The sequence below is a fragment of the Stenotrophomonas sp. YJH_SMC_58 genome (genome assembly GCF_059369635.1).
Map to the genome: position 1 here is coordinate 1 of NZ_JCAFSW010000009.1, position 113,168 is coordinate 113,168.

Here is a 113,168-nt window from a genome sequence, read left to right on the forward strand (position 1 = left end):
GAAATGGTGATGCCGGGTGACAACGTCAAGATGGTCGTCACCCTGATCAACCCGGTGGCGATGGACGAAGGCCTGCGCTTCGCCATCCGCGAAGGCGGCCGCACCGTCGGCGCCGGCGTGGTCTCGAAGATCATCGAGTAATCTGGTAGTATCTGCGCCCCGATGTTGCCTGGGTAGGGCATCGGGGCGTATCAAATGGGAAAGCAGGCACAGGATGTGCCTTGTGTTCCCCGGACCAGGAAGGGTCAATGCCATTCAGGCGGCGTCAACAGGCGACTGTTGACAGCTGCCTTGTGTGCCATTATGCTTCTACGTCTGGGCAGGCCGGGAAACTGGTCTGCCTACGTTTTTGAGGTCCATGGAGTGACCTTGTCGGCCTGCAGGAGTGTGGGCCGTCCGTATTCAGGAATTTCATGGGGCAAAGCAACCCAGAGGCTTTGTCTGTCGCTCTTTTAACGAAGGAACCTACCGCCATGGCGGACCAAAAGATCCGGATCCGGCTGAAAGCGTTCGATCATCGTCTGATCGACCGTTCGGCCAGCGAGATCGTTGAAACGGCAAAGCGGACCGGCGCGCAAGTGCGTGGCCCGATCCCGCTGCCGACCAAGATCGAGCGCTACACCGTTCTCGTCTCCCCGCACGTCGACAAGGACGCGCGTGACCAGTACGAGACCCGCACGCACAAGCGCGTGCTCGATATCGTTGACCCGAATGACAAGACCGTGGACGCGCTGATGAAGCTCGAACTGGCTGCCGGCGTCGACGTTCAGATCAAGTTGACCTGAGGACTACGACCATGACGAAGAAGTATTCGTTGGGCTTCGTGGGCCGCAAGGCCGGCATGAGCCGCGTGTTCACTGAAGATGGCCGCTCCATCCCGGTGACCCTGATCGAAGCAACCCCGAACCGCATCGCGCAGATCAAGACCGTCGAAACCGACGGCTACAGCGCCGTGCAGGTGACCGTCGGCGCGCGTCGCGCTGCCCTGGTCAACAAGCCGGAAGCCGGCCACTTCGCCAAGGCGAAGGTGGAAGCGGGTCGTGGCCTGTGGGAATTCCGCGTTGAAGACGCGCAGCTCGGCGATTTCGCCGTTGGCGGCGAAGTCAAGGCGGACATCTTCGAAGTCGGCCAGATCGTCGACGTCCAGGGTGTCACCAAGGGTAAGGGCTTCCAGGGCACCATCAAGCGCCACAACTTCCGTATGGGCGATGCAACCCACGGTAACTCGCTGTCGCATCGCGCGCCGGGTTCGCTGGGTCAGCGCCAGACCCCGGGTCGCGTTTTCCCGGGCAAGAAGATGTCGGGCCACATGGGCGCGGTGCAGCAGAGCACCCAGAACCTGGAAGTGGTCAAGGTCGACGTCGAGCGCGGTCTGATCGCCGTTCGCGGCGCCGTTCCGGGCGCGGCGGGTGGCGATGTGATCGTCCGTCCGGCGAGCAAGGCATAAGGAGAGATGACGATGGAACTCGTTATCACGGGTAGCAACAACAAGGTCTCGGTCTCCGAAGCCGTGTTCGGTCGCGATTTCAGCGAAGATCTGGTCCACCAGGTCGTCGTTGCTTACCGCAACGCCGGTCGCGCCGGCACCAAGGCACAGAAGACTCGCTCCGAAGTGGCTGGTACCACCAAGAAGTCGAAGAAGCAGAAGGGCGGCGGCGCGCGTCATGGCGCACTGACGGCGCCGATCTTCGTCGGCGGCGGTGTCACCTTCGCGGCCAAGCCGCGCAGCTTCGAGCAGAAGGTCAATCGTAAGCAGTACCGTGCCGCCATGTGCGCGATCCTGTCCGAGCTGAACCGTCAGGGCCGTCTGACCATCGTGGAGTCCTTCGACGTCGAAGTGACCAACACGAAGGGTCTGGTCGCCAAGCTGGCCGGCCTGGAGGTGGGCAAGCGCCCGCTGATCGTCACCGAAGAAGCGTCCGAGCACCTGTACCTGTCCGCCCGCAATCTGCCGTACGTGCAGGTGCGTGACGTCCAGGGCCTGGATCCGGTCTCGCTGGTGGGTGCCGACACGGTCGTCATCACCGCTGACGCGGTCAAGAAGGTCGAGGAGTGGCTGGCATGAACAGCAACGAAAAAATCTTCAGCGTGCTGCGTGCCCCGCGTGTCTCCGAAAAGACCGCGCGCCTGCAGGAACTCTCCAACCAGTATGTCTTCGAAGTTTCGAACGAAGCCACCAAGGCCGATGTAAAGGCCGCGGTTGAGCAGCTGTTCGACGTCAAGGTCGAAGCTGTCAACGTGGTCAACGTCAAGGGCAAGAACAAGTCCTTCCGTAACCGTGCTGGCCGCCGCGGCGATTGGCGCAAGGCGTACGTTCGCCTGGCCGATGGCCAGTCGATCGATGTAACGGCCAAGGCCTGAGGTACATCCCATGCCATTGATGAAATTCAAGCCCACTTCCCCCGGCCGCCGTTCGGCCGTGCGCGTGGTTACTCCCGACCTGCACAAGGGTGCTCCGCACGCTGCCCTGGTCGAGTCGCAGAGCCGCTCGGGTGGTCGTAACCACCATGGCCGCATCACCGTGCGTCACGTCGGTGGTGGTGCCAAGCAGCACTACCGCATCATCGACTTCAAGCGCAACAAGCTGGGCATCCCGGCGCGCGTGGAACGCATCGAATACGATCCGAACCGCACCGCCCACATCGCCCTGCTGTGCTACGTCGACGGTGAGCGTCGCTACATCATCGCCCCGAAGGGCCTGAAGGCCGGTGATCAGGTGATCGCTGGTTCGGATGCCCCGATCAAGGCCGGCAACACCCTGCCGCTGCGCAACATCCCGGTCGGCACCACCATCCACTGCATCGAACTGAAGCCGGGCAAGGGCGCTCAGATCGCTCGCGCCGCTGGTGCGGCCGTGCAGCTGGTGGCTCGCGAAGGCATCTACGCCACCCTGCGCCTGCGCTCGGGTGAAATGCGTAAGGTTCCGGTCGAGTGCTGCGCCACCATCGGTGAAGTCGGCAACGACGAGCACAGCCTGGAAAAGCTGGGCAAGGCCGGTGCCAAGCGTTGGCGCGGCGTCCGCCCGACCGTTCGTGGTGCTGCCATGAACCCGGTTGACCACCCGCACGGTGGTGGTGAGGCCAAGGCCGGCCAGGGTAACCCGCATCCGGTCACCCCGTGGGGTGTCCCGACCAAGGGTTACAAGACGCGCCATAACAAGCGCACTCAGCAGTTCATCGTCCGCGATCGTAGGGGCTAATCGACCATGGCACGTTCACTCAAGAAGGGCCCGTTCGTCGATCACCACCTCGTCAAGAAGGTGGAGGCCGCTGCGGGCAGCAAGAAGCCGATCAAGACCTGGTCGCGCCGTTCGATGATCCTGCCTGACATGGTAGGCATCACCATTGCCGTGCATAACGGCAAGAACCACATCCCGGTTCTCGTCAACGAGAACATGGTCGGCCACAAGCTCGGCGAATTTGCCATCACCCGGACCTTCAAGGGTCACGGTGGTGACAAGAAGTCGGGCAAGTAAGGAGAGATGACAATGGAAGCGAAAGCCATCCTGCGCACTGCGCGCATCTCCCCGCAGAAGGCTCGTCTGGTCGCTGACCAGGTGCGCGGTCTGCCGGCCGAACGTGCGGTCAACCTGCTGAAGTTCTCGGACAAGAAGGCTGCCCACCTGATCAAGAAGGTGGTGGAGTCGGCTATTGCCAATGCCGAGAACAACCAGGGCGCCGACGTCGACGAGCTGAAGGTTCAGACCATCATGGTTGATGAAGGTCCGACCCTGAAGCGTTTCATGGCGCGGGCGAAAGGCCGCGGTACCCGCATCCTCAAGCGCACCAGCCACATCACTGTGGTTGTGGGCGCCGCCAAGTAAGCGGATAAGGAAAAGACCATGGGTCATAAAGTTCATCCGATTGGTATCCGCCTCGGCATTTCCAAGGACTGGAACTCCAAGTGGTACGCCAACAAGGCCGAGTTCGCCGGTTACCTGGCAGCCGACCTGAAAGTGCGCGACATGCTGCGCAAGAAGCTGGCCCAGGCCGGCATCAGCAAGATCCTGATCGAGCGTCCGGCCAAGACCGCTCGCGTGACGATCCACACCGCCCGTCCGGGCGTGGTGATCGGCAAGCGCGGTGAGGACATCGAGAAGCTGCGCAAGGAAGTGAGCGAGATGATGGGCGTCCCGGCGCACATCAACGTCACCGAAGTGCGCAAGCCGGAACTGGACGCGCAGCTCGTTGCCGAGTCGATCGCCCAGCAGCTGGAGCGTCGCATCATGTTCCGCCGTGCAATGAAGCGCTCGGTCGGCAACGCGATGCGCCTGGGTGCCCTGGGCATCAAGGTCAACGTCGGTGGCCGCCTCAACGGTGCAGAAATCGCCCGTTCGGAGTGGTACCGCGAAGGCCGCGTGCCGCTGCACACCCTGCGTGCCGACATCGACTATGGCTTCGCTGAAGCCAAGACGACCTACGGCATCATCGGCATCAAGGTCTGGATCTACAAGGGCGAGGTCTTCGATTTCTCCCAGGTTGGCCAGGAAAAGCAGGACGACACCCCGTCGCGCAACGATCGTCACGATCGCGGCGACCGTGGTGACCGTCAGCGCCCGGCCCGTGAAGCGAGGTAACGACAATGTTGCAACCCAAGCGAACCAAGTACCGCAAGGTACACAAGGGCCGTAACGATGGCCTGAGCTGGAGCGCCAACGCTGTCAGCTTCGGCGAATACGGCCTGAAGGCAACCGCACACGGTCAGCTGACCGCGCGCCAGATCGAAGCGGCCCGCCGCTCGATCAGCCGCTACGTCAAGCGCGGCGGCAAGATGTGGATCCGCGTGTTCCCCGACAAGCCCATCACCAAGAAGCCCATCGAAGTCCGAATGGGTTCGGGTAAGGGTAACGTGGAATACTGGGTGGCCCAGATCCAGCCCGGCCGCATGATCTATGAAATCGAGGGTGTTTCCGAGGAAGTGGCTCGCGAGGCGTTCCGCCTGGCCGCCGCCAAGCTCTCGGTCACCACCACTTTCGTGACCCGTACGGTGCGCTGATGGATATCAAAACTCTCCGTGAAAAGTCGGCTGACGAACTCAAGGCCCACCTGATCGACCTGCGTAAGGAACAGTTCTCTGTCCGTATGCAGCAGGTCACCGGCCAGCTGCCGAAGACCCACGACATTCGCCGGGTCCGTCGCGAGATTGCTCGCGTCAAGACCCTGCTCGGCAGCACGAAGTAAGGATGGCCGCTATGAGCGACAATACTGAAAAGAAGACGCTGCGCACGGTCGAAGGCCGTGTCGTCAGCAACAAGATGGACAAGACGGTTACCGTCCTGGTTGAGCGTCAGGTCAAGCACGCGCTGTACGGCAAGTACATCAAGCGCTCGACCAAGCTGCACGCCCACGATGCCGACAACGCCTGCAAGGAAGGCGATGTCGTCCGCGTGACCGAGATTGCTCCGATGTCCAAGACCAAGAACTGGCGCGTGGTGGAAGTCATCACGCGTGCGGCTGAATAAGGAGTCTGAATCATGATCCAGATGCAGAGCTACCTTGACGTCGCGGACAATTCGGGTGCCAAGCAGGTGATGTGCTTCAAGGTGCTGGGTGGTTCCAAGCGCCGTTACGCCGGCATCGGCGACATCATCAAGGTCACCGTGAAGGATGCGATTCCGCGCGGCAAGGTCAAGAAGGGTGAAGTGTATGACGCCGTCGTGGTGCGTACCCGCAAGGGTGTGCGTCGCGCCGACGGTTCGCTGATCCGCTTCGACGGCAACGCGGCCGTCCTGCTGAACAACAAGCAGGAGCCGATCGGTACCCGTATCTTCGGGCCGGTGACCCGTGAACTTCGTTCGGAGAAGTTCATGAAGATCGTCTCGCTCGCTCCCGAAGTGCTGTGAGCGACAGGAGATAATCATGGCTAACCGTATCAAGAAGGGCGACCAGGTTGTCGTCAACGCTGGCAAGGACAAGGGCAAGCAGGGCGAAGTCGTCCGCGTCGACGGCGACCGTGTGGTCGTCGCCAACGTGAACATCGTCAAGCGCCACACCAAGCCGAACCCGCAGGCAGGTGTTGCCGGCGGCGTGGTCGAGCGCGAAGCTTCGATCCATATCTCCAACGTGAACGTGCTGAACCCGGCTTCGGGCAAGGGCGAACGCGTTGGCTTCAAGGTGCTGGAGGATGGACGCAAACTGCGTGTGTTCCGCTCCAGCGGTGAGGCGCTCGACGCCTGAGGAATGTGAAGATGACTTCCCGTCTCGAAAAGATCTACAAGGAAGAAGTGGTGCCGGCGCTGATGAAGCAGTTCGGCTACACCAATCCGATGGAAGTACCGAAGCTCGTCAAGGTCACCCTGAACATGGGTGTCGGCGAGGCTGCCACCAACAAGAAGATCCTGGAAAACGCCGTCGCGGACATGACCAAGATTTCCGGCCAGAAGCCGGTTGTCACCAAGTCGCGTATCTCGGTCGCGTCGTTCAAGATCCGTGATGGTTGGCCGATCGGCTGCAAGACCACGCTGCGTCGCCACAAGATGTACGAGTTCCTGGACCGCCTGATCAACATCTCGCTGCCGCGCGTGCGCGACTTCCGTGGTGTTTCCGGCCGTTCCTTCGACGGCCGCGGCAACTTCAACATGGGTGTGAAGGAACAGATCATCTTCCCGGAAATCGACTTCGACGCCGTCGATGCGATCCGCGGCATGGATATCGCCATCACCACCACTGCGAAGACCGATGCGGAAGCGAAGGCGCTGCTGGCAGCGTTCAAGTTCCCGTTCCGTAACTGATCTGTCGAGGAAACCGAAATGGCAAAGACCTCCATGGTCAACCGCGACATCAAGCGGGAAAAGCTGGCCAAGAAGTACGCTGAAAAGCGTGCGGCTCTGAAGAAGATCGTGTCCTCCGTGGACGCGACCTACGAAGAGAAGATCGAGGCCGCAACCAAGCTGGCCAAGCTGCCGCGCGATTCGTCGCCGAGCCGCCAGCGTAATCGTTGCGAGCTGTCGGGTCGTCCGCGTGGCGTCTACAGCAAGTTCGGCCTGGGCCGTAACAAGCTGCGTGAAGCCACCATGCGTGGCGACGTGCCGGGTCTGCGCAAGGCCAGCTGGTAACCCCAGCCGGCCCTGCGATCAGGAGCCCCTTCGGGGGTTCCTGAACCGGGCAGGGGAGGCATTCAGCTTTCCCGACGCAAAAAAACCGAGGAGCCCGGCGCAAGCCGGGCTCTTTTGGCGTATACTCCCGCGTCTTGCCCTGCGCAAACGGGGTCGTAGGAGTGGGCTTCCGGCCCGCTGCATCAAGGGACCTGGCCCGTTTCCAGGAGACAACAGATTTTCGCGAAAGCGGATATCGGTGCACTCAAAGGTACTCATATGAGCATGACTGATCCCATCGCCGACCTGCTGGTCCGCATCAAGAATGCGGCCGCGGTGGGCAAGCAGACGGTGAAAGCCCCGTCGTCCAAGATCAAGGTTGCGATCGCCCAGGTCCTGAAGGACGAGGGTTACATCGCCGACCTGCGCGTGACCCAGCTGGAAAACAACAAGTCCGAGCTGGAAATCGTGCTGAAGTATTTCGAAGGCAAGCCGGTCATCGCGACCCTGAAGCGCTTCTCGCGTTCGGGCCTGCGCCAGTACCGCGGCAAGAGCGAGCTGCCGAAGGTCATGAACGGCCTGGGTATCTCCATCATTTCCACCTCCAAGGGCATCATGACTGATGCGCAGGCGCGCCAGCTGGGCGTCGGCGGCGAAGTCCTGTGCTTCGTGGCCTAAGGCGAAAGGAGTAGAACTATGTCCCGCGTAGCCAAGAAGCCGATTACCCTGGGTAAGGTTGAACTGAACGTCCAGTCGGACAGCGTCACCGCCAAGGGCCCGAAGGGCACCCTGTCGCTGGCCAAGCCGGCCGGTATTGCCATCAACGTCGACAACGGCGTTGCCACCCTGAGCACCGAAAGCGCCGACCTGGTCGCACTGACCGGTACCGTGCGTGCGATCCTGTCCAACATGGTCAAGGGCGTGTCCGAAGGCTTCGAGCGCAAGCTGGAGCTGGTGGGCGTGGGTTACCGCGCTGCCATGCAGGGCAAGGACCTGAACCTGTCGCTGGGCTTCTCGCACCCGGTCGTGTTCGTGGCGCCGGAAGGCATCACGCTGTCGACCCCGACCCAGACCGAGATCCTGGTCCAGGGCGCTGACAAGCAGGTCGTCGGTGAAGTTGCCGCCAAGATCCGTGCGTTCCGCAAGCCGGAACCGTACAAGGGCAAGGGCGTGAAGTACTCCGACGAAGTCATCATCCGTAAGGAAGCCAAGAAGGCATAAGCGCGAGTCCCTCGCAAGAGCCCGCACATCCCTGTGCGGACTTCTCAGGGAAAAGCTCTTCCTTCAGCTTTCAAGGAATAATCAAAATGAACAAGAACATCGCCCGCCTGCGTCGCGCCAAGTCGACCCGTGCCCACATCCGTGAGCTCGGCGTCGCCCGCCTGTCGGTGCTGCGCACCGGCCAGCACCTGTACGCCCAGGTCTTCACCGCCGACGGCTCCAAGGTGCTGGCTGCTGCCAACACCACCCAGGCCGACGTCATCGAAGGCCTGAAGAACGGCAAGAACGCCGATGCTGCTGCCAAGGTTGGCCGCATCGTTGCCGAGCGCGCCAAGGCCGCCGGCATCGAGAAGGTTGCCTTCGATCGTTCGGGCTACCGCTACCACGGCCGCATCAAGGCCCTGGCAGAAGCCGCCCGCGAAGCCGGCCTGCAGTTCTAAGGGACAAAGGCAGGGGGCCATTGGCCTCCTGCCCACCTGCTCGCCAGCCTGAGTGAGGCTGGACGGCGCCGCTCTTCTGCAGCGGCCCACCGGAACGCCGCGTCACGCCACAACCATAAGCGGCTTCGAGCCGTACATACCCAAACAACCAAGGAATCAACATGGCAGAAGAGCGTCAGCAGCGGGGTCGCGATCGCGACCGTAACCGCGAAGAGAAGATCGACGACGGCATGATCGAAAAGCTGGTCGCGGTCAACCGCGTCAGCAAGACCGTCAAGGGTGGCCGCCAGTTCACCTTCACCGCCCTGACCGTCGTCGGCGACGGCGAAGGCAAGGTCGGTTTCGGCTATGGCAAGGCCCGCGAGGTGCCGGTTGCCATCCAGAAGTCGATGGAACAGGCCCGCAAGAACCTGGTCAGCGTTGACCTGAACAACGGCACCCTGTGGCACACCATCAAGGATGGTCACGGCGCAGCCCGCGTGTTCATGCAGCCGGCTTCGGAAGGTACCGGCGTGATCGCCGGCGGTGCCATGCGCGCCGTGCTGGAAGCCGTTGGCGTGAAGAACGTGCTGGCCAAGGCCACCGGTTCGCGCAACCCGATCAACCTGGTGCGTGCCACCGTGAAGGGCCTGGCTGCTGCACAGTCGCCGGCTCGCATCGCGGCCAAGCGCGGCAAGAAGGTGGAGGAACTCAACCATGGCTAATGAGTCCAACAAGACTGTCAAGGTCCGCCTGGTGCGTGGCCTGCGTGGTACCCAGTCGCGTCACCGCCTGTCGGTGCGTGCCCTGGGCCTGAACAAGCTCAACGATGTGCGTGAACTGAAGGACAGCCCGCAGGTGCGCGGCCTGATCAACAAGGTTCAGTACCTCGTCCAGGTTGAGGAGTAATCGACCATGACTCTGCGTCTCAATGAACTGAGCCCGGCACCGGGCGCCCGCACCGAGCGTACCCGCGTCGGTCGCGGTATCGGCTCGGGCCTGGGCAAGACTGCCGGCCGCGGCCACAAGGGTTCGTTCGCCCGCAAGGGTGGCGGCAAGATCAAGGCTGGCTTCGAAGGCGGCCAGACCCCCATGCAGCGTCGTCTGCCGAAGATCGGCTTCCGTTCGCCGATCGCCAAGGACACCGCTGAAGTGCTGCTGTACGCGCTGGACAAGCTGCCGGCCGGTGAGATCGACTTCGCCGCCCTGCGTGCTGCCAAGCTGGTCCCGAGCACTGCCAAGAAGGCCAAGGTCGTCGTCAAGGGCGAAGTGACCAAGGCGTTCACCCTGAAGGGTATTGCTGCCACGGCGGGTGCCAAGGCCGCGATCGAAGCTGCCGGCGGCAGCGTAACGGAGTAAGAAAATCATGGCGCAAGCTGGCATCGGTAACCTCGCGGGCGGAATGGGCAAGTTCACTGAACTTCGCCAACGTTTGCTGTTCGTCGTCGGGGCTTTGATCGTCTATCGCATCGGCTGCTACGTGCCGGTGCCGGGCGTCAATCCCGATGCCATGCTTGCCATGATGCAACAGCAGGGCGGCGGCATCGTGGACATGTTCAACATGTTCTCGGGCGGCGCCCTGCACCGTTTCAGCATCTTCGCGCTGAACGTGATGCCGTACATCTCGGCATCGATCGTGATGCAGCTGGCCGTGCACATCTTCCCCGCCCTGAAGGCGATGCAGAAGGAAGGTGAGTCCGGCCGCCGCAAGATCACCCAGTATTCGCGCATCGGCGCCGTGCTGCTGGCAGTGGTGCAGGGCGGCTCGATCGCGCTGGCCCTGCAGGGCCAGGTCTCGCCGTCGGGCGCTCCGGTCGTGTACGCGCCGGGCATGGGCTTCGTGCTCACCGCCGTGGTCGCGCTGACCGCCGGCACCATGTTCCTGATGTGGGTCGGTGAGCAGGTCACCGAACGCGGCATCGGCAACGGTGTGTCGCTGATCATCTTCGCCGGTATCGTCGCAGGCCTGCCGGGTGCGATCATCCACACCTTCGACGCCTACCGCGACGGCAACATCCAGTTCATCCAGCTGCTGCTGATCGCCATCGTCGTGCTCGCCTTCACCTTCTTCGTGGTGTTCGTCGAACGTGGCCAGCGCCGGATCACGGTCAACTACGCGCGCCGCCAGGGCGGTCGCAACGCGTACATGAACCAGACCTCGTTCCTGCCGCTGAAGCTCAACATGGCCGGCGTCATCCCGGCGATCTTCGCCTCGAGCCTGCTGGCGTTCCCGGCCACCCTGGCCATGTGGTCCGGCCAGGCTGCCAATCAGAGCAGCTTCGGCCAGGTCCTGCAGAAGGTCGCCAATGCCCTCGGCCCGGGCGAGCCGCTGCACATGATCGTGTTCGCTGCGCTGATCACCGGTTTCGCGTTCTTCTATACCGCGCTGGTGTTCAACTCGCAGGAAACCGCCGACAACCTGAAGAAGTCGGGCGCGCTGATTCCGGGCATCCGCCCGGGCAAGGCCACCGCCGATTACATCGACGGCGTGCTGACCCGCCTGACCGCAGCCGGCTCGGCCTACCTGGTGATCGTCTGCCTGCTGCCGGAACTGATGCGCACGCAGCTGAACGCCTCGTTCTACTTCGGTGGTACTTCGCTGCTGATCGTGGTGGTGGTGGTGATGGACTTCATCGCCCAGGTGCAGGCGCACCTGATGTCCCACCAGTACGAGAGCCTGCTGAAGAAGGCCAACCTGAAGGGCGGCAACCGCGGCGGTTTTGCCCGCGGCTGATTGGCCTGTTATACTTTCGTCTTCCTGACGTGATGGTCCCTCCGCTTCGCGGACTCCGGCCACACAAACGAAGGGCGGCCCCCGCAGCGGTTCCGGGTGGGGGTGTGATGAGGTGGTCCCGCGCTGGAGTAGCGCGGGCGGCCCCGGGGGGAACCCCAGGTCCAACCCCATCCGGCGCCGGAGCCTGGGCACACTCCCCAGGCCGGGTTCATGAAACCAATGGTTTCACGGGCTTCCATGTAAACCGGAACCTTGTTAGTATCGCTAGTTCACTTTTTTGATCCATCCCGCCGGATTGGCGTGCCCGAGGCGCGCTGTCGGCCATCACTCAGCTGGAGAACCGCGTCATGGCGCGTATTGCAGGCGTCAACCTGCCAGCCCAGAAGCATGTCTGGGTCGGGTTGCAAAGCATTTACGGCATCGGCCGTACCCGTTCGAAGAAGGTCTGCGAAGTCGCAGGCGTTGCTTCGACCACCAAGATCCGCGATCTGTCGGAGCCGGAAATCGAGCGCCTGCGCGCCGAAGTCGGCAAGTACATCGTGGAAGGCGATCTGCGCCGTGAGATCGGCATCGCGATCAAGCGCCTGATGGACCTGGGCTGCTACCGCGGCCTGCGTCACCGTCGTGGCCTCCCGCTGCGTGGCCAGCGCACCCGTACCAACGCCCGCACCCGCAAGGGTCCGCGCAAGGCGATCAAGAAGTAAGGGACTGAGAAATGGCTAAGCCCGCTGCTAAGACCAAGAAGAAGATCAAGCGCGTCGTCACCGACGGCGTTGCCCACGTCCACGCTTCGTTCAACAACACCATCGTCACCATCACCGACCGCCAGGGCAACGCTCTGTCGTGGGCGACCTCCGGTGGCGCTGGCTTCCGCGGTTCGCGCAAGTCGACCCCGTTCGCTGCCCAGGTGGCCGCTGAAAAGGCCGGTCGTGCTGCGCTGGACTACGGCGTGAAGTCGCTGGAAGTTCGCATCAAGGGCCCGGGTCCGGGCCGTGAGTCGGCCGTGCGTTCGTTGAACAACGTCGGCTACAAGATCACCAACATCATCGACGTGACGCCTATCCCGCACAACGGGTGCCGTCCGCCGAAGAAGCGTCGCGTCTAAAGGGAGCGATAAGAAATGGCTCGTTATATCGGTCCTACCTGTAAGCTCGCCCGCCGCGAAGGCGCCGACCTGTCCCTGAAGAGCCCGGCGCGTGCGCTGGACTCGAAGTGCAAGCTGGAGCAGAAGCCCGGCCAGCACGGCGCCACTGCCCGCAAGGGCAAGCTGTCCGACTACGCCACCCAGCTGCGTGAAAAGCAGAAGGTCAAGCGTATCTACGGCCTGCTGGAGCGTCAGTTCCGCAACTACTACAAGAAGGCCTCGACCAAGAAGGGCAACACCGGCGAGAACCTGCTGCAGCTGCTGGAAACCCGCCTGGACAACGTCGTCTACCGCATGGGCTTCGCCGTGACCCGTCCGGCTGCCCGTCAGCTGGTGTCGCACCGCGGCGTCACCGTGAATGGCAAGTCGGTCAACCTGGCTTCGTACCAGGTCAAGGCTGGCGACGCCATCGCTCTGTCTGAAAAGGCTGCCAAGCAGCTGCGCGTCCAGGAAGCCCTGACCGTCGCCGCCCAGCATGACCTGAGCCCGTCGTGGGTTGAAGTGGATTCCGGCAAGTTCACCGGCATCTTCAAGGCTGTTCCGGATCGTTCGGATCTGCCTGCGGACATCAACGAAGCGCTGATCGTCGAGCTGTATTCGAAGTAATTCACATTGGAGAGCCCCCGGCGACGGCCGGGGGTTCACTAGGAGAACCCGCAACATGACGGTTACCGCCAACCAGGTTCTGCGTCCTCGCGGTCCGCAGATCGAACGCCTTACCGACACCCGTGCAAAGGTCGTTATCGAACCTTTGGAGCGGGGTTACGGGCATACGCTGGGTAATGCCCTGCGTCGCGTGCTGCTGTCGTCCATCCCGGGCTTCGCCATCACGGAAGTCGAAATCGACGGCGTGTTGCATGAGTACACCACGGTCGAAGGTCTGCAGGAGGACGTGCTCGAAGTCCTGCTGAACCTCAAGGACGTGGCCATCCGTATGCACTCCGGCGACAGCGCCACCCTGTCCCTGTCCAAGCAGGGCCCGGGCGTTGTCACCGCTGCCGACATCAAGGTCGACCACAATGTGGAGATCCTGAACGGCGACCATGTGATCTGCCACCTGACCAAGGACACGGCAATCAACATGCGTCTGAAGATCGAACGTGGTTTCGGCTACCAGCCGGCTGCCGCGCGTCGTCGTCCGGACGAAGAAACCCGTGCCATCGGCCGCCTGGTCCTGGATGCCTCGTTCTCGCCGGTCCGCCGCGTCGCCTATGCCGTGGAAGCGGCCCGCGTCGAACAGCGTACCGACCTGGACAAGCTGGTCATCGATATCGAGACTAACGGCACCATCGACGCCGAGGAAGCCGTGCGCACCGCCGCCGACATCCTCAGTGACCAGCTGTCGGTGTTCGGTGACTTCACCCACCGCGACCGCGGTGCGGCCAAGCCGGCAAACAACGGCGTGGATCCGGTGCTGCTGCGCCCGATCGACGATCTGGAGCTGACCGTGCGTTCGGCCAACTGCCTGAAGGCTGAAAGCATCTACTACATCGGCGATCTGATCCAGAAGACCGAAGTGGAGCTGCTGAAGACCCCGAACCTGGGCAAGAAGTCGCTCACCGAGATCAAGGAAGTGCTGGCTCAGCGCGGCCTGTCGCTCGGCATGAAGCTGGAGAACTGGCCGCCGGCCGGTGTCGCCAGCCACGGCATGCTGGGCTGATATCGGTAATGCCTGAAGGCTCCACCGTTCGCGGTGGGGCCTTCAATGCAACACACCATGCCATGACGAACCGCAGGTTCGCGCGGCAGGTCGTCCAGGACGGGCGGCCAGGACCATCCGCAGTCCGCGCAGCAACGCCAGGATGGCGACAACGATCTACACAGCCACATCATTAACCAAGGAATATCACCATGCGTCACCAGAAGTCTGGCCGTAAGTTCAGCCGCACCAGCGCCCACCGCGAAGCGATGTTCAAGAACATGGCCGCCTCGCTGTTCAAGCACGAGCTGATCAAGACCACCCTGCCGAAGGCCAAGGAACTGCGCCGCGTTGCCGAGCCGCTGATCACCCTGGCCAAGGTCGACTCCGTCGCCAACCGCCGTCTGGCCTTCGCCCGCCTGCGCGACAACGAAGCCGTGGGCAACCTGTTCACCATCCTGGGCCCGCGCTACGCGAACCGTCCGGGCGGCTACCTGCGCCTGCTGAAGTGCGGCTTCCGCGCCGGCGACAACGCGCCGATGGCCTACGTTGAGCTGGTTGACCGTCCGGTCGTGGCCGAGGAAGTGGCCGAGTAATCGGACCGCTCCAACGCGACACAGCGAAAGCCCGGCCTCTGCCGGGCTTTTGCGTTTCCAGGGCTCGGATCCCTTTCCGCAGGAAAGGGCCCTGACCCCGGGCAGGCAGCACCGCAGGCCAGAGCCCTTTGCATTCGCACTGGGATCTGACCCGCACCGTTCCGACAGGCGTCACCTGTGGCGGTTCGAATGGCACGCACTCTCGGTTACGCTTGGCGCCTGATCCATTTGAGCGTTGACGATGAATCCACTGCGCTGGCCCTTCCGCGCCCAGTTCTTGCTGGGCTTCCTGATCTGCGCGGGCCTGCTTGGCTACGCGATCTTCCTGCAGTTGAAGATGGGCCTGGAGCCGTGTCCGCTGTGCATCTTCCAGCGCCTGGCCTTTGCCGCGCTCGGCCTGCTGTTCCTGATCGGTGCGCTGCACGGGCCCTCCAACCGCCCGGGACGCGCGACCTATGGCGTGCTGGCGTTCATTGCCGCCGCAGTGGGTGCCGGCATCGCCGCGCGCCACGTCTACGTGCAGATGCTGCCGCCGGAAATGGGCTCCACCTGTGGCCCGCCGCTGGCGTTCCTGAGCGAGACCATGGGACCGCTGGAAGTATTCCGCACGGTACTGACCGGTACCGGCAACTGCGGCAACATCGACTGGACCTTCCTGGGCCTGACCATGCCGATGTGGTCGGGCGTGTGGTTCGTGCTGCTGGCGTTGTGGGCGCTCGTGGTGTCGCTGGGCAAGGTCAAGCGCTGAAAGCGAAACGGGGTCGGGTCCCTTGGCATCGCAAAGGGCTCTGACCCCAATCGTTGACGAAGGGTAGTGCCGGCCGCTGGCCGGCACACCGTGAGGATGCCGGCCAGCGGCCGGCACTACCTCAGAAGTCCTGCTGCAGGCTCAGGTAAGCACCTCGGCGCGGTCCCCACTGCGGGGCGAAGACGCCGACACCGCCACCGTCGCGCAGCTGGTAGCTGCGATCCAGTGCGTTGATCACGGCCAGTTGGACGTGCAACGGATGGCCGCTGTCGGCATTGAAGTCGTGCCCGGCGCTGAGGTTCACCTGCAGGTACGACGGCAGCTCGCCGCCGTTGGGTACGCCCTCGATGTCCGAACGCAGGCCGCTGCCGAACACGTAGTTGGCACCGATCCGGTTGTGTCCGGCAAAGGCGTAGCTGAAGCCACCCGATGAGGTCAGTTTCTGGTCGTGGTCGAGGTGGATCCAGTGGTCGGCCACATAGGCCAGCGCGTCCGGATCGAGGTTGTACTGGCTGGTGATCACCTGGGTGCCGATGGCCTTGTTGTACGCCGCGTTGAAGTAGGCGCTGAACGGGCCGTTGCTGTAGTCGGCACTGAACTCCAGTCCACGGATGTGGCCACGGCGATAGTTGAACGTCGAGTAGATGTAGGCGGCGCCGAACTGGCCTTCGTCCTGCAGGCGTGCGACGCGTCGGTCATACGCGTCCAGGCCCAGGGTCAGGTGCTCGCCCAGTTGCTGCGAGACGCCGATGTCGTAGTAGTCGCTGCGCTCGGCCAGCGGCGTGTTGTTGCCGCCGCTGGGCTGCTGGTTGGTGGTGCCGTCGTACAGCGCGATGTCGCTGCTGGCAATCAACTCGCTGGCCGGTGGCGTGAAGTAGCGCGAATAGCCGGCGTGCACGGTGGTGCTGTCGCTGGCATTCCAGACCACGCCCACGCGCGGGCTGAGCTGGCCTTCGGTGCGGCCGAAGGCCTTGTAGCGGTCGCCACGCAGGCCGTAGTTCACGGTCCAGTCGTCGCCGATCTTCCACTCGTCCTGTACGTACAGTGCCAGCGTACTGGCGTGGAACGCGCTGCGGTCGGGGATCAACAGCGGTGTCGTGCCGGACTGCTGGCCGCCGTCATCAACCGGGAACACCCAGCTGTTGCTGCTGGCCCGCGCGTTCTCGTAATTGCCGTACAGGCCATAGCGCAGCGTGTGGTCGTTGCCCAACGGCGTTGAGAAGTCGGCCTGCAGGGTGTTGGCGCGGTTGCTGCGCTGGACCTGCGAGGCGACGCCACTGAACACCAGGTCGCCCACCACGTCCGGGTTGAACGCCACGTCGCTGTAGCGCTGTCCGGCCGATAGCTGGTACGCGGTGCCGCCCAGCGTGCCCTGCAGCACCAGCATGCCGAAGCGGGTGGTCTCGCGCTGGGTCTCATCCAGCTGGCTGGAGTCGAAGGTGGTGGTGTCCAGATAACCGAACTGTGGGGTCTGCCCGGGGTTGACCGGGATCTGGAAGCGGTTGTTGGCGAAACCGGCGAACACGCTCAGGCGGGTGTTGTCATTGACCAGGTAGGTCAGGTCGGCGAAGGCCTTGCCCTGGTGGGTGTCGTCGTGCAGCGGCTTGCGTGAGTTGGTGGGGTTCTCCAGGCCGACCTCGTTCTGGTCGTAATTGCCGGTCAGGAACCAGCTCCAGCGCCCCTGGCTGCCCCACCACGAGGCGTTCGGATTGATCTTGCCGAACGAGCCGGTGGTCAGCCCCGCGCTGCCGCCATTGCCCAGCCCGGCACCGTTGCGGGTGGTGATGTCGACCACCGCTGCGGTGCGCTCGCCGAACTGCGCCGGCAGTGCGCCGTCCATCAGGCGGATGCTCTTGATGGTGCGCGCGTCCAGGGTCTGGCCGAAGCCGGAGATCGATTCGGGCAGCAGCACGCCGTTGATGCGGTACTGCAGGTTGGCGTGGTCGCCACGCACATGCACGCCGCCATAGGAGTCCTGGACCATGCCAGGGGCCTGCAGCAGTACCTGGCTGAGTGGCGCGGAGGCACCCAGCGGCTGCTTCTGGATGTCCTCGGCGGTGATCTGGTACTGGCTGCTGCCGATGTCCGGCGACAGCGTGTTGCGGGCCTGGTCGAGCTGGGCGTGGACGGTGACCGCATCCAGATCCTTGACGGACGAAGCGGGGGCGTCGGCTGCCGAGGCGAAGGCGGGCAGGCTGGCCAGAGCCAGGGCGAAGGTGATGCCGGTAGCGAGGGGCGAGGGCTTCATGGTGGGAGAGGTGGCGGCTGGATGTGGAAGGGGCCGGTCCATGACATTGAAGTGTTACTCCGTAACAAATCATGCGCCTGTCCCGGGCGGCTGACCATGCAGGATCTGGCCGCTGGCGTCGGCCTTTCTCTGCCGTTCAGGCGAGCCGGTAGGCCGGACCGGCCCTTTGCGTCAGCGGCCGGCTCTGCGACCATGACCGCCCCCCATCCCGGAAGTCTGCAATGAGCCTGTCCGCCGTTCCGCCTGTGCCCGATCCCGCCGCGACCGCCGCTGCCTGGTCGCCGGAGAGCTGGCGGGGCAAGACCGCGCTGCAGATGCCGACCTATCCCGACCCGGTAGCCCTGGGGGCGGCCCTGCACGAGCTTAAGCGGCTGCCACCGCTGGTCACCTCATGGGAGATCCTGGCGCTGAAGCAGCAGCTGGCCGAGGCCCAGGAAGGCAAGCGCTTCCTGCTGCAGGGCGGCGACTGCGCCGAGAACTTCAGCGACTGCGAATCGGGCACCATCTCCAACCGGCTGAAGGTCCTGCTGCAGATGAGCCTGGTGCTGGTGCACGGCCTGCGCCAGCCGGTGATCCGCGTTGGCCGCTTTGCCGGCCAGTACGCCAAGCCGCGTTCGGCCGATACCGAGACCCGCGACGGCGTGACCCTGCCGAGCTACCGCGGCGATGTGATCAACGCCCCCGCTTTCACTGAAGCAGCGCGTCTGCCGGACCCGAAGCGGATGCTGCAGGCCCACGCGCATTCGGCGATGACGATGAACTTCGTGCGTGCGCTGATCGACGGTGGTTTCGCTGACCTGCACCACCCCGAATACTGGAACCTGGAGTGGGTAAGCCACTCGCCGCTGGCGGCCGAGTACCAGAAGATGGTGGCCTCGATCGGCGATGCGGTGCACTTCATGGAGACCCTGGCCGGGGCCCGCGTGCACAACCTCAACCGCATCGACTTCTACACCTCGCATGAAGCGCTGCTGCTGCCCTACGAGCAGGCGCTGACCCGCCGGGTGCCGCGCCAGCAGGGCTGGTTGAACCTGAGCACGCATTACCCGTGGATCGGCATGCGCACGGCTGCGCTCGATGGCGCGCACGTGGAATACCTGCGTGGCGTGCGCAATCCGATTGCGATCAAGGTCGGCCCGTCGGTGACGCCGGACCAGCTGCTGCGCCTGATCGATGTGCTCAACCCGCACGACGAACCGGGTCGACTGAGCTTCATCCATCGCATGGGTGCGGCGCAGATCGCCGAGAAGCTGCCGCCGCTGCTGGATGCCGTCAAGCGTGATGGCCGCCGCGTGCTGTGGGTGTGCGATGCGATGCATGGCAACACCGAAAGCACTGCCAATGGCTTCAAGACGCGTCGCTTCGACAACGTGCGTGGCGAAGTGGAGATGTCGTTTGATCTGCATGCGGCCGCGGGCACGCGCCTGGGTGGCGTGCACCTGGAGCTGACCGGCGAGGACGTGACCGAATGCACCGGTGGTGCGCGCGAACTGACCGAGCGTGACCTGGAGCGTGCGTATCGCTCAACGGTGGACCCGCGGTTGAATTATGAGCAGTCGCTGGAGATCGCGATGGCGATCGTGCGCAAGCAGGAGCAGGTGCGGTAAGGGGTTTTCGGCAGGGCTTGCAGCCCTGCACCTGCTGCAATCAACGTCAACGGCAAAAGCCGAAGCAGCGGCAACAGCATGCATTCCATGGGCTGGCGGGGCGGTGTCGGAGTGCGGGGACGCTGCAAGTACGTCCCTGTAAGCTTGGCAGCCGCATCCATGCGGCTGACACCCCGCACTCCGACACCGCCCTACCTTCGACAGGTTCAGGTCGCTATTGGTGGGTGCCGACCGTTGGTCGGCACATCTGTCAGATGTCGAATGAATCATCCACGCATGGCGTGGATCTACTGGTAACTGCGGCGATTGGCATGCGCGCCTGTTGGTAGGTGTCGACCGTTGGTCGACACGATTTTTCTGTCAGATAGCAGTATTCAAAATGGGCTCCGACCCCGTGCCGACCAACGCTCGGCACCCACCATCAGCAGCAGGTTCCGACAGATCGCAGAAAACTGTCGAAGGCGGGGTGGGTCCGGTTGCGGGGGCGTGAGCCGCATTGGCCCGAGGCATGCCTCGGGCGGGTTGGGCAGGACGCCCAACCCCGGTCTTGCCGTGTGCGCAGGACTGCGCACACGAGCAAGCGGCGACCGAGCTTACATGGGTGAGGGCGCTTTGCTTGCGAAGCACCGCTTCGCAAGCGCCCGAACGCACAGCCGCCGGCGGCTGGGCCGGGCCCCGGAGGGGACTTGCAGCGCCCCCCGCAACCGGACCCACCCCGCCATCCCACAGGAAACCCGCTTCTGCTTCGGCTGTTGCTGTTGCCCCAGCACGCAGCAGGTGCAGGGCTGCAAGCCCTCCCGACCAACACCCTGCTTACGAACGGCTGACGTGACGCTCATGCGCCATGCGCGAGGCTGTCCACCTGGTTGTTCGACTGGAGGTGGCAACGGTGCACTGGCAGAGCGCACAGGCCTACGCATGGCCGTTGGGATTGGCCGTAGTGGTGGGCGGCATAGGCGCGTGGCTGATCCTGTGGATCTATCACCGGCTGAAAGGGCGTGATCGCCGACGTGCGCGTATCGGTCGAGTACTCGGGTTGCCGCTGGCTACCGCGTGGCCGCTGCTGCTGCTGATTCCCGCCTTGCAGGCGACGCCGCTGCAGGATCCGTTGCTGGGCCATCTGCAGCACGGACTCCACATTGCATTGATGGCCTGCTTCGTCTGGCTGCTGGTACGCGCGGTGGCGGCGGGCGAGCGCGCGATCCTGCGCAGCCATCCCATCGATGTCTCCGACAACCTGGAGGCACGCCGCATCCAGACCCAGACGCGCGTGCTCAGCAGGGTGTTGATGGGCGGCATCATCGTGCTCGGTGCGTCGCTGGTGCTGTTGACCTTCCCGATGGTGCAGAAGATCGGCACGGCGCTGCTGGCGTCGGCAGGCCTGATCGGGCTGGTGGCGGGCATCGCCGCCAAACCGGTGTTCGGCAACCTCATCGCCGGCCTGCAGATCGCACTGACGCAGCCGATCCGCCTGGACGACGTGGTGATCGTCGAAGGCGAGTGGGGACGCATCGAGGAGATCGGCAGCAGCTACGTGGTGGTGCGGATCTGGGATGAGCGGCGGATGGTGGTGCCCTTGACCTGGTTCATCGAGAACCCGTTCCAGAACTGGACGCGGCGCAGTGCCGATCTGCTCGGCACTGCGTTTCTGTGGCTGGACTATAGGGCACCGATCGCGGCGATCCGGGCCGAGCTGGAGCGCATCTGCCATGGCCAGGCGCTATGGGATGGGCGCGTCTGCGTAACCCAGGTGACCGAAACCAACGAGCGCGCGATCCAGGTGCGCCTGCTGGTCAGCGCGCGCAGTTCCGGTGATGCCTTTGATCTTCGCTGCCTGGTGCGCGAACGCATGCTCGATTTCCTCGCACGTGAGCACCCGCAGTCGTTGCCGCAGGTGCGTGCGCGGCTGCAACACGAAGACGAGCTGGATATGCCGCGTGGTCCACGTGCACGCACTGCGGATGTGCGTTCACCGGGTGCTGAAGATGGTGAGGCGGCGATCGTGCCGGTGGAGCCACAGGATCGGTAGTGCCGGCCGCTGGCCGGCAACGCCGGAGCGATCGAGCTGCCGGCCAGCGGCCGGCACTACCGGAAGCAAGATGTCGCGGCGTCACCGGAGCTCAGGGCTCGCCGGCGTCGATCAGCGCATCGGTATCAAAGTGTGGCGGCCGCCGCGCACGGGTGCGCTGCTCGTAGGCGTAGGCCATTTCGATCAGCTTCGGCTCGCTCCAGGCGGTGCCCATGAACAGCAGGCCGACGGGAAGGCCGTTGATCTGGCCCATCGGCACGGTCAGGCTGGGGTAACCGGCCACGGCAGCGGCGCTGTAGCTCTCGCCCGGGAAGTCGTCGCCTTCGCTGCGGATCGGCCACGCCACACCGGTGGTCGGCGCCACCAGCGCATCGAGCTGATGGGCGGCGAGGGCTGCATCGATGCCTTCCGGACCGGCCAACCGGCGCGCATCACTGCGCGCGCGGATGTAGGCAGGGTCTGCCAGGCCGGTGGTGGCATCGGCCTCCACCAGCAGCTCCTGGCCGAACAGGCCCAGTTCCTGCTTGCTGTGCGTCTGGTTGAAGGCGATCAGTTCGGCCAGGCTGCGCAGTGGCGCGCGGTGGGTGCTGAAGTAGCGCTCCAGCCCGGCCTTGAATTCGTACAGCAGCAGCGTGCGCTCAGCCTCGGCCCACGCGCCCTGGTTGGGCAGCTCCACCGGCACCACCACGGCGCCGGCGCGACGCAGCTCGGTCGCTGCCTGATCGATCAGCGGCGGCATGCCGCGGTACTTCAGCAGCGGCGTCTGCAGCAGACCGATGCGTTTGCCGCGCAGGCCCTGCGGGTCCAGGCGCGCGGTGTAGTCGTAGACCGCACGGCCGGGCATGGTCGCGGTGGCGGGATCGGCGTCATCGCGGCCGGCGATCGCAGTCAGCACGGCGGCAGCATCGGCGACGCTGCGGGTCATCGGGCCGGCGGTGTCCTGGCTGAAGGAGATCGGCACGATGCCATCGCGACTGACCAGCCCGACCGTCGGCTTCAGACCGACCACGCCGTTGATCGCGGCCGGGCAGACGATGCTGCCGTCGGTTTCGGTGCCGATCGCCACGCTGGCCAGGTTGGCGGCCACGGCCACCGCGCTGCCGCTGCTGGAACCGCACGGTGAATGGCTGATGCGGTAGGGGTTGCGGGTCTGGCCGCCGCGCGCGCTCCAGCCGGAGATGGAGTCATTGCCGCGGAAGTTGGCCCACTCGCTGAGGTTGGTCTTGCCCAGCACTACGGCGCCAGCCTCGCGCAGCCGGCGTACCAGGTAGGCATCGTCCGGACGGAAGCCCTGCAGGGCCAGTGAGCCGGCACTGGTGACCATCGGTGCGGCGTTGATGTTGTCCTTCAGCAGCAGGGGGATGCCATGCAGCGGCCCACGCAGGCGCCCTTCGCGGCGCTCGCGGTCGCGTGCGGCGGCTTCCTTCAGGGCCTCGGGGTTGAGCTCGATCACCGCGCGCAGGCGGGGCCCGGTGCGGTCCAGGGCGGCGATACGCTGCAGGTAGGCCTGGGTCAGGGTGGTGCTGTCCAGATCTCCGGCAGTCATCCGCGCCTGCAGGTCGGCGACATCGGTTTCGGCGTACGGGAACGGCACGTTGCGGCTCGCAGGTTCGGCCGCATGCGCGCTGGGTGTGGCCGGGCTGCAGCCAGCCGAAAGCAGCGCCGGCAGCGCGGCGAGCAGGCAGGTCAGCAGAGGCGGCAAGGACGGGCGCATGGGGCGGCTTGGTCGGCTCCAATCCCCAGTGTAGCCGGTGCTCAGCGGTGGCGCTTGCGCAGGTCGCGGGCGAGGACGTAGACCACGATCAGGTTGATCGCCAGGATCGTCCATGACGGCCAACCGGGATGGCGGATGATCGCGAAGACGTCGAAAGGCAGGTACAGGGCGGCGGTCAGGCAGCCCAGCCAGGACGCCCAGGCCTTGGCCCGCCACAGGCCCCAGGCTTCGACCAGGTGCAGCAGGCCGTAGCCGATCATCCCCGCCGCGGCCAGGTGGACCGCGTCGGGACTGATCATGTGCAGCAGCGAGGGCAGGGTGCCATGGTCCGGATCGAGGCTGAAACGCCGGATCAGGGCCATGATGCCGTGCCGCAGCGGCTGCGGTCCGAGCACTTCCAGCCCGGTGGCGGCCAACAGCGCCAGCATCGCCTTGCTCGCTTCGAGCAGGGCGATGACGTGCAGACCCGGATGCCGGTGTGGATCCGGGTTGTAGCCGCTCTGGTTCACGGGGTGCTGGCTCAGCCGCCGCGCGAAGCCTTCTTGCGATCGCTCTCGGTCAGGAACTTCTTGCGCAGGCGGATCTCCTTCGGAGTGATCTCGACCAGCTCGTCGTCTTCGATGAAGTCCAGGGCCTGTTCCAGCGAGTACTTGATCGCCGGGGTCAGCTGGATCGCATCGTCCTTGCCCGAAGCGCGCATGTTGGTCAGCGGCTTGGTCTTGATCGCGTTGACGGTCAGGTCGTTGTCCTTGGAGTGGATGCCGACCAGCTGACCTTCATACACGTTGTCGCCTTCAGCAGCGAACAGCTTGCCGCGCTCCTGCAGCGGGCCCAGCGAGTAGGCCGGCGTGGTGCCCGGTGCATTGGCGATCATCACGCCGTTGATGCGCTTGGCAATCGCGCCCTGTTCCTTCGGACCGTAGTGGTCGAACACGTGGAACAGCAGGCCCGAACCCTGGGTCAGGGTCTTGAACTCGTTCTGGAAGCCGATCAGGCCACGGGCCGGGATCTGGTACTCCAGGCGCACGCGGCCCTTGCCGTCCGATTCCATGTTCTTCAGCTGGCCCTTGCGGGTGCCCAGCTTTTCCATCACGCCGCCCTGGTGGATTTCTTCGATGTCCACCACCAGCTGCTCGATCGGCTCCATCAGCTGGCCGTCGATTTCCTTGATGATCACTTCCGGGCGCGACACGGCCAGCTCGTAGCCTTCGCGGCGCATGTTCTCGATCAGCACCGACAGGTGCAGTTCGCCACGGCCGGAGACCAGGAACTTGTCGGCGTCTTCCAGCTGCTCGACCTTCAGGGCCACGTTGTGGACCTTTTCACGGTCCAGGCGGTCCTTGATCTGGCGGCTGGTCAGGAACTTGCCACCGGACAGGTCCTTGTTGCCGGCGAACGGCGAGTTGTTGACCTGGAAGGTCATCGAGATGGTCGGCTCGTCGACGGTCAGCGCCGGCAGCGCTTCCGGGAAGTCCGGTGCGCAGATGGTGTCGGAGATGGTCAGCTCCTGGATGCCGGAGATGGCCACGATGTCGCCGGCCTCGGCCGAATCCTGCTCGATGCGCTCCAGGCCCATGAAGCCCAGCACCTGCAGCACCTTGCCGTTGCGCTTCTTGCCTTCACGGTCGATGACCGCGACCTGCATGTTCTTCTTCAGGGTGCCGCGCTGGATGCGGCCGATGCCGATCACGCCCACGAAGTTGTTGTAGTCCAGCTGGCTGATGCGCATCTGGAACGGGCCTTCCGGGTCCACTTCCGGCTTCGGCGCGTGCTGCATGATCGCTTCGTACAGCGGGGTCATGTCGCCGTCGCGCACGGTGTCTTCCAGGCCGGCATAGCCGTTCAGGCCCGAGGCGTAGACGATCGGGAAGTCCAGCTGCTCGTTGGTGGCGCCGAGCTTGTCGAACAGGTCGAAGACCTGGTCGATCACCCATTCCGGACGGGCGCCCGGACGGTCGACCTTGTTGACCACGACGATCGGCTTGAAGCCCATCGCGAAGGCCTTCTGGGTCACGAAGCGGGTCTGCGGCATCGGGCCGTCCATCGCGTCGACCAGGATCAGCACGGTATCGACCATCGACAGCACGCGCTCGACCTCACCACCGAAGTCGGCGTGGCCGGGGGTGTCGACGATGTTGATCCGGTTCTTGATGCCGGTCTTCTTGTCTTCCCAGGTGATGGCGGTGTTCTTGGCCAGGATGGTGATGCCGCGTTCCTTTTCCTGGTCGTTGCTGTCCATCACGCGCTCGGCGAGGACGGTGCGCTCGGACAGGGTGCCGGACTGCTTCAGCAGCTGGTCGACCAGGGTGGTCTTGCCATGGTCGACGTGGGCGACGATGGCGATGTTGCGAAGATTTTCGATGGACATACGAAAGGGGGCCAGTCGGCGCCGGATTTGGAAAAAGAAGTCCAACATTATACGTCGAACTTGACGATTCGCGAAAAGGTGGATTTCACATCCGTCGCGGGGCCCATTCAGCTGGCTGTCCGCCGCGTCGGCCGGGGCCGCCAGCGCCCGGAGACGCGGCTTCCCGTCCATGGGCTGAAGCCGGGTTCTTCACCGATGGTCGAAGCCGCCGCCGCCACGAGGCAGGTGTAAACTAGGTGGCTAGACGCGTTCCCCTCTGCATCAAGGATCTTCATGTCCCTCATCGCCACTTTCGACACCACCCAGGGCCCGATCAAGGTCGAGCTGTTCGCCGACAAGGCGCCGCTGACCGTGGCCAACTTCGTGAACCTGGTCAAGCACGGCTTCTATGACGGCCTGATCTTCCACCGCGTGATCGCCGACTTCATGATCCAGGGCGGCTGCCCGCAGGGTCGTGGCACCGGCGGCCCGGGCTACAAGTTCGAAGACGAGAAGAACGGCGTGAAGCACGAGGTCGGCTCGCTGTCGATGGCCAACGCCGGCCCGAACACCAACGGCAGCCAGTTCTTCATCACCCACATCAAGACCGACTGGCTGGACGGCCGCCACACCGTCTTCGGCAAGGTCCTGGAAGGCCAGGCCATCGTTGATTCGGTCAAGCAGGGCGACGTGATCCATTCGATCACCCTGGAAGGCGACGTCGACGCCGTGCTGGCCGCCCAGGCCGACCGCGTCGCGGAGTGGAACAAGCACCTCGCCGCCTGATCCCCCTTCGAAACGGCCACCCATGGGTGGCCGTTTCCCTGTTCCCCGCCGCCCGCCTGGCCTCCGTGGCTCTGCCCGCGGCGTCCCATCAAACGCTTGCAAGCAAGAGGAAACCCCCATGAAAGCACCCGTTCGTGTTGCCGTGACCGGCGCCGCCGGCCAGATCGGTTATGCCCTGCTGTTCCGCATCGCCTCCGGCGAAATGCTGGGCAAGGACCAGCCGGTCATCCTGCAGCTGCTGGAACTGCCGGTGGACAAGGCCCAGGCCGCCCTGAAGGGCGTGATGATGGAGCTGGAAGACTGTGCCTTCCCGCTGCTGGCCGGCATGGTCGGCACCGATGACGCCGAAGTCGCGTTCAAGGACGCCGACATCGCCCTGCTGGTCGGCGCACGTCCGCGCGGCCCGGGCATGGAGCGCAAGGACCTGCTGCTGGAGAACGCCAAGATCTTCACCGCCCAGGGTGCAGCGCTGAACAAGGTCGCCAGCCGTGACGTGAAGGTGCTGGTGGTCGGCAACCCGGCCAACACCAACGCCTACATCGCGATGAAGTCGGCCCCGGACCTGAAGCCGGAAAACTTCACCGCCATGCTGCGCCTGGACCACAACCGCGCGCTGAGCCAGCTGTCGACCAAGCTCGGCAAGCCGGTCGGTGGCATGGAGAAGCTGGTGGTGTGGGGCAACCACAGCCCGACCATGTACCCGGACTACCGTTTCGCCACCGCCGATGGTGCGTCGATCGCCGATGCGATCAACGACCAGGAGTGGAACGCCAACACCTTCATCCCGACCGTCGGCAAGCGCGGCGCGGCGATCATCGAAGCCCGTGGCTCGTCCTCGGCTGCTTCGGCCGCCAATGCAGCGATCGACCACGTGCGTGACTGGGTGCTGGGCAGCAACGGCAAGTGGGTCACCATGGGCGTGCCGTCCGACGGTTCCTACGGCATTCCGGAAGGCGTGATCTTCGGCTTCGCGGTGACCACCGAGAACGGCAAGTACACCCTGGTCAAGGATCTGCCGATCGACGACTTCAGCCAGAAGTACATCGACAAGACCCTGGCCGAGCTGGAAGAAGAGCGCGCCGGCGTCGCCCACCTGCTGGGCTGATGCAGGCGGTACCGGCTCCGGCCGGTACGTCTTCCATCAAGGTAGGTACCGACCGTTGGTTGGTACGCAGAAAACGGGGAGGCTTCGGCTTCCCCGTTTTCATTTGGAGCTCCTGGAACCGCATGATCCACCTGCACTACATCGATGACGCACTGCTGGTGGCCGAGAAGCCGGCTGGCCTGTTGTCCGTACCCGGCCGCAGCGCCGAGAACCAGGACTGCGTGGTCGCGCGCCTGCAGGCGCTGTATCCGGATGCGTTGACCGTGCACCGGCTGGACCAGGTGACCTCCGGCCTGCTGCTGCATGCGCGTGGCAAGGACATGCAGGCGACGTTGTCGATGCAGTTCGAGCAGCGCCAGGTTGGCAAGCGGTATGAAGCGGTGGTGCAGGGGCTGCTCGAGGGTGATTCCGGTGAAGTGGACCTGCCGTTGATCGTTGACTGGCCGAACCGGCCGAAGCAGATGGTCGATCACGAACGCGGCAAGCCGGCGTTGACCCGCTGGCGCGTACTGGCGCGTGATGTAGAAGCCCGGCGCACGCGCGTGGCGTTGGAACCGATCACTGGCCGCAGCCATCAGCTGCGGTTGCACATGGCCACTATTGGCCATCCGATTGTTGGCGACGTGCTGTATGACGCGGCACCGGCGCACCGCGTGCATCTGCATGCGTGCAGCCTGCGGTTCACGCATCCGCTGACGGGCGAGGCGCTCGCGTTCGAGTCCGCGGCTCCGTTCTAGGGGGTTGGCAGGGCTTGCAGCCCTGCACCTGCAGAATCAACGTCAACATCAACGTCAAAAGCGGGCTGTCCGTGGGTTGGCGGGGAGGTATGGGTGGGCAGGACACGCCGTAAACCCATCCATGGGGGCTCGATGGCGCCATCCATGGCGCCAACGGTCCTGCCCACCCACACCGCCCCGCCTCTGACAGATTCCCGCGGCTGTTGGTAACTGCGGCCGTTGTTCCGCACGGCTGTTGGTAGATGTCGACCTTGGTCGACACGATTTTTCTTTCAGATATCGAATGAGTCATCCACGCATTGCGTGGATCTACCGTGTCGACCAAGGTCGACACCTACCAGCGCAATCCGCCGTTCCGACAGATGGCAGGAAACTGTCGAAGGCGGGGTGGGTCCGGTGGCGGGAGTGTCCGCGGCATGGATGCCGTGGCCAAGCCCCCATGGACGGGTTTACGGCGTCTCCCGCCACCGGATCCACCCCGCCATCCCCCAGTAAGCCAGCTTCTGCTGTTGCTTTGGCTTTGGCTTCGGCTTCTGCAGGTGCAGGGCTGCAAGCCCTGCAGAACAAACCCACCCCCTACCAAGGTAGGGCGGCCCGCGCGGCAGCACCGGACTATCCTCGAACCCATGACTTTGTCTGGGAGGGCTGCGTCATGAACTACGAGGAAACCTACCGTCGCTCGATCGACGAGCCGGAGGCCTTCTGGGGCGAGGAAGCCAAGCGCATCCATTGGCATAAACCGCCGCAGCAGGTGCTCGACTACAGCAACCCGCCGTTCCGGCGCTGGTTCGTCGGCGGCGAAACCAATCTCTGCTACAACGCCGTCGACCGCCACCTGGCCGAGCGCGCCGACCAGCTCGCGCTGGTCGCCATCTCCACCGAAACCAACAGCACACGCGAGATCACCTATCGCCAGCTGTACCGCGAAGTGAACGACTTCGCCGCGGTACTCAAGCACCTCGGTGTCGGCCACGGTGACCGCGTGGTGATCTACATGCCGAACATGGCCGAGGCGGTGTTTGCGATGCTGGCCTGCGCGCGCATCGGTGCGGTGCACTCGGTGGTGTTCGGTGGCTTCGCCGCGCACAACCTGGCGCTGCGCATCGACGATGCCAAGCCCAAGCTGCTGATCGCGGCCGACGCCGGTATGCGCGGTGGCAAGCTGATTCCGTACAAGCCGATGGTCGACGCCGCCTGCGCCGAAGCGGCGTCGCCGCCACCGCATGTGCTGATCGTGTCGCGCGGGCTGGATGCCGCCGAACCCCGCGTGCCGGGCCGTGATGTGGACTACGCCACGCTGCATGCACAGATCGGGGAAGTGGATGTGCCGGTGCAGTGGCTGGAAGCGAGCGAACCGAGCTACCTGCTGTACACCTCCGGCACCACCGGCAAGCCGAAGGGCGTGCAGCGCGATGTGGGCGGCTATGCAGTGGCGATGGCGCAGTCGATGGAGACCGTGTTCGACTGCAAGCCGGGCCAGGTGATGTTCTCCACCTCCGATGTCGGCTGGGCGGTGGGCCACTCCTACAATGTGTACGGCCCGCTGATCGGTGGCTGCACCTCGCTGCTGTACGAAGGCCTGCCGACCAATCCGGATCCCGGCATCTGGTGGGCGCTGTGCGAGCAGTACAACGTGCGCACGATGTTCTCCTCGCCCACCGCCATCCGCGTGCTGAAGAAGCACGACGCGGACTTCATCCATCGCCACGACCTGCGTGCGCTGAAGTACCTGTTCCTGGCCGGCGAGCCGCTCGACGAGCCGACCGCGCACTGGATCAGCGAAGCGCTCGGCAAGCCGATCATCGACAACTACTGGCAGACCGAAACCGGCTGGCCGGCACTGACCCTGCTGCCGGGCCTGGAGATGAAGCCGGTGCGTTTCGGCTCGCCCGGGTTCCCCAATCTCGGCTATCGGATGAAGGTGATCGACGAGAACACTGGCGAGGAAGTCGCACCGGGGCAGAAGGGCGTGCTGGTGGTGTCGCCACCGCTGCCGCCGGGTTGCATGAGCACCGTGTGGAATGATGACAGCCGCTTCCTGCAGAGCTACTTCAGCCACTTCAAGGAACTGCTGTACAGCTCGCTGGACTGGGCGATCCGCGACGACGATGGCTACACCTTCATCCTCGGTCGCACCGATGATGTCATCAATGTAGCCGGGCACCGTCTGGGCACGCGCGAGATCGAGGAGGCCATTTCCAGCCATCCGCGGGTGGCCGAGGCCGCCGTGATCGGGGTCAAGGATGAACTGAAGGGGCAGGTGCCGCTGGTGTTCGTCACCCTCAAGCAGGGCCTGGATGGCGAGGATCCGGCGCCGGTGGTGGCCGAGATGATGGCGACGGTGACCACCTCGCTCGGCGCGGTCGCACGCCCGGCGCACGTACACGTGGTCAATGCACTGCCCAAGACCCGCTCCGGCAAGCTGCTGCGGCGCTCGCTGCAGGCGCTGGCCGAACAGCGCGACCCGGGTGACCTGTCGACGCTGGACGACCCCAGCGCGCTGGAGGAGATCCGCCGCGCGCTGGGCCGTTGATCCGGTAGTGCCGGCTACTGGCCGGCCCCCCCCCTCAATCCCGAGGTTGCCGGCCAGCGGCCGGCACTACCCGCGGCACTTGCGCTAAGCTCGGCCTGTCATCGACCTGCAATACGCGGCGCGCGCCGGGGAAGGCGCGTGCCGTCCGGGGATGGCACACAGGGGGCGTGCCCGTCAGGGCGCGCCGGCATTGCGCATCGAGGGAGGGGGAGGCAATGGCATTGCTGCACGCCAAGACGGCTGCTGGCCGTCAGGAAATCGAAGACCGTGGCCGGCGCCTGCCGGCGGCACTGCGTTCGATCCTGCTGATGGTCGACGGCCATCGCGATGACACCGAACTGCGTGGCCTGTTCGAAGGCCTGCGCGCGCCGGCCGATGCACTGGAGCAGCTGGAAGCGCAGGGCCTGATCGAAGTGATCGGTGGCAATGCCGAGCTGGCACCGGTACGTGGCATCAGCACCGGCCGCGAACAGGATCCGGCGTTGTACCAGCAGCTGTACGACGCGATGAGCGAGGCGGTGCGGCGCCACCTGGGCCTGAAGGGCTACTTCATGCAGTTGAAGATTGAACGCTGCACCGATGCACTTGCACTGGAACGCCTGTGCCCGGAACTGCTGGCGGCGGTGGGCAAGGCGCGCAGCCCGGCGCTGGCGCAGCGCTGGTGGCAGGAAACCCAGGCCGCCGTGGTCAATGGTGGCGGCGAGGTCGTGCAGGCATGAGCCACCGCGTAAAGTGATCGGTTCACTTCCCCACAAGGAGTCCCGCGTGCAGGACGACCACGACGACACCGACACCCCAGGCTGGGACGCGATCAATGCGGCGCTGGCGCCGCTGTATGCCGGCCAGGAACCCCGTCACTACGGTACGGCGTTGCCGTACACGCTGGGTGGCCAGGATCCACTGGATGGCATCAGCGTTTACTGGGTGGATGCACCGGTACCGCATTGGCACTACATCACCTACGGCTTCTCCGAGCTGTACACCAAGGAGAGCAGCGATGCCGCCGCCAGCGGCTATGGTTTCGAGCTGACCTTCCGCCTGGCTGCTGAAGCCGGTGAGCACGCCGGCAGCAACCCGCCGGTGTGGCCGATGAACCTGCTGCAGAACCTGGCGCGCTACGTGTTTGGCAGCGGCAACGTGTTCGAGGATGGTCACCATCTGAACGCCAACGGCCCGATCGCGCTGGAGACCGGCACGCGCCTGTGCCACCTGGCCTTCATCGCCGATCCGCAGTTGCCTGCGCGCGACACCGCCAATGGCCACCTGCAGTTCCTGCAGCTGGTCGGGCTGACCGATGAGGAGATGGAAGCGGTCAAGCGTTGGTCGACGCGCGGCGTGCTGCAGGCGCTGCAACCGGCGATGCCGCTGTGGATCAGCGACCTGCATCGCGGCAACCTGTTGGAGGATCCGACACTCGCCGCACAGGTGCGGGCCGGCAGCGAGCGCGAGGGCTCCAGCACCGGCATGTTGTTCATCGAGACACTGGATTGGCGGCAGGAGGCGGGGGTCACCACCCTGGTGCTCGGCGCCGGGCAGGTGGCCAGTGTGTGCGAGCTGCTGCCATTGCGCCTGCGCCACGGCAAATCGCTGGAACTGGCCAGCCGCGAGCGGCAGTGGGAGTTCATTCCGGCAGCGCGCGGTGAAACCGGCGAGGTATCGGCCGACAGCGCGCGCTGGGCGCTGGACGAGACGGGGCTGCAGGCCCTGGCGGGCGTGCGTGCCGAACGTGGCATCTACCCGGTGGCGGGAGCGCTGCGCATCGAAGTGGTGCCGACCTACCTGCGCGATGCCAACGGTGAAGTGATCCGCCAGATCGGCTGAGTGTGGTGATGGCGCCGGTGGGGTCAGAGCCGCCTGCTGTGCAGACGGATCCGACCCCGGGTCAGGCTCAGGCCAGGCCTTCGGCCTTCAGTGCGGCCTGCACGCCGGCATCGGCGTCCATGCGTGCCTTGTAGGCGGCCAGGTTGTCCAGGCCCGACAGGTCGACCTTGGTGCCGGCGGCCCAACGCAGGGTGATGTAGAAGTACGGGTCGGCGAAACTGCGGAAGCCGGCCAGCCAGGGCTTGTCGGCCAGCTGCCTGTCAGCGGTCTCGAACAGGCCACGCAGGCGCTTGTGTGCGGCGGCGCGGATCGCATCGAACTGGCTTTCGTCGGCGATGAACTTGCCCGGTGCGAACAGCGGCGAGAAGGCCGGATGCACGTCGGAATTGACGAAGGCCAGCCAGCGGGTAGCTTCGGCACGCTGGCGCGCGCTGCCATCGCCGCCGAGGCCGGCCTGCGGGTAGGTGTCGGCGATATAGCCCATGATCGCGGCGTTCTGCAGCAGCACGAAGTCGCCATCGACCAGCGCGGGAACGGCGCCGGCCGGATTGATCTTGAGGAATTCCGGACCCTTGAGGGTGTCCTTGTTCAGCAGTTCGACCTCGAACGGCTGGCCGGTCCACTGCAGGGCGATGTGGTCGGCGGTGGAACAGGCACCGGGCTTGCTGTACAGCTTCATGGGAACTCCAGGTGATGCGGGCGGGAAACGCCCACTATCCCAGAGCCTGCCAGCGGGCGGCAACGCTGCCGCCAGCACGGATCGTTACGACTGCCGCGGCTTGAGGTTCTGCACCTTATAGAAGGTGTGATCGCCGATGGTGGCCACCTGGTAGGCGTTGCGCCAGTTCGGGCTGGCGATGGACAACGCGGCGAAGTGGCTGGCACCGGGCACGATCTCGCGGCGCTCGCCGGCCGGCAGCGCCCAGTTGCGCTCGGCGTCGAAGGCCACGTTCATTGCCTCGCTCCAGGCCGCGTCATTGCCCAGCTGGGTGCCGGGGGAGACGATGGTCGGCGCGAACTGCTTGCGCGCGGTGACCACCTGGCACATCGAGTCGCCCCACAGGCCACTGTCGAGGCGGCGCAGGGCGACCTCGGCAACGGCTTGCTGGCCGCGCAGGGTCTGGTCGCGGGCTTCCAGATAAACGGTGGTGCTCAGACACAGTGAATCAGCGGCCGGCTGCGGCAACAACTGCGACAGCCAGAGAATCCAGGCCAGTTTCATATAACTCCTTGCTCCGTATGGGCCGCACTCTCCGCTTCCAGTCGCGGGGGCGACAGGATGCGGGGTACGACTTGGCGTCATGGGGAGGCGGCCATCGGGGCCGCCCCGTGGGCAGCCCCAAAAGAAACGACCAGTACCGATCGTGGGGGCTGCGCCGGCTCACCGGAAACTGGCTGGTGAGCGGAAAGATGGCGCAAGGTAGGGGGGCGTAGCCGAACGCATCGTGAACCGGCCGGCTTGACATTCAGGTTCCGGAGGGGTGACGGAAATCACATTCCGTCCCCCATTCATGCGCTCATCAGAGCGCGGCGGCCACCCGGCTGCCCTGGTCGATGGCCCGCTTGGCGTCCAGTTCGGCCGCTACATCGGCACCGCCGATCAGCTGCGCGTTGATGCCGGCGGCCTGCAGCTCGGCCTGCAATGCGCGGTTCGGTTCCTGCCCGGCGCAGATCACCACATGATCGACCGGCAGCAGCTGTTCGCTGCCTTCCACGCGGATGCGCAGGCCTTCGTCGTCCACGCCCAGGTACTCGACGCCGCCGAGCATGCGCACGCCCTTGGCCTTCAGCGTGGCGCGGTGGATCCAGCCGGTGGTCTTGCCCAGCCGCGCGCCGGGCTTGCCCGGGCTGCGCTGCAGCAGCCACAGCCGCCGCGGCGATGCCTCGGGCTGCGGCCTGGCCAGCGAGCCGCGGGCCTCGAACGTGCTGTCCACGCCCCATTCGGCCATCCAGCGCTGTGGGTCCAGCGAGGGGGACTCACCAGCGTGGCTGAGGAACTCGCCGACATCGAAGCCGATGCCGCCGGCGCCGATGATCGCCGCACTGGCGCCCACTTCGACCCGGCCCAGCAGCACGTCCAGGTAGCTGACCACCTTGGCGTGGTTGGCGCCGGGGAAGTCGACCTTGCGCGGCGTGATGCCGGTGGCCAGCACCACCTCGTCGAAGCCGGCCAGGCTGGCCGCGTCTGCTCGCGTGCCCAGGCGTAGCTGCACGCCGGTTTCAGCCAGCTTGTGGCGGAAATAGCGCAGGGTCTCGTGGAACTCTTCCTTGCCGGGGATGCGCTTGGCCACGTTGAACTGGCCACCGATCTCGTCGTTGGCATCGAACAGGGTGACCTGGTGGCCGCGCTCGGCGGCCACCGTGGCGCAAGCCAGGCCGGCCGGACCGGCGCCGACCACCGCCACCTTTTTCGGCGTGGCAGCCGGGCGGTAGACCAGCTCGGTCTCGTGTGCGGCACGCGGATTGACCAGGCAGCTGGCCAGCTTGTTCTCGAACACGTGGTCCAGGCAGGCCTGGTTGCAGGCGATGCAGGTGTTGATCGCCTCGGCGCGGCCGGCGCGGGCCTTGTTGGGCCATTGCGGGTCGGCCAGCAGCGGGCGCGCCAGCGACACCATGTCGGCGCCGCCGCTGGCGAGGATGTGCTCGGCGACGTCGGGCATGTTGATGCGGTTGGTCGCCACCAGCGGCACCGTTACATGCGGCTTGAGCTTGGCGGTGACACCGGCGAAGGCGGCGCGCGGCACCGAGGTGGCAATGGTCGGGATGCGCGCTTCGTGCCAGCCGATGCCGGAATTGATGATCGTCGCGCCAGCCGCCTCGATGGCCTGGGCCTGCTGCACGATCTCTTCCCAGTTGCTGCCGTCGTCAACCAGATCCACCAGCGACAGGCGGTAGATGATGATGAAGTCCGGGCCGCAGGCCTCGCGGATGCGGCGCACGATCTCCACTGCAAAACGCATGCGTTGGTTGGCGTCGCCACCCCAGCGGTCGGAGCGCTTGTTGGTGCGCGGGGCGATGAACTCGTTGATGAGGTAGCCCTCCGAGCCCATCACTTCGACGCCATCGTAGCCGGCTTCGCGGGCCAGCTTTGCGCTGCGTGCGTAGTCGGCGATATGCCGCTCGACGCCGCTGGCCGACAGCGCACGGGGGGTGAACGGGTTGATCGGCGCCTTCAGCTTCGACGGTGCCACCGAAAGGGGATGGTAGGCATAGCGGCCGGCATGCAGCAGCTGCAGGCAGATCTTCGCGCCGTGCTGGTGCGCGGCCGCGGTGAGCTGCCGGTGCGGGCGCACTTCCCAGGGCCAAGACAGCTTTCCGCCAAAGGGCTTCAGCCAGCCGACCACGTTCGGCGCGAAGCCACCGGTGACGATCAGGCCGACGCCACCTTCGGCGCGTTCGGCGAAGTAGGCGGCCAGGCGCGGGAAGTCGCGGGCGCGATCTTCCAGGCCGGTGTGCATCGAACCCATCAGCACGCGGTTGCGCAGCTGGGTGAAGCCCAGGTCCAGCGGGGCGAACAGGTGGGGATAGGCGCTTTCGTTGGCTGGCGACATGATCGATACGCTTGCGTACGGAAGCGCGAAGCGTGCCGGGAAACGGCGGCTGGGGCAAGGGGCGCGGGCGGTAGTGCCGGCCGCTGGCCGGGTACGCTCGGCACATGCGTGCTGTCGCTCCCGCATTTCGCTGCGCGAACCGCGGGCCCCACTTACCTGCCTCCACCCCCCGCGCCTGCGGCGCTGCCCCCGAACTCCGGGGGCGGTAGTGCCGGCCGCTGGCCGGCATCCCGATCAGCTCAGGGTGATTGCGGTTGCCGGCCAGCGGCCGGCACTACCGGGGGACGCCCAATCCCGAACCAGCCCAGCGTTACTCCGCACAGGGGGCCGATCAGCAGGGCGAAGGCGAGGGTGCCGACACCGACATTGCCGCCGAGCCACCAGCCCAGCAGCAGCACGCTGCCCTCGATCAGGCTGCGCACCTTCCAGATCGGCCAGCCGGTGCGGGCATGCAGGCCGGTCATCAGGCCGTCGCGCGGGCCGGGCCCGAGCTTGGCGCCGATGTACAGGCCGGTGGCCAGGGCGACCAGCAGCATGCCGGCGCAGAACATCGCCAGCTGCCAGCCAAGGCCGACCGCCGGGGGAAGCAACCACAGCCCGAACTGTGCGGACGGGCCGATCAACATCACGTTGAGCACGGTGCCGACGCCCGGCTTCTGTCGCAATGGCCACCACAGCAGCAGCACCAGCGCACCGATCACATTGGTGGCCAGGCCGAACGATAGCGGCGTCTGTGCGGCGATGCCCTGCGACAACACGTCCCAGGGGGCCACGCCGATCGCTGCACGGATCATCAGCGAGGCGCCGAAGCCGTACAGGAACAGGCCGATGATCAGTTGCAGCAGACGCAGGGGCAGGGCGGTGGGCATGGCGGCGCTCGGGGAGAGGGGAGGGATCTGTTTCCACCGTAATCCCAATTCAGTCACTCCCATAGATACAGATGCCGGCCGATCCACCGCTACAGGAGTCGTCGATCCTGCGTATGGGCCGTTCTGTGGAGCTGGGCCATGCTCGGCTGCTTTGCCTGGCACCGCCAGCCGAACATGGCTCGGCACCGCACCGGCGTTCCAGCCTGGCTCAGTCGCCCCAGCCGGCCAGCGCCAGCTTGCCCACCGTGCGCCCGCTGGCCAAGCGCTGATGCGCGATGTCCAGATTCGCCGCATTGATCGCGCCCAGCGTCTCGCTGAGGGTGCCGCGCAGCTGGCCAGCGTCGATCATGCTGGCCGCGCGGCTGAGGATGCGGTGCTGTTCGATGCGGTCCGCCGTGGCGAAGCGCGAACGCGCGAACATGAACTCCCAGTGGATGCCGATGCACTTGGCCTTGTAGGGATCACCGATGCGCAGCGCGCCGCGCGGTTCGACGATGAGGCCGACATGGCCCTGTGGCGCCAGCAGCTGACCCAACGCATCCCAGTAATGGTCGGTGTCGGCCAGGTTGAGCGCGACCTGTACTGCGTCGATGCCCAATGCCTGCAGCTGGGGCAGCAGCGGCTGCCGGTGGTCGATTACATGCTGGGCACCCATCTGCCGGCACCAGTCGATCGACGACTCACGCGAGGCGGTGGCGATCACCTCGAATCCGGCGTGCCGGCCCAGCTGGATCGCCATCGATCCAACACCGCCTGCTCCGCCGATCACCAGCAGGTGCTGGCCGGCATGGCGGCGATCATCCAGCTGCAATGGCATGCGCTGGAACAGCAGTTCCCATGCGGTGAGCGTGGTCAGTGGCAGTGCGGCCGCTTCGGCGAAGTCGAGCGTGGTCGGCTTGCGCGCTACCAGCCGTTCGTCCACAAGATGGAACTGCGCATTGCAGCCCGGCCGGGTGACATCACCGGCGTAGTAGACCTCGTCGCCGGACGCGAACAGGCTGGCGTCCTCGCCGATCGCTTCGACCACCCCGGCGGCGTCCCAGCCGAGTACGCGGGGTGCTTCGAGCGTGGCCGGATCGGTGGCCGCCCGCTGCTTGCCGTCGACCGGGTTCACCGAGACGGCCTCGACCCGGATCAGCAGGTCGCGGCCACCCGGAGGCAGCGGCGGGGGGAGGTGGATATCGCAGAGGGCGGGGGCGGATTCACGACTCAGGGCGACGGCTTTCATCTCGGCTCCGGCTGGGTTCGTGGCTCCATCATAGAGTTCCTCACGTTTCAGCAGATACGCTGAATCGGGTGGAGCAAGCTGTTGCGCAATATGTCGTATTCCGCACTTAAACCCCGTCAAACCCTTGCAGCGTGAGGGTCTTGCGGATTTTCATCATCCTGTATAGGGTTTCAACGTCGGACCGGTGGAGGGTCGGGCGCGATACTTCACATGTTACGGGACTGTTAACATGACCTTCACCCGCCTGAGCATAATGTTCGCGGCGGTGGCGTGCTGAATCGGCTGTCGAACATCGACGCACTAGTGCTGGCCCATGCCTCTACCGGTTTCATACCCCCGAAATAGGAGCTGTACTCAATGAACAAGAAGATCCTTACTGCCGCGCTGCTGGGTGGTCTGGCTTTCGCCCAGGCTGCGTCCGCGCAGGAGTTCGATGACCGCTGGTACCTGACCGGTTCGGCCGGCTTCAACTTCCAGGACAGCGACCGCCTGACCAATGACGCCCCGTTCGTCACCCTGGGCCTGGGCAAGTTCATCAGCCCGAACTGGTCGCTGGACGGTGAGCTGAACTACCAGAACCCGAACTTCGACGCCAACAAGGACATGAACTGGTCGCAGTACGGCGTCTCGCTGGACCTGCGTCGCCACTTCATCAAGGAAGGCCGCGGCTGGAACCCGTACCTGCTGGCCGGCCTGGGCTACCAGAAGTCGGAAGAAGAGTACAACCCGATCAGCGGTGGCCTGGCTGACCGCAAGGACGGCAACTTTGCCGCCAAGGTCGGCGTCGGTCTGCAGACCACCTTCGAGAAGCGCGTCGCTGTCCGTGCCGAAGTCGCCTACCGCGCTGATTTCGACGACCAGAGCGTGAACCCGAAGCGTGCCGGCAACGATGAAAGCTGGTTCGGCGACGTGCTGGCTTCGGTCGGCGTCGTGATCCCGCTGGGCCCGGCTCCGGTCGCGGCTGCTCCGGCTCCGGCTCCGGTTGCCCCGAGCTGCGCCGACCTGGATGACGACGGTGACGGCGTCAACAACTGCGACGACAAGTGCCCGAACTCGCAGCCGGGTCAGACCATCGGTCCGGACGGTTGCCCGGTGCCGGTCTCCATCGACCTGAAGGGCGTCAACTTCGACTTCGACAAGTCGAACCTGCGTCCGGACGCCGTGGCGATCCTGAGCGAAGCCACCGAGATCCTGAAGCGTTACCCGGATCTGCGCGTTGAAGTCGCCGGTCACACCGACTCGAAGGGTACCGACGCTTACAACCAGAAGCTGTCGGAGCGTCGTGCTACCGCCGTGTACAACTACCTGACCAAGAACGGCGTTGACGCCGGTCGCCTGGTCGGCCCGATCGGCTACGGCGAGAGCCGTCCGATTGCTCCGAACACCAACCCGGATGGTTCGGACAACCCGGAAGGTCGCGCCAAGAACCGTCGTACCGAGCTGAACGTCCAGAACTAAGTTCTGACGCTCTGCCAGTAGGACACAGCAGGACCCGGCTTCGGCCGGGTCTTGTTGTTTCTGCGGCCCGGAATCCGGTGCCTGCCGGTCCGGGGGTAACCGTTCGTCGGGTTTTTGTCCGTAAAACCAATGGGTTGCCGTATTCATTGAAAGTGGCGCTTGAAAGCTGTCGCGGCATTGCTAAACTCGCCGCGTCACTTCCTTTCCTGGATGCCCTTCATGCTGCGCTCTGCATCGGCCGCCGTTCTGGCGCTGGCCCTGGTTCCCGCCGCCCACGCTGCGGTCGATTGCTCGGTCAACACCAGCGCCTCGCCGCTGCCGTTGCCGGCCACGACCATCGCGCCGGTGGCCGACGAGCTCTACATCCGTGGCAACCAGCTGGGCATGCCGGCCGGCGTGCTGAGCAGCAACTACGATCCGTCGCAGTCGCTGGACCAGGTGCTGCAGCGCCTGCGCATCGATGGCTGCCAGAACATCGCCAAGGCCATTCCGAGCGCACCGGCGGTGAAGCCGAACGATCCGGCGGCCTACAAGCCGCAGACCGAATTCGACAACACGCCCTGGCGCTTCGACATGAGCCAGAACGGCAAGCGCATGACCGCCGAAGAGTTCGACGCCTGGATGAAGGCGCGTGGCGTGCGTGTGGTCAAGGCGCGTCCGGCTCCGGCCGCCACTCCGGCCCCGGCCGAAGCACCGGCCGAGACCAAGCCGGTCGACAAGAAGTAAGCACCGCGGGGAGCAGAGGCTTGCGCACGCGCCGCCCACCTGCCGCCCCCGCCGCCCGCTCCCACGCATCGCGTGGGCGTGCGACTCCCGCTGCCACAGCCGCCGGTGTCCGTCATGGCCTGGCGCGCGTGCTGTCCAAGGCCGGCGTCTGCTCGCGCAGCGAGGCCGCGCGCTGGATTGCCGAGGGCCGCGTACGCGTCTCCGGCCGCATCGTGCGGGATCCCGAGTTCCCGATTGGCCAGCCGGCGCCGCCGATCGAGGTCGATGGCCAGCCGATGGGCGCGCCGCAGCGCCTGTACCTGATGCTCAACAAGCCACGCGGGGTGGTGACCACCGTGCAGGACGAGCGTGGCCGCGACACCGTCTACCGCTGTTTCGATGGTGCAGGGCTGCCGTGGATCGCGCCGGTCGGGCGCCTGGACAAGGCCAGTGAAGGGCTGTTGCTGTTCAGCAACGATCCGCAGTGGGCGGCGCGCCTGACCGATCCGGAAACGGGTCCGCAGAAGACGTACCACGTGCAGGTCGACCGCCTGCCCGATGACGCCACGCTGGCGGCCCTGCAGGCCGGCGTGGAGGACGAGGGCGAGTTCCTCGTGGCCCAGGCCGTGCGCGTGCTGCGCAGCGGCGACAAGACCGCGTGGCTGGAGGTGGTCCTCGACGAGGGCCGCAACCGCCACATCCGCCGCCTGCTGGCGGCCTTCGACCTGCAGGTGCTGCGCCTGGTCCGGGTTGCGATCGGCGGGCTGCAGCTCGGCGATCTCGGCAAGGGTCAGTGGCGGATGCTGGAGGTCAATGACCAGCAGCGGCTGGGGGCCGCTGCACCGGGCTGATCATCGCCCGCGGCCGGCGGTTGCCGGCCACCGTTCCAGGCGTAGGGGGCGCCTGGTTGCTGAACTTCCCGAACGGAGCCTGCCCATGTACCACCCGACCCTCAACCAAACCCTGCGCTGCGCAGGTCTGCTGCTGCCGATGGTGCTGCTGACCGCCTGTGGTGGCCACAAGAAGGTGGCCAAGGCAGAAACGCCGGCCGAAACCCCGGTGGTGGAAGTGAAGACCCCGGAGCTGGATGGCCGCGGCAGCTACCGCTTCCTGATGAGCAACGGCGACAAGAAGATGACCGCCGACGAGTTTGATGCCTGGATGAAGGCCAACGGCATCCGCGTTGCCAAGGGCAACGGCCAGGACGCTGCCGCCAAGCCGGTGGTGGTGGCCAGCAAGGACGAGCCGAAGGGCAAGAAGAAAAAGAAGTGATGCCGGGAAGGTGCCGACCTCGGTCGGCACGCCCTCAAGCTCTGGTAGGTGCCGACCTTGGTCGGCACGCTTTGACCGCTGGGATCAACCCTTGATCACGCCCACCTCGACGCCAATGCGGGTGAACGCATCGATCGCGCGGTCCAGGTGCTCGCGGCTGTGCGCAGCGCTGATCTGGGTGCGGATGCGCGCCTGGCCCTTGGGCACTACCGGGAAGAAGAAGCCGATCGCGTAAATGCCTTCCTCCAGCAGGCGCTCGGCGAACTTCTGCGCCAGCGGCGCGTCGTACAGCATCACCGGGCTGATCGGGTGTACGCCCGGCTTCACGTCGAAACCGGCGGCGACCATCTTTTCGCGGAAGTAGCGGGTGTTCTCCACCAGGGTGTCGCGCAGGTCGTCAGCGGCGGCCAGCATCTCGAACGCCTTGATGCCGGCGGCCACCACATGCGGCGGCAGCGAGTTGGAGAACAGGTACGGCCTCGAACGCTGGCGCAGCAGCTCGATCACCTCGGCGCTGGCGCAGGTGAAGCCGCCCAGTGCGCCGCCCATGGCCTTGCCCAGGGTGCCGGTGATGATGTCGATCTTCTCCAGCACGCCCTTCACTTCGGCCGAGCCACGGCCGGTGGCGCCGAGGAAGCCGGTGGCGTGGCACTCATCGATGTGCACCAGCGCGTTGTACTTCTTCGCCAGCGCGGTGATCTCGTCCAGCGGGGCAATGAAGCCGTCCATCGAGAACACGCCGTCGGTGGTGATCAGCTTGGTCTTGCAGCCGGCGGCATCGGCGGCCTGCAGCTGGGCTTCCAGGTCGGCCATGTCGCAGTTGGCGTAGCGGAAGCGCTTGGCCTTGCACAGGCGCACGCCGTCGATGATCGAGGCGTGGTTCAGTGCATCGGAAATGATCGCGTCGTTCTCACCGAGCAGCGGTTCGAACAGGCCGCCGTTGGCGTCGAAACAGGCGGCGTACAGAATGGTGTCCTGCTTGCCGAAGAAGTCGGCGATCTGCTTCTCCAGCTGCTTGTGCAGGTCCTGGGTACCGCAGATGAAGCGCACCGAGGCCATGCCGAAGCCGTGGGTATCCAGCGCATCCTTGGCGGCCTGGATCAGGTCCGGATGGTCGGCCAGGCCCAGGTAGTTGTTGGCACAGAAGTTCAGCACCTTGCGGCCATCCTCGAGGGTGATCTCGGCCGACTGCGGGCTGGTGATGATCCGCTCGGACTTGAACAGGCCCTGGGCGCGGATGGCGTCCAGTTCCTCGGCGTAGTGGCGGGTCAGGGCGGAGGAGGCGTCGGTCATGGCGTGGGCACGGCTCTGAACGGGGAAACCGTTGATTCTACCGGGCTACGACGGCCTTCGACCGGGCCGGGCAGGGCACCGCCACGGGTGGCACATGTTGCATCGCAATAGCAAACGGGTTAAAAATTCGTGAACCGCGCCTGTCTGGCGCCGGTTGCCCGCTCCCCCTTCCCGCCCCCGCCACCCTCGGAGACGCCCATGAAGCACGCCCGTGCCTGCCTCGCCATTGCCGCTGCCCTGACCCTGGCCGCCCCGTTCGCCGCCAGCGCCCAGGAAAACGAATCGCCGTACAGCTGGAACGTCACCGCTGTTTCCGATTACCTGTTCCGTGGTGTGTCGCAGACCGACGAGGATCCGACCCTGCAGGCCGGTTTCACCTACACCAGCCCGGTTGGCCTGTACGCAGGCGTGTGGGGCTCGGGCGTGGATTTTGGTGCGGGTGACCCGAAGACCGAGGTCGACTACCTGATCGGCTACGGCGTGGACGTCACCGAGCGCGTCAACTTCGACGTGCTGCTGAACCGCTACACCTACCTGAAGTCCAGCCACCAGAACTACAACGAGCTGATCACCACCACCACGCTGGATGACACCTACAAGCTGACGGTGGCCTACACCAACGATGTCTGGAACAGCAGCACCGATGGCTGGTACTTCGGCCTGGGCGGCAGCTGGGGCCTGCCGAAGGACTTCACCCTGAATGCCAACGTCGGTCGCAGCACCTTCGAGGACGGCATCGCCAAGGACTACACCGACTGGAACGTCGGCGTCGCGCGCCAGTTCGGCCTGTTCAACGTCGGCCTGGGCTACTACGGCACCGACGGCAACGGCCGTGACAATTCCGGCAAGCTGGCCCACAGCCGGGTGATGCTGAGCGTCGCCGTCGGCAAGTAACGCCGCAGGCGTTACGGGTAGTGCCGGCCGCTGGCCGGCAACACCAAAGAAAAAGGCGCCCATCGGGCGCCTTTTTCAATTTCAAGGTGTGCCGAGCAAGCTCGGCACCCACCCATCGCGCACGGCGAAGGGTCAATTCCAGCTCAAAACAACCTTGCCGGCCTTGCCTTCTTCCATCAGGTCGAAGCCCTTCTGGAAGTCGTCGATCGGCAGCTGGTGGGTCATCACCTTGCCGAGCGGGAAGCCGGACAGCACCAGCTGGGTCATCTTGTACCAGGTCTCGTACATCTTGCGGCCGTAGATGCCCTGCACGGTCAGGCCCTTGAAGATGATCTTGTCCCAGTCGCAGCCGGCGCCCTTGGGCATGATGCCGAGCATGGCGATCTTGCCGCCGTGGTACATGCAGTCGAGCATGTCGTTGAACGCACGCGGGTTGCCGCTCATTTCCAGGCCCACGTCGAAGCCCTCCATGTGCAGTTCCTTCATCACGTCCTTCAGCGACTGGTTGGCCACGTTGACCACGCGGGTGGCGCCCATGTCGGCGGCCAGCTTCAGGCGGAAATCATTGACGTCGGTCACCACCACGTTGCGCGCACCGATGTGCTTGCAGATGCCGGCGGCGATGATGCCGATCGGGCCGGCACCGGTGATCAGCACGTCCTCGCCGATCACGTTGAACTCCAGCGCACAGTGCGCGGCATTGCCGTACGGGTCGAAGAACGCAGCCAGCTCCGACGGGATCTGGTCCGGGATCGGCCACAGGTTGCTGGCCGGCATCACCATGTATTCGGCGAAGGCGCCGTTGACGTTGACGCCGATGCCGACGGTGTTCGGGCACAGGTGCGGGCGGCCGCCACGGCAGTTGCGGCAGTGGCCGCAGACGATGTGGCCTTCGGCCGAGACGCGCTGGCCGATTTCATAGCCGGTCACGGCCGAGCCGAGTGCGGCGACGCGACCGACGAATTCGTGGCCGATGGTCAGGCCCGGCTTGATGGTGCGCTGGCTCCACTCGTCCCACAGGTAGATGTGCAGGTCGGTGCCGCAGATCGCGGTCTTCTCCAGCTTGATCAGGACCTCGTTCGGGCCCGGGGTCGGCACCGGAACTTCTTCCAGCCAGATGCCCTTGGCCGCTTCGCGCTTGACCAGGGCCTTCATCGTTTGCTGCGCCATCGGGGTGGAACTCATCAGGGGGAAAGCGCGGATTATAGGGTGCCGCGCGGATTTCCCATGTTGCGCTGCGGGTGCATTGGCGGAACGAAAGGCGTGCGCCGGCGGGCGTTTCGAACGTGCCGCAAACAGCAGCGCCTCCTTGATTCCGGGGGAGGGGGCGTGGTCACCCTGGCCGGGACACGCAAAAGCCCATCCATGGTGCTCGATGGCGCCTTGCTCGTGCGCGCTGTCCTGCGCACACGGCAAGACCGGGGTTGGGCGTCCTGCCCAACCCGCCAGTCGCATGCGCCCGGCCCATGGCGCCAACGGTCCCGGCCAGGGTGACCACGCCCCCTCTGGACCATTCCATGTGCGCGGCCGACGTGCGCATGGCAGCGCGAGAAGCAGGCCCATGACTTCCGGGGTTCGGGCCGGGGCGGGGCGGCGGGCTACAATCGAGGGTTCCACTACCAGGGGCCGCTCCATGCGCTCGAACCTGCTTGCATTCTCCATCGTCGCCAGCCTCGGGCTGGCCCAGGTCGCCCATGCCGCTGAAGGCATGTGGGTGCCGCAGCAGCTGCCGGAAATCGCCGGCCCGCTGCAGAAGGCCGGCCTGAAGCTGTCCCCGGAACAGCTGTCCAACCTGACCGGCGACCCGATGGGCGCGGTCGTCGCCCTCGGCGGCTGCACCGCCAGCTTCGTCTCGCCGCAGGGCCTGGTGGTCACCAACCACCACTGCGCTTATGGCGCCATCCAGCTGAATTCGACCGCGCAGAAGAACCTGATCAAGGACGGCTTCAACGCGCCGACCCTGAAGGACGAACTGAGCGCTGGCCCGAACGCCCGCGTGTTCGTGCTCGACCAGATCACCGACGTCACCACCCAGGCCAAGGCCGCCATCGCTGCCGCCGGCAACGACCCGCTGGCCCGCAGCCGCGCGCTGGACGCCTTCGACAAGGCCCAGGTCGCCGCCTGTGAAGCCGATGCCGGCTTCCGCTGCCGCCTGTACAGCTTCTCCGGAGGCAACACCTACCGCCTGTTCCGCAACATGGAAATCAAGGACGTGCGCCTGGTCTACGCGCCCCCGGGCAGCGTCGGCAAGTTTGGCGGCGACGTCGACAACTGGATGTGGCCGCGCCACACCGGCGATTTCTCGTTCTACCGCGCCTACGTCGGCAAGGACGGCAAGCCGGCCGCCTTCGCCGCCGACAACGTGCCGTACCAGCCCAAGCACTTCCTGAAGTTCGCCGACCAGCCGCTGGGTGCCGACGACTTCGTGATGGTGGCGGGCTACCCGGGCCGCACCAACCGCTATGCCCTGGCCGGTGAATTCAACGAAACCGCCAGCTTCACCTACCCGACCATCGCCAAGCACTACAACGCCGTGCTGAAGATGATCGCCGACGCCGGCAAGGCCGACGCCGACGTCAAGGTGAAGTACGCCGCCACCGCCGCCAGCATGAACAACGTGGCCAAGAACTACCTGGGCCAGCTGGAAGGCTTCAAGCGCATCGACGCCGCTGGCCAGAAGCAGGCTGAAGAAGCCGCCGTGCTGGCGTGGCTGAAGAAGCAGGGCGCTGCCGGCAAGCCGGCCCTGGCGGCACACGCGCAGCTGCTCAAGCATCTGGATACCAGCAAGTCGACCCGCGAACGCGACCTGTTCGTCGGTCAGTTCAACAACACCTCGGCCGTTGGCGCGGCGATCACCCTGTACCGCCTGTCGATCGAGCGCAGCAAGCCGGATGCCGAACGCGAAGCCGGTTACCAGGAACGCGACCTGACCACCATCGAAGGTGGCCTGAAGCAGATGGACCGCCGCTACGTGGCGAAGATGGACCAGCAGCTGCAGGCCTACTGGCTGGACCAGTACGTGGCCCTGCCGGCCGCACAGCGCGACAACGAAGTGCTGAACAAGTGGCTGGCCGGCAGCGATGCCGCTGCGGTGAAATCGCTGGTGGGCAAGCTGTCGGGCACCGAGCTGGGCAGCCTGGATGCACGCCTGAAATGGTTCAAGGCCGACCGCGCCGCGTTTGAGGCCAGCAACGATCCGGCCATCCAGTACGCCGTGGCCGTCATGCCGGCGCTGCTGAAGCAGGAAGAGCAGAAGAAGATCCGCGAAGGCGAATCGCTGACCGCGCGCCCGCTGTACCTGCAGGCCGTGGCCGACTACAAGAAGAGCCAGGGTGAGTTCGTCTACCCGGACGCCAACCTGTCGCTGCGCATCACCTTCGGCAACGTCATGGGCTATGGCAAGGACGGCGTGAAGTACACCCCGTTCACCACCCTGGAAGGCGTGGCGGCGAAGGAAACCGGTGAGGATCCGTTCGATTCGCCGAAGGCGCTGCTCGATGCGGTCAAGGCCAAGCGTTACGGCGGCCTGGAAGACAAGCGCATTGGTTCGGTGCCGGTGAACTTCCTGTCCAACCTGGACATCACCGGTGGCAACTCGGGTTCGCCGGTGCTGGACGCCAACGGCAAGCTGGTCGGCCTGGCCTTCGATGGCAACTGGGAATCGGTCAGCTCCAACTGGGTGTTCGACCCGGTGATGACCCGCATGATCGCCGTCGACAGCCGCTACATGCAGTGGATCATGCAGGAAGTGGCGCCGGCGCCGCAGCTGCTGAAGGAACTGAACCTGGCGAAGTGAGGTAGTGCCGGCCGCTGGCCGGCAACCTCGACCGGATAGCCGGAGTTTCCCAAACCCCGCGACCCACGTCGCGGGGTTTTTTCATGCCCGGCCCGGCCCGGTGCGCCGAACAGGTATCATCCCTGTTCCGCGTACTTCACAGGATGTGAACGAAACGCGGAAACCTCCTCCCCCCAGGACCCCTTGCACGCATGCGCATCCTGCTTGCCCGCCACGGCGAAACGCCGTGGAACGCCGAAGGCCGCTACCAGGGCCAGATCGATATTCCGCTTTCGCCGATCGGTGAAGCCCAGGCCCAGGCACTGGGTGCCCGCCTGGCCTCGGTGGACATCACCCGCGCCGTCGCCTCGCCGCTGTCGCGCGCGCAGCGCACCGCGCAGCTGGCGCTTGGCGCCGCCCGCGCCGACATGCTGCTGACCGAGCCCGAGCTGCAGGAAATCGCCCACGGTGAATGGGAAGGGTTGCTCGCCAGCGAGATCCACGAGAAGGATCCGTCGCGCCTGCAGGCCTGGCGCGAGGAGCCGGATACGGTGTTGATGCCCGGCGGCGAATCGCTGCGCCTGGTGCTGGAGCGCAGCTGGCGTGGGCTGGCGCGTGCCACCGAAGGCCTCGGCGAGCACGACACTCTGCTGGTGGTTGCGCACGATGCGGTCAACCGCGTGATCCTGTGCAAGGTGCTGGGCCTGCCGCTTTCCCGCCTGTGGACCTTCCGCCAGGCACCGACCACGCTCAACCTGCTCGAAGGCGCCGACCTGGACAGCCTGGAAGTGGTGCGCCTGAACGACTGCGCCCACCACACGCCGTTCTTCGGCGAAGCCAAGCACCGCGCCCTCTGATCCATCCCCCGCATCAACTGCTTCTGCTGGAACCGCTGCCGTGACGAACACCCCGACCACCCTGGCCGACTGGCTGGACTACATTGAACGCCAGCACCCGGCGAGCATCGACATGGGCCTGGAGCGCGTGCGCGCCGTGGCCGCGGCGATGGGCCTGGGCGCGCCGGCCAAGCGCACCATCGTGGTCGGTGGCACCAACGGCAAGGGCTCAACCGTGGCTTTCATCGAAGCCATTGCACGCGCCGCCGGCTGGAAGGTCGGTGCCTACACCTCGCCGCACCTGCTGCGCTACAACGAGCGCGTGCGCATCGACGGCCAGGACGTGGACGATGCCGCGCTGGTCGCCGCGTTCAATACGATCGAAGCCGTGCGTGGCGAGATCACGCTGACCTATTTCGAGTACGGCACGCTGGCCGCGCTGCAGCTGTTCGCCGACGCCGGGCTGGACCTGGCGGTACTGGAAGTGGGCCTGGGCGGCCGCCTCGATGCGGTCAACATCGTCGATGCTGACGTGGCGGTGATCACGACCGTGGACATCGACCATGCCGAGTGGCTGGGCGAGGATCGCGAGGCGATCGGGACCGAGAAGGCCGGCATCATCCGCGGCTGGAAGCCGGTGATCCTGGGCGAGACCGATCCGCCGTCGAGCGTGCTGCGCCGTGCCTACCTGGTTGGCGCCAATGCGATCCGTGGTGGCAGCGACTATTTCTACGAGCCGATCGATGCGCAGCGTTGGCGCTGGCGCGATGTCGGCCTGCGCATGGAACTGCCGACCCCGGCGCTGGCCGGCCCGATCCAGCTGGCCAATGCGGGTGCCGCCATCGCCGCGCTGCGCGCGCTGGACAAGCCGGTGCCGCGTGCGGCGTGGGCCGCCGGTGTCGCAGCGGCGCGCATTTCCGGCCGGCTGCAGGCATTCGAGCGCGATGGCGTGCAGATCCGCGTCGACGTCGGCCACAACCCGCAGGCGGCGGGCCAGCTGGCGCGTGCGCTGAAGGCCGAGGTCTCTGCCGGGCGCACCCTGGCGGTGTACGCCGCGCTGCAGGACAAGGACGCAGCGGGGGTGGTGCAGGCGCTGGAGGACGTAGTGGGCGAGTGGACCCTGGCCGGGCTGGAAGGCCCGCGCGGGCAGAGCGCCGCCCAGCTGCAGGCACGCCTGGCCGGCACCGCCGCCGCCACGGCGCTGCTGGCTGACAGCGTCGAACAGGCACTGGCGCAGGTGCTGGCCCAGGCCGAGCGCGGTGACCGCGTGCTGGTGTTCGGCTCCTTCCATACCGCTGCGGCCGCCCTGCAATGGCTGCAGGGCGATGCCTGATACGCGTTCAGCCAACGCCGACGCCGTCCGGTCCGGCACCCGTATAATCGATGCCAATCTCCGGACAGTTGCCTGCCTCACGTGGATACGCCTCTGAAACAGCGTCTGATTGGTGCCATCGTGCTGGTGGCACTGGCCGTGATTTTCCTGCCGATGCTGGTCAAGGGGCCGGCACCGGACAGCGGCGTGGCCAATGTGCCGATCGCCGCGCCGGATGCACCGGCCGATGGCCAGTTCGAAACCCGTGAGCTGCCCCTGGTCGCCCCGGCCGGTGGTGCCACCGGTCTGCAGACCGGGCAGGCCAAGCCGCTGCAGGACGCCGCCACGCCGGCCACTCCGCCGACCGTGGATACCTCGCCGACGGTCGCCGCCGGCAACTATGCGGTTACCTTCGGTGCCTACGGCAGCAAGGCCGACGCCGATGCGGTGATCGCCTACCTGAAGCGCTCGCAGCTGCCGGGCTTCGCCGAAACGGCGACCATCAACGGCCGCCAGGCATGGCGCGTGCGCGTGGGGCCGTACGCCGACCGTGCACAGGCCGAGGCCGCCCGCCTGCAGGCGGTGAAGATCCGTGCCGATGTGAAGGCCGAAGTGATCACCCTGGATGCCGCAGCGGACAGCAGCGCCCCGGTGGCAGCCACCCCGGCACCGGCTACGCCGAGCGCCAGTACCCCATCCGCCGCCACCGCGCCGTCGGCCACCAGCAACCCGGTGCGCAGTGAAAACCTGCCGCCGAGTACGCCGACTGCAACGACCACTCCGGCGGCCAAGCCCGAGCCGCCGAAGCCGGCGCCGAAGCCCGAAACCCCGAAGCCCGAGCCGAAGCCGGAGGCCACCGCCAGCAAGCCGGCAACGGCCCCGGCCACGCCGGCAGCACCAGCCGCCAGCGGCGTCGGCTTTGCCGTGCAGCTGGGCGCGTTCGGCCAGGCCAACGATGCCAACGCCCTGCGCGACAAGGTCCGCGCCGCCGGCTTCAGTGCTTTTGTCGAGCAGGTGCGCACCGAAAAGGGCACCCTGCATCGCGTCCGCGTCGGGCCGGTGGCCAACCGTGGCGATGCCGAGCAGCTGAAGGCGCAGGTTGCCGCCAAGGTCGGCGTGGCCGGCATGGTCCGACCGCACCCATGACCCACGCGCAGCCTCGTTGCCAGCGCCGCCGAAGGAGCGGGGCGCCATGATCGACGTGGTGCTGCTGATCGTGATCGCCGCCTCCACCCTGCTGGGGATGCTGCGCGGCTTCGTGGGAATCGTCATCGGCACCCTGTCGTGGCTGCTGGCCGCGTGGGCGGCCTTCGCCTTCGGCAATGACGCCGCCCATTGGTGGGCCGCCCCGGCGGCCCCCGGTGGCGAACACTTCGTCGGTGGCTACCTGGGGGTCGGCATCGGCGTGATGATCGTGGTCGCGGTGATCGGCATGGTCATCAAGGCTCTGGTCCAGCGCAGCATGCTGACCAGCCTGGACCGCCTGCTGGGCGGGGTGCTGGGCGCCGTGCGGGGCGGCCTGATCGCCGCGATCCTGCTCCTGCTGGGCAGTTTCACCCCGTTGACTGCCGAGCCCTCCTGGCAGCGCTCGGCGGTTCGGCCACTGCTGAACCCCACCGTTGCCTGGATGAACAGCAAGCTGCCGCACTGGGAGGTTCCCGGGGCCGATCTGCTGCCCAAGGCCTTGCCGACCGACGCGCTGTCCCCATCTGCATTGATGGAGTTGGGCAAGAACGCAGGCGCCGGATTGGGAAAGCCGGGCGCGGCAGGCGATAATGGCATCCTCAACCAGGTAGTGGCAGGCAGCGGATGGCTGCGGCCTGCGAAAGCGGAACAGGGCGATTCCTACGATCCGGCCGAAGTGCGTCCGGACGCCCCAGCACTGCCGGACAGTATCGAGCCGGGCGATCCGGCCAATGTCGACCGCAGGCGCGGCGACCACCGCGGCCAGGTACGGCCACCTTCCTTGTAACTGGGCACAGCCCAGCGGAGACCTCGCACCATGTGTGGCATCGTCGGAATCGTCGGCAACCAGAACGTCGCCGGGCAGTTGTATGACGGCTTGACCGTCCTCCAGCACCGTGGCCAGGACGCGGCGGGCATCGCCACCGCCAACGGCAGCCGCCTGCGCGTGCAGAAGGCCACCGGCCTGGTCCGCGATGTGTTCGATGCCCGCACCATGTCCACCCTGGAAGGCAGCGTCGGCATCGCCCACGTGCGTTACCCGACCGCCGGTTCGGAAGGCATGGACGAGGCGCAGCCGTTCTACGTCAATTCGCCGTACGGCATCGCGCTGGCCCACAACGGCAACCTGATCAATACCGAGGCGCTGCGCCAGCAGGTGTTCGAACAGGACCGCCGCAACGTCAACACCGATTCGGACAGCGAAGTGCTGCTGAACGTGTTCGCCTACGAACTGGAACAGCAGCGCCAGCTCAGCCCGGAAGCGGCCATCCGCGCGGTGGCCGGCGTGCACCGCCGCTGCAAGGGTGGCTATGCAGTGGTCAGCGTGGTGCTGGGCCTGGGCCTGGTCGCCTTCCGCGACCCGCATGGCATCCGTCCGCTGGTGCTGGGCAAGCGCAGCCATGCCGAGGGCGACGAGTACATCGTGGCGTCCGAGTCGGCCGCGCTGGACGTGCTGGGCTTCCAGCGCGTGCGCGATGTGCAGCCGGGCGAAGCGCTGGTGATCACCGCGCGCGGCGAGCTGTTCTCGGAAATCTGCGCCGAGCCGGCCGAGCACACCCCGTGCATCTTCGAATACGTGTATTTCGCACGCCCGGATTCGATGATCGACAACGTGTCGGTGCACAAGGCGCGCATGCGCATGGGCATCAAGCTGGGCGAGAAGATCCTGCGCCTGCGCCCGGACCACGACATCGACACCATCATCCCGATCCCGGATACCTCGCGCGACGCTGCGCTTGAGATCTCCAACGTGCTCGGCGTGAAGTATCGCGAAGGCTTCATCAAGAACCGCTACATCGGCCGTACCTTCATCATGCCGGGGCAGGGCGAACGCGTGAAGTCGGTGCGTCGCAAGCTCAACCCGATCCACCTGGAGTTCCGCAACCGCGTGGTGCTGCTGGTGGACGATTCGATCGTGCGTGGCACCACCAGCCAGCAGATCGTGCAGATGGCCCGTGACGCGGGCGCGCGCAAGGTCTACCTGGCCAGCGCCGCGCCGCCGGTGCGCTACCCGAACATCTACGGCATCGACATGCCGGCGGCCGAGGAACTGGTCGCGCACAACCGCACGGTGGAAGAGATCGAAGCCCACCTGGGCTGCGACTGGCTGATCTACCAGGACCTGGAAGACATGGAAGCGGCAGTGAGCGAGGGCAATCCGGCGCTGCGCAACTTCGATTCGTCCTGCTTCAACGGCCACTACCCGACCGGCATTGAACCGGGCTACTTCGAGCGCATCCAGCAGCTGCGGTCGGACGACGCCAAGCACAAGCGCCGCGCCTGAGGACCAGGCGTGGTTGACGTGCCCGATGTTGCTGGCGACCTGCTGCGCGCAGCGCAGCAGTGCCTGGCCGAAGCCGACCCGCTGCGCAAGGTGGCGCTGACCCAGGCCTACGCCGCTGCGTTCCGTGCCGGCCGCCTGAAGGTGGCTGCCGACGCGCCACCGCCAGAGCCGATCCGCATGCCGGGCCGGCCGGCGCAGCTGGTGCTGGTGCACCCGCGCGAAGTGCCGCGGCGCGGACTGGGCGGTGTGGAAGGACGGGCCGCCTTCATCCACGCCATCGCGCATATCGAACTCAACGCGATCGACCTGGCCTGGGACGCGGTGTACCGCTTCCGCGGCCTGCCGCCGGCGTTCCATGCCGACTGGGTCAGCTGTGCCGACGACGAATCGAGGCACTTCATGCTGCTGCGGGAGCGCCTGCAGGTGCATGGCCACGACTACGCCGACTTCCCTGCGCACAACGGCCTGTGGGAAATGTGCGAAAAGACCGCGCACGATGGCCTGGCACGCATGGCGCTGGTGCCGCGCGTGCTGGAAGCGCGCGGCCTGGACGTGACGCCCGGCATGATCGGGAAACTGCGCAATGTCGGCGATGGCGAGACCGCCGATGTGCTGGAAGTGATCCTGCGCGAGGAAGTGGCACATGTGGCTGCCGGTTCGCGCTGGTACCGCTGGTACTGCGACCGCGCCGGCGTCGAACCGCGTGCACGTTTCAAGGAACTGCTGGTGGAGTACGCCGGCGGCTACCTGCACGGACCGTTCAACATGGAAGCGCGCCTGCTGGCCGGTTTCGACGCGGATGAGCTCGCCAACCTGGTCGAACAGGCCGGTTGAAGAAAAGGGGACGGAGGGGATCAAGTCGTTTGTGGCACAAACGACTTGATCCCCTCCGTCCCCTATTTTCAGGCGTTCGGCAACACCACGCGCTTGCCATCCACCGTCGGCCGGTTGATGTAGAACAGGCCGGGACCCGGCCGGTAGGGCAGTTCGCTGACGCCGGCATCGGCCGCGTAGGTCAGTGCGGTGTCGCCCAGTGCATCGAAGTTCCAGTGCGCCGATTGCATCAGGTAACGCCGGCGCAGCAGCGCCTCCTGTGTCTGCGTCAGCGGCTGTCCGGCCACCAGGCGCCGTGCGATCGGCTGCAGGGCGGACGGCAGCTCCCAGCCAGGAACCTCGGCGGCATTGGCGGTCCATTGCACGCCGGCGTCGATGGCCTGCTGCTGCATCACCTGCAGTGCAATTAGCTGGTAGCGCCAGTCGATGCGCCGACGCAGCACCACCGCGGCGGTCACATACAGCACCGGTGACAACAGCACGCTGCGGCTGCCGGCGCGACGCTGCTGCTGCCACTGGTGCCAGACATCCACCCAGACCTCCTTCTCACCCACGCCCAGCTGCTGGCGCCAGCGTTCGGCATCGGCCTGCGTTTCGGCGTAGGCCGTGGTGGCCTGCAGCAATGCCAGTGGAGGGAGCTGGTAGTCGGCAACCCCTGGGCGGCGCAGCTGTTGCCGGCGCGGGCGGCTGAGCAGCTTGGGACCTTCTTCCAGCTGGTTGTAGCCACCGCCGATATTGGCGTGTACGCCGGGTAGGGCGATCTCGGCAAACGGCGGTGCCACGCTGGTCAACGGATAGTGCTGGCGATGTTCATCGCGTGCAGTGAGCTGCACGACGCGACCGGCGATGCCGCCGTGCAGGGCCAGCTGCGGCCGCTCATCGGCGCGGCCGCCATTGACTGCGACAACGGTGTCGAACAGCCCGATGAAGCGCAGCACCGGCGTGGCCGGGGCGAAGTTCGCAGTGCAGGACAGGCCGGCGGCCTGCAGCAGCTGGCGCCAGCGCACGCCGTCCCAGCCCTGCAGTTGGTTGGCGATGTCACGTGCGGCAGCAGCACCGCGTGAATAACCGAACAGGTCCAGCTGCACGCCATGCAGCGGTCGCTGCCAGCGTGCGGATAGTCCCGACAGTGCGGCCGGAAGCAGCACCTGCAGCGCGCGCTGCACTTTCGCGCGAACGCCACTGGCACCGATGCCGAAGGCCAGCCCGATCAGATCGTCGTCGGCATCATCGCGGGTACCCACGCCTTCGACATAGATCGACAGCGAGGGAGCGGCCATCGCATCACGGCGGCTGTCCGGATACAGCTGCTGCAGGCGCGCGATGTTGGTCAGGCCGTTGTCGTAGCTGCTGGTCAGCCGGCTCTGGTAGGTCGAATCATCGTCCGCGCGCAGCTGCGCCGGTCGAGGCTGCGGAACCTGCGGACGGCCGCGCGCCAGGTTGTGTGCGTTGTTGCGGGTGCCGTCGAAGAACAGGCCGATCCGCAGCAAGCCGACATCTTCGTCCGTGTCCTTCGCTGGTGCCATGTGCATTCCCCGTCGTGGCCGCGTCACGGTAGCGCGAAAGCGGTGTATTGGCGAAGTGTAGTGACGCTTTTGACCTTACTTAACGCAGATGCGGTCGATCACAGTTCCTGATTTTCATTCCCATCTTCTATTGAATTCACACAACCCGCGCAGGCCATATGGCCAAACCCGGCAAACCCGGGCGTGCTGCATCAACGCTGTTCACATCATTCAAGGAGCGACACAATGTTGTCCAGATCGATTGGCAAAGCGGCAGGTGGCCTGGTGTTGGGTTTGTCGGTGGCGGCAGCCGCGCATGCGGCACCGTTGTTCGAACCGGTGACGGTCATCAGCCGGGCATCGGCCAACAGCGAGCCTGCACTCGGCAAGCTGCTGGCCACCCCGTCCACGGCGACGGTGCAGGAAGTGCGTGTCGACGCGGCGGCTACGGCGCAGCCGCAGCTGGAATTCGAGCTGCTCGGCAAACGGGTGCAGGCGGTGCGCAGCAAGGTCGAGGCGCTGCCCGATGGTGGCAGCATCTGGTACGGCCAGTTCCGTTCGCCGTCCGACCGGTTGACCGCCGCCACCTCCAGCGGCCAGGACGATCCGGGCAATTCGTTGATCCTGGTACGTTCGGGCGACACCATCACCGGTTCGATCCGCAAGGACGGCAAGCTTTATCGCCTGCGTCCACTGGGTAACCGCCACGTGCTGGTCGAAGTCGACGAATCGAGGATGCCAGCCGATCATCCGGCTGACTACAACCAGCTGCCGAAGATCCCGATGGGCAACAACGACCGCATCGGCATCGCGCAGGCCTCGTCCGGTAGCCCGGCCACCATCCGCGTGCTGGTGGTGGCGACCAATGCAGCGGTAGCGGCTTATGGCGGCAACATGCAGTCGCTGGTGCAGCTGGCGGTGGCCGAATCCAACCAGGGTTATGTCAACAGCAACGTCGGCATCACCATGGAACTGGCCCGCTACGAGACCACCAGTTACACCGAATCGGGCAGCTTCGATACTGATCTCGCGCGTTTCCGCGGCACCAGCGACGGCTACATGGACAGCATCCACACCAGTCGAAACACCTACACGGCGGACGTGGGCGTGCTGCTGATCAACAACACGGCGTACTGCGGCCTGGCGTCGGGGATCGGCTCGACGGCGTCGACGGCGTTCGCTGCGGTGTACTGGGATTGCGCAACCGGCTACTACTCGTTCGCGCACGAGATCGGCCATCTGCAGAGCGCGCGGCATGACATCGCCACCGACTCGAGCACCTCGCCCTACGCCTATGGCCACGGCTATCGCTACGAGCCAGCCACCGGCACCGGATGGCGCACGATCATGGCCTACAACTGCACCCGCAGCTGCCCGCGCCTGAACTACTGGTCGAACCCGAACATCAGCTACAACGGCATCCCGATGGGCAATGCCAGTACCGCCGACAACCAGCGCGTGCTGGTCAATACCAAGGCCACCATCGCGGCCTTCCGCTGAGGCCAGGCGCCGACCAGGCGCGGCGTCTACCCGGGCACGTGCACCTGCCCGGGTAGATGCCAACCTTGGTTGGCACCTTCGGACCCATCATTCGCGCGCGAGCGTATCCAGCGACCAGCCGCCGGCATCCACGCGCAGCACCGATCCCTGCTCGTACCAGTCACCCAGCACGATGCGGGTGCAGGCACGGCCACCGGCCTGCAGCGAATGGATCGCCGGGCGGTGGGTGTGGCCATGGATCATGGTGTCCACGCCATGGCGCGCGAACGTGGCATCGACTTCGGACGGCGCCACGTCGGTGACGGTCTCGAACTGCGCGCGATCACCCTGCTTCATTTCCGACTGGCGGGCCTGGCTGGCTTCGCGCGCCTTCTGCGCGAACGCGATACGCGCTGCCAGCGGCTGTGACAGGAACTGTGCCTGGAACGCCGGGTCACGCGTCTGTGCACGGAACTGCTGGTAGGGAATGTCATCGGTGCACAGCAGGTCACCGTGCTGCAGCAGCACCGGGCGACCGTAGAGGTCGATCACGCATGGGTCGGGCAGGATGCGCAGGCCGGCACGGCGCGCATAGTCTTCACCGAGCAGGAAGTCGCGGTTGCCGCGGATGAAGTACACCGGCACGCCGCTGTCGGAGAGTACCTTCAGTGCATCGGCCACCGCATCGGCGGCAGGCGAGGGCGTGTCGTCGCCGATCCAGGCTTCGAACAGGTCGCCGAGGATGTACAGCGCATCGGCGCCGGGCGCCTGCTCGCGCAGGAAGCGCAGGAACAGGTCGGTGATCTCCGGACGGCTGGGGTCCAGGTGCAGGTCGGAAATGAACAACGTGGTCATGCGGGCATTCTAGGGCATCAACGATGACGGTAGCGCCGCCGGCATCGTGGGGTTCAGATCCCTCTCCGAAGGAAAACGGATCTGACCCAGGGGGCTACACCGGCAACGGCAACCAGGCCAGGCTGGCCGAGGCCAGCCCGATGGCGATGCCGGTGGCGGCCAGCACATCGGACGGGTAGTGCAGGCCGAGTACCACCCGCGACAGCGCCACGCCCGCAGTGAACGGCACCAGCAGTGGCGCCAGCCACGGGTAATAGGCCAGCGCCACGATGGTGAACGACACCGCGTGCAGGGTATGCCCGGAGGGGAAGCTGAACTCGTCCAGCGGTGCCACCCAGGCACGGATGCGCAGGTCGGCGGCATACGGGCGCGGGCGCCGGGTCCAGCGCTTGAGGCCCTTGTACAGCAACAGCGCGGCCAGGCCGGTGGCGGCCATGTGCACCGATGCGCGCAGGCCGTCGAAGCCATCAAGCAGCACCAGGGCGCCCATCAGCACATACCAGAACACGCCGTCACCGAGCCGGCTGATGACCGCGAACAGGCGGCGCACGCGGCGGCGGCGGCAGTAGTGGTTGGCCCGCCGGCACAGGCGCGCTTCGCGGTCGGCCAGCAGTTCAAGCCGCGTTGTGCGCATGGCCGGTCCTCCGCGACTGGGCCAGTTCGGCCAGCAGGGCGTCGAATTCCGCCACCACCTGCTGCGGATGCAGGCGCTTCATGGCGCGTGCGGCGTTGCTGCCCAGCATGTGGCGCTGCGCGTCATTCGCGGCCAGTTGCACGGCCGCGTCGATGAACTGCTCGTCGTTGTCCACTGCGGCGCCATTCTCGCCATTGCGCAGGTACTCGCGCGCCGCGCCGTAGTCGAAGGCCACCGTTGCCACGCCGCTGGCCATGCTTTCAAGGGTCACGTTGCCGAAGGTCTCGCTGCGGCTGGGGAACAGGAACAGATCGCCGCTGGCAAAATGACGTGCAAGCGCATCGCCACGCTGGACGCCGCAGAAGATGAAGTCGGGATTTTCATGCGCCAGCTTTTCGCGGGCCGGGCCATCGCCCACCCACACGAAGCGGGCCTTCGGACGGATCTGCTGCAACCGACGGAAGGCCTTCACCGCCAGCCCGAGGTTCTTCTCCGCGGCGATGCGGCCAACGTAGATCGCCACCAGGCCGTTGCCGTCCACGCCCCACTCTTCGCGCAGGGCAGGGTCACGACGGTTCGGATCGAACTGCTGGCTGTCGACCGCGCGCGCCAGCAGGCGTACGCGTTCGAAGCCCTGTTCGCCGAGAAACTGCTGCAGTTCGCGGGTGGGTACCAGGGTTGCATCGGCCTGGTTGTGGAAGCGGCGCATCCAGCGCATCGCGGCGGCCTGTAGCCAGGCCACGCCGTAGTCGGGCAGGTACTCGTCGAAGCGGGTGTGGAAGCCACTGGCCACCGGGATGCCGAGGCGCCGTGCGGTGCGCACCGCCGACCAACCCAGTGGGCCTTCGGTGGCGACATAGACGGCATCCGGGCGTTGCTGCTGCCAATGGCGACCGAGCCGGATTGGTGCCGGCATGCCGAAGCGCAGGCCGGGGTAGCGCGGCAGGGCGGCGCCGGGAACCAACAGGGTGCCCGGTGCGGAGTCCAGCGCTTCGTTGGCCTGGCGGGGCCGGATCAGGTCGATCTCATGGCCGGAATTGCGCAGTCCCTGCTCCAGCCCCTGCACGGTGAGGGCAACGCCGTTCACTTCCGGCGGATAGGTCTCGGTGACGATGGCATAGCGCATGGCGGGCCTCCGGGTTTCCGGCATGCTCGGGCCTGGCGATGTAGCCGATGTGACCGCTTTGCGACCGGCAGATGACGCGGCCGGAAGCGTACGCCACCACGGCCCCGAAGGGCCGTGGTGGGCACCGTGCGTGGTGCGTGGATCAGAAGCGCTGCTGGTATTTCATGTAGATGAAACGGCCGATGTCGAAGCCACCGTAGTAGGAGAAGTTGGCACTCGGCTGGCTGTACATGGCCGGGCCCTGGCGGCCGAACACGTTGTTGGCGCCGATTGAAACGGTGGCGTCCCACGGCAGTCTGTAGCGCGCCTGCACGTCATGGAAGGTGACCGATCCACGACGGTTGTAGTCGCGCGTACCGCTGAACCACGGCGCGCGCTGGTCGGGGTGGGAACACTCGTTCGGATAATCCTCCGCACCCAGGCAGCGTTCCTTGACGGCGGAGAAGTAACGCAGGCCCCAGGTCAGGCCGAGGTTGCCATGCTCCCAGCCCAGCGACGCGTTGGAGCGCACGCGGAAGCCGATGCCGCCATTGCCGGCGATGCCATTGCTGGGGATGGCCGGTACGCCGGCTTCGTTGGTGGTCTTCTCTTCGGCGTTGACCACATAGGTGGACTTCCAGTCGGCGCTCAACCTGCCCCAGCGGGTTTCGACCTTGTGGCCGATCTCCAGGTCGTAGCCTTCTGCCTGGCGGAAGCCGCTGTTGCGGTTGCCGAAGTTGAGTTTGTTGACGATGCCCAGCTCCGGGTCGCGGGTGAAGCTGCTGCAGCGCTCGGCAATACCCAGCTCGTAGCAGTCGCGAAGGATGTCGTTGGGATGGTCGGAGACGATGGTGTTGTCGATGCGGATCTTCCACCAGTCCAGTGCGATGTGAAGCCCTTCGGCGAACGTCGGGCTCCAGACCAGGCCCAGAGTGCGGCTGGTCGAAGTTTCCGGCTGCAGGTCGGGATTGGAGCCGTTGGTGAAGGGCAGGGGCGTCTGCCCACTGCTGCCGGTGATGGGTTCATTGCCCTGGCCGAGCTGGCGGTAGGTGTCGGCGTTGGCGATGTCGGCAGCACAGCGCGCGCGGACCTCGGCACTGCTTGCGGCTGCGCCATGGACCGTATCGCAGGGATCGCGGAAGCCGGTGGTGAACGTCTCCGAGCCGCCGCCGTACAGGTTGGCGATGGTCGGCGCACGGAAGCCCTGTGCCCAAGTGCCGCGGACCAGCAGCTGATCGATCGGCTTCCAGGTGAAGCCGAACTTGCTGTTGAGGGTTCCGCCGAAGGTGGAGTAGTCCGAGTACCGTGTCGCCGCGCTGAGGGTCAGTTCGCGGGCACCGGCGAGGTCGCGCAGCACCGGCACGCTCAGTTCCAGGTAGGCCTCGTCGACACGGTAGCCGCCACCGGTGGGGCCTGCCGCCAGGTTGGTGGTGGCACCGGTCTGCGCAAGCGCATCAGGGATGAAGCGGCCGTCCTCGCGGCGGCTCTCGGCCCCAACGGCGAAGGCCAGCTCGCCGGCGGGCAGGCTGGCAAGGCTGCCGCTGAGGTTGGCGAACAGGTTGCGGGTGGTGGTGCGGCCGCGGGTGAGTTCTTCCGGGAACAGCCAGTCCTGTAGCTCCGTGTTGCCGGTCAGGCCATAGGGATCGTCCTGGCCATACGGAACCAGCGGGTTCCAGGGTTTGCAGCCTGCGATCGGCGCATCCGGCGTTCCGCATTCGACCTTGCCGGTTGCCGGGTTGTAGAACGAAGGACCGGTGGCATCGGCCACGCGCTGCTTGTGCAGGTTGCCGGTGGCACGTTGGGTCAGCTCACTGCGGTTGTACTGGTAACCCGCTTCCCAGTCGAAGTCGCGACCGCCGAATTCGAAGTTGCCCTCGAGTGCCGCGACGGCCTGCCAGGTGGTCAGATCGCTGGTGCTGACGCGAGGAATCTCCCAGGTACGACGGTTCCAGTGCACATCGCTGGGCGTGTCGTAGCCGTGATGGCTACCGAACGGGTTGAACCAGCTGTCGGCCGACATCGGGGTGATGCCGGCTGGGCCGGACTGGAAGGGATAGCCGGCAATCTGGCGCGTGGTGGTGCGCCGGTTGTAGGCCAGCTGGGTGTTGAAACGGACCTGGTCGTTCAGCTCCACGCGCGCATCGACGAAGATCGAATCGCGCTTGATCGGCGTCTGCAGATGCATCTGCTCGTTGCTGTTGCTGACATCGCCGGTGAACGGTGTGTTGTCGCTGAGGTGGAAACTGTCCGGTCCGCCCGGCTGGCGGCCACGGTCGAGCGAGTAGCTGCAGCCCCGGCTGTTGCTGCAGCCGGGGCCCTTGAAGCCGGTGATGCGACCCCACTGGCCGACCGTGGTCCAGCCGTCATCCGCGTGGCCGTCGGTATAGGTATAGGCACTGAAGCCGCGGTCCCTGGCCCAGACGCCCTTTTCTTCGACATGCTCGGCAGCAACGCTGATGGAAGCACGGTCATTGGACCAGCCGGCAACCACGTCGTACTGGGTACGGGCACCGTCGCCTTCACTGTATTGGCCGTGATAGACGTTGGCGGTTACACCCTGAACGTTGCGCCGGGTGATGATGTTCACCACGCCGGCCATCGCGTCGGACCCGTAGATGGCCGAGGCACCGTCCTTGAGCACTTCCATGCGTTCCACCGCAGCGGCAGGAATGCTGGAGATGTCCTGAAAACCAGATGTGGTCATGCCCAGCCGCTTGCCGTTGACCAGCACCAGGGTGCGCTGCGCACCGAGGCCACGCATGTTCACGTAGCTGCCGCCGGCGGCTTCCCCGGCGCTCAACGGGCTGGCGCGGCTCAATGCCGGGCTGCCGGTCGCGGTCAGGTTCTGCAGGATGTCGGCAACGGAGTTGAAGCCCTGTCGCTCGATGTCGGCGCGGCTGACGGTCAGCACCGGCTGTGCGGTTTCCAGGTCGACCTGGCGGATGCGTGAGCCGGTGATTTCGATGCGGTCCAGCGTGGTGGCTTCCGGTGCCTGCTGCGCGAGCGCCGGAACGGCCAGGGTTGTGGTCGCCGTGATTGCAAGCGCACGACGGATCGCCAGCCCCAGTGCGGGAATACGGATGGTCATGGGTGTCTCTCTCTCAGTCTTCGAAGTCTTCGGTGCGCAGCCAAGCGGGCCGCGCCAACGCCACCGCAGGCGGTGGTTGTTCGAACCTAGTGAAGGAGGAGAGGGAGAGGTATGGGGAAAGGACGAAATCGCCATGGAGCGGCATGACGCTTCCGCACAAACCGGAAGTGAATCAATCGATTGATCTGATCGACGGCGGAGCGATGGACGATGCACCCTCGCCCCGACTCTGGACCGAAAGCGTCATGGCAATTGCAGGCAGCGACAACCTGCGCGGAAACAGAAAAGACCACGGCTCCGAAGGGCCGTGGTCGTAGAGCTTCAACAGCTTGTCGAACACGCGCGGAACAGGCCAATGGCGACGCGTCATGACGTGCCGCCCTGGCCGTAGGGATCAGGCCACGAACGGCCGGAACTGGATGCCCAGCCCGGCGATGCCGTCGGTCTCGCCGATCAGGTCGGCGCGGAGCAGCGGGCGCGCATCGATGAAGGCCTGCGGCACGATCAGCGACAGGCGGTTGTCGTCCGCGGTCAATTCCAATGCCGGCAGCGGATCGTCCTCGTGGGCGCGGTTGAGCAGTACCGCCAGGCGCAGCAGGGCGGCCAACCGCCGTGCAGTCAGCAGCAGGCGCTCGGGCAGGGCGTCGAACGCGGTCTTGGTCACGCTGCGGCGATGGCTGCGTACCAGTGCGGCCAGCATCTGCTGCTCCTGCCGCGAGAAGCCGGCGATGTCCGAGTGTTCCAGCACGTAGCTGCCATGCACGTGGTAGCCGCTGTGGGCAATCATCAGGCCGAGTTCGTGCAGGCGCGCGGCCCAGCCGAGCATGCGTGCGTCGTCGGCATCGAGTTTCCAGCGCTCCTGCACCTGCTCCAGCAGCGACAGCGCGGTGTCCTGCACGCGGTCGGCCTGTACCGTGTCGATGCCGTAGCGCTGGCTGAGCGCGGCCACCGATTCGTCGCGCAGGTCGTTCTCACCGGCACGGCCGACGATGTCGTACAGGATGCCTTCGCGCATCGCCGCCTTGCTGACCAGCAGCTTCTGCAGGCCCAGGGCCTGGAAGGCGGCCTCCAGCACCAGGATGCCGCCGGCGATGATCGGGCGGCGGTCGCTGGACAGGCCCGGCAACTGGATGTCGTCGATCTTCTTGGCCTTCAGCAGCTCGTCGCGCAGCTGGGGCAGGGCCTCAGCGGTGATCGCGCCCTTGCTCAGCTTCATCGTCGCGCAGATCTCGCTGATTGCCTTGTGCGTGCCTGAAGATCCGAGCGCTTCCTGCCAGCCCAGTGCGCGGTACTTGCTGGCAAAGGGCTGGAACTCGCGGCCGATCTCGGCCAGCGCGTCCTTCCAGCGCTTCTTGCTCAGCTTGCCGCCGGGGAAGAAGCGGCGGGTGCTGGCGATGCAGCCGGCCTGCAGGCTTTCACGCTCCAGGGTCTGCATGCCCATGCCGATGATGAATTCGGTGGAGCCGCCGCCGATGTCGATGACCAGCCGGCGCTGGCCAGGCTTGGGCGGTTGCGCGTGGGCCACGCCGAGGTAGATCAGGCGCGCTTCTTCGCGGCCACTGACCACTTCGATGGCATGCCCCAGCGCGGTTTCGGCCGGGACCAGGAACGACTGCGGCGAGCGCAGCTGGCGTACGGTGTTGGTGGCCAGCGCGCGTACCCGGTGCGGCGGCACATTGCGGATGCGCTGGCCGAAACGGGCCAGGCATTCCAGCGCGCGCTGCCGTGCGGCGGAAGAGAGCCCACCTTTGCCATCCAGGCCATCGGCCATGCGCACGGTCTCGCGCAGCCGGTCGATCACCCGCAGCTGGCCGAGCGTGTAGCGCGCGATGACCATGTGGAAACTATTGGAGCCAAGGTCGATGGCGGCCAGCAGGTCGCCATCCTGCAATGCGGGCGGAGTCGTAGTGGTATGCGGCATGGGCGAATGTTAGCCGAAGGGGCGGTGTGCTCGTCACCGCGCGGCCTTCACATTTTGGAAGAGGGGAGTGCGGCAGGGCTGCGCCCTGCACCCGCCGAATCAACGGCAACAGCAAAAGCGAGCTATCTGTGGGTTGGCGGACCCACCCCGCCTTTGACAGATTTCTGCGATCTGATGGTGGGTGCCGACCGTTGGTCGGCACTGATCCTATCCCGCCCAAAATCGGTGCCTACTGCTCTTGGTAGGTGTCGACCTTGGTCGACACACCGGTTTACAGCCCCTGCATCAACGCCATCTGCGCAGAATGCGGGGCTTCGTCGTGGGCCGGGGCACGCTTGTGGTAAATGCCGTCCGCGTCCAGTTCCCAGGCGTTGAGGTTGTCGTCCAGGTAGTTCTGCAGCACCTCGCGGTAGACCCGCTTGGCCAGCTCCGGGTCGAGGATCGGGAAGCAGGTCTCGACCCGGCGCAGCAGGTTGCGCTCCAGCCAGTCGGCGCTGGCGCAGTACATCTCCGGTGCGCCGTCGTTGCCGAACCAGTAGACGCGGCTGTGCTCCAGGAAGCGGCCGACGATCGAGCGCACGCGGATGTTGTCCGAGATGCCCGGCACACCCGGGCGCAGGGTGCAGGCGCCGCGGATGATCAGGTCGATCTGCACGCCGGCCTGCGAGGCGGCGTACAGCGCGCGCACCACCTGCGGTTCGTTCAACGCGTTCATCTTGGCGATGATCCGCGCGGGGCGGCCGGCGGCGGCGATGCGCGTTTCGCGCTCGATGCGGCCGAGGATGCCGGTGTGCAGGGTGAAGGGCGACTGCAGCAGGCGCTTGAGCTTCATCTTCGAGGCCAGCCCGGACAGCTGCTGGAACAGCAGGTGCACGTCGTTGCCGATGTCCGCATCGGCGGTGATCAGGCTGATGTCGGTGTACGCGCGGGCGGTGCCGCTGTGGTAGTTGCCTGTGCCCAGGTGTACATAGCGGCGCAGCTTGCGGCCCTCGCGGCGCACGATCAGCAGCATCTTGGCGTGGGTCTTGTAGCCGACCACGCCGTACACCACCTGCACGCCGGCTTCCTGCAGGCGATCGGCCAGGCCCAGGTTTGCCTCTTCGTCGAAGCGTGCGCGCAGTTCAACGACCACGGTCACGTCCTTGCCGTTGCGCGCGGCCTGGATCAGCGCATCGACAATCAGCGAATCCTTGCCGGTGCGGTACAGGGTCTGCTTGATCGCCAGCACGTTGGGGTCGATCGCCGCCTGCCGGATCAGGTCCAGCACCGCGGTGAAAGCATCGAACGGGTGGTGCAGCAGCAGGTCCTGGCGCGCCGCGGTCTCGAAGATGCCGTCGCTGTCGCGCAGCGTGCGCGGGGTCATTGGCGGGTACTTCAGGTCCGGCTGTGCGATCAGGTCGTACAACTGGATGATGCGGTTGAGGTTGACCGGGCCGTCGATGCGGTACACCGCGTTCTCGGTCAGGCCGAAGTTCTGCAGCAGGGTGCGCACGATCTCGCGCGGCATGTCCTGCGCGATTTCCAGCCGCACCGCCGGCCGGTAGCCGCGATCGACCAGTTCGTCGCGCAGTGCCAGCGCCAGGTTCTCCACCTCCTCCTCGTCCACCACCAGCTCGGAGTTGCGGGTGACGCGGAACTGGTAGGCCCCCTGGACTTCCATGCCCGGGAACAGCTCATCGACGAAGGTGGACAGCACCGAGGACAGGAACACGAAATTCTGCGACCCGCCGAGCTTCTCCGGCAGCTGGATGATGCGCGGCAGCGAGCGCGGCGCACGCACGATGGCCAGATGGCCGGCGCGGCCGAACGCGTCGGTACCCTTCAGCACCACCACGATGTTCAGCGACTTGTTGAGGATCTTCGGGAACGGGTGCACCGGGTCCAGGCCCAGCGGCGACAGCACCGGCATGATCTCGTTGCGGAAATAGGCGCGCAGCCAGCGCCTCTGCCGATCGGTCCAGGAGTGGCGGCCGAGCACGCCGATGCCGGCCTCCATCAGCGCCGGGCGCAGCGTCTCGTTCCAGCAGCGGTACTGTTGGTCGACCAGTTGTGCCGCGCGGTCGTGGATGGCGTTGAGGATCGCCTGCGGGCTCATCCCGTCCGGTGCCGGTGGCAGGCCGAATTCCTGCGCGTGGCGGACGGCGGCGGCGCGGATCTCGAAGAACTCGTCCAGGTTGGTGCAGGAGATGCACATGAAGCGCAGGCGCTCCAGCAGCGGCACCTGCGGATCCATCGCCTGCGCCAGCACGCGGAAGTTGAAATCCAGCTGCGACAGCTCGCGGTTGATGTAGAGCGCCGGGTCGCGCAACGGATCGTTGTCCGGGCTCACGGGGAGGGGGAGGGATCCGAGGCTGCTCATGGCGTCATTCTTCGATGGAAGTCAGGGGGGCGGACTCGCGCGGGCGCACGTGGTCGGCATCGAAATGGCAGGAAAACACCGAGCCCTTGCCGACCTCGCTTTCAATCTCCAGCCGCGCGTGGTGCAGGCCGAGGATGTGCTTGACGATGGACAGGCCCAGGCCGGTACCGCCGCTTTCGCGGGAGCGGCTGCTGGAGACACGGTAGAAACGTTCGGTCAGGCGTGGCAGGTGGGAAGCCGGGATGCCGTAACCGGAATCGCGCACTGCCAGCACCGCGCCCTCGCCTTCGCGGCGGAACTCCACGGCGATGCGGCCACCGGCCGGCGTATAGCGCACCGCATTGGTGACCAGGTTGGAGAAGGCGCTATGCAGCTCCTTGGTGGAACCCTGCAGGTCGACGCCGGCCAGATCGTCGATGCTGATCTGGTGGCGGCCCTGGCTGTGCGCTTCGGCCTCGCGGCGTAGTGTGGCCAGCATCGGCTGCATGGCGACGGTCTCTTCCTCGCTGTGCTCCTGCGATTCCAGCCGCGACAGGGTCAGCAGGTCTTCCACCAGCTGGGCCATGCGCTGGCTCTGCTTGCGCATTTCTTCCAGCATCGGACCGGTGCCCGGGAAATCCTCCGGGTCCATCATGTCCAGGTAACCGTGGACCACGGTGAGCGGCGTGCGCAGTTCGTGTGAAACGTTGGCGACGAAGTCGCGGCGCACCTGTTCCAGGCGCAGCAGCTTGCTGACGTCGCGGGCGATCAGCAGCCAGTAGTCCGAAGAATACGGAATCAGTCGCAGGTTCAGGCGGATCGCAGGATCGACCGGTGAGGGCACGTCCAGGATCGGCTCGGCGTTGCGGCCGCCGGCCAACCAGTGCGCCAGCGGCATCGGCTGCAGGCGTTCGACCAGCGCCTCGCCGAGGTCGCCCGGATGATGCAGGCCAAGCAGGGCGGTGGCCGCTTCGTTGAACCACTGCACGCGCTGGCTGTTGCGGTCCAGCACCACCACGGCATCGGGCAGCGCGGCGGCCGCGGCGCGGTAGCTGCGCAGCATGTCGAGCAGGCGGCGCTTGCGAACGCGCATTTCCACCTGGTTGCGGTACAGCAGGCGGTCCAGCTCGTTCCAGACGCCGGTGCCTTCCTCGGCGGTGTCCCAGCGCTGGCGCGCGGTCAGCCGGCGCAGCACGCTGCGCAGCCGCCAGTAATGCCAGGCCAGGGTGGCCAGCGCGCCCAGTGCGATGCACAGCCACAGGTGACCCGTGAACCACCCCACCAGTCCGGAGAACAGCAGTACCGCGGCAACGGTGGCCAGGGTCTTCAACCAGGCAGAGCGGATGTGGCGGGGCATTGCGATCTCGTCGTTGAAGTGCGGCGGTTCACTGGGGTGAACCGAGGGTTATAGCAGAGTTGCCGGCGCCGGCACCCGCGGGTGCGCGGCGTCGGCACGACGAGACTCAGGTCGCGGTGGAGAAGCGGTAGCCGGCGCCGCGCACGGTCTGCACCATGTTCTCGGCGTTGAACGGTTCCAGCGTCTTGCGCAGGCGGCGGATGTGCACGTCGATGGTGCGCTCCTCCACGTACACGCTGCCGCCCCACACATGGTCCAGCAGCTGGGCGCGGGTGTAGACGCGCTCGGGGTGGGTCATGAAGAAGTGCAGCAGGCGGTACTCGGTCGGGCCGATCGGCACCGGCTGGTCGTTGGCGAACACGCGATGGGCGGCGCCGTCGATGCGGATCGGGCCGACGGCCACGCTGCCGTCCTCGTCGTCTTCGCGGGCGCGGCGCATGACCGCCCGGATGCGGGCCAGCAGTTCGCGCGCCGAGAACGGCTTGACCACATAGTCGTCGACGCCGGCTTCAAGGCCACCTACGCGGTCGTTCTCTTCACCGCGGGCGGTCAGCATGATGATCGGCACTTCGCGGGTCAGCGTTTCCTTGCGCCAGCGGCGGGCCAGGTCCAGGCCGCTGGTGCCGGGCAGCATCCAGTCCAGCAGGATCAGGTCGGGGACGCGATCGGCGATGGCGGTCTGGGCCTCACGGGCATCGCCGGCGTGGACCGGTTCGTAATCGCCCTTGCGCAGGGCGAAGGCGACCATTTCACGGATCGCGGGCTCGTCATCGACGATCAGGATGCGTTTCTGCACGAGGACACCGTAGGGCTCGGTTACTGGAGTGGTGCCAGTAGACTACGGTTTGATGACATGTTTGTGACTACCTGGCCGGAACCGGTCGGGATTGCCATCGACCGGTCACGCAGCACTCAGCGGCGGTCCAGGTCCGGGTCCTGCACGCCCTGGCGGCGCAGCTCCAGCACGGTGGGGGTGATCGCCTCGATGCGCGCATCCACCCGCGCCCGACCCACGTAGTCCAGCGCCGGGTTGCGCTTGAGGGCCTGCAGCTGCATCAGCGATTGCTCCGGGCGGCCGCTGAGGAAGGCGGCCTCGGCATAGGCCTCGCTGGCGCGCACGCTGTCACCGGCCAGCTCGCTGGCGCGGGCGTATCGCTGCTGGAAGACCGGATCGTTACCACTTTGCGACAGCAGGGGCCGCAGCATGGCCTGCGCGCGCTGGCCCGCCTCGCGGGTGCCCTGTTCGTTCAGGATCTCGGCGTAGGTCAGGGCCACGGGCCGGCTGTTGGGGTGCTCGCGCAGCAGCTGCTCGAAACGGGTGTTGGCCTGCGCGCCCAGTCCGGCACGCGATTCGGCCTCGCCCAGGCCCAGTGCCAGCCACAGGTTGTCCGGGCGGGTCTGTAGCAGGCTGGCCAGGGTCTGCCGGGCCTGCGTGGCACCGCTGCGGCCGCCGCGCATGACCGCCAGCGCCTGGCCATAGCGCTGGGCGTCGTTGAGACCGTCCTTCTGCCGCTTGGCCATGTCCGCGTATTCGCGCTCCAGCTCGGCGGTGGAATCGGCGCTCAGCACGCGCAGGCGCTCGCGCGCCCACTCGAAGTCGCCACTGGCGCCACGGGCCAGCTGGCCGACCGGAACGCGCAGCACGCTGCTGGGAAGCAACGGGTTGTTTCCGCGCAGCAGCGGCTCGGCCAGGCCCGGATCGGCTGGATTCACCCGCTCCTTGCGCTCGCCGCTGGGGGTGCTGGTGGTCAGCAGCACCGTGTCCTTCTTCATCTGCTCGGCGCGGGCCTTGGCCTCGCTGATGCGGGTGATGTTGACCGGATGGGTGCGCAGGAACTCGGGCACGCTGTAGCCGCCCTCGTTGCCGCGCATCGCCGCCGACATGCGCTCGAAGAAGCCGGCCATGGCATCCACGTCGTAGCCGCTGCGCGACAGGGTGCGGATGCCGAGGCGGTCGGCCTCCGATTCGTTGGAGCGGGTGTAGTTGATCTGCCGCTGCTGCATCAGGCCCATGCCGGAGCTGATCGCGGCCATCGTCGCGTTGCCGGAGGAGGTGCTGTTGCTGGCCTGCGCGGCCACCACCGCCGCCAGCATGCCGAGCAGGATCGGTATCTGGTCGCGCTGGGCGCGTTCGACCCCGCGCAGCACGTGCTGCTGGGTGACGTGGGCGATTTCGTGCGACAGCACTGCAGCCACCTCGTCCTCGCGCTCGGCGGTCAGCACCAGGCCGGCATTGACCCCGATATAGCCGCCCAGCGTGGCGAAGGCGTTGATCTGGCGGTCCTTCATCACGAAGAACGTGTAGGGCTGGCGCGGCTGGTCGCTGTTGGAGCCAAGCCGGGTGCCCATGGTCTGCAGCCAGTCGTTGACCAGCGGGTCATCCAGCAGGTAGCCATAGTTGCGCAGCTCGCGCAGCATCATCGCGCCGTACTCGGCCTGGCGCGCCGGGGTCAGCAGCTCGCCGGCCGAGGAGCCGATGTCGGGCAGCTTCTCCTGGGCCTGGGCCTGGGCCTGGGCCAGCGGCATGGCCAGGGCCAGGGTAACGGCGGTAGTCAGCAGCAGGGCTCGCAAGCGGAAGGTCCTCGGGCAGGGCGCGCCAAGCGTGGCAGGGCAGGGGGCAACCATTCGTTAACCCACAGTGTTGCGGCGGTGGCGTGGAATTTCCAGCGCACCGGTACCATATGTAGACCGTCGATCCATCGTGGAGTTTCCCGTGACAGCCCAGACCGCCGGCGGCGCCCCCGCCATCACCATCTATTCCACCGCCGTCTGCCCGTATTGCGTGGCCGCCAAGAACTTCCTGAAGAGCAAGGGCCAGCAGTGGACCGAGGTCCGCATCGACCTGGACCCGGCCGAGCGCGAGAAGATGATGGCACTGACCCGCCGCACCAGCGTGCCGCAGATCTTCGTCGGCGACGTCCACGTGGGCGGCTACGACGACATGATGGCCCTGCACCGTGAAGGCAAGCTCGAGCCGCTGCTGGCCGGGCAGGGCCAGGCATGAGCGCGGCCGACGACGGCAGCAAGGACCGCATCGCCGAATTCACCGAGTTCCGCAAGCGCATGAACGAACGCATCCTGGGCGAACCGAACCAGGTGGTGCGGCGCTTCTTCGCACTGGACACGCAGACCTACCAGGCCGGCGCGCTGGACGTGAAGACCAAGGAACTGCTGGGCCTGGTGGCCTCGATGGTGCTGCGCTGCGACGACTGCATCAGCTACCACGTGGCCCAGTGCAAGGACGCCGGCGTGACCCGTGAAGAGTTCTTCGAGACCTTCTCGGTCGGCCTGGTGGTCGGCGGTTCCATCGTGATCCCGCACCTGCGCCGCGCGGTCGACTTCCTCGACCAGCTCGAAGGCGGCGCCAGCGCTCCGGCAGCGCACGAGCACTGAGGGTAGTGCCGGCCGCTGGCCGGCATCGCCTGAACTCGACCTGGCCGAGGTTGCCGGCCAGCGGCCGGCACTACCGTGCTTTTCCGCGATCCAGCCGCCAACGCGCGCGGGCACACTGCCTGAGCCGGGCACTGGGACCATGGTCTATTTGGGACCTCGGCCCCGTCTCAGGCATAATTGCCGGTGAAACTTCCTTTGCGCCGGCGTTTCCGGGCACGTCCGGACGGCGTTTTTCCCCCTGTTCGGAACATCGATCAATGACGCAGAAAATTACGGTCATCCGCGGCGACGGCATTGGCCCGGAAATCATGGACGCCACCCTGTTCGTGCTCGACCAGCTCAAGACTGGGCTGGAGTACGAAGACGCCGACGCCGGCCTGGTGGCCCTGGAAAAGCACGGCGACCTGATGCCGGCGGTGACCCTGGAATCGATCGCGCGCAACAAGGTCGCGCTGAAGAGCCCGCTGACCACCCCGGTCGGTGGTGGCTTCACCTCGATCAACGTCAGCCTGCGCCGCCATTTCGACCTGTACGCCAACGTGCGTCCGGCCCACACCTTCCCGAACACCAAGTCGCGTTTCGACAACGTCGACCTGATCACCGTTCGTGAGAACACCGAGGGTGCCTACCTGGCCGAAGGCCAGGAAGTGTCGGCCGACGGCGAGACCGCCTTCTCCGGCACCCGCATCACCCGCAAGGGCTCCGAGCGCATCGTGCGCTACGCCTTCGAGCTGGCCAAGAGCACCGGCCGCAAGAAGGTCACCGCTGTGCACAAGGCCAACATCATCAAGTCGACCTCGGGCCTGTTCCTGAACGTCGCCCGTGAAGTGGCCGCGCAGTACCCGGACATCGAGTTCCAGGAAATGATCGTCGACAACTGCTGCATGCAGCTGGTGATGCGTCCGGAACAGTTCGACGTGATTGTCACCACCAACCTGTTCGGCGACATCATCTCCGACCTGTGCGCCGGCCTGGTGGGTGGCCTGGGCCTGGCCCCGGGTGCCAACATCGGCAAGGACGCCGCGATCTTCGAAGCCGTGCACGGCACCGCGCCGGACATCGCCGGCCAGGGCAAGGCCAACCCGTGCGCGCTGCTGCTGGCAGCCGCGCAGATGCTGGACCATATCGGCCAGCCGGAAAACGCCGAGCGCCTGCGCAAGGCCATCGTGGCCACCATGGAAGCCAAGGATTCGCTGACCGGCGACCTGGGCGGTACCGGCACCACCATGAGCTTTGCCCAGGCCATCGCCAGCCGCCTGTAAGCGGCCGGGCGACCTCGGTTGAATCCACAGCGGGGCGCCTTCGGGCGCCCCGTTGCGTTGTGGGCTGACTCGTAGATCCACGCCATGCGTGGATGGCGGGGCTTTGGTCCGCAGCCACCCATGGGGGGGTCTACAGGGGTTGTCTGTGCGTATTTCGCACAGATCATGTGCTGTTGCACGGCTGGTTCGTGCGCCATCCGCTCTGCATCCTGTGCCCACTTTCCACTGCACAGGAGTCGCTCCATGAATCTCACCGCCTTCGGCCTGGCCAGCCTGATCGGCATGGCCGCCACCATTCCGGTTGTTGCCGCCGAGTCGGCCCATCCCACCATCCGCTATATGGCGGGCGCGCCGGTCGCGACCTCGCTGGATGCAGCGAGGACCGCCGTGCTGGTGATCGACTTCCAGAACGAGTACTTCGATGCCAAGGCCGCGCCGGGCTTTGCCGGTGGCCGCATGGTCATTCCCGATGGCGTGGCCGCACTGCGCCAGGCCAAGCGGGTGGTCGCGTTCGCCGATGCCCACGGCATCCGCGTGATCCACGTGCAGCACGTGTTGCCGGCCGGTGCACCGCTGTTCGCGCAGGGCAGCGTCAATGCCGACTTCCATCGCGACCTGCAGCCGCGCAAGGGCGAGACGGTCGTGCAGAAGGACAACGTCAGTGTGTTCGCTGGCAACTCGGCCGCGGTGCTCGACACGGTGCTGAAGGATGCCGGCATCGACACCCTGATCGTCACCGGCCTGCAGACCCATGCCTGTGTGGCCGGTGCCGCGCGCGACGCGGCGGCCGCACCCCGTGGTTACCGGGTGATCGTGTCGTCCGATGCCAGCGCCAGTCGTGACCTGGACCTGGCCGGTGGCCAGCGCATCGATCATCGCGCGCTGCACGATGCCTCGCTGGCGCAGATCGAAGACGCCTTCGGTGATGTCATGAGTACCGACGCGATCCTGGCGTTGCCGGTGCGCAAGGCCGGCGACGGCGCTTGATAAGCTGGCGGGGCCCGCATGCCGTGGGCCCCGCCACATGGAGCTGCCCGCCGATGGATCACTTTGCCGCCCTGCGTGCGCTGCGCGCCATCGTTGACGCGGGCAGTTTCACCGCGGCCGCTGAACGCCTGGGGACCACCCACTCGGCGATGTCACGGCAACTGCGCCAGCTGGAAGAGCATCTGCAGGTTCGCTTGCTCGATCGCAACAGCCGCCGGCTGTCATTGACCGAGGCCGGGCGCGGCTACTACCGCGAGGCGGCAACGCTGCTGGACCGCCTGCAGGAGGCGGACGACCGTGCCCGCGCCGGGCAGGCGCAACCCAGTGGCAGCGTACGCATCAGCGTGCCGCAGGTCGTGGCCAGCCAGGAGTTGCCGCATTGGTTGCCGTCGTTCCTGCAGCGTTACCCGCAGGTTTCGCTGGATCTGTCGGCCGATGATCAGCTGGTCGATGTCGTCGGTGGTGGGTTTGACCTGGCCCTGCGCATCGCGCATGCGTTGCCGGACAGCCAGCTGGTCGCACGTGAACTGGCCAGCTGCTCGCGCATCCTGGTGGCCGCGCCAGCCTACCTGGCGCGTCATGGCCTGCCGCGTCAGGCATCGGATCTCGCGCAGCACACGCTGCTGGGCTTCAGTCCCACGCCGTCAATGCCGCCCTGGCAGCTGCAGGGGCCGCGTGGTGCCAGCATGAACATCGAGGCTGGCCAGCGCCTGCGCGTGGATGCCACGCCGGCACTGTATGCCGCCGCGCTTGCGGGAATGGGCATCAGCCTGTTCACCGCACTGACCGTGCAGGAAGACCTACGCGCCGGTCGTTTGATCCGTGTGCTGCCGGCCTGGCACGCCGGACAGCGGCACTACTTCGCGCTGTATCCGCATGCACGTGCGCTGGCGCCGAAAGTGCGCGCGCTGGTCGAGCACCTTGCGGCGCACTACGCTGCACAGATGGGCGCGGCAGGGTAGTCGCGCGGTTGCAGCCGAGGTGGTGATGGAGTCGGTGTATCTGCTGGTCGCACTGGGCGCGATCGTCGCCGGATTCGTGCAGGGCCTGTCCGGCTTCGCCTTTGGCATGGTGGCGATGTCGTTCTGGGCATGGGGGCTGGAGCCGCGACTGGCGGCCACGCTGTCGGTGTTCGGCGCGCTGGTCGGCCAGCTGGTCGCGGTGTTCACCGTGCGCCGCGGATTCAACCTGCGCCTGCTGCTGCCGTTCGTGCTGGGCGGGTTGGCCGGCATTCCGCTGGGCGTGATGGTGCTGCCGCAGCTGGACATGGACTGGTTCAAGGCGCTTTTGGGCGGCTTCCTGGCGTTGTGGTGCCCGGTGATGCTGATGGCGCGCTCGTTGCCTGCGGTCCGCGTCGGCGGCCGTATCGGTGATGCGATTGCTGGCATGGCCGGTGGCGTGCTCAGCGGCATCGGCGGCTTCGCCGGCCCGGTGCCGACGTTGTGGAGCACGCTGCGCGGCTTCGGCAAGGACGAGCAGCGCGCGGTCATCCAGAACTTCAATCTGGCCATGCTGGCGGTGACCATGGCCACCTATGTCGGCAGTGGCCTGGTGAGCCGGCAGATGCTCCCGTACTTCGCCATCGTGGCGCCAGCCATGCTGGTGCCGACCCTGCTGGGCGCGCGCGTCTACATCGGCATCAGCGAGCTGCGCTTCAGGCAGGTCGTACTGGGCCTGCTGACCGCATCAGGCATTGCGTTGCTGGCCTCGTCGCTGCCGACGCTGCTGGCGCGCTGAGGGAGGAACGAAAAAGGGCGCCACGAGAGGCGCCCTTTGTCGTCTATGGCATGTTCCGATTCAGCGCTGCTGGATCTTCGACAGCAGGCGCAGGAATTCCACATACAGCCAGACCAGGGTCACCATCAGGCCGAATGCGCCATACCACTCCATGTACTTCGGCGCGCGCTGGGCCACGCCGGTCTCGATGAAGTCGAAGTCCAGTACAAGGTTCAATGCAGCCACGACCACCACGAACAGGCTGAAAGCGATGCCCAGCCAGCTGGAGTCATGGATCACCGGCACGTTGATGTTGAAAAAGCCCAGCACGAACGATGCCAGGTAGAGCAAGGCAATGCCGCCGGTGGCGGCGACCACGCCCATCTTGAAGTTCTCGGTGGCCTTGATCACGCCGCTGCGGTATGCGACCAGGAGGGCGGCCAGGGTGCCGAAGGTCAGCAGTACGGCCTGGAACACGATACCCGGGTACTTCATGTTGAACAGCGCCGACACGGCGCCCAGGAACAGGCCTTCGACCAGCGCGTACATCGGCGCGGTGACCGGCGACCATTCCTTCTTGAAGATGGTGATCAACGCCAGCACCAGGCCGCCGATCGCGCCACCGATGGCGTACAGGCTCGCGCTGCCGGAAATCTGGCCGTACTCGTCGACCGCCTGGCTCCAGGCGAACGCCGCGGTCAGCACGGTCAACAACAGCAGGATGCCGGTCTTGTTGGCGGTGCCGTTGAGAGTCATCACCTGGTCGGGGCTGGTCACCACCGAGCCGCTGGCGAGGTCGAGGAAGGTCGACTCGGAAAGAGCCGGGTTGCCGCTGCGCATGCGTGTTCTCCGTGCGGATGAGGGGCTGGACGGCCATCCGGCCGATGACCGGGAGCATAGCTGATGGCTGCACGTGGTGCCGTGCCAGGCGTCGCGTTCGAGTCGCCCGCGTTGACAGTTCATGATGCGCTTGGCCACAATGACCAGCTCCCCGGGCCTGGCCCCGAGGGGATTGCAAGACCGGGGTATAGCGCAGTCTGGTAGCGCGCCTGCTTTGGGAGCAGGATGTCGGGGGTTCGAATCCCTCTACCCCGACCAATCCCACATCACGTCGGATTGGACACCGTTCCGGTCCGGGCGCCCGTAGCTCAACTGGATAGAGCACCGGCCTTCTAAGCCGGCGGTTACAGGTTCGATTCCTGTCGGGCGCGCCATTTCACCCATCTCCTGCAGGTCCTGTTGTTACCGGCCTCTGCCTGGTCCTGCGCTGTGTTGGCGCGCATTCAATCTGGTCCGTCGTGGCCGATGCATAGTCGGCCTGCCCCATGCCGGGGTGACTGCGCTGAGCCATCCCTTGATGAACACCGTTGCGCGATCGCGCTGTCTGCTGCTGGCGATGGGCCTGGGGCTTGCCGTGCAGGCGTCCGCCAACGCCCCAGTGATTGCGGTCTACCGCGGCGAGGCCGGTTGCCCAGGGTGTTCGGAGGCCGTCGAACAGGCCATCCATCGTTCGCGTCCGGACTATCACGTGGTGTTCGTCGGCCCGGGCGAGGCCGTCGATGTCGATTCGCTGGCCACGTCGCGCTACCGGGCCTATGTGCAGCCGGGGGGCGGGCAGGACATCGACGCCGCGATGGCGGCGGTGGGCGAAGAGGGGGCGGCAGTCATCCGTCGTTTCGTCGATGCAGGTGGAACCTACATCGGCCTGTGCATGGGGGCCTACCTGGCCGGTGCATCGCATCTGGGCCTGTTGGCGCAGGACCTGGACGCCGAGGCCGGCAGGCCGGGATTCCCGGTGCAGGATGAAGACGATGCCGTGATTCCCGTCGTCTGGGACGGGCGCCGCCAGACGGTGTACTTCCAGGACGGTCCCTACCTGCCCAAGGCGCCACGCGACCAAGGGTTCAAGGTGATTTCCCGCTACACCAATGGCGACATTGCGGCTGCGTCGTATCGCCACGGGAAGGGCAGGGTGGTGCTGTCGGGACCCCATCCGGAAGCGCCGACGCAGTGGTTCAAGATGGCGGAAATCCCGCTTTCGCAGATGCCGTCGGCCGATCTGTTCAAGTCACTGCTGGATGAGGATCGGCGCTGAGGCGGGCGCGTGCGCAGCGCGACGCGGGGCGGAATGGCGACCGGCACATCAATGTGAAGAAATGCTTGCAATTCCTTCGCGACTCCCGGAAAATGCCGGACTCGCTTCAGGGGACGGCCTTCTGGTCCCACCCGGTCGCAACGCATCAGGTTCCACTGCTGGCAGCATCGGCAGGGGAGCAGAAGTTTCAGTGGTGGCTGTAGCTCAGTTGGTTAGAGTACCGGATTGTGATTCCGGTGGTCGGGGGTTCGAATCCCCTCAGCCACCCCACTGTTTCAACCGTATCGGCGCAGCCGGAGCGGTATTGCAATAAACAGAATGCACGCTACAATGTGCGTCTGAGTTTCACGGGCCGTTAGCTCAGTTGGTAGAGCAGTTGACTCTTAATCAATAGGTCCAAGGTTCGAATCCTTGACGGCCCACCAAGACAGAAGCCACCTGGTACGCCAGGTGGCTTTTTTCTTATAAGTGTGAACCCGTCATTTCGATGGATCACGCGCTGAAGCGCTCCGCTTGGCGGGGTTCTGCAGCGGCAGCGGGACTGCAGCGCTTGTTTCAACGATGTTGAAAAAAGTGCTTGCACCCACCGAGCGGATCGGGTCATAATTCGCGCCCCGATTTCGGGCTGTTAGCTCAGTTGGTAGAGCAGTTGACTCTTAATCAATAGGTCCAAGGTTCGAATCCTTGACAGCCCACCAGACGAAAGCCACTTGGTTCGCCAAGTGGCTTTTTTCTTGCCTGTTTGCCGGGTTGCGCTTCATCCACGCATGGCGTGGATCTACTGAAGCGGCGCATGGCGCGGATCTACTGAAGCGGTGCTGAAACCAGGGGCATGTGCGTCATCAGTGTTCTCAATGCTGTGCGCTGCTTCTCACCGCATTGCCTCTTTCATCGCACCCAATGGATCTTCCGCGCCGAGGGCGCATGTAAGAAGGAAGAAGCTGATGACCGATATCAACCGACTGTGCCGGATGGCGTGGGTTCCTTTCGCGTTGCTGGCGCTGATGGCCTGCGCACCTGGCAGTGACCCGGCGAAGACGGTCGAGCGCGATGCGGGCACCGGGGCCGTTCCGGCGCGCCCGATCGCCGGAGTCGCGCAGCCGGCATCGCTGGCGGAGGGTGGGGCCGCCAGCGAGGCTGTGGACCTGCGTCGCACCGATGATGGTGGCGTGGACATCCGCAAGGTGGATGCGGCTGGGCAGGGCGCTGACGCATCTGCGCGCCCTGCCGCGGCGAAACACTGAGTGGCTGCCGTCCCGAACGGTCGCCTGACTTTCGGGACGGCCTTTGGCGCGGACGATGTGCCTGCCTGTCATGTTCAGTTTTGTGCAGGCCTTCCGATTCCAGCCGGCGCCTGCGACAATGAACGCCTGTGCCGGCCACGCGAAAGTGGCGGAATTGGTAGACGCCCTGGATTTAGGTTCCAGTGCCGCAAGGCGTGGGGGTTCGAGTCCCCCCTTTCGCACCAGTGCCGGCCTGTCCCCCGCCCTGATCGGGCCCCGCTGACCCCCTTGACCGGCACGCGCTGGCAGTGCAGGCCGAATTGGGCGAAACTAAAGGGCTGCGGCAAGCAGGCGCGTCCCAGACGTCGTGTCCTTACAACCGTTTCATCCCAATCATCGAGCCGGGGGCCTGCGCCACCGGTGGCAGGAGTCAACATGCAAGCTTCGATCGAATCCACCGGCAACCTGGAACGCCGCCTGAGCTTCTCGCTGCCGGAAGACCGTCTGCAGAGCCACATCGTCGGCCGCCTGGGCGAAATCGCCCGTACCACCCGCATCAAGGGTTTCCGTCCGGGCAAGGTGCCGGCCAAGGTGATCGAGCAGCGCTTCGGCGCGCAGGTCCGTGGCGAGGCGCTGGACGGCCTGCTGCGCGAAACCTTCGACGCGGCCGTGCGCGAGCACGATCTGCGCATCGTCGGCAGCCCGCGCATCGACAAGGGCGACGAGGGTGAATTCTCCTTCGTGGCCACCGTGGAAGTGGTGCCGGACTTCGGCGACATCGACGTCAGCAAGCTGACTGTCGTGCGCCACACCGCCGAGATCACCGACGCCGACATCGACCAGATGATCGAGAACCTGCAGAACCAGCGTCGTACCTGGGCCCCGGTCAGCCGTGGCGCGCAGGACGGTGACCTGGTCGCGGTGGAAACCTGGTCGCAGGCCGGTGAAGAGCGCCTGCCGGGCGAAGGCACCGAGAAGGGTTCGATCGTGCTCGGACAGGGCATGATGTTCGAGACCATTGAAAAGGGCCTGGTCGGCCTGGCCAAGGGCGAAGAGAAGACCCTGGACGTCGAGTTCCCGGCGGACTGGCGTGTGCCGGTGCTGGCCGGCAAGACCGTGCAGGTCACCGTCAAGGTCGCCGAAGTGTCCGAGCCGGTCGTGCCGGCGGTCGACGAAGCCTTCATCAAGAGCTTCGGCGTGAAGGGTGGCGATGTGGAGCAGTTCCGCAGCGACATCCGCGCCAACCTGGAGCGCGAGCTGAAGGGCGCCCTGATGAACCGCCTGCGCCGCGAAGTGGGCGAGCAGCTGATCGCCGCCTATTCCTCGGTGGAAATGCCGCCGCGCCTGGTCGAGAACGAAGCCCGTGCCATGCTGGCCCAGCAGGTCGAGCAGATCCGCCGCAACGGCCAGAACGTCGGCGAGATCCCGGCCGATGCCCACGAAGGCTTCAAGGAAGCGGCCGCCAAGCGCGTGCTGGTCGGCCTGCTGGTCGGTGAAGTGGCCCGCATCAACGACCTGCGCCTGGAAGCCAAGCGCCTGAACGAAACGATGCGTCTGATCGCTTCGACCTACGAAGAGCCGGAGCAGGTCATTGAGATGTACCGCAACGACCCCCAGCTGATGTCTGGCCTGCAGAACCGTGTGATGGAAGAGCAGGTGATCGACTGGATCGCCGAGCGTGCCCAGCACACCGAAGAGAAGCTGTCGTTCCAGGACGCGATCCGCCAGTAAGCCCGGGCGGATCACCGGATGCCCCGCGCCTTTGCCGGCGCGGGGTTGTTGCCCCCCAAGATAGGTACCTCACGTAATGGACAACCGAACCAAAGCCCTGAACCTGGTTCCGATGGTGGTCGAGCAGACCAGCCGCGGCGAGCGTGCCTACGACATCTATTCGCGCCTGTTGAAGGAGCGCCTGATCTTCCTCGTGGGCCCGATCGACGATCACATGGCCAACGTGGTGGTGGCGCAGTTGCTGTTCCTGGAATCGGAAAACCCGGAAAAGGACATCAACATCTACATCAACTCGCCGGGTGGCGTGGTCACCGCCGGCATGGCGATCTACGACACCATGCAGTACATCAAGCCGAATGTGAGCACCACCTGCATCGGCCAGGCTGCCTCGATGGGTGCCCTGCTGCTGGCCGCGGGCGAAGCCGGCAAGCGCTATGCGCTGCCGAACTCGCGCGTGATGATCCACCAGCCGCTGGGCGGCTACCAGGGCCAGGCCACCGACATCGACATCCACGCGCGTGAGATCCTGACCCTGCGTTCGCGCCTGAACGAGGTGCTGGCCAAGCACACCGGCCAGTCGCTGGAGACGATCGCCCGCGACACCGAGCGCGACAACTTCAAGAGCGCCTTCGAGGCGCAGGCCTACGGTCTGGTCGACCAGGTCCTGGAGCGTCGTCCGGATGAGTCGATCCAGGCCGGTTGACCGGCCTTCACGGGGCCATGGAGGCCTCGTTCCTGCAGGGTCGGGCGGGACTGGTGTCCCCTCGGCCCTGTGCTATTCTCGAATCGAACCCCCGTTCAGCGGGTGGGGTAACTGGGTAAGCGAAGCATGAGCGAAGACCGCCAAGGTCGTTCCACGGACACCGGCAAGATCCTCTACTGCTCTTTCTGCGGCAAGAGCCAGCATGAAGTGCGCAAGCTGATTGCGGGTCCGAGCGTGTTCATCTGTGATGAATGCGTGGAGCTGTGCAACGACATCATCCGTGAGGAACTTGAGGAAAAGGCGCAGTCGGCGCGCAGTTCGCTGCCCAAGCCGCGCGAGATCCTCGAGGTCCTCGACCAGTACGTGATCGGCCAGAACCGTGCCAAGCGCACCCTGGCCGTGGCCGTGTACAACCACTACAAGCGCATCGAGAGCCGGCAGAAGAACGACGACGTCGAACTGGCGAAGTCGAACATCCTGCTGGTCGGCCCGACCGGTTCGGGCAAGACGCTGCTGGCCGAGACCCTGGCCCGCCTGCTCAACGTGCCGTTCACCATGGCCGACGCCACCACGCTGACCGAAGCCGGTTACGTGGGCGAGGACGTGGAGAACATCATCCAGAAGCTGCTGCAGAAGTGCGACTACGACGTCGAGAAGGCGCAGCAGGGCATCGTCTACATCGATGAAATCGACAAGATCTCGCGCAAGAGCGAGAACCCGTCGATCACCCGCGACGTGTCCGGCGAAGGCGTGCAGCAGGCCCTGCTGAAGCTGATCGAAGGCACCGTGGCCAGCGTTCCGCCGCAGGGCGGCCGCAAGCACCCGCAGCAGGAATTCCTGCAGGTGGACACCAAGAACATCCTGTTCATCTGCGGCGGCGCGTTTGCTGGGCTGGACAAGGTGATCCAGGCACGTTCCACCGACGTCGGCAGCATCGGCTTCGGCGCCAAGGTGAAGAGCAGCGAGCGCAAGCAGGAAGTGGGCAAGGTGCTGGCGGAAGTCGAGCCGGAAGACCTGATCAAGTTCGGCCTGATTCCCGAGTTCGTCGGCCGCCTGCCGGTGGTCGCGACCCTGGAGGAGCTGGACGAGCCGGCCCTGATCAAGATCCTGACCGAGCCGAAGAACGCCATCACCAAGCAGTTCAAGAAGCTGTTCGAGATGGAGAACGTCGAGCTGGAGTTCCGTCCGGACGCTTTGTCGGCCATCGCCAGGAAGGCGCTCAAGCGCAAGACCGGCGCCCGTGGCCTGCGCACCATCGTCGAATCCGTCCTGCTGGACACCATGTATGACCTGCCGTCGCAGGAGAACGTCAGCAAGGTGGTCGTGGACGAATCGGTGATCGAGCACAAGTCCGAGCCGTACCTGATCTACCAGACCCCGGCGGCCCCTGAACAGAAGGCCGCAGGCGCCGAGTGATCCTTCCAGGTTGTTGATTGGAAAGGATTTTAAAGGAATGCCTTGCATCTGAAAGCCGATGGCCCCATAACGGGGCCATCGGCTTTTTTTGTCTCCGGAAGATGCCCTCCCGGAGGCGGTTTTCCCCCTTCCCTGGAGCCCCCATGGCCCGTTCCCCAAGTGAAACCCTCGACCTGCCGGTCCTGCCGCTGCGCGACGTAGTGGTGTTCCCGCACATGGTCATCCCGCTGTTCGTCGGCCGTGACAAGTCCATGCACGCGCTCGAACAGGCAATGGAGGCGGACAAGCGCATCCTGCTGCTGGCGCAGAAGTCGGCCGAAACCGACGACCCGCATGCGGCCGACCTCTACCAGGTCGGTACGCTGGCGCAGGTGCTGCAGCTGCTGAAGCTGCCCGACGGCACCATCAAGGTGCTGGTCGAAGGACTGTCGCGCGTGCAGGTCACCCACGTCGACGAGCGCAACGGCTCGCTGCACGGCCAGGCGGTGGAGATCGACGCCACTGACGAGCGCGAAGCGCGCGAGGTCGAGGCCATCGCCCGCTCGCTGATGTCGCTGTTCGAGCAGTACGTCAAGACCAACCGCAAGCTGCCGCCGGAGCTGTTGCAGACGTTGTCGGGCATCGATGAGCCGGCGCGCCTGGCCGACACCATCGCCGCGCACATCAGCGTGCGCCTCGCCGACAAGCAGCGCCTGCTGGAAACGCTGGCCGTGGGCGACCGCCTGGAAATGCTGGTCGGCCTGGTCGACGGCGAGATCGACGTGCAGCAGATGGAGAAGCGCATCCGCGGCCGCGTGAAGTCGCAGATGGAGAAGAGCCAGCGCGAGTACTACCTCAACGAACAGATGAAGGCCATCCAGAAGGAACTGGGTGACCTGGACGACGCACCGGGGGAGCTGGAAGAACTGGCCCGCAAGATCGCCGAAGCCGGCATGCCGAAGGCCGTTGAAGCCAAGGCGCGCAACGAACTGAACAAGCTCAAGCAGATGTCGCCGATGTCGGCCGAAGCCGCGGTGGTGCGCAACTACCTGGAGTGGCTGCTGGGCGTGCCGTGGAAGAAGCGCAGCAAGGTGCGCAAGGACCTGAAGGCTGCGCAGGACACCCTCGACGCCGATCACTACGGCCTGGAGAAGGTCAAGGAACGCATCCTTGAATACCTGGCGGTACAGTCGCGCGTGAAGCAGATGAAGGGACCGATCCTGTGCCTGGTCGGGCCGCCGGGCGTGGGCAAGACCTCGCTGGGCCAGTCCATCGCCAAGGCCACCAACCGCAAGTTCGTGCGCATGTCGCTGGGCGGCGTGCGCGACGAGGCCGAGATCCGTGGCCACCGTCGTACCTACGTCGGTTCGATGCCGGGCCGCATCGTGCAGAACCTCAACAAGGTCGGCAGCAAGAACCCGCTGTTCGTGCTCGACGAGATCGACAAGATGTCGATGGACTTCCGTGGCGATCCGTCTTCGGCGCTGCTGGAAGTGCTCGACCCGGAGCAGAACAACGCATTCAACGACCATTACCTGGAAGTGGACCTGGACCTGTCCGAAGTGATGTTCGTGGCCACCTCGAACTCGCTCAACATTCCCGGCCCGCTGCTGGACCGCATGGAAGTGATCCGCATCCCCGGCTACACCGAGGATGAGAAGCTCAACATCGCCACCCGCTACCTTGTGCCCAAGCAGGTCAAGGCCAACGGCCTGCAGCCGGAAGAGCTGGAGATCGGCAGCGATGCCATCCAGGACATCGTGCGCTACTACACGCGCGAATCGGGCGTGCGCAACCTGGAACGCGAGATCGCCAAGATCTGCCGCAAGGTGGTGAAGGAGATCGCGCTGGCCGGCCCGCAGCCGGCCAAGGCGAAGAAGGGCGCGAAGAAGAAGGCGCTGGTGAGCGTGTCCAGCAAGAACCTGGACAAGTACCTGGGCGTGCGTCGCTTCGACTTCGGCCGTGCCGAGGAAGAGAACGAGATCGGCCTGGTCACCGGCCTGGCCTGGACCGAGGTGGGCGGCGATCTGCTGCAGATCGAATCGACGCTGGTGCCGGGCAAGGGCCAGCTGATCCTGACCGGCCAGCTCGGCAACGTGATGAAGGAATCGGCTTCAGCGGCGCTGTCGGTGGTGCGTTCGCGCGCGGTCGGCTTCGGCATCGACAGCGACTTCCTGCAGAAGCACGACGTGCACCTGCACGTGCCCGATGGCGCCACCCCGAAGGACGGCCCGAGCGCCGGTGCGGCAATGGTCACCTCGCTGGTGTCGATGCTGACCAAGGTGCCGGTGCGTGCCGATGTGGCGATGACCGGCGAGATCACCCTGCGGGGTCGCGTCACCGCCATCGGTGGCCTGAAGGAAAAGCTGCTGGCGGCACTGCGTGGCGGCATCCGCACGGTCATCATCCCGGAAGAGAACCGCAAGGACCTGGCCGACATTCCGGCCAACGTCACCCGCGATCTGAAGATCGTCCCGGTGAAGTACATCGAAGAGGTCCTGGACCTGGCGCTGGAGCGTCCGTTGGCACCGAAGAAGGCGCGCAAGAGTGCGCAGCGTGTCACGGTGCGCAGCAAGGCCAAACCGAGTGGAAGCGCGCGCGTCAAGCATTGACGCGCGCTGTCCAATGGCCCGAAACCCGCGTCATTGCTGGCTTTCCAGCTTGCGTGGGGGTAGGGCCACTGGTATAAAAGCAGCACTCGCGAATGAGTGATCGCTGCCAGCGATGACTGAATCGGCGAACCGTTTCCACATGGTGGCCGCATGCAGAAGGCATGCGGTTGCTTCCCTGTCGAATAAGCGGAACCCACCGCCAAAGGAGTTGTAGAGAATGAACAAGACCGAATTGATCGATGCCGTTGCTGAAGCTGCCGACCTGACCAAGGCCGAGTCCAGCCGCGCTGTCGATGCCGTCGTTGCTGCCATCACCAAGGCGCTGAAGGACGGCGATGCGGTCACCCTGGTTGGCTTCGGTACCTTCCAGGTCCGCGACCGTGCTGCACGCACCGGCCGCAACCCGAAGACCGGCGACACCATCAAGATCGCTGCTTCGAAGAATCCGTCGTTCAAGGCTGGCAAGGCCCTGAAGGATGCTGTAAACTAAGCGGCTCGCTGGGGTGCTTAGCTCAGCGGTAGAGCGTCTCCTTTACACGGAGAGGGTCGGGGGTTCGAAACCCTCAGCACCCACCACAGCACCGCGGTAAAAGTTTGAGTGTGGAGCGGTAGTTCAGCTGGTTAGAATGCTGGCCTGTCACGCCGGAGGTCGCGGGTTCGAGTCCCGTCCGCTCCGCCATTCAACGAGGCCTCCGGCCAAAAGCTGGAGGCTTTGTTTTCTTCCCGGTCCAGGCCGGCTGGAAAGCAAAAAAGCAACAATGCGGAGCGGTAGTTCAGCTGGTTAGAATGCTGGCCTGTCACGCCGGAGGTCGCGGGTTCGAGTCCCGTCCGCTCCGCCACTACATCGAGGCCCCCGGCCTGAAGCCGGGGGCCTTGTCTTCTCCCCGGAAGGCTCGGGAAGAAGGCGAAAGGTTTTTGCAAGAACGGAGCGGTAGTTCAGCTGGTTAGAATGCTGGCCTGTCACGCCGGAGGTCGCGGGTTCGAGTCCCGTCCGCTCCGCCATTGCAGAATTCTTAAGTCCCTGTGAAAAAACTTTGAAAAAAGTGTTCATCGGGCTGGGTTTCCAAGGAGTCTTCGGATATACTGGGCACCTGCAAAGTTTCAGCGCGGAGCGGTAGTTCAGCTGGTTAGAATGCTGGCCTGTCACGCCGGAGGTCGCGGGTTCGAGTCCCGTCCGCTCCGCCAACTCTAAAAGCCCTCGGCGCAAGCCGGGGGCTTTTTCTTTGTGCCGTCGGAAGCGGTGCGCAGGCCACGCCAGCGCTGCTTTTGGTCCCTGCGACGAAGCGGGTTACACTGCCGGGCTCGCCAATCAGGCCTTGTGATTCCTCACCATGCTGCAGAAACTCCGCGACAAGACCTCAGGCTGGATCGTCACCGTGATCCTGGGGCTGCTGATGATTCCGTTCCTGTTCGTGATCGACAACAGCTACCTCGGTGGCGTTGGCGCACAGAACGTGGCCAAGGTTTCCGCGCCGCCGACCTGGTGGCGTTCGGCACCGTCGTGGTGGCCGGTGCGCATGCTGTGGCAGCACCATGAGATCAGCGCGCAGGATTTCCGCACCCGCTTCGAGCAGGAGCGCATGCGTGAGCGCCAGCAGCAGGGCGAGAATTTCGACCCGCGCGCGTTTGAAAGCACCGAAAACAAGCTGGCCGTGCTCGATCAGCTGATCGACGAACAGGTCGTGCGCCTGGTTGGCGAGCAGGCCGGTGTCGTGATCGGCGATGGCGCGGTGCGCGAGTACATCGCCACCATCCCGGCCTTCCTCGATTCGAACGGCAAGTTCAACGAGAACAACTACCGCCTGGCGCTTGCCGGTGGCAATCCGCCGCGCACGCCGACCCAGTTCCAGGAACTGGTGCGTGAGAGCCTGCAGCAGTCGGTGATTCCGTCGGGCCTGCAGAACTCGGGCTTCGTTACCCAGTCCGAGACCGAGCGACTGCTGAAGCTGCTGGGCGAGACCCGCGATGTCGAACTGGCCGCGTTGCCGGAAGTGCCGGCCGATACCGCGCCGGTGACCGACGCGCAGATCAAGCAGTGGTACGACAGCCATGGCAAGGACTTCCGCCAGGCCGAGAGCGTTTCGCTCGAGTACGTCGAGATCAATGGTGCGAACCTGCCGGCACCGACCGCCGCCGACGAAGCCACCCTGCGCAAGCGCTATGAAGACGAGAAGGCGAAGTTCACCACGCCGGAGCAGCGCCAGGCCTCGCATATCCTGATCACCGGCGACGGTGCCGAAGCCAAGGCGAACAAGATTGCCGCCGAAGCCAAGGCCGCCGGCGCCGACTTCGCTGCACTGGCCAAGGCCAACTCGGAAGACCCGGGTTCGAAGGGCCAGGGTGGTGACCTGGGTTGGGTCGAACGCGGCGCGATGGTCAAGCCGTTCGAAGATGCGCTGTTCGCTGCCAAGGCCGGTGACGTGATTGGTCCGGTCAAGACCGAGTTCGGCTATCACATCATCAAGGTTGCTGCGGTCCGTGGCGGCCAGGGCAAGTCCTTCGAGGAAGTGCGTGACACGCTGGCTGCCGAGCAGCTGAAGGCCGACGGCGAGCGCGGCTTCAACGAACTGGCCGGCCGTCTGGTCGACGCCATCAACAAGAGCCCGAGCGATCTGGCTGCCGCGGCCAAGGAAGTGAACCTGCCGCTGCAGACGCTGGGCCCGATCACCCGTGCCACCGCCAGTGGCATCGCCGCTGACCCGGGCGTGCTGCGTGCCGCCTTCTCCGACGTGCTGGTGCAGGACGGGACCGCCAGCGACCCGATTGCGCTGGGCGGCGCGACCAACCACAGTGTGGTCATCCGCGTGGCCGCGCACACCCCGGAACAGGCCATGCCGCTGGACAAGGCGCGCGAGCAGGTGATCGCCGCGATCCGTGCCGACCGTCAGCGCCAGGCCAGCGACAAAGCGGCCGATGCCGTGCTGGCCAAGCTGAAGGCGGGCGCCACCCTGCAGTCGCTGGCGGCCAGCGAGAAGCTGCAGCTGAGCCCGATGCCCGGCCTGCCGCGCAGCCAGCCGGTGCCGACCCCGGAAATCAACCGCGCGATCTTCAGCGCGCCGGTGCCGGCCGATGGCAAGCCGAGCTACGGCAAGGTCGATGTCAACGGCCATGCGTTGCTGTTCGCGGTGAACAAGGTGAACCCGGGCGACGTGAAGGAAGTGACCGCCGAGCAGCAGAAGCAGCTGAAGGACCAGCTGAGCCAGATCGATGGCATGGCTGCGGCCAAGGCCTATGTCGAGGCGATGCGCAAGAAGTTCGTGATCCAGACCACCGAAGCGAACCTGTAAGCCTCGCGGCGGGCAGGATCGAAGAAGGCCCGGCAATGCCGGGCCTTTTTTTGTCTTCGCGTCGTTTGTGGCGCGCTTGGCCTCTGGTAGTGGTCGAGCTTGCTCGACCGCCTCTTGTAACGTCGAGCCGTGCTCGACTGCATCCGCTGGGCGCAGGCATGAAAAAGCCGAGCATGGGCTCGGCTCTATACGGGAGGCGCTTGGCCTGTGGGTCAATCCTCGACGCGCAGCACCGCGCCAGGCTTCAGCACACTGCTGCCGCTCAGGCCGTTCAGCGACAGCAGGGCCTTCACCGGCATGCCGTAGCGGCGGGCGATGGTCCAGGCCGACTCGCCATCACGCACGGTGTGGCGGCGGCTGCGCGGACGGTCGGCGATCGCGGCGACGGTTCTGGTGACCTGCGGCGTCGGTACAGCGGCCGCCACCGGTGCGGTGGTGGCGACCAGCGCGGTCGCTGCCTCCGCTACCGTCGCATTTGCGGCCGAGACCGGCGCCAGCACGCGGGTGGTACCAGAGGGGCGGCCACCGGAGGCCAGGGCCGGGTTGAGGCGGGCGATCCTGGCAGGGTCCAGGGCGCGCTGTGCGGCCCACTGCTGCACGCTGGTGCCCGCAGGCAGGGTGTGGTCCTTCAGCACCGGCACGGTGCGGTCCAGCGAGGCCATCACGCCAGGCTGGTCTTCCACGTCTTCCAGCACGCAGGCCAGGGCATGCAGCTTCTCGACGTAGGCATGGGTGACCGGCGACAGGCCGGGCAGCGCCGAAGGCTTGGCGTTCTGCGCGTTCATGCCAGCCTTGCGCATGGACTGCAGCACGCGGTACTCGCCGGCGTTGTAGGCCATCGTGGCCAGGCGCCAGTCGCCGCCGAACATGCCGTGCAGGGTCTTCAGGTAGCGCACTGCGGCCTGGGTCGAATCGACCGCCGACAGGCGGCCGTCATAGCCGTTGGTCATCGGCACGCGATGGTTGCGCGCGGTGGTGGCGATGAACTGCCACAGGCCGGTCGGGCCGCTGCCATTGCGGGCATTGGGCCGGTAGCCGCTTTCCACGAAGGGAATCAGCGCGAACTCGGTGGGCAGGTCGGCCTTGCGCAGCTCTTCGACCACGTAGCCGAACAGCACCAGCGCATCGTCATCCTGGTTGGCCAGGCGCGATGGGGCGTGGGCGAACTGCTTCTGCCAGCGCGGGCTGGTGGCCTCGGCGTCGCAGCTGGGTTCGGCCAGGCCGTCGCGGAAGCTGGTGAAGATCTCCTGGCCGTTACGCACCGAGGCTGCTGGCAGCGCGGACGGATCCAGCGGCAGGGCCGCGGCAGCGGTCAGGTTCTGGCTGATGCCGGCGCCCAGCGACTGTGCGCCCGCGGTTCCGGCCAGCCCCAGGGCAAGGCCCAGGGCCAGCGGCAGACTTCGGCGCATCATGCGCGGAAGCCGTCTTTCCAGTGCCGGAGACCGGCCATCACGTCGACGTCGTCAACGACGTCACGGCCCAGGTGTGCCGAGACCGACGCACGGATCGGCGCCGCGTGCACACGCAGGAAGGGATTGCAGTCGAATTCGTTGGCCAGGGTTACCGGCAGGGTGGAACGGTCATCGCGGCGCATGGCCAAAGCCTCCTCTTGGCGCTGCCACAGGGCAGCGTTGGCGGGGTCGACATGCCGCGCGAAGACGGCATTTGACACGGTGTACTCGTGGGCGCAACAAAGCAGCAGTTGCGCGGGCAAGGTACCCAGCTTGCGCATCGATGCCAGCAGCTGGGACGGCGTACCTTCGAACAGACGTCCACAGCCCAGGCTGAACAACGAATCTCCGCTGAAAAGATGTTCAGCAGTGTGAAACGCGATGTGGCTGCGGGTATGCCCGGGCACGGATAGTACGTGGAACGTCCGGCCCAGTGCCTGAACGCGTTCACCTTCGCCGACGCGTTCGGTGGCCGTGGGGATGCGCTCTTCGACCGGCGCGATGACCCGTACACCGGGAAAACGAGCCTGCAGTGCGGGCACGCCACCGATGTGGTCGTCGTGGTGGTGGGTGAGCAGGATCGTGTCCACGCGCAGGCCCTGATCGGCCAACGCGAGCACTGGCGCGGCATCGCCGGGGTCGACGACCACGGCAGTGCCATCGTCGGCGATCAGCGTCCAGATGTAGTTATCCGCAAATGCGGGCAGGGCAGTCAGTCGCATAGAATTGGACCATGCCCGCGCTGCAGAGCACCCGTCAAGCGAGCCAGACCCCGTGGTTCGACAGTGAGCCGGCGGCGGCGCTGCGCGTTCTGGAACGGCAGTTGCTGCTTCCGCAGCTGTCGGCGCTGCCCGCGCAGCCCTGGCTGTGGATCGCGCCGAGTGCGGCCTGGCTGGAGGATGCGCAGCTGGGTGGGCGTGGCCTGCGCCTGTACCGGCAGGGGTCGGGACCGGGCTATGACGGCGATACCCGCTGCGGGCTGCCCTTGCCCCTGGCCAACGAGAGCGTCAATGCGATCGTGCTGCAGCATGTCACCACCGGCGATGCCGACCTGCTGCTCGACGAGTGCGAGCGCGTACTGATGCCGGGCGGCCATTTGTGGCTGAGCAGCCTCAATCCGTTCAGCCCCTACCGCACGCACTGGCGGCAGCATGGGCTGGTGGTGCGCACGCCGCAGCGGATCCGCCTGCTGCTCGGCCGCCATGGCCTGGAGTGCGACGATATGCGCTACCTCGGCCCGCTCTGGCGCGGTGCCGGCAGCCGTCGCCCGGGGGGCTGGGCGCCATTGCGCGCGGCCTGCCTGTTCCATGCGGAGAAACGCACGCTGGCCCTGCCCGGGCCGAAACCGCTGCCGGTGCGCTGGCACGGCACCGTTGCTACCTGATTCTGGAGCTGTATTGAAAACCATCGAAATCCACACCGACGGATCCTGCCTCGGCAATCCCGGCCCCGGCGGCTGGGCTGCGTTGCTGCGCTACAAGGGCCACGAGCGCGAGCTCAGTGGCGGTGAAGCGCACACCACCAACAACCGGATGGAGCTGATGGCGGCCATTTCCGGGCTGGAGACGCTGACCGAGCCGTGCAACATCGTGCTCTACACCGACTCGCAGTACGTGCGGCAGGGCCTGACCCAGTGGATGCCCGGCTGGATCCGCAAGAACTGGAAGACCGCTGGCGGTGATCCGGTGAAGAACCGCGAGCTGTGGGAGCGCCTGCACGCGGCCACGCTGCGGCACCAGATCGACTGGCGTTGGGTGAAGGGCCACTCCGGCGACCCGGACAATGAGCGGGTGGATACCCTGGCCCGCAACGCGGCGATCCAGATCCGCGACGCCAGCCCGGTAAACTGAGCCCATGCGTCAGATCATCCTCGATACCGAAACCACCGGCCTGGAGTGGAAGAAGGGCAACCGCATCGTCGAAATCGGCTGCGTGGAGCTGTTCAAGCGCCGCCCGACCGGCAACAACTACCACCAGTACATCAAGCCGGACTGCGAGTTCGAACAGGGCGCGCAGGAAGTCACCGGCCTGACCCTGGAGTTCCTCGATGACAAACCTGAATTCGCGCAGATTGCCGATGAGTTCCTGGCGTTCATCGATGGCGCCGAGCTGATCATCCACAACGCGGCGTTCGACCTTGGCTTCCTCGACAACGAGTTGTCGCTGCTGGGGCCGCAGTACGGAAAGATCGCCGACCGCTGTACGGTGATCGATACCCTGGCGATGGCGCGTGAGCGCTTCCCGGGCCAGCGCAACTCGCTGGATGCGCTGTGCAAGCGGCTGGGCGTGGACAACTCGCACCGTGCGCTGCATGGCGGCCTGCTCGATGCGCAGATCCTTGGCGATGTCTATATCGCACTGACCTCGGGCCAGGAAGAGATCGGCTTCGGCCTGGGCGATGACGACGGCGGCGGTGCCGGCGCGGCGTTGCAGGCTTTCGATACCAGCAAGCTGCTGCCGCGTCCGCGCGTGGTGGCTACGCCGTCGGAACTGGAAGCGCACGCTGCGCGGCTGGAACGGCTGCGCAAGAAGGCCGGCCACGCACTGTGGGATGGCCCGAAGGTGGAAGAGCCCGCCAGCGCGTAATGCCTGGAATGAGGTAGTGCCGGCCGCTGGCCGGCATCGTCCTGATACGAGGTTCCCCGGGTGAGCCGGCCAGCGGCCGGCACTACCGCCTCCACGCATGGCGTGGCTCTACCGGTTAATGGCAGCGCACCAGGATCACGCTGATGTTGTCACGGCCACCGCCATCGAGTGCGGCGGCGACCAGCGTATCCACGCATTCCTGCGCGCTGGCATCTTCGAATGCCAGGGTGCGGGCGATGCCGCGGTCATCCACTTCCTCGGTGAGACCGTCGCTGCACAGCAGCAGCTGCATGCCCGGACGCAGCTCACCACTGGTGGTGGCCACGTTCAGGTGGGCTGGATCGGTCACGCCCAGTGCCTGGGTGACCACGTTGCGATGCGGATGCGCGCGGGCCTGTTCGGCGGTCAGGTTGCCCTGTGCGACCAGTTCCTGCACCACGCTGTGGTCCTGGCTGAGCTGCGCCAGCTGGCCGTCGCGCCACAGGTAGGCGCGGCTGTCGCCGACCCAGGCCACTTCATAGCGGTTGCCCTGCACACGCGCGGCGACCACGGTGGTGCCCATCGGCAACGTGTCGTTGCGCCGGCGCGAGGCGCGGATGATCTCTTCGTCGGCAGTGCGGATGGCCTGTGCCAGCGGTGCGCCGCGGCGGATCTCGCGCACGATGGTTTCGCGTGCCAGTGCACTGGCCACTTCGCCGCAGGCATGCCCGCCCATGCCGTCGGCCACCAGCCACAGGGCCAGCTCGCTGTCACCGTAGTAGGTGTCCTCGTTGAGCTCGCGGCGCATGCCGGGGTGGGTGAGGTGTCCGAATTCGATCATGGTAGGCAGGGCGGGGTATTGCCGGGGGAGACAGGCATCATCGGGTGGCCGCAGGCATCCGGCAAGGCATGCGCCCAGGAAATTTTCAGTTCGTTGGCCGTAATGACTTGTCGTCGGCCTCACTTCCTCGTATGATGCGCGTCCCCGGTCCGCCGGGGACCACCCGGAGAGGTGGCAGAGTGGTTGAATGTACCTGACTCGAAATCAGGCAGGCGTTTATAGCGCCTCGGGGGTTCGAATCCCCCCCTCTCCGCCAGATAAAAGAAAAGGGCTGCCGAAAGGCAGCCCTTTTCTTTTATCTGGCGCGGGACACGACGCGCGTTTCGCGCGCCGCCCCACACGTTGCGTGGCAACGCGTGGGCCCCTCCCTTTGCCTGCCTCTCCCCGCCCCTGTCGGGGCAGCCCCTCAACAGAGGGGCTTGCTTCTCCAGATGGTTCCGGGCGTAGATGCGGCATTGATGATTTCCTTGTCTCTGCGGGAATAGAAGAGGGCTGCCGAAAGGCAGCCCTTTTCTTTTATCTGGCGCGGGACACGACGCGCGTTTCGCGCGTCGCCCCACACGTTGCGCCGCTCGTTGCCCGCTGGGTGCATCCACGCACGGCGTGGAAGGCAAGGCCATTCGCACAGAGCGGGGACCGATGCCCTGTGCGAATGGCGTGTGCTCAGAACGTGTAGCCCAGCCCCAGCTGGATGCCGTTCTGGGTCTGGCCGTCGCGCCGCTCGCCCACGTAATCAACCATCACCGACAGGCGCTTGCTGGCACGGCTGGTCACGCCCAGGTTCCAGGCCAGGACCTGCTCACCGACGGGCTGGCTGCTGGCACTGAACAGCAGGTCCGGGGCGGCGGCGAAGCCGTTGCTGTAGCGGGCCTGGGTATCGCCCAGCTCCTTCTGCCAGACCACGCGGGCCCGCGGGGTGATGCGCTCGCCGTTGTTGCCGTCGAAGGTCTTGAACAACTGCAGGCCGGCGCCTACGCGGATGCTCTCCAGGCTGCCACTGCGGCCGATGAGTGCGGCTGCGTCCTGGCCTTCGTTGAAGTGCGTGGCCGAGGTGCGCATGTAGTCGATCACCGGCAGCAGCGGCTGTATCACCACGCCGTTGCCGGTGGTGAACGAGAACGCATGCTCCACGCGCGCAGAGATCGCGTCGTTGCTGTACTTCGCGCGCAGCGGTGCCTGCAGGCCCTCGATCCCCTCGATGCTGCGACGGGTGTCGTGGCGAAGATCGGTGTAGCGGACGGCGGCGGACAGGTAGCCACGTGAATAGAGCGCGTCCACGTAGCCGCCGATATCCAGCGCGCGGACATCGCCGCTGAATCCTGCACCTTCGCTGGACCGGGTCGACATGTCGGCCGCGGCAAGGCTCACGCCCAGTGTCACGCGGTCGTCTGCCAGACGGGTATCGGCACCAAGCGCGATGCCGCCGATGGTGTGGTTCAGGCCGGCGACGCCCGCACCACCCTCGATACGGCCATGGCTGCCGAACCCGCGCGCCCAGAAGCTGCGGTTGTGTCCGGCGTCGCCCGCATCACTGCCTGCATCTGCCGGTGCGACCAGGTGCATCGCCAGCTGGTTGAACAGGCGACTGCCGGTCGTTGCCGATTGCGCCGAGGCGGTCTGCGCGGCCTTTGCTGCCAGGCCGTCCGCATCGCCACCGCTGCGCGATGCTGCCTGGTGCTGCTGCACGACGTTGCCGATGCTGCCGACCAGTGCGGTATCGGCCAGGCGCAGGCTGGCATGCGCGTCGCCGCGCAATGCTCCCGCCTGGCGCGCGATGTCATCGCGGTCAGCGAACTGCAGGGCACCCAGCAGTCCGCTCATCGAGGAGGTGCGCTGCGCAGCGGCCTGTTGCAATGCGATGCCCAGACCGTCGCCGGATGCGGCGTTGCCGAACAGGCGTGTGTCGTCGAAGGAGGGATTGGCGGTCAGCCACAGGCCGCTGCCGGTCTGGTTGACGGTGAAGCTGAGCAGTGAATTGTGGCGAGGGCGGAATACGGCGCCGGGAGCGGTGAGGTCCACCGCGCTGCCGGCCTCGCCACTGCGCTCGACGTACTGGAAGCGCCCTTCGATGAAGTCCGACACCGGTGCTGCGCGGGTCAGGGTATCGGGCGTAGCGGTGCGGCACCACAGGCCAGCGTACTCACCGTTCGACGCGCTGCAGGGGGCGATGGGCAGCTGCAGGGCGCTGGCATCCACCTGGGTTCCCACCAGGTGGTTCTGCTGCCCGGCCGGGAAGAACGCCTGCTTGACGTCCAGCGTCAGCCTGGCGGCGGGGGCAATGCTCAGCACGGCGCGGTTGATGTTGCCGAACAGGTTGTAGTCCCCCGCCTGCCGGTCCTCATCGACCAGGAAGTAGCGGGCTTCTTCCAGCGTCAGTGCCGGTGCAGTGCGCTGGCTGTCGACCTGGAAGGCCAGGTTCGCACCGTCATTGAGGTTGATGTAGCGACCCTTGCCGATCCGGAAGCGCTCGCTGGTGAACACGTCGTCGCCACCCGGTGCGAGTGCTTCCAGCGAGTAGGGGCGCATGACGATGCCGGACGGCGCGAGCGTTCCGCCCTCGTTGATGTCGATCGTGGCATTCAATGAACCGTGCCCGGTCAGCACGCCGCCGCGTTCGATCACGGTCAGGCTGCGCAGTGCGCCCTGCTGCAGTTCGATGCGCCCGCCATTGCGGGCGCCGATGGCTTCGGCGTGGTGGATCCAGCCATTCTGCTGCAGGCGCAGGGTGCCGCCATCGGCGACCACATACTGGGCGGCGGAAGCGGTATCCAGCGACCAGACCCCGCCCTTGCCGATACGGATCACACCGAAGGCGTCGTCCAGCCGGATGTCCGGGGCCGACTGCTGGAAGTAGCGCAGGTTGGCCAGCGCATTGGTGTAGCGCCCGCGCACGGCCAGGTTCGGATTGAGGTCTCCGCTCACGTCCTTGTCGACGGAAAGCACGTCGCCGGTCTGGACGTAACCGGCTTCGGTGACGACGCGATCACTGTAGAAGGTCACACCGGGATACGCGGTGCAGTTGCCTGCCGCGCTCTGGTCGCGGGTCGGGCAGAAGCGCGTGGCCACGGCCGCCACGTTCGGGTCGAAGTAGCGCAGGAAGCCCGACTGCTGGGTCAGTTCATAGTGCGCCTGGACGATGCGCGCTTCGATGACCGCGAAGTCGGTCGGGCCGAACATGTCCCGGTAATACTTGATGTACTTGTCCTGCCCCGGGTAGGGGGTAGGACCGTTCGGGCCGGATTCGCCATGGATGCCCAGCACCGTCTGCGTGTAGTTGCCGTGCGCCGGCAGCAGGCCGAACTGCGTGACCTTGCGCTTCACGCCGGCAACGAAGGCGTCGGCGCAGGCCGAGTAGCAGCCGCCGTCCAGTACGGTATCCAGCCCGTGCTGGCGGATGATGGCACCCATGCCCACGCCACCGGAGGCGGCCCCGCCCGGCGAGTTGCGGAACACCACCTGGCGGAGCGGCGTACCCCGGGCCTGCGCGGCCAGGATGTAGGCCTCCAGCGTCTGCGGATCGGTCGCCAGTACATTGCCGGTGTAGTAGAGCGTGTCTCCATTCACGTGGAAGGCACTGGCATGGGCCTGCGGTGAGGCAGCGATGCCGAGAAGTGCTGCAACAAGGGCACTGCCGAGGACGGTGGCGCGACGGGTGGGGAGGGCGGGATATCGATGCATGCGGAGTTCCACGGAAAGGAGTGAAGTGCGGATGCCGCCCCTTTTTCGCTGCATGAACACGCTGATGCGGCGTGTTTTCAACACGTTGCAGCGTGGGCAGGGCGGGTCGCGCGCGCTCGGCCGTTGGACTGGCCGGGCGAGGAGGCGACAGGCCGCCTCTCCAGACCGCTAACGCAGCTGCGGGGGGATCTCCCCCAGTCATCGCGCTCGGCTGACCCTGCAGGCGCCGGGGCGCAGCGTTTGCGCCGCGCGGGTTACCATGTATGCATCACCTGCTGGAGCCTTCCCCCATGAGCGCTGAAATCCTTGTCCCCGTGTCCTTCGGCGAGCTGCTGGACAAGATCTCGATCCTGCAGATCAAGTCCGAGCGCATCAGCGACGAGGGCAAGCTGGCCAACGTGCGCAGGGAGCTGTCGGCGCTGGAGCAGACCTGGATGGCGCACCCGGCGGCGGTGAAGGACATCGCCAAGCTGCGTGCCGAGCTGAAGGCGGTCAACGAGCAGCTGTGGGACATCGAGGACGACATCCGCCTGAAGGAAAAGGCGCAGGCGTTCGACCAGGGCTTCGTCGACCTGGCGCGCAGCGTCTACCTGCGCAACGACGAGCGTGCGCGCATCAAGAAGGCGATCAACCTGGCGCTGGGCTCGGCGTACGTGGAAGAGAAGTCCTACCAGGATTACGCGCCGCGCGCGTAATCCCGGCGGCCAAAAGAGGGAGGTCCACGCCACGCGTGGATGAAACCGCTGGGCGCAGGCCAACGTTCGGCCGGCCAATCACCCCAGATGATCGGCCACGTAACGCTCGAAAGCCGCGATGCCGTCTTCGACAGTGATCAGTTCCATCACATCGTCGAACTCGATCTTGGTGCCCCATTTCAGATCGGCAGCCTGCTTGGCCAGGTACTTGCGTGCGGCGTCGTCGTAGCGGTCCACGCAGTAGCGGCGGTCCGAGTACGGTCCGCTGCGGTTCGGGTTGCTGGCCGCATGCAGGCCCAGCACCTTGGCGCCCATCGCGTTGGCGATGTGCATCGGGCCCGAGTCCGGAGTCATCACCAGGTTGGCACGGGCAAGCAGGGCAGGCAGCTGCTTCAAGGTGTCCTTCCCGACCAGGTCCAGCGCCGGCGTGAGCAGTTGTGCCTGGATGGCATCGGCCATGCTGCGCTCCAGTTCGCTGCGGCCACCGCACAGCACCACCTGCCAACCACGCTGCGCGGCGTGGTTGGCCACGGCTGCATAGCGGTCTGCATACCAGTTGCGGCGCACGTGGCTGGAACAGGGCGAGATCATCAGCACCGGGCGCCCATCGTCCTGCCATTGCGCGGCGGCCCAGTCATATGCGGACTGGGGCACGGCCAGGTCCCAGCTGACCTCGGTCTGGCGCAGGCCCAGCGGCTCGCAGAAGCTGCCGATGGCATCCAGCACATGGACGCCGGGGCGGTCGGGAATGCGCTCGTTGATGAAGAGCCCGTGCAGGTCCTTGGAACGGCTGCGGTCGTAGCCGATGCGTCGCTCGGCGGGAATGAACGCCGACAGCAGGTTGGCGCGGAACGCCACCTGCATCTGCAGCAGCGCTTCAAAACGCCCCGGTGGCAGCTGTTTGCGCAGCTCCTTGACCCCTGCCATGCCGCTCTTCTTGTCGTAGGCGTGGAAGGTGACGCCGGGCAGGCCATCGAGCAGTTTGTGGCCGACCTTGTCGATGATCCAGTGGATCGGCGTGTCCGGACGCGCAGCCTGCAGGGTGCGCACCAGGGGCACCACGTGGGTGACATCGCCGAGTGCGGACAGGCGCAGGAGGCACAAGGAGGAGGACGCTGATGCCATGTGTTGTTAGACTCAATGAAATGGTCGCATTCGACGCCAATGAAGCGCTGACGCCATGCCGCGAGGGTCGCGGCATCGGGGCCATTCTGTTCGACCGCGAGCGGCTGCGGCAAGCCGAGGTTGGCCTGTTCTCGCCCCAGCACTGGGGCAGCAAGGCCCGGCCGGTCGGCGAGGGCGGCCGCGGCAGCGCCTGGTTCATCGATGCGCCGTTCGGCGCCAGCGTGCTGCGCCACTACCTGCGCGGCGGCCTGGCAGCGAAGATCAGCCATGACCAGTACCTCTGGCGCGGGTCGGACCGGACCCGGAGCTTTGCCGAATTCCGCCTGATGCGCGCCCTGCGCGAGAAGAAGCTGCCGGTGCCCCGGCCGATCGCCGCGTACTACATGCGCGAAGGCCTGCGCTACCGGGCGGCAATCCTGATGGAGCGGATCGAGGGCGTGCGCTCGCTGGCCGACCGTGCGCTGGTCGCCGGACGGGGCGCGCCCTGGGAAGAGACCGGGCGGCTGATCGCCCGCTTCCACCGTGCCGGCCTGGACCATGCCGACCTCAACGCGCACAACATCCTGTTCGATGGCAACGGCCATGGCTGGCTGATCGACTTCGACCGCGGGGTGATCCGCATTCCGGCCACCGCCTGGCGCGAACGCAACCTCAAGCGCCTGCTGCGCTCGCTGATCAAGCTGCGCGGCGAGCGCAGCGTGGAGGACGTGCAGAAGGACTACGCGCGGCTGAGGCGCGCCTATGACATGGCCTGGAACCGGGGCACCTGATGGGCTGGTCGTTGCGTTTCCTCGGCGTCGGCAACGCGTCGGCGGTCGAGCTGGGGTCGCCGATGTCGGTGATCGAGCGGGACGGGCGGCCATGGCTGACGATCGACTGCGGCGGCGAAGGCCTGACCGCGTTCAAGGCGCACTACGGGCACATGCCGCAGGCACTGTTCGTCACCCATGTGCACCTGGATCACGTGGCCGGTTTCGAGCGGCTGTTCGTCGATACCTTCTTCAGCACGCAGCGCCGCGGCAAGGTGCGCCTGTATGTGCCTGCCACCGTGGTGCCGCTGCTGCACAAGCGCATCGGTGACTACCCGAACGTGCTGGCCGAGGGCGGTGCCAACTTCTGGGATGCCTTCCAGTTGATCGTGGTGGGCGAAGCGTTCTGGCACGAGGGCGTGCGCCTGGAAGTATTCCCGGTACGCCACCACTGGCCGGAGACGGCGTACGGCCTGCGCCTGCAGGGCGCGCTGACCTGGAGTGGTGATACCCGGCCGATTCCGGAGATGCTGGCCCGCTTCGCCAATGACAACGAACTGATCGCCCACGACTGCGGCCTGCACGGTAATCCGTCGCATACCGGTGTGGACGACCTGGAGCGCGAGTACAGCTCGGAACTGCAGGCGCGGATGATGCTCTACCACTACGCCAGCGTGGCTGATGGCGTGGCGCTGGCCGCGCGCGGCCACCGCGTGGCGCAGCCGGGGCAGTGCGTGGCGCTGGCGACCCCCACTGCACCGCACGTGCTGGCGCAGGATCCGCCGTGAGCGGTGCCGGCCAGCCCGCCGACGCGGCGCTGGCCGCCGGACTGGAGGTGCTGGAGCGCGCGCTGCATGCGCCTGCGGTGCGGGCCGATCCTGAGCGCCTTGACGCATTGCTGGACGAGGATTTCAGCGAGATCGGCAGTTCCGGGCAATGCTACGGCCGTGATGCAGCCTTGCAGGAGATCCCGTTGGAGCGCGCGCAGGTGCTGATCGAATCGGAACAGTACGCGGCGTGGTTGCTGGCCGACGGTCTGGCCCAGGTGCGTTATCGCAGCCGCCATTACCTCGACGGCCAGCCGCAAGGCTGGGTGCTGCGCAGCTCGCTGTGGCGCCGGCACGGGGATGGATGGCGCATGCTGTTCCACCAGGGCACGCCCGAGGCACGGTAGGACCGGGCCATGTCCGGCGAAGGGCGCCAACCAGGGTTGGCACCTGCCAGGGGCGGGGCGTCGCCGGAAAAGGCGATGGCCCCGCCGGCTGACCTCGGCGCCCGCGTCGATCGATACCGTTGCTGCCTTCCGGCCCTGGCGGGGTTTTCGACCTAGCGTCGCGAGGGGCCGACGGGGCCACCATAGAGACGTCGGCCGCCCGGAGGGCAGCCAGTTCACGGACCAGGGGAAGCAGCGCGCGATGCGCCAGAGACCACAGCCGGACTGCGCATCGGCTGGCCGATGGCAGACGCGTAGTCTAGCGCAGGCAGGTGCATCGACGCCAGCTTCACGCGCTGAATCCGCTGTAACCCGTTCCCGCCCATGGCGGCCCGGGCCACCCGCCGTTGCTAGAATGCCGGCCAGGAGGAACGGCCTCCCCCACATCGGGAATCAAAGACCAGGACGGCCTGGCCCTACCAAGAGGAGGGCCGTCATGGCCTGGATCTATCTGTTGTTCGCCGGCCTGCTGGAAATCGTCTGGGCCGTGTCCATGAAGCAGTCCGAAGGCTTCACCAAGCTCATCCCCACCGTGGTCACGATCGTCGGCATGATCGCCAGCTTCTGGTTGCTGGCGGTGGCCATGCGCAGCCTTCCGCTGGGCACCGCCTATACGATCTGGACCGGCATCGGCGCGGTCGGTGCGTTCGTGGTTGGCATCGTGTTCCTCGGCGAGCAGGTCAGCCCGATGCGGATCGGTGCAGCGGTGCTGATCGTTTCCGGCCTGGTGCTGATGAAACTCTCGAGCAGCTGAATGATTTACTTATGGCGGGGAAAGGAATCTCCGCTTCCAGCAGGTATATGCATTTTCGGCAAGACCATTTTGTCCGCCCGTTTTATTTGACGTACGTCATGAAAATAACGAGCGTGATTCACATGCCGCTGGCACCGGCGGTCGCACAGTGCCGCCATTCGTCGGGCGAAACCGGGGAGTTTTCGCCTTGAGGGACACGCTGTCGTACCTGTCACCGGGTGCGACCGCGTGAAGATGTGAAGATTTTCAGGAGTTAATGCCTTCAAACCTTGTTTCCGTATCGGGAGCCGGGGTGGGCCGCATTGTCTCCAAAAAAACCTGCCAGCTGTGCCATCCGGTCTTTTCATGGAGATTTACCGATGAACCGCATTTACCGTCTGGTTTTCAATCGTGCCCTTGGGGTAATGCAGGTTGCTTCGGAGGTCGCCCGGAATCCCGGCGGAAGCGCGGTCAGCGCAGGGCGGGTGCCGCGATTGCGGGCGCACCAGCTGGCGGTGGCTTTGGCCGCCACACTGGCCAGCGGATCGGCGTTTGCGGCCTGCACTACCGCAGGTACGACGGTGACCTGCGCCACCGGCTCCAATACCAATTCGCTGACCAACAGCATCAACGGCGTGACGCTGAATATCCAGACCGGCGCCGAGCTCAGCGTGCTGCCGGTCGTTGGCGGAAGTGCAGTGAATTTGAGTGGTAATGGCATCACCGTGAACAACCAGGGCACGGTCGATCCCACCATCAACGGTGGCCTGAGCCTGGCGGCGTCGGGCATGGTGCTGGGCAACAACACCGTCGGTGGAAACACCATCAACGTCAACAATCAGGCAGGCGGGGCGATCAAAGGCCTGGTCAACATCGGCTCCATCCTCGGTTTCGGCGGACAGGCGCTGGTGCTGCAGAATGCTTCCGGCGGTGTCAGCAACATCGTCAACGCCGGTAATGTGGACATGTCGATCTTTGGAGCAGGCCTGTTGACCACGGCCGATGCGGCATCGATCGTCAGCTACGGTGGTGCGCAGACCACTCTCGACAACACCGGCACCATTACCGGCCGCATAGGGTTCCAGGGTTCGGCCACGGCGGGAGCCGGCAATACCTTCCTCAACGCAGGAACCATCAACGGCAGTGTGAACCTGGGCAGTTCGGTCTCCGGCAACACCTTCACCGCCGTGTCTGGTTCCAGCGTCAATACCGCCGGTATCGGCGTGGCCGGGCAGGTCGGCGCGCTTGCGGTGAATCTGGCCGCGGCCGGTATCGTCGACGGTGGTTCGGCGTCCAACAACAGCCTGGTGCTGCAGAACAGCGCCACCGGCCCGGGCAGCGGTACCGGTGGGGCGGTGACCACGCTGGGCTGGAACCAGTACATCAACTTCCAGAGGCTCACCGTCAACAGCGGTACCTGGAACCTGCAGGGTGCGTGGGCTGGTGCAGGCACGACCACGCTCAATGATGGCCTGGTCAATTTCAATAATGCCGGTTCCTTCGGCACAGGGCTGTTCACCGCCAACGGCGGTGCCATCGCCGCCTCCACGGCCGGTCTGAATCTGGCCAACGCTTTCAGCCTTGGTGGCAATCTGTCACTGGCGGGGACCAATGCGTTCAGCCTGGGTGGCGTGCTATCCGGTACTGGCGGGCTGACGGTCAACAACACCGGCATCGTTACTCTCGGCGGCGCAAACCTGTTCTCCGGCGGCGTCAACCTCAATGCCGGCGGCCTGGTACTGGGGAATGCCGGTGCACTGGGCAGCGGCAACCTGACCGTGGGTGGCAGCGCTTCACTGGATACGACGTCGGGCTTCACCCTGGGCAACAATCTGGTGATCAATGGCGGGGGCTCGCTGAACCTGCTGGGCAGCAATGCGTTGTCATTGAACGGTTCGATCTCCGGTGCCGGCGACCTGACCAAGAACGGCGCCGGCACTCTCACCCTGAACGGCGCCAATGCGCTAACCGGCAGTTTCAACCTGGCCGGAGGCGCGTTGGCGCTGGGCGCGGGCGGCAGCCTGTCGCCCACCGGTGCGATCACGGTCGGCGTCGGTACCACCCTGGACCTGTCGGCGGCCGCCAACCAGACCATCGGTTCGCTTGCGGGCCTCGGCGGCTCGGTCAACCTGGGCAGCCACACGCTCACCCTCGCCGGGCTGGGCGATACCAGCTACAGCGGTACGTTCGCCGCAGGCACGGGTGGCCTGATCAAGCTGGGCACCGGCGTGCAGACCTTGTCGGGCGTGAACAACCTCAGTGGCGGCGTGGCACTCAACGCCGGTGGCCTGCTGCTGGGCAACGCTGCTGCGCTGGGCAGCGGTGCGCTCAGTGTCGGTGGCAACGTGACGCTCGATGGAACCACGGGGGCGCTTGCACTGGCCAACGCGGTCAACCTCGGGTCGGGCGCCAGCCTGAATCTGCTTGGCGGACAGGCGCTCACGTTCAACGGCGTGATCGGTGGCGGCGGTGGCTTGGTCAAGAGCGGTGCGTCGTCGCTGACGCTCAATGGCGCCAATACCTTCGACGGCGGCGTGGTGTTCAATGCCGGCAGCCTGGTGCTGGGCAACGGCGGTGCACTGGGAACCGGGGCGCTGAACGTCGGCGGTGCGGTATCGCTCGACGCCAGCGCCGGCCTCACCGTGGGCAATGGCATCACGCTTGGCGCCGGTGGTTCGCTCGATGTGCTGGGCTCGAATGCGCTGACGCTGGGCGGTGTCATCGGCGGGAGCGGCAGCCTGGTCAAGAACGGCGCCTCCACGCTGACGCTGGGCGGCGCGAACACGTTCACCGGTGGGCTGGCGGTGAATGCCGGAACGGTGTCATTGGCCAGTGGTGGCAGCCTGGCGGCGACCGGCGCGGTCAGCCTGGCCGGCGCGGGCAGCACACTGGATATCTCGCTGGGGGGCAACCAGACCATCGGTGCGTTGTCCGGCGTGGCTGGCAGCACCCTGGCGCTGGGCAGCAGCACGCTGACCTTCGGTGATGCCACCACCCAGACCTTCGCCGGCGTGATCGGCGGCACCGGTGGCCTGATCAAGCAGGGCACCGGCGTGCAGACGCTGACCAGCGCCAGCACCTTCAGCGGTGGGGTGAATCTTGCCGCCGGTGGCCTGGTGCTGGGCAACGCCGGTGCGCTGGGAAGCGGTGCGCTGACCGTAAGTGGCAACGGTTCGCTGGACGCCACTGCTGCGCTGAACCTGGGCAATGCGATCAACCTCGGCGCGGCGTTGACCCTGCCGGGCAGCCAGAACCTGACCCTGGCCGGCAACATCACCGGCACCGGCAGCCTGGTCAAGAATGGCGCGTCGACATTGACCTTGAACGGTACCAACACCTTCAGCGGTGGACTCAACGCAAACGCGGGCAGCCTGCTGCTGGGCAACAGCGGCGCGCTCGGTACGGGAGTATTGGGCATTGGCGGTAGCGTCTCGCTCGATGGCGGCGCCCCGCTGAACCTGGTCAACAATGTGTCCCTGGGCGCGGGTGCCGCGCTGTCGCTGCCGGGCTCGCAGGCGATCACGCTGGGTGGCGTGGTGTCCGGTGCCGGCAGGCTGGTGAAGAACGGTGCCAGCACGTTGACCCTCAACGGCGCCAACAGCTTCGGTGGTGGGCTGACCGCCAACGGCGGCGGCGTGTTCTTGGGGAACACCGGCGCATTGGGCACCGGTGCACTGTCGGTGGGTGCCAATACCACGCTGGACAGTTCGGTAGCGTTGAACCTCGCCAACAACCTCAACCTCGGGGCAGGCGCGGCGCTGGATCTGCTGGGCAGCCAGAACGTGTCGCTGGGCGGTCTCATCAGCGGCACTGGCAGCCTGGTCAAGAATGGTACGGCCACGCTGGCGTTGAATGGACCCAATACGTTCAGCGGAGGGGTCGGCCTCAACGCAGGCCTGTTGCAGCTGGGCAATGCACAGGCACTGGGTACCGGCCAGCTGGACGTAGGCGGTAGCGCTTCGCTGGATGCGACGACAGCGATTGCGGTGGGCAACACAATCGGCCTTGCCGCCGGTGCCAACCTCTCCGTGATGGGCAGCAATGACCTGACGCTCACCGGTCCGGTATTCGGTGCTGGCGGGCTGATCAAGGACGGTGCCACGCGTCTCACGCTGTCCGGCGCCAACGTCTACACCGGTGGCACCACCATCAACGCCGGCACGCTGGCGCTGGGGGCAGGCGGCAGTCTTGCCGCGGCCGGTGCGGTGGATCTTGCTGGTGCCGGTGCGACGCTGGACATCTCCGCAGCCGGTGCAGCGCAGACCATCGGCGCGTTGAACGGCGTGGCGGGCAGCCAACTTGCACTGGGCGCGCAATCGCTGACCTTTGGCGGCGCCAGCAATGGCAGCTTTGCCGGCGTGATCGGCGGCACCGGTGGCCTGGTCAAGTCCGGTGCAGGCGTGCAGACGCTGTCCGGTGCCAATACCTTCAGTGGTGGCCTTGCGCTCAATGCGGGTGGCCTGATTCTCGGCAACGCCAGCGCGCTTGGTACGGGTGCGCTCGGTATTGGCGGCACCACCACGCTCGACAGCACCGTGGCGCTGAACCTGGCCAATGCGGTGAACTTCGGTGCCGGTACACAGCTGACGCTGGGTGGCAGCAATGATGTCACCCTCGGTGGCGTGGTGGCCGGCAATGGCAGCCTGATCAAGAATGGTGCGGGCCTGCTGACCCTCAACAACACCAATACCTTTGGTGGCGGCCTGACTCTGAATGGCGGCGGCCTGGTGGTTGGCGCGAATGGTGCGCTCGGTACCGGCGCGCTGGCGGTCAATGCCAGCACCACGCTGGATGCGGGCGCTGCAGTGACACTGGGCAATGCGGTCACGCTGGGTTCGGGCGTCGCACTGACGTTGCCCGGCAGCAATGCGCTGACACTGTCGGGCGTGGTCGGCGGCAATGGCAGCCTGGTCAAGAATGGCGGCACCACGCTGACGCTGTCCGGTGCCAATACCTACACTGGCGGTACCACGATCAGCGCCGGCACGCTGGCGCTGGGCACGGGCGGCAGCCTTGCCGCAGCGGGTGATGTCACGTTGGGTGCAGGCGCTGGCTTCGATATCTCCGGTGCCGGCAGCAGCCAGACCATCGGCGCGCTCAATGGTGCTGGTGGAAGCACGCTGGCGCTGGGCGGCAATTCGTTGACCTTCGGTACGGCCGGCAACGCCGCGTTCGACGGCGTGATCAGTGGCAGCGGCGGGCTGATCAAGGTAGGCGCGGGCGTACAGACGCTGTCCGCGGCCAACACCTTTGGCGGCGGCGTGACGCTCAACGCGGGCGGACTGGTGCTTGGCAATGATGCGGCGTTGGGCGCGGGTGCATTGACCGTCGGTGGTGCTGCCACGCTGGATACCACCGGCCTGGCAGCGCTGACCAACAACATCGCGCTCAACGCCGGGCTGACCGTGCTCGGGACCAATGCGCTGACGCTCAACGGCGTCCTGTCCGGGGCCGGCAGCCTCACCAAGAATGGCAGCGCGACGCTGACCCTGAATGGCATCAACACCTATACCGGTGGCACCAACATCAACGCCGGCACGCTGGCGCTGGGGGCCGGTGCCAGCCTGGCGGCGAGCGGTACCGTCAATCTCGCCACCGGCGCCACGCTGGATCTGTCTGCCGGCAGTGGCACGCAGCAGTTCGGTACGCTGGTCGGCAACGGTACGGTGAACCTCGGTGCCAACTCGATCGAAGTGGGCGGCGCCACCGATGGCACCTTCAGTGGCTCGATCGCAGGCACCGGTGGCCTGACCAAGGTCGGTGCCGGCATCGAGACGCTGACCGGTGCCAACACCTACACCGGCGGCACGTTCATCAACGCCGGTACCCTGGCGATCGGCCCCGGCGGCAGTCTGGCCGCGACCGGTGCGGTGACGCTCACTGCGGCAGGCACAGGCTTCGATATCTCCACTGCCGGCGCCAACCAGACCCTCGGGGCGTTGAACGGCGTGGCGGGTTCGACGGTGAGCCTGGGGGCACAGACACTGACCCTGGGCGGCGTTGGCAACAGCATCTTCGATGGCGCGATCTCCGGCACCGGCGGCCTGGTCAAGAATGGCGCCGGCATCCTCACGCTGGGCGGCGCCAATCTGTTCAGCGGTGGCGTTGCACTCAACGGCGGTGGCCTGGTGGTCGGCAACAACGCTGCGCTCGGCAGCGGTGCGTTGACGGTCGGAAGCAACGCAACGCTGGATGCATCGACCGGTGCCAGCCTGGCCAACAACATCAGCCTGGCAGCGGGTGCCAATCTTGATCTGCTCGGCAGCCAGTCGCTGGCACTGGGCGGTGTGATCTCGGGTACAGGCGGGTTGATCAAGGACGGTGCGGCCACGGTAACCCTGAGCGGTGCCAACACCTACACCGGTGGTACCACCATCAACAGCGGCACGCTGGCGATCGGTGCCGGTGGCAGCCTCGCCGCAACCGGCGCGGTGAACCTGGCCGGCACCGGTACGCTCGACATCTCCGCGGGCAACCAGGCCATCGGTTCGCTGGCCGGCGTGGCCGGCAGCACGGTGGCGCTGGGCGGCAGCACGCTGACCCTGGGCGGCACGGTGGACAGCACCTTCAACGGTGTGATCGGCGGCAGTGGTGGCCTGATCAAGAACGGCGCGGGCGTGCAGACGCTCAATGGCGCCAACACCTTCGGCGGTGGCGTGGCGCTCAACGCCGGTGGCCTGGTGGTCGGCAACAATGCTGCGCTGGGTACCGGTACGGTGACGGTCGGAGGCGCTGCCACGCTCGATTCGAATACTGCGGCCATCCTTGCCAACAACTTCGTCCTCAACAACGCGTTGACCGTCCTCGGCGGCAACAACCTCACCCTCAACGGCATCCTCAGTGGTACCGGTTCACTGACCAAGGAGGGTGCCGCGACGCTGACCTTGAATGGTGCCAACACCTATACCGGCGGTACTTTCATCAACGCCGGCACTCTGGCACTGGGTGCTGGCGCCAGCCTGGCCTCCACAGGCACCGTCAACCTGGCCACGGGGGCGACCTTCGATCTGTCAGCAGGCAGCGGCACGCAGCAGTTCGGTACCCTGATCGGCAGCGGTACAGTGAATCTGGGCGCCAACACGCTGACGATCGGAGGCCCTGTCAATGGCACCTTCAGTGGTTCGGTGGCCGGCTCCGGTGGCCTGATCAAGGAAGGTGCGGGCACCCAGACGTTGACCGGCACCAACACCTTCACCGGTGGCACCACCATCAACGCCGGCACGCTGGCGATCGGTGCCGGCGGCAGCCTCGCGGCGACTGGTGCGGTGAACCTGGCCAATGCCGGTACCGCCTTTGACATCAGCGCAGGTGGTGCGCAGGCGATCGGTTCGCTGGCAGGCGTGGCGGGTTCGACAGTGGCGCTGGGCGGCAACACGCTGACCCTCAATGGCGTGGGCAATACCACGTTCGCCGGCACCATCGGAGGAGCCGGTGGCCTGGTAAAGAACGGTGCTGGCATCCAGGGCTTGACGGGCGTAAACGTCTTCACGGGCGGCGTGACCCTCAATGCCGGTGGCCTGCTGCTGGGCAACGGCGGTTCGCTGGGCATCGGCGCGCTGACCGTAGGCGGCAACGCCAGCCTGGATGGCACCAGTGCGCTGACGCTGGCCAACACCGTGCAGCTGGCCAGCGGCACGCTGACTCTGGCCGGCAGCAACGCGCTGACCTTGAACGGACCGATCAGCGGTGCCGGTGGCTTGCTGAAGGATGGCGCGGCGACGGTCACCCTGGGCGGTGCCAGCAGCTATACCGGCACCACCACCATCAACAGCGGCACGCTGGCGGTAGCAGCCGGCGGCAGCCTGTCCGGTGCCAGCACGGTGAACCTGGCCGGCACCGGTACGCTGGACATCAGTGCCGGTGGCAACCAGAGCATCGGTGGCCTGGCCGGCGTGGCCGGCAGCACGGTGGCGCTGGGAGGCGCAACGCTGACTACCGGCGGCAACAACGCCAGCACCGTGTTCGCTGGCGTCCTCAGTGGCACCGGCGGCCTGGTGCAGGGAGGTACCGGTACGCTGACCCTGAGCGGCGACAACACCTATACCGGCGGTACCACCATCAACGGTGGCAGCACGCTGCAGATCGGCAACGGTGGCAGCACCGGTTCGGTGCTGGGCGACATCACCAACAATGGCAGCCTGGTCTACAACCTCGGCACCACGGCAGCCGTGGGCGGTGTGGTCAGCGGCAGTGGCAGCCTGACCCAGGCCGGCAGCGGTACGCTGGTGCTGACCGGCAACAACACCTACACCGGCGGTACCACCATCAATGCCGGTGGCACATTGCAGGTCGGCAACGGCGGTGCAACCGGCGCGATCGTCGGTGACATCACCAACAACGGTGCGCTGGTATCCAACGTGGCCGGCAACACCACGCTCGGTGGCACCATCAGCGGTAGTGGCGGCCTGACCCAGGCCGGCAGCGGCGTGCTGGTGCTGACCGGCAACAACACCTATACCGGCGGCACCACCGTCAATGCCGGTGGCACCCTGCAGGTGGGCAATGGCGGTGCGACCGGTGCGATCACCGGCAACGTTGCCAACAACGGCAGCCTGGTATTCAACGTGGGCGGCAACACCACGGTCGGTGGCGCCATCAGCGGCAGCGGTGGCCTGACCCAGGCCGGCAGCGGCGTGCTGACCCTGGTCGGCAACAACACCTATACCGGTGGCACCACGATCAATGCCGGCGGTACGCTGCAGGTCGGCAACGGCGGGGTAACCGGCGCCATCGCTGGAGACATCACCAACAATGGCGCGTTGATCTCCAGCGTGGCCGGCAACACGCAGCTGGGCGGCACCATCAGCGGCAGCGGCGGCCTGACCCAGGCCGGCAGCGGCACTCTGACCGTGACTGGCAACAACACCTACACCGGGCCGACCACGATCAATGCAGGCGGCACGCTGCAGGTCGGCAACGGCGGTGCGACCGGCGCGATCGGTGGCAACGTCACCAACAACGGCAACCTGGTGTTCAACGTGGCCGGCAATACCACGGTCGGTGGCTCCATCAGCGGCAGCGGTGGCCTGACCCAGGCCGGCAGCGGCACGTTGATCCTGGGCGGCAACAACACCTATACCGGTGGCACCACCATCAACACCGGCGGCACGTTGCAGGTCGGCAATGGCGGCGCCAGCGGCGCGATCGCCGGCAACGTCAGCAACAACGGCAGCCTGGTGTTCAACGTGGGCGGCAACACCACCGTCGGAGGCACCATCAGCGGCAGTGGTGGCCTGACCCAGGCCGGCACCGGAACGGTCACCCTGACCGGCAACAACACCTACACCGGCGGCACCACCATCAATGCCGGCGGCACCGTGCAGGTCGGCAATGGCGGCGCCAGCGGCTCGATCACCGGCAACATCACCAACAACGGTGGCCTGGTCATCAACACCGGCGGCACCACCACGCTGGGCGGCACCATCAGCGGTGGTGGCAGCATCGTGCAGGCAGGCCCGGGCGGCCTGAACCTGGGCGGCAACAGCGGCGGCTTCAGCGGCACCGGCCAGGTCACCGGCGGTGGCCTGAATGTCACCGGCAACATCGGTGGCCAGTGGACCATCGGCAGCGGTACCACGCTGTCCGGTACCGGGACCATCGGTGGCACGGGTGGCGGCGTGACGGTGTCCAGCGGCGGCGTGCTGTCGCCGGGCAATGGCCCGGGCAACGGCAGTGGTGCGGGCAATGGCACCGGCACGATCACGGTGGGCGGTAACCTGACGTTGTCGCCGGGCAGCACGCTGGGCGTCGATCTGGGTGCCACCGGCAGCGATACGGTACAGGTGGGCGGCAGCGCCAACGTGGGTGGCAGCATCGTCAAGGTGAATACCATCTCGCCGAACACCAGCTACCAGCAGGGCCAGCAGTACACCGTGATCAACGCGGGTGGTGGCGTCAGCGGGCAGTTCGCTTCGGCGACCTCGCCGTCGGCCTTCCTGACCATCACCCCGGTCTATACCGCCAACACGGCCAACCTGCAGATCGACGTAGCGCAGACCGCGGCATTCACCACGGCGGCGAAGACGCGCAACCAGTACAACACCGCTGCAGCGCTGGACAGCCTGCCGCAGAGTGGTCCGGCACTGGGCCTGTACAACACGCTGCTGATGTATGACGCGGGTACCGCGCGTGCGGCGTTCGACCAGTTGTCCGGCGAGGTACATGCGGCCAGCCGTGCGGTGCTGCTGTACGACAACTATCTGGAAGAGGGCATCCGCCAGCGTCTCGGCAGCGAACTGCCGACCGTGCGTGGCGAGCGTGCCTCGGCCTGGCTGGCCGGCAGCGGCAAGGTGTTCCGCCAGGACAGTGACGGCAACGGCGACGACATCCGCTCCAACCGCAATGCACTGATGGCGGGCGTGGACTGGCAGCTGGGCGAACACGTGGTGCTGGGTGCGGCCGCAGGCAACGAGCAGCTGGATACGCGTCTGTACGATCGCAGCTCGCGGGCCCGCCTGCGCGGCAACACGTTCGGCCTGTATGCGCAGGGCCAGTGGAACAACGGCTTTGCGGTCGGTGGCAGCGTATCGCGCGGTGACTACCGCACGCGTACCACGCGTGAGGTGCCGCTGCTGGGCCAGACCCTGTACAGCCGCCAGGATTCGGATGTGACCATCGCGCAGGTGGAGGGCAGCTGGACCTGGACCCATGGCAGGACCCAACTGCAGCCGTATGTGCAGTTCACCAGGCACTGGGTCGACAGCGATCGTGCGGTGGAGCAGGGCGGCACGGCTGCGCTGGTGCTGGAAGGCGGCAAGGACACGCTCAATGTCAGCACCGTGGGCGTGCGCGGCCGTTGGGATGTGGGCAGCGGCGAGCGCTTCCCGGCGCAGCTGACGGTTGGCCTGGGCTGGCAGCATGCATCGGGTGATACCGATGTGGCCAGCCGCAACCGCTTCGCGGTGGGCGGCAATGCCTTCGACGTCTACAGCGCGGTGATGGCACGCAATGCGCTGGTCAGTCAGGTGGGCGTGGCGGTGGGCCTCGGCCGCAACAGCCAGCTGTCGATGTTCGTGCAGGGCCAGCACGGCGATGGCCGCCGCGACGTGGGCGGGCAGATCAACCTGCGTGTGGGCTTCTGAGGAGAGTGGGGCGACGTTGGATCCACGCCTGCGTGGATCCAGGGCGGTGCGGAGGGCTAGACCCTCCGCTCCATCTCCACGGCATCGATCCCGGCGCCGTGGCCATTGGAAACGATCCGCGTCACCTGGAAGCCCAGGCCAGCATAGAAGCCCTGGGTGTGCTGGCTGGTACTGAGCGTGATGCGCTTGATCGAGGGATCCGCTTCGGCCTGGCGCAGGCGTGCCAGCGCCAGTTCCCGGCCCAGTCCATGCCGGTGCAGCGCGCGCTGTACCATGCCCCAGCAGAAACCGGCACTGCCGTCGCCGCGTCGCGACAGGCCGCCGCACGCCACGATGCTGCCATCTCGCTCGATGACCTGGAATGCACAGTCCATGGCCTGTTCTTGCAGGAAGC

The 113,168-nt window shown here is 66.1% G+C and carries 102 protein-coding genes, 12 tRNA genes and 1 other RNA gene (1 of these 115 running past the window's edge); 86 read left to right on the top strand and 29 right to left on the bottom strand.

The genetic code is table 11. The features are described from left to right. The 29 genes from AC5P68_RS12615 to AC5P68_RS12755 form a co-directional block, all read left to right on the top strand. Positions 1-141, top strand: a 141-nt coding sequence (locus AC5P68_RS12615; protein ID WP_487247787.1) for an EF-Tu C-terminal domain-related protein, incomplete at its 5' end; no start/stop codon positions are given. 332 nt (positions 142-473) lie between these two features. Next, a complete protein-coding gene (gene rpsJ, locus AC5P68_RS12620; RefSeq protein ID WP_005408208.1) occupies positions 474-785 on the top strand; it encodes a 30S ribosomal protein S10 in 312 nt (103 codons plus the stop codon). Between the two features lie 11 nt (positions 786-796). Next, entirely contained in the window at positions 797-1,447 is a 651-nt protein-coding gene (gene rplC / locus AC5P68_RS12625) for a 50S ribosomal protein L3 (RefSeq protein ID WP_004145336.1), read from the top strand. Between the two features lie 12 nt (positions 1,448-1,459). After that, positions 1,460-2,065 carry a 50S ribosomal protein L4 gene (gene rplD / locus AC5P68_RS12630; RefSeq protein ID WP_019659578.1) on the top strand — a complete coding sequence of 202 codons (606 nt, stop codon included), beginning with the start codon at positions 1,460-1,462 and terminating at the stop codon, positions 2,063-2,065. After that, positions 2,062-2,361 (top strand): 50S ribosomal protein L23, encoded by a 300-nt coding sequence (gene rplW, locus AC5P68_RS12635; RefSeq protein WP_004145338.1) that lies wholly within the window; start codon positions 2,062-2,064, stop codon positions 2,359-2,361. Before rplD ends, rplW begins: the two co-directional genes overlap by 4 nt. A gap of 10 nt (positions 2,362-2,371) precedes the next feature. Then, the gene (gene rplB / locus AC5P68_RS12640) at positions 2,372-3,199 is read left to right on the top strand and encodes a 50S ribosomal protein L2 (RefSeq protein ID WP_004145339.1); all 828 of its coding nucleotides are present in this window, start codon (positions 2,372-2,374) and stop codon (positions 3,197-3,199) included. A gap of 6 nt (positions 3,200-3,205) precedes the next feature. Further along, positions 3,206-3,475 (top strand): 30S ribosomal protein S19, encoded by a 270-nt coding sequence (gene rpsS / locus AC5P68_RS12645; RefSeq protein ID WP_005415413.1) that lies wholly within the window; start codon positions 3,206-3,208, stop codon positions 3,473-3,475. 12 nt (positions 3,476-3,487) lie between these two features. Further along, positions 3,488-3,823: a 50S ribosomal protein L22 gene (rplV, locus tag AC5P68_RS12650; protein ID WP_004145348.1), complete on the top strand. Its 336-nt coding sequence runs from the start codon at positions 3,488-3,490 to the stop codon at positions 3,821-3,823. Between the two features lie 18 nt (positions 3,824-3,841). Further along, entirely contained in the window at positions 3,842-4,576 is a 735-nt protein-coding gene (rpsC, locus tag AC5P68_RS12655; protein ID WP_005415414.1) for a 30S ribosomal protein S3, read from the top strand. Between the two features lie 5 nt (positions 4,577-4,581). Continuing rightward, positions 4,582-4,995, top strand: a complete 414-nt coding sequence (gene rplP / locus AC5P68_RS12660) for a 50S ribosomal protein L16 (RefSeq protein ID WP_004154486.1) — start codon at positions 4,582-4,584, stop codon at positions 4,993-4,995. Then, positions 4,995-5,180 (top strand): 50S ribosomal protein L29, encoded by a 186-nt coding sequence (gene rpmC / locus AC5P68_RS12665; RefSeq protein WP_004154487.1) that lies wholly within the window; start codon positions 4,995-4,997, stop codon positions 5,178-5,180. Before rplP ends, rpmC begins: the two co-directional genes overlap by 1 nt. An 11-nt stretch (positions 5,181-5,191) precedes the next feature. Next, positions 5,192-5,461, top strand: coding sequence for a 30S ribosomal protein S17 (gene rpsQ / locus AC5P68_RS12670; RefSeq protein WP_004154489.1), 270 nt, complete (start codon positions 5,192-5,194; stop codon positions 5,459-5,461). A 12-nt stretch (positions 5,462-5,473) separates the two neighbouring features. Beyond that, positions 5,474-5,842, top strand: coding sequence for a 50S ribosomal protein L14 (gene rplN, locus AC5P68_RS12675; protein WP_010483978.1), 369 nt, complete (start codon positions 5,474-5,476; stop codon positions 5,840-5,842). A gap of 16 nt (positions 5,843-5,858) precedes the next feature. After that, on the top strand, positions 5,859-6,176 hold the full coding sequence (gene rplX / locus AC5P68_RS12680; protein WP_004154490.1) for a 50S ribosomal protein L24: 318 nt from the start codon (positions 5,859-5,861) through the stop codon (positions 6,174-6,176). Between the two features lie 11 nt (positions 6,177-6,187). Continuing rightward, complete coding sequence (gene rplE / locus AC5P68_RS12685; RefSeq protein ID WP_005415416.1) at positions 6,188-6,730, top strand: 50S ribosomal protein L5; 543 nt, start codon at positions 6,188-6,190, stop codon at positions 6,728-6,730. 18 nt (positions 6,731-6,748) lie between these two features. Then, entirely contained in the window at positions 6,749-7,054 is a 306-nt protein-coding gene (rpsN, locus tag AC5P68_RS12690; RefSeq protein ID WP_019659577.1) for a 30S ribosomal protein S14, read from the top strand. Between the two features lie 258 nt (positions 7,055-7,312). Then, positions 7,313-7,711 carry a 30S ribosomal protein S8 gene (rpsH, locus tag AC5P68_RS12695; protein WP_021204581.1) on the top strand — a complete coding sequence of 133 codons (399 nt, stop codon included), beginning with the start codon at positions 7,313-7,315 and terminating at the stop codon, positions 7,709-7,711. An 18-nt stretch (positions 7,712-7,729) separates the two neighbouring features. Beyond that, positions 7,730-8,254 (top strand): 50S ribosomal protein L6, encoded by a 525-nt coding sequence (gene rplF, locus AC5P68_RS12700; protein WP_019659576.1) that lies wholly within the window; start codon positions 7,730-7,732, stop codon positions 8,252-8,254. Between the two features lie 80 nt (positions 8,255-8,334). Further along, positions 8,335-8,694: a 50S ribosomal protein L18 gene (rplR, locus tag AC5P68_RS12705; RefSeq protein ID WP_026346969.1), complete on the top strand. Its 360-nt coding sequence runs from the start codon at positions 8,335-8,337 to the stop codon at positions 8,692-8,694. 161 nt (positions 8,695-8,855) lie between these two features. Next, on the top strand, positions 8,856-9,398 hold the full coding sequence (rpsE, locus tag AC5P68_RS12710) for a 30S ribosomal protein S5 (protein ID WP_004154496.1): 543 nt from the start codon (positions 8,856-8,858) through the stop codon (positions 9,396-9,398). Next, entirely contained in the window at positions 9,391-9,582 is a 192-nt protein-coding gene (gene rpmD / locus AC5P68_RS12715; protein ID WP_005408214.1) for a 50S ribosomal protein L30, read from the top strand. Before rpsE ends, rpmD begins: the two co-directional genes overlap by 8 nt. Before the next feature lie 6 nt (positions 9,583-9,588). Beyond that, on the top strand, positions 9,589-10,032 hold the full coding sequence (gene rplO, locus AC5P68_RS12720; protein ID WP_004154498.1) for a 50S ribosomal protein L15: 444 nt from the start codon (positions 9,589-9,591) through the stop codon (positions 10,030-10,032). 7 nt (positions 10,033-10,039) lie between these two features. Then, positions 10,040-11,407, top strand: coding sequence for a preprotein translocase subunit SecY (gene secY, locus AC5P68_RS12725; RefSeq protein WP_005408215.1), 1,368 nt, complete (start codon positions 10,040-10,042; stop codon positions 11,405-11,407). Positions 11,408-11,754: 347 nt separating this feature from the next. Further along, a complete protein-coding gene (rpsM, locus tag AC5P68_RS12730; protein WP_004154500.1) occupies positions 11,755-12,111 on the top strand; it encodes a 30S ribosomal protein S13 in 357 nt (118 codons plus the stop codon). An 11-nt stretch (positions 12,112-12,122) separates the two neighbouring features. After that, positions 12,123-12,512: a 30S ribosomal protein S11 gene (rpsK, locus tag AC5P68_RS12735; protein WP_004145443.1), complete on the top strand. Its 390-nt coding sequence runs from the start codon at positions 12,123-12,125 to the stop codon at positions 12,510-12,512. Between the two features lie 15 nt (positions 12,513-12,527). Beyond that, entirely contained in the window at positions 12,528-13,157 is a 630-nt protein-coding gene (gene rpsD / locus AC5P68_RS12740) for a 30S ribosomal protein S4 (protein WP_004145446.1), read from the top strand. A gap of 55 nt (positions 13,158-13,212) precedes the next feature. Beyond that, the gene (locus tag AC5P68_RS12745) at positions 13,213-14,211 is read left to right on the top strand and encodes a DNA-directed RNA polymerase subunit alpha (RefSeq protein ID WP_005408216.1); all 999 of its coding nucleotides are present in this window, start codon (positions 13,213-13,215) and stop codon (positions 14,209-14,211) included. Positions 14,212-14,402: 191 nt separating this feature from the next. After that, positions 14,403-14,786: a 50S ribosomal protein L17 gene (gene rplQ / locus AC5P68_RS12750; RefSeq protein ID WP_005408217.1), complete on the top strand. Its 384-nt coding sequence runs from the start codon at positions 14,403-14,405 to the stop codon at positions 14,784-14,786. Between the two features lie 241 nt (positions 14,787-15,027). Continuing rightward, positions 15,028-15,534 carry a disulfide bond formation protein B gene (locus AC5P68_RS12755; RefSeq protein ID WP_005412342.1) on the top strand — a complete coding sequence of 169 codons (507 nt, stop codon included), beginning with the start codon at positions 15,028-15,030 and terminating at the stop codon, positions 15,532-15,534. Between the two features lie 121 nt (positions 15,535-15,655). On the opposite strand, the gene AC5P68_RS12760 is transcribed toward AC5P68_RS12755, so the two are convergent. Continuing rightward, positions 15,656-17,782 carry a TonB-dependent receptor gene (locus AC5P68_RS12760; protein WP_049403831.1) on the bottom strand — a complete coding sequence of 709 codons (2,127 nt, stop codon included), beginning with the start codon at positions 17,780-17,782 and terminating at the stop codon, positions 15,656-15,658. A gap of 221 nt (positions 17,783-18,003) precedes the next feature. On the opposite strand from AC5P68_RS12760, the gene AC5P68_RS12765 reads away from it, so the two are divergent. Both AC5P68_RS12765 and AC5P68_RS12770 read left to right on the top strand, forming a co-directional pair. Beyond that, the gene (locus AC5P68_RS12765; RefSeq protein WP_414498181.1) at positions 18,004-19,389 is read left to right on the top strand and encodes a class II 3-deoxy-7-phosphoheptulonate synthase; all 1,386 of its coding nucleotides are present in this window, start codon (positions 18,004-18,006) and stop codon (positions 19,387-19,389) included. 844 nt (positions 19,390-20,233) lie between these two features. Then, positions 20,234-21,418: a mechanosensitive ion channel family protein gene (locus tag AC5P68_RS12770; RefSeq protein WP_033835444.1), complete on the top strand. Its 1,185-nt coding sequence runs from the start codon at positions 20,234-20,236 to the stop codon at positions 21,416-21,418. 91 nt (positions 21,419-21,509) lie between these two features. On the opposite strand, the gene AC5P68_RS12775 is transcribed toward AC5P68_RS12770, so the two are convergent. Genes AC5P68_RS12775 through typA form a run of 3 tightly spaced genes read right to left on the bottom strand, consistent with a single transcriptional unit; the run spans position 21,510 to position 25,500 of the window. Then, positions 21,510-23,132 (bottom strand): amidase, encoded by a 1,623-nt coding sequence (locus AC5P68_RS12775; RefSeq protein ID WP_231522200.1) that lies wholly within the window; start codon positions 23,130-23,132, stop codon positions 21,510-21,512. A 41-nt stretch (positions 23,133-23,173) separates the two neighbouring features. After that, the gene (locus AC5P68_RS12780; protein ID WP_049433060.1) at positions 23,174-23,641 is read right to left on the bottom strand and encodes a DUF2127 domain-containing protein; all 468 of its coding nucleotides are present in this window, start codon (positions 23,639-23,641) and stop codon (positions 23,174-23,176) included. 11 nt (positions 23,642-23,652) lie between these two features. Next, a complete protein-coding gene (typA, locus tag AC5P68_RS12785; protein ID WP_005412346.1) occupies positions 23,653-25,500 on the bottom strand; it encodes a translational GTPase TypA in 1,848 nt (615 codons plus the stop codon). Positions 25,501-25,773: 273 nt separating this feature from the next. Here typA and AC5P68_RS12790 point away from each other — a divergent pair, with 273 nt between their 5' ends. From AC5P68_RS12790 to AC5P68_RS12815, 6 genes are all read left to right on the top strand, one after another. Further along, complete coding sequence (locus tag AC5P68_RS12790) at positions 25,774-26,265, top strand: peptidylprolyl isomerase (RefSeq protein WP_005408225.1); 492 nt, start codon at positions 25,774-25,776, stop codon at positions 26,263-26,265. Between the two features lie 118 nt (positions 26,266-26,383). Further along, positions 26,384-27,370, top strand: a complete 987-nt coding sequence (locus AC5P68_RS12795) for a malate dehydrogenase (protein ID WP_004153634.1) — start codon at positions 26,384-26,386, stop codon at positions 27,368-27,370. Positions 27,371-27,492: 122 nt separating this feature from the next. After that, on the top strand, positions 27,493-28,107 hold the full coding sequence (locus AC5P68_RS12800) for an RluA family pseudouridine synthase (protein WP_231522201.1): 615 nt from the start codon (positions 27,493-27,495) through the stop codon (positions 28,105-28,107). 652 nt (positions 28,108-28,759) lie between these two features. After that, a complete protein-coding gene (gene prpE, locus AC5P68_RS12805) occupies positions 28,760-30,640 on the top strand; it encodes a propionate--CoA ligase (protein ID WP_005408227.1) in 1,881 nt (626 codons plus the stop codon). Positions 30,641-30,855: 215 nt separating this feature from the next. After that, a complete protein-coding gene (locus AC5P68_RS12810; RefSeq protein ID WP_033835447.1) occupies positions 30,856-31,359 on the top strand; it encodes a hypothetical protein in 504 nt (167 codons plus the stop codon). 46 nt (positions 31,360-31,405) lie between these two features. Further along, positions 31,406-32,461, top strand: coding sequence for a suppressor of fused domain protein (locus tag AC5P68_RS12815; RefSeq protein WP_005408229.1), 1,056 nt, complete (start codon positions 31,406-31,408; stop codon positions 32,459-32,461). A 67-nt stretch (positions 32,462-32,528) separates the two neighbouring features. On the opposite strand, the gene AC5P68_RS12820 is transcribed toward AC5P68_RS12815, so the two are convergent. The 5 genes from AC5P68_RS12820 to AC5P68_RS12840 all read right to left on the bottom strand — a co-directional run bounded on the left by AC5P68_RS12820 (position 32,529) and on the right by AC5P68_RS12840 (position 38,109). Next, complete coding sequence (locus AC5P68_RS12820; RefSeq protein ID WP_005408230.1) at positions 32,529-33,140, bottom strand: glutathione S-transferase N-terminal domain-containing protein; 612 nt, start codon at positions 33,138-33,140, stop codon at positions 32,529-32,531. Positions 33,141-33,224: 84 nt separating this feature from the next. Then, positions 33,225-33,683 carry a cell wall hydrolase gene (locus AC5P68_RS12825; protein WP_004154513.1) on the bottom strand — a complete coding sequence of 153 codons (459 nt, stop codon included), beginning with the start codon at positions 33,681-33,683 and terminating at the stop codon, positions 33,225-33,227. Positions 33,684-33,981: 298 nt separating this feature from the next. Continuing rightward, positions 33,982-36,012, bottom strand: coding sequence for an NADPH-dependent 2,4-dienoyl-CoA reductase (locus tag AC5P68_RS12830; protein WP_033835449.1), 2,031 nt, complete (start codon positions 36,010-36,012; stop codon positions 33,982-33,984). Between the two features lie 239 nt (positions 36,013-36,251). Then, a complete protein-coding gene (gene yczE / locus AC5P68_RS12835; protein ID WP_005408232.1) occupies positions 36,252-36,881 on the bottom strand; it encodes a membrane protein YczE in 630 nt (209 codons plus the stop codon). A 208-nt stretch (positions 36,882-37,089) separates the two neighbouring features. Next, positions 37,090-38,109, bottom strand: coding sequence for a zinc-binding alcohol dehydrogenase family protein (locus AC5P68_RS12840; protein WP_038645543.1), 1,020 nt, complete (start codon positions 38,107-38,109; stop codon positions 37,090-37,092). Positions 38,110-38,466: 357 nt separating this feature from the next. Between AC5P68_RS12840 and AC5P68_RS12845 the strand changes: the two genes are divergently transcribed. From AC5P68_RS12845 to AC5P68_RS12860, 4 genes are all read left to right on the top strand, one after another. Then, positions 38,467-39,567 carry an OmpA family protein gene (locus tag AC5P68_RS12845; protein ID WP_005408234.1) on the top strand — a complete coding sequence of 367 codons (1,101 nt, stop codon included), beginning with the start codon at positions 38,467-38,469 and terminating at the stop codon, positions 39,565-39,567. 219 nt (positions 39,568-39,786) lie between these two features. Then, on the top strand, positions 39,787-40,293 hold the full coding sequence (locus AC5P68_RS12850) for a hypothetical protein (protein WP_005408235.1): 507 nt from the start codon (positions 39,787-39,789) through the stop codon (positions 40,291-40,293). A 20-nt stretch (positions 40,294-40,313) separates the two neighbouring features. Continuing rightward, positions 40,314-41,123 (top strand): pseudouridine synthase, encoded by an 810-nt coding sequence (locus AC5P68_RS12855; protein WP_033835451.1) that lies wholly within the window; start codon positions 40,314-40,316, stop codon positions 41,121-41,123. 85 nt (positions 41,124-41,208) lie between these two features. Further along, positions 41,209-41,544: a hypothetical protein gene (locus tag AC5P68_RS12860; protein ID WP_005412356.1), complete on the top strand. Its 336-nt coding sequence runs from the start codon at positions 41,209-41,211 to the stop codon at positions 41,542-41,544. Between the two features lie 84 nt (positions 41,545-41,628). On the opposite strand, the gene kbl is transcribed toward AC5P68_RS12860, so the two are convergent. Beyond that, a complete protein-coding gene (kbl, locus tag AC5P68_RS12865; protein WP_231522204.1) occupies positions 41,629-42,837 on the bottom strand; it encodes a glycine C-acetyltransferase in 1,209 nt (402 codons plus the stop codon). 198 nt (positions 42,838-43,035) lie between these two features. Between kbl and AC5P68_RS12870 the strand changes: the two genes are divergently transcribed. Further along, entirely contained in the window at positions 43,036-43,731 is a 696-nt protein-coding gene (locus AC5P68_RS12870) for a TorF family putative porin (protein WP_005412357.1), read from the top strand. Positions 43,732-43,863: 132 nt separating this feature from the next. On the opposite strand, the gene tdh is transcribed toward AC5P68_RS12870, so the two are convergent. Beyond that, positions 43,864-44,886 carry an L-threonine 3-dehydrogenase gene (gene tdh / locus AC5P68_RS12875; protein WP_010483949.1) on the bottom strand — a complete coding sequence of 341 codons (1,023 nt, stop codon included), beginning with the start codon at positions 44,884-44,886 and terminating at the stop codon, positions 43,864-43,866. 478 nt (positions 44,887-45,364) lie between these two features. Here tdh and AC5P68_RS12880 point away from each other — a divergent pair, with 478 nt between their 5' ends. The 7 genes from AC5P68_RS12880 (at position 45,365) to AC5P68_RS12910 (ending at position 53,957) form a co-directional block, all read left to right on the top strand. Continuing rightward, a complete protein-coding gene (locus AC5P68_RS12880; RefSeq protein ID WP_005412359.1) occupies positions 45,365-47,527 on the top strand; it encodes a S46 family peptidase in 2,163 nt (720 codons plus the stop codon). A 191-nt stretch (positions 47,528-47,718) separates the two neighbouring features. Beyond that, a complete protein-coding gene (locus AC5P68_RS12885; protein ID WP_005408242.1) occupies positions 47,719-48,363 on the top strand; it encodes a histidine phosphatase family protein in 645 nt (214 codons plus the stop codon). A 40-nt stretch (positions 48,364-48,403) separates the two neighbouring features. After that, positions 48,404-49,675, top strand: coding sequence for a bifunctional tetrahydrofolate synthase/dihydrofolate synthase (gene folC, locus AC5P68_RS12890; protein ID WP_059033280.1), 1,272 nt, complete (start codon positions 48,404-48,406; stop codon positions 49,673-49,675). Between the two features lie 81 nt (positions 49,676-49,756). Continuing rightward, entirely contained in the window at positions 49,757-50,800 is a 1,044-nt protein-coding gene (locus AC5P68_RS12895; RefSeq protein ID WP_049403846.1) for an SPOR domain-containing protein, read from the top strand. Between the two features lie 46 nt (positions 50,801-50,846). After that, complete coding sequence (locus tag AC5P68_RS12900) at positions 50,847-51,626, top strand: CvpA family protein (protein WP_049433054.1); 780 nt, start codon at positions 50,847-50,849, stop codon at positions 51,624-51,626. Positions 51,627-51,656: 30 nt separating this feature from the next. Further along, positions 51,657-53,123 carry an amidophosphoribosyltransferase gene (gene purF / locus AC5P68_RS12905; protein ID WP_005408246.1) on the top strand — a complete coding sequence of 489 codons (1,467 nt, stop codon included), beginning with the start codon at positions 51,657-51,659 and terminating at the stop codon, positions 53,121-53,123. Positions 53,124-53,132: 9 nt separating this feature from the next. Further along, entirely contained in the window at positions 53,133-53,957 is an 825-nt protein-coding gene (locus tag AC5P68_RS12910) for a ferritin-like domain-containing protein (RefSeq protein WP_049403849.1), read from the top strand. 68 nt (positions 53,958-54,025) lie between these two features. Here the strand turns inward: AC5P68_RS12910 and AC5P68_RS12915 are convergent, their stop codons facing one another. Further along, on the bottom strand, positions 54,026-55,483 hold the full coding sequence (locus tag AC5P68_RS12915; RefSeq protein ID WP_049454720.1) for a T6SS phospholipase effector Tle1-like catalytic domain-containing protein: 1,458 nt from the start codon (positions 55,481-55,483) through the stop codon (positions 54,026-54,028). A 225-nt stretch (positions 55,484-55,708) separates the two neighbouring features. On the opposite strand from AC5P68_RS12915, the gene AC5P68_RS12920 reads away from it, so the two are divergent. Then, positions 55,709-56,962: a M12 family metallo-peptidase gene (locus tag AC5P68_RS12920; RefSeq protein ID WP_033835456.1), complete on the top strand. Its 1,254-nt coding sequence runs from the start codon at positions 55,709-55,711 to the stop codon at positions 56,960-56,962. 87 nt (positions 56,963-57,049) lie between these two features. Here the strand turns inward: AC5P68_RS12920 and lpxH are convergent, their stop codons facing one another. From lpxH to AC5P68_RS12940, 4 genes are all read right to left on the bottom strand, one after another. After that, positions 57,050-57,796 (bottom strand): UDP-2,3-diacylglucosamine diphosphatase, encoded by a 747-nt coding sequence (gene lpxH, locus AC5P68_RS12925; RefSeq protein ID WP_033835457.1) that lies wholly within the window; start codon positions 57,794-57,796, stop codon positions 57,050-57,052. Between the two features lie 94 nt (positions 57,797-57,890). Next, on the bottom strand, positions 57,891-58,430 hold the full coding sequence (locus AC5P68_RS12930; protein WP_005408251.1) for a phosphatase PAP2 family protein: 540 nt from the start codon (positions 58,428-58,430) through the stop codon (positions 57,891-57,893). After that, positions 58,411-59,556 (bottom strand): glycosyltransferase family 4 protein, encoded by a 1,146-nt coding sequence (locus tag AC5P68_RS12935; RefSeq protein ID WP_049403851.1) that lies wholly within the window; start codon positions 59,554-59,556, stop codon positions 58,411-58,413. The genes AC5P68_RS12930 and AC5P68_RS12935 overlap by 20 nt, the downstream gene beginning before the upstream one ends. A gap of 142 nt (positions 59,557-59,698) precedes the next feature. Then, entirely contained in the window at positions 59,699-62,623 is a 2,925-nt protein-coding gene (locus AC5P68_RS12940; RefSeq protein ID WP_049454716.1) for a TonB-dependent receptor plug domain-containing protein, read from the bottom strand. 143 nt (positions 62,624-62,766) lie between these two features. Here AC5P68_RS12940 and AC5P68_RS12945 point away from each other — a divergent pair, with 143 nt between their 5' ends. Beyond that, positions 62,767-62,940: a hypothetical protein gene (locus AC5P68_RS12945; RefSeq protein WP_154213985.1), complete on the top strand. Its 174-nt coding sequence runs from the start codon at positions 62,767-62,769 to the stop codon at positions 62,938-62,940. 77 nt (positions 62,941-63,017) lie between these two features. Here AC5P68_RS12945 and ppx read toward each other — a convergent pair whose 3' ends face one another. From ppx to AC5P68_RS12970, 5 genes are all read right to left on the bottom strand, one after another. Further along, positions 63,018-64,544 (bottom strand): exopolyphosphatase, encoded by a 1,527-nt coding sequence (gene ppx / locus AC5P68_RS12950; protein ID WP_005408255.1) that lies wholly within the window; start codon positions 64,542-64,544, stop codon positions 63,018-63,020. Positions 64,545-64,815: 271 nt separating this feature from the next. Continuing rightward, positions 64,816-66,903 carry a polyphosphate kinase 1 gene (ppk1, locus tag AC5P68_RS12955; protein ID WP_005408256.1) on the bottom strand — a complete coding sequence of 696 codons (2,088 nt, stop codon included), beginning with the start codon at positions 66,901-66,903 and terminating at the stop codon, positions 64,816-64,818. A gap of 4 nt (positions 66,904-66,907) precedes the next feature. Further along, on the bottom strand, positions 66,908-68,239 hold the full coding sequence (phoR, locus tag AC5P68_RS12960; RefSeq protein ID WP_005408257.1) for a phosphate regulon sensor histidine kinase PhoR: 1,332 nt from the start codon (positions 68,237-68,239) through the stop codon (positions 66,908-66,910). A 106-nt stretch (positions 68,240-68,345) separates the two neighbouring features. Continuing rightward, the gene (phoB, locus tag AC5P68_RS12965; RefSeq protein WP_005408258.1) at positions 68,346-69,035 is read right to left on the bottom strand and encodes a phosphate regulon transcriptional regulator PhoB; all 690 of its coding nucleotides are present in this window, start codon (positions 69,033-69,035) and stop codon (positions 68,346-68,348) included. A 116-nt stretch (positions 69,036-69,151) separates the two neighbouring features. Beyond that, entirely contained in the window at positions 69,152-70,810 is a 1,659-nt protein-coding gene (locus tag AC5P68_RS12970) for a M48 family metalloprotease (protein ID WP_033835460.1), read from the bottom strand. 142 nt (positions 70,811-70,952) lie between these two features. On the opposite strand from AC5P68_RS12970, the gene grxC reads away from it, so the two are divergent. From grxC to AC5P68_RS13000, 6 genes are all read left to right on the top strand, one after another. Next, the gene (grxC, locus tag AC5P68_RS12975) at positions 70,953-71,243 is read left to right on the top strand and encodes a glutaredoxin 3 (RefSeq protein ID WP_004154541.1); all 291 of its coding nucleotides are present in this window, start codon (positions 70,953-70,955) and stop codon (positions 71,241-71,243) included. Continuing rightward, positions 71,240-71,632, top strand: a complete 393-nt coding sequence (locus AC5P68_RS12980; protein ID WP_049433210.1) for a carboxymuconolactone decarboxylase family protein — start codon at positions 71,240-71,242, stop codon at positions 71,630-71,632. Before grxC ends, AC5P68_RS12980 begins: the two co-directional genes overlap by 4 nt. Positions 71,633-71,889: 257 nt before the next feature. Further along, positions 71,890-72,894: an isocitrate dehydrogenase gene (locus AC5P68_RS12985; RefSeq protein WP_033835461.1), complete on the top strand. Its 1,005-nt coding sequence runs from the start codon at positions 71,890-71,892 to the stop codon at positions 72,892-72,894. 243 nt (positions 72,895-73,137) lie between these two features. Then, positions 73,138-73,881, top strand: coding sequence for a cysteine hydrolase family protein (locus AC5P68_RS12990; RefSeq protein WP_414498004.1), 744 nt, complete (start codon positions 73,138-73,140; stop codon positions 73,879-73,881). A gap of 53 nt (positions 73,882-73,934) precedes the next feature. Then, positions 73,935-74,843 carry a LysR family transcriptional regulator gene (locus tag AC5P68_RS12995; protein WP_414498005.1) on the top strand — a complete coding sequence of 303 codons (909 nt, stop codon included), beginning with the start codon at positions 73,935-73,937 and terminating at the stop codon, positions 74,841-74,843. A gap of 25 nt (positions 74,844-74,868) precedes the next feature. After that, a complete protein-coding gene (locus tag AC5P68_RS13000) occupies positions 74,869-75,618 on the top strand; it encodes a sulfite exporter TauE/SafE family protein (RefSeq protein ID WP_407626198.1) in 750 nt (249 codons plus the stop codon). 60 nt (positions 75,619-75,678) lie between these two features. On the opposite strand, the gene AC5P68_RS13005 is transcribed toward AC5P68_RS13000, so the two are convergent. Continuing rightward, on the bottom strand, positions 75,679-76,437 hold the full coding sequence (locus AC5P68_RS13005) for a Bax inhibitor-1/YccA family protein (RefSeq protein ID WP_005408265.1): 759 nt from the start codon (positions 76,435-76,437) through the stop codon (positions 75,679-75,681). 181 nt (positions 76,438-76,618) lie between these two features. Here AC5P68_RS13005 and AC5P68_RS13010 point away from each other — a divergent pair. From AC5P68_RS13010 to AC5P68_RS13100, 19 genes are all read left to right on the top strand, one after another. Beyond that, positions 76,619-76,695 (top strand) — tRNA-Pro (locus AC5P68_RS13010). Between the two features lie 39 nt (positions 76,696-76,734). After that, positions 76,735-76,811, top strand: a tRNA-Arg gene (locus tag AC5P68_RS13015). Positions 76,812-76,954: 143 nt separating this feature from the next. Continuing rightward, positions 76,955-77,692: a BPL-N domain-containing protein gene (locus AC5P68_RS13020; RefSeq protein WP_005408266.1), complete on the top strand. Its 738-nt coding sequence runs from the start codon at positions 76,955-76,957 to the stop codon at positions 77,690-77,692. 193 nt (positions 77,693-77,885) lie between these two features. Beyond that, positions 77,886-77,962, top strand: a tRNA-His gene (locus AC5P68_RS13025). A 79-nt stretch (positions 77,963-78,041) separates the two neighbouring features. Beyond that, positions 78,042-78,117 (top strand) — tRNA-Lys (locus AC5P68_RS13030). A 197-nt stretch (positions 78,118-78,314) separates the two neighbouring features. Continuing rightward, positions 78,315-78,390 (top strand) — tRNA-Lys (locus AC5P68_RS13035). A gap of 246 nt (positions 78,391-78,636) precedes the next feature. After that, on the top strand, positions 78,637-78,936 hold the full coding sequence (locus AC5P68_RS13040) for a hypothetical protein (protein WP_049403864.1): 300 nt from the start codon (positions 78,637-78,639) through the stop codon (positions 78,934-78,936). A 139-nt stretch (positions 78,937-79,075) separates the two neighbouring features. After that, positions 79,076-79,160: transfer RNA gene (locus AC5P68_RS13045), tRNA-Leu, on the top strand. 190 nt (positions 79,161-79,350) lie between these two features. Then, complete coding sequence (gene tig, locus AC5P68_RS13050) at positions 79,351-80,646, top strand: trigger factor (RefSeq protein ID WP_414498006.1); 1,296 nt, start codon at positions 79,351-79,353, stop codon at positions 80,644-80,646. Between the two features lie 76 nt (positions 80,647-80,722). Further along, complete coding sequence (gene clpP, locus AC5P68_RS13055; RefSeq protein WP_004146318.1) at positions 80,723-81,349, top strand: ATP-dependent Clp endopeptidase proteolytic subunit ClpP; 627 nt, start codon at positions 80,723-80,725, stop codon at positions 81,347-81,349. 126 nt (positions 81,350-81,475) lie between these two features. Further along, positions 81,476-82,765, top strand: a complete 1,290-nt coding sequence (gene clpX, locus AC5P68_RS13060; protein ID WP_004154600.1) for an ATP-dependent Clp protease ATP-binding subunit ClpX — start codon at positions 81,476-81,478, stop codon at positions 82,763-82,765. A gap of 143 nt (positions 82,766-82,908) precedes the next feature. Then, positions 82,909-85,356, top strand: coding sequence for an endopeptidase La (gene lon, locus AC5P68_RS13065; RefSeq protein ID WP_033835467.1), 2,448 nt, complete (start codon positions 82,909-82,911; stop codon positions 85,354-85,356). A 217-nt stretch (positions 85,357-85,573) separates the two neighbouring features. Further along, on the top strand, positions 85,574-85,846 hold the full coding sequence (locus AC5P68_RS13070) for an HU family DNA-binding protein (protein WP_005408270.1): 273 nt from the start codon (positions 85,574-85,576) through the stop codon (positions 85,844-85,846). Positions 85,847-85,857: 11 nt separating this feature from the next. Further along, positions 85,858-85,932 (top strand) — tRNA-Val (locus tag AC5P68_RS13075). 26 nt (positions 85,933-85,958) lie between these two features. Next, positions 85,959-86,035, top strand: a tRNA-Asp gene (locus AC5P68_RS13080). An 83-nt stretch (positions 86,036-86,118) separates the two neighbouring features. After that, a tRNA-Asp gene (locus AC5P68_RS13085) sits at positions 86,119-86,195 on the top strand. An 86-nt stretch (positions 86,196-86,281) separates the two neighbouring features. Beyond that, positions 86,282-86,358 (top strand) — tRNA-Asp (locus AC5P68_RS13090). A 106-nt stretch (positions 86,359-86,464) separates the two neighbouring features. Further along, a tRNA-Asp gene (locus tag AC5P68_RS13095) sits at positions 86,465-86,541 on the top strand. Positions 86,542-86,687: 146 nt separating this feature from the next. Next, a complete protein-coding gene (locus AC5P68_RS13100) occupies positions 86,688-88,643 on the top strand; it encodes a peptidyl-prolyl cis-trans isomerase (RefSeq protein ID WP_005408271.1) in 1,956 nt (651 codons plus the stop codon). 212 nt (positions 88,644-88,855) lie between these two features. On the opposite strand, the gene AC5P68_RS13105 is transcribed toward AC5P68_RS13100, so the two are convergent. Both AC5P68_RS13105 and gloB read right to left on the bottom strand, forming a co-directional pair. After that, entirely contained in the window at positions 88,856-90,055 is a 1,200-nt protein-coding gene (locus tag AC5P68_RS13105; RefSeq protein ID WP_043033713.1) for a lytic transglycosylase domain-containing protein, read from the bottom strand. Beyond that, positions 90,052-90,816 carry a hydroxyacylglutathione hydrolase gene (gloB, locus tag AC5P68_RS13110; protein ID WP_005412427.1) on the bottom strand — a complete coding sequence of 255 codons (765 nt, stop codon included), beginning with the start codon at positions 90,814-90,816 and terminating at the stop codon, positions 90,052-90,054. Before gloB ends, AC5P68_RS13105 begins: the two co-directional genes overlap by 4 nt. Positions 90,817-90,827: 11 nt before the next feature. Here gloB and AC5P68_RS13115 point away from each other — a divergent pair, with 11 nt between their 5' ends. The 3 genes from AC5P68_RS13115 to dnaQ are packed head-to-tail and all read left to right on the top strand — an operon-like array spanning position 90,828 to position 92,680. After that, positions 90,828-91,478, top strand: a complete 651-nt coding sequence (locus AC5P68_RS13115; RefSeq protein WP_049397081.1) for a class I SAM-dependent methyltransferase — start codon at positions 90,828-90,830, stop codon at positions 91,476-91,478. Positions 91,479-91,491: 13 nt separating this feature from the next. After that, the gene (rnhA, locus tag AC5P68_RS13120; protein WP_005408275.1) at positions 91,492-91,944 is read left to right on the top strand and encodes a ribonuclease HI; all 453 of its coding nucleotides are present in this window, start codon (positions 91,492-91,494) and stop codon (positions 91,942-91,944) included. A 4-nt stretch (positions 91,945-91,948) separates the two neighbouring features. Then, positions 91,949-92,680, top strand: a complete 732-nt coding sequence (gene dnaQ / locus AC5P68_RS13125; protein ID WP_005408276.1) for a DNA polymerase III subunit epsilon — start codon at positions 91,949-91,951, stop codon at positions 92,678-92,680. 115 nt (positions 92,681-92,795) lie between these two features. Here dnaQ and AC5P68_RS13130 read toward each other — a convergent pair whose 3' ends face one another. Further along, complete coding sequence (locus AC5P68_RS13130) at positions 92,796-93,500, bottom strand: PP2C family protein-serine/threonine phosphatase (RefSeq protein WP_005408277.1); 705 nt, start codon at positions 93,498-93,500, stop codon at positions 92,796-92,798. A gap of 165 nt (positions 93,501-93,665) precedes the next feature. On the opposite strand from AC5P68_RS13130, the gene AC5P68_RS13135 reads away from it, so the two are divergent. Continuing rightward, positions 93,666-93,756: transfer RNA gene (locus tag AC5P68_RS13135), tRNA-Ser, on the top strand. A gap of 407 nt (positions 93,757-94,163) precedes the next feature. Here the strand turns inward: AC5P68_RS13135 and AC5P68_RS13140 are convergent. After that, complete coding sequence (locus tag AC5P68_RS13140; RefSeq protein WP_414498080.1) at positions 94,164-97,178, bottom strand: autotransporter outer membrane beta-barrel domain-containing protein; 3,015 nt, start codon at positions 97,176-97,178, stop codon at positions 94,164-94,166. 290 nt (positions 97,179-97,468) lie between these two features. Between AC5P68_RS13140 and AC5P68_RS13145 the strand changes: the two genes are divergently transcribed. Beyond that, positions 97,469-97,873: a DUF6165 family protein gene (locus AC5P68_RS13145; RefSeq protein WP_049402794.1), complete on the top strand. Its 405-nt coding sequence runs from the start codon at positions 97,469-97,471 to the stop codon at positions 97,871-97,873. Between the two features lie 78 nt (positions 97,874-97,951). Here AC5P68_RS13145 and AC5P68_RS13150 read toward each other — a convergent pair whose 3' ends face one another. Next, positions 97,952-98,998 carry a glycosyltransferase family 9 protein gene (locus AC5P68_RS13150; protein WP_012479274.1) on the bottom strand — a complete coding sequence of 349 codons (1,047 nt, stop codon included), beginning with the start codon at positions 98,996-98,998 and terminating at the stop codon, positions 97,952-97,954. A gap of 20 nt (positions 98,999-99,018) precedes the next feature. Here AC5P68_RS13150 and AC5P68_RS13155 point away from each other — a divergent pair, with 20 nt between their 5' ends. From AC5P68_RS13155 to AC5P68_RS13165, 3 genes are read left to right on the top strand one after another with little or no spacing between them, the layout of a single operon-like run. Next, a complete protein-coding gene (locus AC5P68_RS13155; protein WP_012479275.1) occupies positions 99,019-99,768 on the top strand; it encodes a 3-deoxy-D-manno-octulosonic acid kinase in 750 nt (249 codons plus the stop codon). Next, positions 99,768-100,535: an MBL fold metallo-hydrolase gene (locus tag AC5P68_RS13160; protein ID WP_049402793.1), complete on the top strand. Its 768-nt coding sequence runs from the start codon at positions 99,768-99,770 to the stop codon at positions 100,533-100,535. Before AC5P68_RS13155 ends, AC5P68_RS13160 begins: the two co-directional genes overlap by 1 nt. Next, complete coding sequence (locus AC5P68_RS13165; RefSeq protein ID WP_049402792.1) at positions 100,532-100,921, top strand: nuclear transport factor 2 family protein; 390 nt, start codon at positions 100,532-100,534, stop codon at positions 100,919-100,921. The genes AC5P68_RS13160 and AC5P68_RS13165 overlap by 4 nt, the downstream gene beginning before the upstream one ends. A 78-nt stretch (positions 100,922-100,999) precedes the next feature. Here AC5P68_RS13165 and ffs read toward each other — a convergent pair. Continuing rightward, an RNA gene (gene ffs / locus AC5P68_RS13170) (signal recognition particle sRNA small type) lies at positions 101,000-101,096 on the bottom strand. Between the two features lie 300 nt (positions 101,097-101,396). On the opposite strand from ffs, the gene AC5P68_RS13175 reads away from it, so the two are divergent. Together AC5P68_RS13175 and AC5P68_RS13180 are read left to right on the top strand one after the other, a co-directional pair. Then, entirely contained in the window at positions 101,397-101,714 is a 318-nt protein-coding gene (locus AC5P68_RS13175) for a DMT family transporter (RefSeq protein WP_414498079.1), read from the top strand. 359 nt (positions 101,715-102,073) lie between these two features. After that, a complete protein-coding gene (locus tag AC5P68_RS13180; protein ID WP_495217023.1) occupies positions 102,074-112,774 on the top strand; it encodes an autotransporter-associated beta strand repeat-containing protein in 10,701 nt (3,566 codons plus the stop codon). 56 nt (positions 112,775-112,830) lie between these two features. Here the strand turns inward: AC5P68_RS13180 and AC5P68_RS13185 are convergent, their stop codons facing one another. Next, positions 112,831-113,168, bottom strand: the 3' portion of a protein-coding gene (locus AC5P68_RS13185) for a GNAT family N-acetyltransferase (protein WP_033835198.1). 106 nt of this gene lie beyond the right edge of the window; 338 of the gene's 444 nt are visible here — the last part of the coding sequence; the start codon falls outside the window, past its right edge; its stop codon occupies positions 112,831-112,833.

Excerpts from the sequence above, each read along its gene's own strand:
- rpsJ (WP_005408208.1), top strand. The coding sequence starts at position 474 with ATGGCGGACCAAAAGATCCGGATCCGGCTGAAAGCGTTCGATCATCGT.
- rplC (WP_004145336.1), top strand. The coding sequence starts at position 797 with ATGACGAAGAAGTATTCGTTGGGCTTCGTGGGCCGCAAGGCCGGCATG.
- rplD (WP_019659578.1), top strand. The coding sequence starts at position 1,460 with ATGGAACTCGTTATCACGGGTAGCAACAACAAGGTCTCGGTCTCCGAA.
- rplW (WP_004145338.1), top strand. The coding sequence starts at position 2,062 with ATGAACAGCAACGAAAAAATCTTCAGCGTGCTGCGTGCCCCGCGTGTC.
- rplB (WP_004145339.1), top strand. The coding sequence starts at position 2,372 with ATGCCATTGATGAAATTCAAGCCCACTTCCCCCGGCCGCCGTTCGGCC.
- rpsS (WP_005415413.1), top strand. The coding sequence starts at position 3,206 with ATGGCACGTTCACTCAAGAAGGGCCCGTTCGTCGATCACCACCTCGTC.
- rplV (WP_004145348.1), top strand. The coding sequence starts at position 3,488 with ATGGAAGCGAAAGCCATCCTGCGCACTGCGCGCATCTCCCCGCAGAAG.
- rpsC (WP_005415414.1), top strand. The coding sequence starts at position 3,842 with ATGGGTCATAAAGTTCATCCGATTGGTATCCGCCTCGGCATTTCCAAG.
- rplP (WP_004154486.1), top strand. The coding sequence starts at position 4,582 with ATGTTGCAACCCAAGCGAACCAAGTACCGCAAGGTACACAAGGGCCGT.
- rpmC (WP_004154487.1), top strand. The coding sequence starts at position 4,995 with ATGGATATCAAAACTCTCCGTGAAAAGTCGGCTGACGAACTCAAGGCC.
- rpsQ (WP_004154489.1), top strand. The coding sequence starts at position 5,192 with ATGAGCGACAATACTGAAAAGAAGACGCTGCGCACGGTCGAAGGCCGT.
- rplN (WP_010483978.1), top strand. The coding sequence starts at position 5,474 with ATGATCCAGATGCAGAGCTACCTTGACGTCGCGGACAATTCGGGTGCC.
- rplX (WP_004154490.1), top strand. The coding sequence starts at position 5,859 with ATGGCTAACCGTATCAAGAAGGGCGACCAGGTTGTCGTCAACGCTGGC.
- rplE (WP_005415416.1), top strand. The coding sequence starts at position 6,188 with ATGACTTCCCGTCTCGAAAAGATCTACAAGGAAGAAGTGGTGCCGGCG.
- rpsN (WP_019659577.1), top strand. The coding sequence starts at position 6,749 with ATGGCAAAGACCTCCATGGTCAACCGCGACATCAAGCGGGAAAAGCTG.
- rpsH (WP_021204581.1), top strand. The coding sequence starts at position 7,313 with ATGAGCATGACTGATCCCATCGCCGACCTGCTGGTCCGCATCAAGAAT.
- rplF (WP_019659576.1), top strand. The coding sequence starts at position 7,730 with ATGTCCCGCGTAGCCAAGAAGCCGATTACCCTGGGTAAGGTTGAACTG.
- rpsE (WP_004154496.1), top strand. The coding sequence starts at position 8,856 with ATGGCAGAAGAGCGTCAGCAGCGGGGTCGCGATCGCGACCGTAACCGC.
- rpmD (WP_005408214.1), top strand. The coding sequence starts at position 9,391 with ATGGCTAATGAGTCCAACAAGACTGTCAAGGTCCGCCTGGTGCGTGGC.
- rplO (WP_004154498.1), top strand. The coding sequence starts at position 9,589 with ATGACTCTGCGTCTCAATGAACTGAGCCCGGCACCGGGCGCCCGCACC.
- secY (WP_005408215.1), top strand. The coding sequence starts at position 10,040 with ATGGCGCAAGCTGGCATCGGTAACCTCGCGGGCGGAATGGGCAAGTTC.
- rpsM (WP_004154500.1), top strand. The coding sequence starts at position 11,755 with ATGGCGCGTATTGCAGGCGTCAACCTGCCAGCCCAGAAGCATGTCTGG.
- rpsK (WP_004145443.1), top strand. The coding sequence starts at position 12,123 with ATGGCTAAGCCCGCTGCTAAGACCAAGAAGAAGATCAAGCGCGTCGTC.
- rpsD (WP_004145446.1), top strand. The coding sequence starts at position 12,528 with ATGGCTCGTTATATCGGTCCTACCTGTAAGCTCGCCCGCCGCGAAGGC.
- AC5P68_RS12745 (WP_005408216.1), top strand. The coding sequence starts at position 13,213 with ATGACGGTTACCGCCAACCAGGTTCTGCGTCCTCGCGGTCCGCAGATC.
- rplQ (WP_005408217.1), top strand. The coding sequence starts at position 14,403 with ATGCGTCACCAGAAGTCTGGCCGTAAGTTCAGCCGCACCAGCGCCCAC.
- AC5P68_RS12755 (WP_005412342.1), top strand. The coding sequence starts at position 15,028 with ATGAATCCACTGCGCTGGCCCTTCCGCGCCCAGTTCTTGCTGGGCTTC.
- AC5P68_RS12760 (WP_049403831.1), bottom strand. The coding sequence starts at position 17,782 with ATGAAGCCCTCGCCCCTCGCTACCGGCATCACCTTCGCCCTGGCTCTG.
- AC5P68_RS12765 (WP_414498181.1), top strand. The coding sequence starts at position 18,004 with ATGAGCCTGTCCGCCGTTCCGCCTGTGCCCGATCCCGCCGCGACCGCC.
- AC5P68_RS12770 (WP_033835444.1), top strand. The coding sequence starts at position 20,234 with ATGCGCGAGGCTGTCCACCTGGTTGTTCGACTGGAGGTGGCAACGGTG.
- AC5P68_RS12775 (WP_231522200.1), bottom strand. The coding sequence starts at position 23,132 with ATGCGCCCGTCCTTGCCGCCTCTGCTGACCTGCCTGCTCGCCGCGCTG.
- typA (WP_005412346.1), bottom strand. The coding sequence starts at position 25,500 with ATGTCCATCGAAAATCTTCGCAACATCGCCATCGTCGCCCACGTCGAC.
- AC5P68_RS12790 (WP_005408225.1), top strand. The coding sequence starts at position 25,774 with ATGTCCCTCATCGCCACTTTCGACACCACCCAGGGCCCGATCAAGGTC.
- AC5P68_RS12795 (WP_004153634.1), top strand. The coding sequence starts at position 26,384 with ATGAAAGCACCCGTTCGTGTTGCCGTGACCGGCGCCGCCGGCCAGATC.
- AC5P68_RS12800 (WP_231522201.1), top strand. The coding sequence starts at position 27,493 with ATGATCCACCTGCACTACATCGATGACGCACTGCTGGTGGCCGAGAAG.
- prpE (WP_005408227.1), top strand. The coding sequence starts at position 28,760 with ATGAACTACGAGGAAACCTACCGTCGCTCGATCGACGAGCCGGAGGCC.
- AC5P68_RS12810 (WP_033835447.1), top strand. The coding sequence starts at position 30,856 with ATGGCATTGCTGCACGCCAAGACGGCTGCTGGCCGTCAGGAAATCGAA.
- AC5P68_RS12820 (WP_005408230.1), bottom strand. The coding sequence starts at position 33,140 with ATGAAGCTGTACAGCAAGCCCGGTGCCTGTTCCACCGCCGACCACATC.
- AC5P68_RS12825 (WP_004154513.1), bottom strand. The coding sequence starts at position 33,683 with ATGAAACTGGCCTGGATTCTCTGGCTGTCGCAGTTGTTGCCGCAGCCG.
- AC5P68_RS12830 (WP_033835449.1), bottom strand. The coding sequence starts at position 36,012 with ATGTCGCCAGCCAACGAAAGCGCCTATCCCCACCTGTTCGCCCCGCTG.
- yczE (WP_005408232.1), bottom strand. The coding sequence starts at position 36,881 with ATGCCCACCGCCCTGCCCCTGCGTCTGCTGCAACTGATCATCGGCCTG.
- AC5P68_RS12840 (WP_038645543.1), bottom strand. The coding sequence starts at position 38,109 with ATGAAAGCCGTCGCCCTGAGTCGTGAATCCGCCCCCGCCCTCTGCGAT.
- AC5P68_RS12845 (WP_005408234.1), top strand. The coding sequence starts at position 38,467 with ATGAACAAGAAGATCCTTACTGCCGCGCTGCTGGGTGGTCTGGCTTTC.
- AC5P68_RS12850 (WP_005408235.1), top strand. The coding sequence starts at position 39,787 with ATGCTGCGCTCTGCATCGGCCGCCGTTCTGGCGCTGGCCCTGGTTCCC.
- AC5P68_RS12860 (WP_005412356.1), top strand. The coding sequence starts at position 41,209 with ATGTACCACCCGACCCTCAACCAAACCCTGCGCTGCGCAGGTCTGCTG.
- kbl (WP_231522204.1), bottom strand. The coding sequence starts at position 42,837 with ATGACCGACGCCTCCTCCGCCCTGACCCGCCACTACGCCGAGGAACTG.
- AC5P68_RS12870 (WP_005412357.1), top strand. The coding sequence starts at position 43,036 with ATGAAGCACGCCCGTGCCTGCCTCGCCATTGCCGCTGCCCTGACCCTG.
- tdh (WP_010483949.1), bottom strand. The coding sequence starts at position 44,886 with ATGAAGGCCCTGGTCAAGCGCGAAGCGGCCAAGGGCATCTGGCTGGAA.
- AC5P68_RS12880 (WP_005412359.1), top strand. The coding sequence starts at position 45,365 with ATGCGCTCGAACCTGCTTGCATTCTCCATCGTCGCCAGCCTCGGGCTG.
- AC5P68_RS12885 (WP_005408242.1), top strand. The coding sequence starts at position 47,719 with ATGCGCATCCTGCTTGCCCGCCACGGCGAAACGCCGTGGAACGCCGAA.
- AC5P68_RS12900 (WP_049433054.1), top strand. The coding sequence starts at position 50,847 with ATGATCGACGTGGTGCTGCTGATCGTGATCGCCGCCTCCACCCTGCTG.
- purF (WP_005408246.1), top strand. The coding sequence starts at position 51,657 with ATGTGTGGCATCGTCGGAATCGTCGGCAACCAGAACGTCGCCGGGCAG.
- AC5P68_RS12915 (WP_049454720.1), bottom strand. The coding sequence starts at position 55,483 with ATGGCACCAGCGAAGGACACGGACGAAGATGTCGGCTTGCTGCGGATC.
- AC5P68_RS12920 (WP_033835456.1), top strand. The coding sequence starts at position 55,709 with ATGTTGTCCAGATCGATTGGCAAAGCGGCAGGTGGCCTGGTGTTGGGT.
- lpxH (WP_033835457.1), bottom strand. The coding sequence starts at position 57,796 with ATGACCACGTTGTTCATTTCCGACCTGCACCTGGACCCCAGCCGTCCG.
- AC5P68_RS12930 (WP_005408251.1), bottom strand. The coding sequence starts at position 58,430 with ATGCGCACAACGCGGCTTGAACTGCTGGCCGACCGCGAAGCGCGCCTG.
- AC5P68_RS12935 (WP_049403851.1), bottom strand. The coding sequence starts at position 59,556 with ATGCGCTATGCCATCGTCACCGAGACCTATCCGCCGGAAGTGAACGGC.
- AC5P68_RS12940 (WP_049454716.1), bottom strand. The coding sequence starts at position 62,623 with ATGACCATCCGTATTCCCGCACTGGGGCTGGCGATCCGTCGTGCGCTT.
- AC5P68_RS12945 (WP_154213985.1), top strand. The coding sequence starts at position 62,767 with ATGACGCTTCCGCACAAACCGGAAGTGAATCAATCGATTGATCTGATC.
- ppx (WP_005408255.1), bottom strand. The coding sequence starts at position 64,544 with ATGCCGCATACCACTACGACTCCGCCCGCATTGCAGGATGGCGACCTG.
- ppk1 (WP_005408256.1), bottom strand. The coding sequence starts at position 66,903 with ATGAGCAGCCTCGGATCCCTCCCCCTCCCCGTGAGCCCGGACAACGAT.
- phoR (WP_005408257.1), bottom strand. The coding sequence starts at position 68,239 with ATGCCCCGCCACATCCGCTCTGCCTGGTTGAAGACCCTGGCCACCGTT.
- AC5P68_RS12980 (WP_049433210.1), top strand. The coding sequence starts at position 71,240 with ATGAGCGCGGCCGACGACGGCAGCAAGGACCGCATCGCCGAATTCACC.
- AC5P68_RS12985 (WP_033835461.1), top strand. The coding sequence starts at position 71,890 with ATGACGCAGAAAATTACGGTCATCCGCGGCGACGGCATTGGCCCGGAA.
- AC5P68_RS12990 (WP_414498004.1), top strand. The coding sequence starts at position 73,138 with ATGAATCTCACCGCCTTCGGCCTGGCCAGCCTGATCGGCATGGCCGCC.
- AC5P68_RS12995 (WP_414498005.1), top strand. The coding sequence starts at position 73,935 with ATGGATCACTTTGCCGCCCTGCGTGCGCTGCGCGCCATCGTTGACGCG.
- AC5P68_RS13000 (WP_407626198.1), top strand. The coding sequence starts at position 74,869 with ATGGAGTCGGTGTATCTGCTGGTCGCACTGGGCGCGATCGTCGCCGGA.
- AC5P68_RS13005 (WP_005408265.1), bottom strand. The coding sequence starts at position 76,437 with ATGCGCAGCGGCAACCCGGCTCTTTCCGAGTCGACCTTCCTCGACCTC.
- AC5P68_RS13020 (WP_005408266.1), top strand. The coding sequence starts at position 76,955 with ATGAACACCGTTGCGCGATCGCGCTGTCTGCTGCTGGCGATGGGCCTG.
- AC5P68_RS13040 (WP_049403864.1), top strand. The coding sequence starts at position 78,637 with ATGACCGATATCAACCGACTGTGCCGGATGGCGTGGGTTCCTTTCGCG.
- tig (WP_414498006.1), top strand. The coding sequence starts at position 79,351 with ATGCAAGCTTCGATCGAATCCACCGGCAACCTGGAACGCCGCCTGAGC.
- clpP (WP_004146318.1), top strand. The coding sequence starts at position 80,723 with ATGGACAACCGAACCAAAGCCCTGAACCTGGTTCCGATGGTGGTCGAG.
- clpX (WP_004154600.1), top strand. The coding sequence starts at position 81,476 with ATGAGCGAAGACCGCCAAGGTCGTTCCACGGACACCGGCAAGATCCTC.
- lon (WP_033835467.1), top strand. The coding sequence starts at position 82,909 with ATGGCCCGTTCCCCAAGTGAAACCCTCGACCTGCCGGTCCTGCCGCTG.
- AC5P68_RS13070 (WP_005408270.1), top strand. The coding sequence starts at position 85,574 with ATGAACAAGACCGAATTGATCGATGCCGTTGCTGAAGCTGCCGACCTG.
- AC5P68_RS13100 (WP_005408271.1), top strand. The coding sequence starts at position 86,688 with ATGCTGCAGAAACTCCGCGACAAGACCTCAGGCTGGATCGTCACCGTG.
- AC5P68_RS13105 (WP_043033713.1), bottom strand. The coding sequence starts at position 90,055 with ATGATGCGCCGAAGTCTGCCGCTGGCCCTGGGCCTTGCCCTGGGGCTG.
- gloB (WP_005412427.1), bottom strand. The coding sequence starts at position 90,816 with ATGCGACTGACTGCCCTGCCCGCATTTGCGGATAACTACATCTGGACG.
- AC5P68_RS13115 (WP_049397081.1), top strand. The coding sequence starts at position 90,828 with ATGCCCGCGCTGCAGAGCACCCGTCAAGCGAGCCAGACCCCGTGGTTC.
- dnaQ (WP_005408276.1), top strand. The coding sequence starts at position 91,949 with ATGCGTCAGATCATCCTCGATACCGAAACCACCGGCCTGGAGTGGAAG.
- AC5P68_RS13130 (WP_005408277.1), bottom strand. The coding sequence starts at position 93,500 with ATGATCGAATTCGGACACCTCACCCACCCCGGCATGCGCCGCGAGCTC.
- AC5P68_RS13140 (WP_414498080.1), bottom strand. The coding sequence starts at position 97,178 with ATGCATCGATATCCCGCCCTCCCCACCCGTCGCGCCACCGTCCTCGGC.
- AC5P68_RS13145 (WP_049402794.1), top strand. The coding sequence starts at position 97,469 with ATGAGCGCTGAAATCCTTGTCCCCGTGTCCTTCGGCGAGCTGCTGGAC.
- AC5P68_RS13150 (WP_012479274.1), bottom strand. The coding sequence starts at position 98,998 with ATGGCATCAGCGTCCTCCTCCTTGTGCCTCCTGCGCCTGTCCGCACTC.
- AC5P68_RS13155 (WP_012479275.1), top strand. The coding sequence starts at position 99,019 with ATGGTCGCATTCGACGCCAATGAAGCGCTGACGCCATGCCGCGAGGGT.
- AC5P68_RS13160 (WP_049402793.1), top strand. The coding sequence starts at position 99,768 with ATGGGCTGGTCGTTGCGTTTCCTCGGCGTCGGCAACGCGTCGGCGGTC.
- AC5P68_RS13175 (WP_414498079.1), top strand. The coding sequence starts at position 101,397 with ATGGCCTGGATCTATCTGTTGTTCGCCGGCCTGCTGGAAATCGTCTGG.
- AC5P68_RS13180 (WP_495217023.1), top strand. The coding sequence starts at position 102,074 with ATGAACCGCATTTACCGTCTGGTTTTCAATCGTGCCCTTGGGGTAATG.